This is a genomic window from Micromonospora sp. NPDC049151 (genome assembly GCF_040648395.1).
Lineage (GTDB): Bacteria > Actinomycetota > Actinomycetes > Mycobacteriales > Micromonosporaceae > Micromonospora.
Map to the genome: position 1 here is coordinate 1 of NZ_JBEZDP010000003.1, position 110,152 is coordinate 110,152.

112 protein-coding genes, 4 tRNA genes and 1 pseudogene (1 of these 117 cut by a window edge) are annotated in these 110,152 nt (G+C 72.9%); 60 read left to right on the top strand and 57 right to left on the bottom strand.

Translation table 11 applies throughout. From position 1 onward, the window contains the following. From AB0B20_RS04935 to AB0B20_RS04950, 4 genes are all read left to right on the top strand, one after another. A partial coding sequence (locus AB0B20_RS04935; protein WP_357468219.1) for an IMP dehydrogenase occupies positions 1 to 1,552 on the top strand: 1,552 nt, incomplete at its 5' end. 189 nt (positions 1,553 to 1,741) lie between these two features. After that, complete coding sequence (locus AB0B20_RS04940; protein WP_357468221.1) at positions 1,742 to 3,604, top strand: DEAD/DEAH box helicase; 1,863 nt, start codon at positions 1,742 to 1,744, stop codon at positions 3,602 to 3,604. A 137-nt stretch (positions 3,605 to 3,741) separates the two neighbouring features. Then, positions 3,742 to 3,957, top strand: a complete 216-nt coding sequence (locus AB0B20_RS04945) for a hypothetical protein (protein WP_357386843.1) — start codon at positions 3,742 to 3,744, stop codon at positions 3,955 to 3,957. 129 nt (positions 3,958 to 4,086) lie between these two features. Next, a complete protein-coding gene (locus tag AB0B20_RS04950; protein ID WP_357468225.1) occupies positions 4,087 to 4,707 on the top strand; it encodes a putative glycolipid-binding domain-containing protein in 621 nt (206 codons plus the stop codon). Positions 4,708 to 4,723: 16 nt separating this feature from the next. Here the strand turns inward: AB0B20_RS04950 and AB0B20_RS04955 are convergent, their stop codons facing one another. Genes AB0B20_RS04955 through AB0B20_RS04965 form a run of 3 tightly spaced genes read right to left on the bottom strand, consistent with a single transcriptional unit; the run spans position 4,724 to position 7,172 of the window. Then, a complete protein-coding gene (locus tag AB0B20_RS04955) occupies positions 4,724 to 5,818 on the bottom strand; it encodes a PLP-dependent cysteine synthase family protein (RefSeq protein ID WP_357468228.1) in 1,095 nt (364 codons plus the stop codon). A 10-nt stretch (positions 5,819 to 5,828) separates the two neighbouring features. Beyond that, the gene (locus AB0B20_RS04960; RefSeq protein WP_357386837.1) at positions 5,829 to 6,671 is read right to left on the bottom strand and encodes an SDR family oxidoreductase; all 843 of its coding nucleotides are present in this window, start codon (positions 6,669 to 6,671) and stop codon (positions 5,829 to 5,831) included. Between the two features lie 42 nt (positions 6,672 to 6,713). Next, positions 6,714 to 7,172: an Lrp/AsnC family transcriptional regulator gene (locus AB0B20_RS04965; RefSeq protein WP_018787850.1), complete on the bottom strand. Its 459-nt coding sequence runs from the start codon at positions 7,170 to 7,172 to the stop codon at positions 6,714 to 6,716. Between the two features lie 255 nt (positions 7,173 to 7,427). Between AB0B20_RS04965 and AB0B20_RS04970 the strand changes: the two genes are divergently transcribed. After that, entirely contained in the window at positions 7,428 to 7,694 is a 267-nt protein-coding gene (locus tag AB0B20_RS04970) for a BldC family transcriptional regulator (protein WP_357386835.1), read from the top strand. 51 nt (positions 7,695 to 7,745) lie between these two features. On the opposite strand, the gene AB0B20_RS04975 is transcribed toward AB0B20_RS04970, so the two are convergent. After that, complete coding sequence (locus AB0B20_RS04975; RefSeq protein WP_357386833.1) at positions 7,746 to 8,390, bottom strand: UbiX family flavin prenyltransferase; 645 nt, start codon at positions 8,388 to 8,390, stop codon at positions 7,746 to 7,748. A 143-nt stretch (positions 8,391 to 8,533) separates the two neighbouring features. Here AB0B20_RS04975 and AB0B20_RS04980 point away from each other — a divergent pair, with 143 nt between their 5' ends. Next, positions 8,534 to 9,499 (top strand): terpene synthase, encoded by a 966-nt coding sequence (locus AB0B20_RS04980; protein ID WP_357468233.1) that lies wholly within the window; start codon positions 8,534 to 8,536, stop codon positions 9,497 to 9,499. Positions 9,500 to 9,509: 10 nt separating this feature from the next. Here AB0B20_RS04980 and mqnP read toward each other — a convergent pair whose 3' ends face one another. Next, positions 9,510 to 10,415, bottom strand: coding sequence for a menaquinone biosynthesis prenyltransferase MqnP (mqnP, locus tag AB0B20_RS04985; RefSeq protein ID WP_357468236.1), 906 nt, complete (start codon positions 10,413 to 10,415; stop codon positions 9,510 to 9,512). Then, positions 10,415 to 11,872 carry a menaquinone biosynthesis decarboxylase gene (locus AB0B20_RS04990; RefSeq protein WP_357386827.1) on the bottom strand — a complete coding sequence of 486 codons (1,458 nt, stop codon included), beginning with the start codon at positions 11,870 to 11,872 and terminating at the stop codon, positions 10,415 to 10,417. Before AB0B20_RS04990 ends, mqnP begins: the two co-directional genes overlap by 1 nt. 126 nt (positions 11,873 to 11,998) lie before the next feature. Between AB0B20_RS04990 and AB0B20_RS04995 the strand changes: the two genes are divergently transcribed. Next, positions 11,999 to 12,871, top strand: a complete 873-nt coding sequence (locus AB0B20_RS04995) for an alpha/beta hydrolase (RefSeq protein WP_357468239.1) — start codon at positions 11,999 to 12,001, stop codon at positions 12,869 to 12,871. A gap of 100 nt (positions 12,872 to 12,971) precedes the next feature. Here AB0B20_RS04995 and AB0B20_RS05000 read toward each other — a convergent pair whose 3' ends face one another. Then, positions 12,972 to 13,526 (bottom strand): carboxymuconolactone decarboxylase family protein, encoded by a 555-nt coding sequence (locus AB0B20_RS05000; RefSeq protein WP_357386823.1) that lies wholly within the window; start codon positions 13,524 to 13,526, stop codon positions 12,972 to 12,974. A 63-nt stretch (positions 13,527 to 13,589) separates the two neighbouring features. On the opposite strand from AB0B20_RS05000, the gene AB0B20_RS05005 reads away from it, so the two are divergent. After that, entirely contained in the window at positions 13,590 to 14,060 is a 471-nt protein-coding gene (locus AB0B20_RS05005) for a MarR family winged helix-turn-helix transcriptional regulator (protein WP_357468242.1), read from the top strand. A 9-nt stretch (positions 14,061 to 14,069) separates the two neighbouring features. Here AB0B20_RS05005 and AB0B20_RS05010 read toward each other — a convergent pair whose 3' ends face one another. Continuing rightward, positions 14,070 to 15,554 carry an ATP-binding protein gene (locus AB0B20_RS05010; protein WP_357468245.1) on the bottom strand — a complete coding sequence of 495 codons (1,485 nt, stop codon included), beginning with the start codon at positions 15,552 to 15,554 and terminating at the stop codon, positions 14,070 to 14,072. Between the two features lie 96 nt (positions 15,555 to 15,650). On the opposite strand from AB0B20_RS05010, the gene AB0B20_RS05015 reads away from it, so the two are divergent. After that, positions 15,651 to 15,875: a hypothetical protein gene (locus tag AB0B20_RS05015; RefSeq protein WP_357386817.1), complete on the top strand. Its 225-nt coding sequence runs from the start codon at positions 15,651 to 15,653 to the stop codon at positions 15,873 to 15,875. Here the strand turns inward: AB0B20_RS05015 and ccsB are convergent. From ccsB to hemL, 6 genes are read right to left on the bottom strand one after another with little or no spacing between them, the layout of a single operon-like run. Then, on the bottom strand, positions 15,844 to 16,818 hold the full coding sequence (gene ccsB / locus AB0B20_RS05020) for a c-type cytochrome biogenesis protein CcsB (RefSeq protein ID WP_357386815.1): 975 nt from the start codon (positions 16,816 to 16,818) through the stop codon (positions 15,844 to 15,846). The genes AB0B20_RS05015 and ccsB overlap by 32 nt on opposite strands. Beyond that, positions 16,818 to 18,437, bottom strand: a complete 1,620-nt coding sequence (locus tag AB0B20_RS05025) for a cytochrome c biogenesis protein ResB (protein WP_357386813.1) — start codon at positions 18,435 to 18,437, stop codon at positions 16,818 to 16,820. The genes ccsB and AB0B20_RS05025 overlap by 1 nt, the downstream gene beginning before the upstream one ends. Continuing rightward, on the bottom strand, positions 18,437 to 19,318 hold the full coding sequence (locus tag AB0B20_RS05030; RefSeq protein WP_357468249.1) for a cytochrome c biogenesis protein CcdA: 882 nt from the start codon (positions 19,316 to 19,318) through the stop codon (positions 18,437 to 18,439). Before AB0B20_RS05030 ends, AB0B20_RS05025 begins: the two co-directional genes overlap by 1 nt. Next, on the bottom strand, positions 19,318 to 19,893 hold the full coding sequence (locus tag AB0B20_RS05035; protein ID WP_357386809.1) for a TlpA disulfide reductase family protein: 576 nt from the start codon (positions 19,891 to 19,893) through the stop codon (positions 19,318 to 19,320). The genes AB0B20_RS05030 and AB0B20_RS05035 overlap by 1 nt, the downstream gene beginning before the upstream one ends. Next, entirely contained in the window at positions 19,893 to 20,540 is a 648-nt protein-coding gene (locus AB0B20_RS05040) for a histidine phosphatase family protein (protein ID WP_357386807.1), read from the bottom strand. The genes AB0B20_RS05035 and AB0B20_RS05040 overlap by 1 nt, the downstream gene beginning before the upstream one ends. A 3-nt stretch (positions 20,541 to 20,543) precedes the next feature. Further along, positions 20,544 to 21,881, bottom strand: coding sequence for a glutamate-1-semialdehyde 2,1-aminomutase (gene hemL / locus AB0B20_RS05045; protein ID WP_357386805.1), 1,338 nt, complete (start codon positions 21,879 to 21,881; stop codon positions 20,544 to 20,546). A 146-nt stretch (positions 21,882 to 22,027) separates the two neighbouring features. On the opposite strand from hemL, the gene AB0B20_RS05050 reads away from it, so the two are divergent. Continuing rightward, entirely contained in the window at positions 22,028 to 22,360 is a 333-nt protein-coding gene (locus AB0B20_RS05050) for an STAS domain-containing protein (RefSeq protein WP_357386803.1), read from the top strand. A 93-nt stretch (positions 22,361 to 22,453) separates the two neighbouring features. Here the strand turns inward: AB0B20_RS05050 and AB0B20_RS05055 are convergent, their stop codons facing one another. After that, positions 22,454 to 24,046, bottom strand: coding sequence for an ABC transporter permease (locus AB0B20_RS05055; RefSeq protein ID WP_357386801.1), 1,593 nt, complete (start codon positions 24,044 to 24,046; stop codon positions 22,454 to 22,456). Continuing rightward, the gene (locus tag AB0B20_RS05060) at positions 24,043 to 24,969 is read right to left on the bottom strand and encodes an ABC transporter ATP-binding protein (RefSeq protein WP_357468254.1); all 927 of its coding nucleotides are present in this window, start codon (positions 24,967 to 24,969) and stop codon (positions 24,043 to 24,045) included. The genes AB0B20_RS05055 and AB0B20_RS05060 overlap by 4 nt, the downstream gene beginning before the upstream one ends. A 53-nt stretch (positions 24,970 to 25,022) precedes the next feature. Here AB0B20_RS05060 and AB0B20_RS05065 point away from each other — a divergent pair, with 53 nt between their 5' ends. Beyond that, positions 25,023 to 25,547: a MarR family transcriptional regulator gene (locus AB0B20_RS05065; RefSeq protein ID WP_357468257.1), complete on the top strand. Its 525-nt coding sequence runs from the start codon at positions 25,023 to 25,025 to the stop codon at positions 25,545 to 25,547. A 4-nt stretch (positions 25,548 to 25,551) separates the two neighbouring features. Here the strand turns inward: AB0B20_RS05065 and AB0B20_RS05070 are convergent, their stop codons facing one another. Both AB0B20_RS05070 and AB0B20_RS05075 read right to left on the bottom strand, forming a co-directional pair. Next, positions 25,552 to 26,109 carry a response regulator gene (locus AB0B20_RS05070; protein ID WP_357386795.1) on the bottom strand — a complete coding sequence of 186 codons (558 nt, stop codon included), beginning with the start codon at positions 26,107 to 26,109 and terminating at the stop codon, positions 25,552 to 25,554. Then, a complete protein-coding gene (locus tag AB0B20_RS05075; RefSeq protein ID WP_357386793.1) occupies positions 26,106 to 30,473 on the bottom strand; it encodes a HAMP domain-containing protein in 4,368 nt (1,455 codons plus the stop codon). The genes AB0B20_RS05070 and AB0B20_RS05075 overlap by 4 nt, the downstream gene beginning before the upstream one ends. A gap of 170 nt (positions 30,474 to 30,643) precedes the next feature. Between AB0B20_RS05075 and AB0B20_RS05080 the strand changes: the two genes are divergently transcribed. Beyond that, on the top strand, positions 30,644 to 32,698 hold the full coding sequence (locus AB0B20_RS05080) for a SpoIIE family protein phosphatase (RefSeq protein WP_357386791.1): 2,055 nt from the start codon (positions 30,644 to 30,646) through the stop codon (positions 32,696 to 32,698). A gap of 485 nt (positions 32,699 to 33,183) precedes the next feature. On the opposite strand, the gene AB0B20_RS05085 is transcribed toward AB0B20_RS05080, so the two are convergent. Continuing rightward, positions 33,184 to 34,680 carry an FAD-binding oxidoreductase gene (locus AB0B20_RS05085; protein ID WP_357468260.1) on the bottom strand — a complete coding sequence of 499 codons (1,497 nt, stop codon included), beginning with the start codon at positions 34,678 to 34,680 and terminating at the stop codon, positions 33,184 to 33,186. Between the two features lie 100 nt (positions 34,681 to 34,780). Between AB0B20_RS05085 and AB0B20_RS05090 the strand changes: the two genes are divergently transcribed. Together AB0B20_RS05090 and AB0B20_RS05095 are read left to right on the top strand one after the other, a co-directional pair. After that, a complete protein-coding gene (locus AB0B20_RS05090) occupies positions 34,781 to 36,874 on the top strand; it encodes a S9 family peptidase (protein WP_357386787.1) in 2,094 nt (697 codons plus the stop codon). Positions 36,875 to 36,889: 15 nt separating this feature from the next. Then, the gene (locus tag AB0B20_RS05095; RefSeq protein WP_167796966.1) at positions 36,890 to 37,033 is read left to right on the top strand and encodes a hypothetical protein; all 144 of its coding nucleotides are present in this window, start codon (positions 36,890 to 36,892) and stop codon (positions 37,031 to 37,033) included. A gap of 4 nt (positions 37,034 to 37,037) precedes the next feature. Here the strand turns inward: AB0B20_RS05095 and AB0B20_RS05100 are convergent, their stop codons facing one another. The 4 genes from AB0B20_RS05100 to AB0B20_RS05115 all read right to left on the bottom strand — a co-directional run bounded on the left by AB0B20_RS05100 (position 37,038) and on the right by AB0B20_RS05115 (position 40,417). Next, positions 37,038 to 38,549: an FtsX-like permease family protein gene (locus tag AB0B20_RS05100; RefSeq protein WP_357468265.1), complete on the bottom strand. Its 1,512-nt coding sequence runs from the start codon at positions 38,547 to 38,549 to the stop codon at positions 37,038 to 37,040. Then, complete coding sequence (locus tag AB0B20_RS05105; protein ID WP_357386782.1) at positions 38,546 to 39,247, bottom strand: ABC transporter ATP-binding protein; 702 nt, start codon at positions 39,245 to 39,247, stop codon at positions 38,546 to 38,548. The genes AB0B20_RS05100 and AB0B20_RS05105 overlap by 4 nt, the downstream gene beginning before the upstream one ends. Then, positions 39,244 to 39,780 (bottom strand): PadR family transcriptional regulator, encoded by a 537-nt coding sequence (locus AB0B20_RS05110; protein WP_357386780.1) that lies wholly within the window; start codon positions 39,778 to 39,780, stop codon positions 39,244 to 39,246. The genes AB0B20_RS05105 and AB0B20_RS05110 overlap by 4 nt, the downstream gene beginning before the upstream one ends. 70 nt (positions 39,781 to 39,850) lie before the next feature. Beyond that, a complete protein-coding gene (locus AB0B20_RS05115) occupies positions 39,851 to 40,417 on the bottom strand; it encodes a TIGR03086 family metal-binding protein (RefSeq protein ID WP_357386778.1) in 567 nt (188 codons plus the stop codon). A gap of 31 nt (positions 40,418 to 40,448) precedes the next feature. Here AB0B20_RS05115 and AB0B20_RS05120 point away from each other — a divergent pair, with 31 nt between their 5' ends. Further along, positions 40,449 to 41,237: an AraC family transcriptional regulator gene (locus tag AB0B20_RS05120; RefSeq protein WP_357468268.1), complete on the top strand. Its 789-nt coding sequence runs from the start codon at positions 40,449 to 40,451 to the stop codon at positions 41,235 to 41,237. Between the two features lie 199 nt (positions 41,238 to 41,436). Here AB0B20_RS05120 and AB0B20_RS05125 read toward each other — a convergent pair whose 3' ends face one another. Genes AB0B20_RS05125 through AB0B20_RS05150 form a run of 6 tightly spaced genes read right to left on the bottom strand, consistent with a single transcriptional unit; the run spans position 41,437 to position 47,017 of the window. Continuing rightward, positions 41,437 to 42,975: a SpoIIE family protein phosphatase gene (locus tag AB0B20_RS05125; protein WP_357386774.1), complete on the bottom strand. Its 1,539-nt coding sequence runs from the start codon at positions 42,973 to 42,975 to the stop codon at positions 41,437 to 41,439. 2 nt (positions 42,976 to 42,977) lie between these two features. Beyond that, a complete protein-coding gene (locus AB0B20_RS05130; RefSeq protein WP_357386772.1) occupies positions 42,978 to 44,324 on the bottom strand; it encodes a sensor histidine kinase in 1,347 nt (448 codons plus the stop codon). After that, positions 44,321 to 45,334 carry a SpoIIE family protein phosphatase gene (locus AB0B20_RS05135; protein ID WP_357468271.1) on the bottom strand — a complete coding sequence of 338 codons (1,014 nt, stop codon included), beginning with the start codon at positions 45,332 to 45,334 and terminating at the stop codon, positions 44,321 to 44,323. Before AB0B20_RS05135 ends, AB0B20_RS05130 begins: the two co-directional genes overlap by 4 nt. Further along, positions 45,331 to 45,750 carry an ATP-binding protein gene (locus AB0B20_RS05140; protein WP_357386768.1) on the bottom strand — a complete coding sequence of 140 codons (420 nt, stop codon included), beginning with the start codon at positions 45,748 to 45,750 and terminating at the stop codon, positions 45,331 to 45,333. Before AB0B20_RS05140 ends, AB0B20_RS05135 begins: the two co-directional genes overlap by 4 nt. After that, on the bottom strand, positions 45,747 to 46,157 hold the full coding sequence (locus tag AB0B20_RS05145) for an STAS domain-containing protein (protein WP_357386766.1): 411 nt from the start codon (positions 46,155 to 46,157) through the stop codon (positions 45,747 to 45,749). Before AB0B20_RS05145 ends, AB0B20_RS05140 begins: the two co-directional genes overlap by 4 nt. Further along, the gene (locus AB0B20_RS05150; RefSeq protein ID WP_357468276.1) at positions 46,157 to 47,017 is read right to left on the bottom strand and encodes an STAS domain-containing protein; all 861 of its coding nucleotides are present in this window, start codon (positions 47,015 to 47,017) and stop codon (positions 46,157 to 46,159) included. The genes AB0B20_RS05145 and AB0B20_RS05150 overlap by 1 nt, the downstream gene beginning before the upstream one ends. Positions 47,018 to 47,176: 159 nt before the next feature. On the opposite strand from AB0B20_RS05150, the gene AB0B20_RS05155 reads away from it, so the two are divergent. Next, positions 47,177 to 47,533: an STAS domain-containing protein gene (locus AB0B20_RS05155; protein ID WP_018789120.1), complete on the top strand. Its 357-nt coding sequence runs from the start codon at positions 47,177 to 47,179 to the stop codon at positions 47,531 to 47,533. A 10-nt stretch (positions 47,534 to 47,543) separates the two neighbouring features. On the opposite strand, the gene AB0B20_RS05160 is transcribed toward AB0B20_RS05155, so the two are convergent. Further along, positions 47,544 to 48,812 carry an MFS transporter gene (locus tag AB0B20_RS05160; RefSeq protein WP_357386762.1) on the bottom strand — a complete coding sequence of 423 codons (1,269 nt, stop codon included), beginning with the start codon at positions 48,810 to 48,812 and terminating at the stop codon, positions 47,544 to 47,546. A 49-nt stretch (positions 48,813 to 48,861) separates the two neighbouring features. Between AB0B20_RS05160 and AB0B20_RS05165 the strand changes: the two genes are divergently transcribed. From AB0B20_RS05165 to AB0B20_RS05185, 5 genes are all read left to right on the top strand, one after another. Beyond that, positions 48,862 to 49,545 carry an FCD domain-containing protein gene (locus AB0B20_RS05165; RefSeq protein WP_357468279.1) on the top strand — a complete coding sequence of 228 codons (684 nt, stop codon included), beginning with the start codon at positions 48,862 to 48,864 and terminating at the stop codon, positions 49,543 to 49,545. A 40-nt stretch (positions 49,546 to 49,585) separates the two neighbouring features. Then, positions 49,586 to 50,056 (top strand): large conductance mechanosensitive channel protein MscL, encoded by a 471-nt coding sequence (mscL, locus tag AB0B20_RS05170; RefSeq protein ID WP_187690944.1) that lies wholly within the window; start codon positions 49,586 to 49,588, stop codon positions 50,054 to 50,056. Positions 50,057 to 50,133: 77 nt separating this feature from the next. Then, positions 50,134 to 50,382, top strand: a complete 249-nt coding sequence (locus AB0B20_RS05175; RefSeq protein ID WP_026268772.1) for a hypothetical protein — start codon at positions 50,134 to 50,136, stop codon at positions 50,380 to 50,382. 29 nt (positions 50,383 to 50,411) lie between these two features. Then, complete coding sequence (locus AB0B20_RS05180) at positions 50,412 to 50,777, top strand: hypothetical protein (protein ID WP_357386757.1); 366 nt, start codon at positions 50,412 to 50,414, stop codon at positions 50,775 to 50,777. 79 nt (positions 50,778 to 50,856) lie between these two features. Continuing rightward, positions 50,857 to 51,582: a DUF3800 domain-containing protein gene (locus tag AB0B20_RS05185; RefSeq protein ID WP_357468282.1), complete on the top strand. Its 726-nt coding sequence runs from the start codon at positions 50,857 to 50,859 to the stop codon at positions 51,580 to 51,582. Positions 51,583 to 51,648: 66 nt separating this feature from the next. Here the strand turns inward: AB0B20_RS05185 and AB0B20_RS05190 are convergent, their stop codons facing one another. Next, a complete protein-coding gene (locus AB0B20_RS05190) occupies positions 51,649 to 52,860 on the bottom strand; it encodes a benzoate/H(+) symporter BenE family transporter (protein ID WP_357468285.1) in 1,212 nt (403 codons plus the stop codon). A gap of 58 nt (positions 52,861 to 52,918) precedes the next feature. Between AB0B20_RS05190 and AB0B20_RS05195 the strand changes: the two genes are divergently transcribed. The 4 genes from AB0B20_RS05195 to AB0B20_RS05210 all read left to right on the top strand — a co-directional run bounded on the left by AB0B20_RS05195 (position 52,919) and on the right by AB0B20_RS05210 (position 56,336). Further along, a complete protein-coding gene (locus AB0B20_RS05195; RefSeq protein ID WP_357468289.1) occupies positions 52,919 to 53,482 on the top strand; it encodes an XRE family transcriptional regulator in 564 nt (187 codons plus the stop codon). Positions 53,483 to 53,575: 93 nt separating this feature from the next. After that, complete coding sequence (locus AB0B20_RS05200) at positions 53,576 to 54,295, top strand: protein phosphatase 2C domain-containing protein (RefSeq protein ID WP_013283512.1); 720 nt, start codon at positions 53,576 to 53,578, stop codon at positions 54,293 to 54,295. Positions 54,296 to 54,347: 52 nt separating this feature from the next. Beyond that, positions 54,348 to 55,547 (top strand): GNAT family N-acetyltransferase, encoded by a 1,200-nt coding sequence (locus AB0B20_RS05205; protein ID WP_357468293.1) that lies wholly within the window; start codon positions 54,348 to 54,350, stop codon positions 55,545 to 55,547. Positions 55,548 to 55,586: 39 nt separating this feature from the next. Beyond that, positions 55,587 to 56,336: a ZIP family zinc transporter gene (locus tag AB0B20_RS05210; RefSeq protein WP_357386749.1), complete on the top strand. Its 750-nt coding sequence runs from the start codon at positions 55,587 to 55,589 to the stop codon at positions 56,334 to 56,336. A 167-nt stretch (positions 56,337 to 56,503) separates the two neighbouring features. On the opposite strand, the gene AB0B20_RS05215 is transcribed toward AB0B20_RS05210, so the two are convergent. Both AB0B20_RS05215 and AB0B20_RS05220 read right to left on the bottom strand, forming a co-directional pair. Continuing rightward, complete coding sequence (locus tag AB0B20_RS05215) at positions 56,504 to 57,586, bottom strand: NAD-dependent epimerase/dehydratase family protein (RefSeq protein ID WP_357390795.1); 1,083 nt, start codon at positions 57,584 to 57,586, stop codon at positions 56,504 to 56,506. 36 nt (positions 57,587 to 57,622) lie between these two features. After that, positions 57,623 to 57,844 carry a hypothetical protein gene (locus AB0B20_RS05220; protein WP_357390793.1) on the bottom strand — a complete coding sequence of 74 codons (222 nt, stop codon included), beginning with the start codon at positions 57,842 to 57,844 and terminating at the stop codon, positions 57,623 to 57,625. Between the two features lie 25 nt (positions 57,845 to 57,869). On the opposite strand from AB0B20_RS05220, the gene AB0B20_RS05225 reads away from it, so the two are divergent. Then, a complete protein-coding gene (locus tag AB0B20_RS05225; protein WP_357468296.1) occupies positions 57,870 to 58,253 on the top strand; it encodes a DUF6223 family protein in 384 nt (127 codons plus the stop codon). Between the two features lie 29 nt (positions 58,254 to 58,282). Here AB0B20_RS05225 and AB0B20_RS05230 read toward each other — a convergent pair whose 3' ends face one another. Both AB0B20_RS05230 and AB0B20_RS05235 read right to left on the bottom strand, forming a co-directional pair. Beyond that, positions 58,283 to 58,945 (bottom strand): response regulator transcription factor, encoded by a 663-nt coding sequence (locus AB0B20_RS05230; RefSeq protein WP_357468299.1) that lies wholly within the window; start codon positions 58,943 to 58,945, stop codon positions 58,283 to 58,285. Beyond that, complete coding sequence (locus AB0B20_RS05235; RefSeq protein WP_357468303.1) at positions 58,942 to 60,126, bottom strand: sensor histidine kinase; 1,185 nt, start codon at positions 60,124 to 60,126, stop codon at positions 58,942 to 58,944. The genes AB0B20_RS05230 and AB0B20_RS05235 overlap by 4 nt, the downstream gene beginning before the upstream one ends. A 130-nt stretch (positions 60,127 to 60,256) precedes the next feature. Between AB0B20_RS05235 and AB0B20_RS05240 the strand changes: the two genes are divergently transcribed. Further along, positions 60,257 to 60,328 (top strand) — tRNA-Lys (locus AB0B20_RS05240). A gap of 84 nt (positions 60,329 to 60,412) precedes the next feature. Here AB0B20_RS05240 and AB0B20_RS05245 read toward each other — a convergent pair. Both AB0B20_RS05245 and AB0B20_RS05250 read right to left on the bottom strand, forming a co-directional pair. Beyond that, positions 60,413 to 60,831 (bottom strand): annotated as a pseudogene (locus AB0B20_RS05245) (tyrosine-type recombinase/integrase); the annotation flags it as partial. 1,111 nt (positions 60,832 to 61,942) lie between these two features. After that, a complete protein-coding gene (locus AB0B20_RS05250) occupies positions 61,943 to 62,221 on the bottom strand; it encodes a type II toxin-antitoxin system prevent-host-death family antitoxin (RefSeq protein WP_357468306.1) in 279 nt (92 codons plus the stop codon). Positions 62,222 to 62,229: 8 nt separating this feature from the next. Here AB0B20_RS05250 and AB0B20_RS05255 point away from each other — a divergent pair, with 8 nt between their 5' ends. The 5 genes from AB0B20_RS05255 to AB0B20_RS05275 all read left to right on the top strand — a co-directional run bounded on the left by AB0B20_RS05255 (position 62,230) and on the right by AB0B20_RS05275 (position 66,847). Then, on the top strand, positions 62,230 to 62,373 hold the full coding sequence (locus AB0B20_RS05255) for a hypothetical protein (protein ID WP_357468309.1): 144 nt from the start codon (positions 62,230 to 62,232) through the stop codon (positions 62,371 to 62,373). A 199-nt stretch (positions 62,374 to 62,572) separates the two neighbouring features. Then, positions 62,573 to 64,159, top strand: coding sequence for a hypothetical protein (locus AB0B20_RS05260; RefSeq protein ID WP_357468312.1), 1,587 nt, complete (start codon positions 62,573 to 62,575; stop codon positions 64,157 to 64,159). Between the two features lie 33 nt (positions 64,160 to 64,192). Next, positions 64,193 to 65,419 carry a hypothetical protein gene (locus tag AB0B20_RS05265; protein ID WP_357468315.1) on the top strand — a complete coding sequence of 409 codons (1,227 nt, stop codon included), beginning with the start codon at positions 64,193 to 64,195 and terminating at the stop codon, positions 65,417 to 65,419. A gap of 159 nt (positions 65,420 to 65,578) precedes the next feature. Further along, positions 65,579 to 66,235 (top strand): class I SAM-dependent methyltransferase, encoded by a 657-nt coding sequence (locus tag AB0B20_RS05270; RefSeq protein ID WP_357468318.1) that lies wholly within the window; start codon positions 65,579 to 65,581, stop codon positions 66,233 to 66,235. A 93-nt stretch (positions 66,236 to 66,328) separates the two neighbouring features. Continuing rightward, positions 66,329 to 66,847: a cupin domain-containing protein gene (locus AB0B20_RS05275; RefSeq protein WP_043327473.1), complete on the top strand. Its 519-nt coding sequence runs from the start codon at positions 66,329 to 66,331 to the stop codon at positions 66,845 to 66,847. An 83-nt stretch (positions 66,848 to 66,930) separates the two neighbouring features. Here the strand turns inward: AB0B20_RS05275 and AB0B20_RS05280 are convergent, their stop codons facing one another. Continuing rightward, positions 66,931 to 68,409 (bottom strand): endo-1,4-beta-xylanase, encoded by a 1,479-nt coding sequence (locus tag AB0B20_RS05280; protein ID WP_357468323.1) that lies wholly within the window; start codon positions 68,407 to 68,409, stop codon positions 66,931 to 66,933. A gap of 301 nt (positions 68,410 to 68,710) precedes the next feature. After that, complete coding sequence (locus AB0B20_RS05285; protein ID WP_357468326.1) at positions 68,711 to 69,142, bottom strand: helix-turn-helix domain-containing protein; 432 nt, start codon at positions 69,140 to 69,142, stop codon at positions 68,711 to 68,713. Between the two features lie 116 nt (positions 69,143 to 69,258). On the opposite strand from AB0B20_RS05285, the gene AB0B20_RS05290 reads away from it, so the two are divergent. Continuing rightward, positions 69,259 to 70,173, top strand: a complete 915-nt coding sequence (locus tag AB0B20_RS05290; protein WP_357468329.1) for an NADP-dependent oxidoreductase — start codon at positions 69,259 to 69,261, stop codon at positions 70,171 to 70,173. On the opposite strand, the gene AB0B20_RS05295 is transcribed toward AB0B20_RS05290, so the two are convergent. From AB0B20_RS05295 to AB0B20_RS05330, 8 genes are all read right to left on the bottom strand, one after another. Continuing rightward, a complete protein-coding gene (locus AB0B20_RS05295) occupies positions 70,155 to 73,310 on the bottom strand; it encodes a DUF87 domain-containing protein (RefSeq protein WP_357468332.1) in 3,156 nt (1,051 codons plus the stop codon). The genes AB0B20_RS05290 and AB0B20_RS05295 overlap by 19 nt on opposite strands. After that, positions 73,310 to 73,951, bottom strand: a complete 642-nt coding sequence (locus AB0B20_RS05300; RefSeq protein WP_357385006.1) for a hypothetical protein — start codon at positions 73,949 to 73,951, stop codon at positions 73,310 to 73,312. Before AB0B20_RS05300 ends, AB0B20_RS05295 begins: the two co-directional genes overlap by 1 nt. After that, on the bottom strand, positions 73,938 to 74,939 hold the full coding sequence (locus tag AB0B20_RS05305; RefSeq protein ID WP_357385008.1) for a DUF559 domain-containing protein: 1,002 nt from the start codon (positions 74,937 to 74,939) through the stop codon (positions 73,938 to 73,940). The genes AB0B20_RS05300 and AB0B20_RS05305 overlap by 14 nt, the downstream gene beginning before the upstream one ends. Before the next feature lie 111 nt (positions 74,940 to 75,050). Further along, positions 75,051 to 75,845: an ABC transporter permease gene (locus AB0B20_RS05310; RefSeq protein ID WP_357385010.1), complete on the bottom strand. Its 795-nt coding sequence runs from the start codon at positions 75,843 to 75,845 to the stop codon at positions 75,051 to 75,053. Next, a complete protein-coding gene (locus tag AB0B20_RS05315) occupies positions 75,842 to 76,747 on the bottom strand; it encodes an ATP-binding cassette domain-containing protein (protein WP_357468336.1) in 906 nt (301 codons plus the stop codon). The genes AB0B20_RS05310 and AB0B20_RS05315 overlap by 4 nt, the downstream gene beginning before the upstream one ends. Continuing rightward, the gene (locus AB0B20_RS05320; RefSeq protein WP_357468339.1) at positions 76,744 to 77,115 is read right to left on the bottom strand and encodes a hypothetical protein; all 372 of its coding nucleotides are present in this window, start codon (positions 77,113 to 77,115) and stop codon (positions 76,744 to 76,746) included. Before AB0B20_RS05320 ends, AB0B20_RS05315 begins: the two co-directional genes overlap by 4 nt. Next, the gene (locus AB0B20_RS05325; RefSeq protein WP_357468342.1) at positions 77,115 to 77,717 is read right to left on the bottom strand and encodes a helix-turn-helix domain-containing protein; all 603 of its coding nucleotides are present in this window, start codon (positions 77,715 to 77,717) and stop codon (positions 77,115 to 77,117) included. The genes AB0B20_RS05320 and AB0B20_RS05325 overlap by 1 nt, the downstream gene beginning before the upstream one ends. Positions 77,718 to 77,789: 72 nt before the next feature. Beyond that, entirely contained in the window at positions 77,790 to 78,251 is a 462-nt protein-coding gene (locus tag AB0B20_RS05330; RefSeq protein ID WP_357468345.1) for a MarR family transcriptional regulator, read from the bottom strand. A 93-nt stretch (positions 78,252 to 78,344) separates the two neighbouring features. Here AB0B20_RS05330 and AB0B20_RS05335 point away from each other — a divergent pair, with 93 nt between their 5' ends. After that, on the top strand, positions 78,345 to 79,436 hold the full coding sequence (locus tag AB0B20_RS05335; protein WP_357385020.1) for an epoxide hydrolase family protein: 1,092 nt from the start codon (positions 78,345 to 78,347) through the stop codon (positions 79,434 to 79,436). Between the two features lie 9 nt (positions 79,437 to 79,445). Here AB0B20_RS05335 and AB0B20_RS05340 read toward each other — a convergent pair whose 3' ends face one another. Next, positions 79,446 to 79,931 carry a carboxymuconolactone decarboxylase family protein gene (locus AB0B20_RS05340; RefSeq protein ID WP_357385022.1) on the bottom strand — a complete coding sequence of 162 codons (486 nt, stop codon included), beginning with the start codon at positions 79,929 to 79,931 and terminating at the stop codon, positions 79,446 to 79,448. A gap of 166 nt (positions 79,932 to 80,097) precedes the next feature. Here AB0B20_RS05340 and AB0B20_RS05345 point away from each other — a divergent pair, with 166 nt between their 5' ends. Both AB0B20_RS05345 and AB0B20_RS05350 read left to right on the top strand, forming a co-directional pair. Beyond that, entirely contained in the window at positions 80,098 to 80,979 is an 882-nt protein-coding gene (locus AB0B20_RS05345) for an RNA polymerase sigma-70 factor (protein ID WP_357468348.1), read from the top strand. A 26-nt stretch (positions 80,980 to 81,005) separates the two neighbouring features. After that, a complete protein-coding gene (locus AB0B20_RS05350) occupies positions 81,006 to 81,299 on the top strand; it encodes a hypothetical protein (RefSeq protein ID WP_357385026.1) in 294 nt (97 codons plus the stop codon). Positions 81,300 to 81,308: 9 nt separating this feature from the next. Here AB0B20_RS05350 and AB0B20_RS05355 read toward each other — a convergent pair whose 3' ends face one another. Beyond that, positions 81,309 to 82,082, bottom strand: coding sequence for an SAM-dependent methyltransferase (locus AB0B20_RS05355; protein ID WP_357385028.1), 774 nt, complete (start codon positions 82,080 to 82,082; stop codon positions 81,309 to 81,311). Positions 82,083 to 82,198: 116 nt separating this feature from the next. Here AB0B20_RS05355 and AB0B20_RS05360 point away from each other — a divergent pair, with 116 nt between their 5' ends. Then, entirely contained in the window at positions 82,199 to 82,681 is a 483-nt protein-coding gene (locus AB0B20_RS05360; RefSeq protein WP_357385030.1) for a hypothetical protein, read from the top strand. On the opposite strand, the gene AB0B20_RS05365 is transcribed toward AB0B20_RS05360, so the two are convergent. Together AB0B20_RS05365 and AB0B20_RS05370 are read right to left on the bottom strand one after the other, a co-directional pair. After that, complete coding sequence (locus AB0B20_RS05365; RefSeq protein WP_357468352.1) at positions 82,654 to 85,029, bottom strand: glycosyl hydrolase family 65 protein; 2,376 nt, start codon at positions 85,027 to 85,029, stop codon at positions 82,654 to 82,656. The two genes, AB0B20_RS05360 and AB0B20_RS05365, sit on opposite strands and share 28 nt — an antisense overlap. Before the next feature lie 108 nt (positions 85,030 to 85,137). Beyond that, positions 85,138 to 85,899, bottom strand: coding sequence for an A24 family peptidase (locus AB0B20_RS05370; protein WP_357468355.1), 762 nt, complete (start codon positions 85,897 to 85,899; stop codon positions 85,138 to 85,140). A gap of 662 nt (positions 85,900 to 86,561) precedes the next feature. Between AB0B20_RS05370 and AB0B20_RS05375 the strand changes: the two genes are divergently transcribed. From AB0B20_RS05375 to AB0B20_RS05430, 12 genes are read left to right on the top strand one after another with little or no spacing between them, the layout of a single operon-like run. Continuing rightward, the gene (locus tag AB0B20_RS05375) at positions 86,562 to 87,023 is read left to right on the top strand and encodes a hypothetical protein (protein ID WP_357385312.1); all 462 of its coding nucleotides are present in this window, start codon (positions 86,562 to 86,564) and stop codon (positions 87,021 to 87,023) included. Continuing rightward, entirely contained in the window at positions 87,017 to 87,970 is a 954-nt protein-coding gene (locus AB0B20_RS05380; protein WP_357385036.1) for a hypothetical protein, read from the top strand. The genes AB0B20_RS05375 and AB0B20_RS05380 overlap by 7 nt, the downstream gene beginning before the upstream one ends. Further along, positions 87,967 to 88,632, top strand: a complete 666-nt coding sequence (locus AB0B20_RS05385) for an SAF domain-containing protein (protein ID WP_357385038.1) — start codon at positions 87,967 to 87,969, stop codon at positions 88,630 to 88,632. Before AB0B20_RS05380 ends, AB0B20_RS05385 begins: the two co-directional genes overlap by 4 nt. Continuing rightward, on the top strand, positions 88,632 to 89,465 hold the full coding sequence (locus tag AB0B20_RS05390) for a ParA family protein (protein ID WP_357385040.1): 834 nt from the start codon (positions 88,632 to 88,634) through the stop codon (positions 89,463 to 89,465). The genes AB0B20_RS05385 and AB0B20_RS05390 overlap by 1 nt, the downstream gene beginning before the upstream one ends. Further along, positions 89,455 to 90,996, top strand: a complete 1,542-nt coding sequence (locus AB0B20_RS05395; RefSeq protein ID WP_357468359.1) for a CpaF/VirB11 family protein — start codon at positions 89,455 to 89,457, stop codon at positions 90,994 to 90,996. Before AB0B20_RS05390 ends, AB0B20_RS05395 begins: the two co-directional genes overlap by 11 nt. Next, positions 90,993 to 91,892: a type II secretion system F family protein gene (locus AB0B20_RS05400; protein WP_357385044.1), complete on the top strand. Its 900-nt coding sequence runs from the start codon at positions 90,993 to 90,995 to the stop codon at positions 91,890 to 91,892. The genes AB0B20_RS05395 and AB0B20_RS05400 overlap by 4 nt, the downstream gene beginning before the upstream one ends. A gap of 17 nt (positions 91,893 to 91,909) precedes the next feature. Beyond that, entirely contained in the window at positions 91,910 to 92,755 is an 846-nt protein-coding gene (locus AB0B20_RS05405; RefSeq protein WP_357385314.1) for a type II secretion system F family protein, read from the top strand. A 26-nt stretch (positions 92,756 to 92,781) separates the two neighbouring features. Further along, complete coding sequence (locus AB0B20_RS05410; protein ID WP_357385046.1) at positions 92,782 to 92,991, top strand: hypothetical protein; 210 nt, start codon at positions 92,782 to 92,784, stop codon at positions 92,989 to 92,991. Further along, positions 92,991 to 93,473, top strand: a complete 483-nt coding sequence (locus tag AB0B20_RS05415; RefSeq protein WP_357468362.1) for a TadE/TadG family type IV pilus assembly protein — start codon at positions 92,991 to 92,993, stop codon at positions 93,471 to 93,473. The genes AB0B20_RS05410 and AB0B20_RS05415 overlap by 1 nt, the downstream gene beginning before the upstream one ends. Beyond that, complete coding sequence (locus AB0B20_RS05420; protein WP_357468365.1) at positions 93,470 to 93,943, top strand: TadE/TadG family type IV pilus assembly protein; 474 nt, start codon at positions 93,470 to 93,472, stop codon at positions 93,941 to 93,943. Before AB0B20_RS05415 ends, AB0B20_RS05420 begins: the two co-directional genes overlap by 4 nt. Next, on the top strand, positions 93,940 to 94,371 hold the full coding sequence (locus tag AB0B20_RS05425) for a hypothetical protein (protein WP_357385053.1): 432 nt from the start codon (positions 93,940 to 93,942) through the stop codon (positions 94,369 to 94,371). The genes AB0B20_RS05420 and AB0B20_RS05425 overlap by 4 nt, the downstream gene beginning before the upstream one ends. A 14-nt stretch (positions 94,372 to 94,385) precedes the next feature. Continuing rightward, positions 94,386 to 95,417: a LysM peptidoglycan-binding domain-containing protein gene (locus AB0B20_RS05430; protein WP_357468370.1), complete on the top strand. Its 1,032-nt coding sequence runs from the start codon at positions 94,386 to 94,388 to the stop codon at positions 95,415 to 95,417. 1 nt (position 95,418) lies between these two features. On the opposite strand, the gene AB0B20_RS05435 is transcribed toward AB0B20_RS05430, so the two are convergent. After that, positions 95,419 to 96,270, bottom strand: a complete 852-nt coding sequence (locus AB0B20_RS05435; protein WP_357385057.1) for a Rieske 2Fe-2S domain-containing protein — start codon at positions 96,268 to 96,270, stop codon at positions 95,419 to 95,421. Positions 96,271 to 96,354: 84 nt separating this feature from the next. Between AB0B20_RS05435 and AB0B20_RS05440 the strand changes: the two genes are divergently transcribed. Then, on the top strand, positions 96,355 to 97,119 hold the full coding sequence (locus tag AB0B20_RS05440; protein ID WP_357468373.1) for a crotonase/enoyl-CoA hydratase family protein: 765 nt from the start codon (positions 96,355 to 96,357) through the stop codon (positions 97,117 to 97,119). 4 nt (positions 97,120 to 97,123) lie between these two features. On the opposite strand, the gene AB0B20_RS05445 is transcribed toward AB0B20_RS05440, so the two are convergent. Continuing rightward, complete coding sequence (locus tag AB0B20_RS05445) at positions 97,124 to 98,608, bottom strand: FAD-dependent oxidoreductase (protein WP_357385061.1); 1,485 nt, start codon at positions 98,606 to 98,608, stop codon at positions 97,124 to 97,126. Positions 98,609 to 98,700: 92 nt separating this feature from the next. On the opposite strand from AB0B20_RS05445, the gene AB0B20_RS05450 reads away from it, so the two are divergent. Then, complete coding sequence (locus AB0B20_RS05450; protein WP_357468376.1) at positions 98,701 to 99,801, top strand: serine hydrolase domain-containing protein; 1,101 nt, start codon at positions 98,701 to 98,703, stop codon at positions 99,799 to 99,801. Positions 99,802 to 100,240: 439 nt separating this feature from the next. Here the strand turns inward: AB0B20_RS05450 and AB0B20_RS05455 are convergent, their stop codons facing one another. Together AB0B20_RS05455 and AB0B20_RS05460 are read right to left on the bottom strand one after the other, a co-directional pair. Next, positions 100,241 to 101,563 carry a deoxyribodipyrimidine photo-lyase gene (locus tag AB0B20_RS05455; RefSeq protein WP_357385065.1) on the bottom strand — a complete coding sequence of 441 codons (1,323 nt, stop codon included), beginning with the start codon at positions 101,561 to 101,563 and terminating at the stop codon, positions 100,241 to 100,243. Continuing rightward, positions 101,560 to 102,486: a phytoene/squalene synthase family protein gene (locus AB0B20_RS05460; protein ID WP_357468379.1), complete on the bottom strand. Its 927-nt coding sequence runs from the start codon at positions 102,484 to 102,486 to the stop codon at positions 101,560 to 101,562. Before AB0B20_RS05460 ends, AB0B20_RS05455 begins: the two co-directional genes overlap by 4 nt. Positions 102,487 to 102,550: 64 nt before the next feature. Between AB0B20_RS05460 and AB0B20_RS05465 the strand changes: the two genes are divergently transcribed. From AB0B20_RS05465 to AB0B20_RS05505, 9 genes are all read left to right on the top strand, one after another. Then, positions 102,551 to 103,705: a polyprenyl synthetase family protein gene (locus AB0B20_RS05465; RefSeq protein WP_357385069.1), complete on the top strand. Its 1,155-nt coding sequence runs from the start codon at positions 102,551 to 102,553 to the stop codon at positions 103,703 to 103,705. Positions 103,706 to 103,734: 29 nt separating this feature from the next. Beyond that, complete coding sequence (gene crtI, locus AB0B20_RS05470; RefSeq protein ID WP_357385316.1) at positions 103,735 to 105,216, top strand: phytoene desaturase family protein; 1,482 nt, start codon at positions 103,735 to 103,737, stop codon at positions 105,214 to 105,216. Continuing rightward, positions 105,213 to 105,806 (top strand): isopentenyl-diphosphate Delta-isomerase, encoded by a 594-nt coding sequence (gene idi / locus AB0B20_RS05475; RefSeq protein ID WP_357385071.1) that lies wholly within the window; start codon positions 105,213 to 105,215, stop codon positions 105,804 to 105,806. The genes crtI and idi overlap by 4 nt, the downstream gene beginning before the upstream one ends. Beyond that, positions 105,796 to 106,743 (top strand): MerR family transcriptional regulator, encoded by a 948-nt coding sequence (locus AB0B20_RS05480; RefSeq protein WP_357385073.1) that lies wholly within the window; start codon positions 105,796 to 105,798, stop codon positions 106,741 to 106,743. The genes idi and AB0B20_RS05480 overlap by 11 nt, the downstream gene beginning before the upstream one ends. A 76-nt stretch (positions 106,744 to 106,819) precedes the next feature. Then, positions 106,820 to 107,605, top strand: a complete 786-nt coding sequence (locus AB0B20_RS05485; protein ID WP_357468383.1) for a polysaccharide deacetylase family protein — start codon at positions 106,820 to 106,822, stop codon at positions 107,603 to 107,605. Positions 107,606 to 107,748: 143 nt separating this feature from the next. Beyond that, positions 107,749 to 107,821 (top strand) — tRNA-Glu (locus AB0B20_RS05490). A 33-nt stretch (positions 107,822 to 107,854) separates the two neighbouring features. Then, positions 107,855 to 107,928, top strand: a tRNA-Asp gene (locus AB0B20_RS05495). A gap of 76 nt (positions 107,929 to 108,004) precedes the next feature. Further along, a tRNA-Phe gene (locus tag AB0B20_RS05500) sits at positions 108,005 to 108,078 on the top strand. A 271-nt stretch (positions 108,079 to 108,349) separates the two neighbouring features. Further along, positions 108,350 to 109,315: a hypothetical protein gene (locus tag AB0B20_RS05505; protein WP_357468387.1), complete on the top strand. Its 966-nt coding sequence runs from the start codon at positions 108,350 to 108,352 to the stop codon at positions 109,313 to 109,315. A gap of 147 nt (positions 109,316 to 109,462) precedes the next feature. Here AB0B20_RS05505 and AB0B20_RS05510 read toward each other — a convergent pair whose 3' ends face one another. Together AB0B20_RS05510 and AB0B20_RS05515 are read right to left on the bottom strand one after the other, a co-directional pair. Further along, positions 109,463 to 109,900 carry an ArsI/CadI family heavy metal resistance metalloenzyme gene (locus tag AB0B20_RS05510; protein WP_357468389.1) on the bottom strand — a complete coding sequence of 146 codons (438 nt, stop codon included), beginning with the start codon at positions 109,898 to 109,900 and terminating at the stop codon, positions 109,463 to 109,465. Positions 109,901 to 110,108: 208 nt separating this feature from the next. Further along, positions 110,109 to 110,152 carry the 3' end of a hypothetical protein gene (locus AB0B20_RS05515; protein ID WP_357468392.1) on the bottom strand. It continues 739 nt past the right edge of the window, so the window shows 44 of its 783 coding nt (coding positions 740–783); its start codon lies off the right edge, out of view — the gene reads right to left on this strand; its stop codon occupies positions 110,109 to 110,111.

The following is a 110,152-nucleotide window of genomic DNA, read 5'->3' on the forward strand; positions in this document are numbered from 1 at the left end:
CGGGGTACGCGACCTGGTCGTCGCGGGCGCGGACATCGTGAAGGTGGGCGTCGGGCCAGGCGCGATGTGCACCACCCGGATGATGGCCGGCGTGGCGCCTGGGCCCGTCGCCACACCGGCCGAGCCGGACGGCGACGCCTCCCCGGGCACGACCGGCGGCGCTCCGGCGGCCATCCCGGCGCCCCGCGTCTCCGGTTCCGCACGTGTGCCCGCACCCGCGCCCGCTCCGCCCGCACCCAGGCCGTCGGCATCCGCGCCGCCCGCCGCCACGGACGCGGCCGCAGGGGACGTCGCGGCACCCGCCGACGCCGTGGACTCGGCAGGCCCTGACAACGCACCGGCCCGGCAGGCGGACGCCGCCGACGGAACCGGCTCGGGACCGCACCACGGCTCCGCGACCTCGCCCGCCGAATCCGCCGAGCCGACGCCGACCGCCGCCGACCGCCCGGCCCCGCTCGGTGGCGCGTCCTCGGCAGCTGAGTCAGGCGCACCCGCCCGGGCCAGCGCATCCGTGCCCGGCCTGAGCCGCGTCTCGGCCGAGGAGGTCGCCGCCTCGGTGGGGGCCGCCCCGCCCGCCGCCGCCACCGTCTACCGGGCCGGGCCGGTGAACCCGGAACCGCCGGAGCCGGTCCAGCCACCGGAGCCCGCGCAGCCTCCGACGCCGAACGGCCCGGAGCCCGAGCCGGCGCCGACCCCGGTGCCGGGTCCGACGCCGCCGTCGCCGCCGGTCCCCGAGCCGGAACCTCCGCTCCGGCCCACGCCGCCTCTGCCCCCACCGCCCGCGCCCACCCCGCCGGCGCCGGCCCCACCCGGGCCGGTGCCGCCGGTGCCCGGGCCGCCGGTGCCGCCGCCGGGTCCGGCGGTACCCCCGCCACCGGCCCCGCCGGGACCGATGCCCGCGCCGCCGTTCCCGCCACCACCGGCGATGACCGGCGCTCCGGACCCGCTGCCCGCGCCGCCGTTCCCGCCACCACCGGCGAGGAGCGACGCTCCGGACCCGCTGCCCGCGCCGCTGTTCCCCGTCCCGCCGGCCGCACCGGCGTTCCCGCCCGCGCGGGCCGCCGTACCAGGTCCGCCGGCCGCGCCGGCCCCGCTCGTCGCGCCACCGGTCACGCCCGGCACGTCAGGCGCCGCGCAGCCGTCGTGGGCCGCCGCACCCGTGCCGGACCCACCGCCCGTGGTGCCGGCCCCGGCGCTGCCGACCTGGCCGCCGCCGGCCGTGCCCGCCCGCGACGCCGACACGACCCGTCCGGTACGCCCGCAGCCCGCCGGCCCGGACCTCGCCACCGCCGCGTACGGCGGGACGGACGGCCCGGGATTCGCCACCGTGTCCTTCCCGCAGGGCAACCCGCTGGAGAACTCCGGTTCCCTGACCGGGCACATCCTGGCCCAGGGCTGGTCCGAGGACAGCCCGGCCGCCCGGGGCGGCAACACCAAGGTGATCATCGTGTTGGCCGTCGCGCTGGCCATGCTCATCGGGATCAGCCTGCTCGTGGTCGTCCTGGCCAACGACGCGTTGAGCGGCCTGACCGGGACCATGCTCATCGAGTGACAGGGGTGAGCCCGCCCACTACCGCCTCGCACTGTCGTGGCGGAGTGGGCGATTCGCCGTACACTTGTCTGCGATCACTGACCCGGCGCGCCCCGACTGCGCGCCCATGGGCGATCTTGCGGGCGATTCGGCGGCGTGACAGGCCGCGGCGGGCCATCGCGAAGATGCGCCCCGCTCGAGAGGTATTTCTTGACCACGTTCGCTGAACCCAGCACGTCCCCGTCCGTCGACCCGACCCCGGAGAACATCGACTTCGCCTCCCTCGGCCTGCCCCGGCAGGTCGTCGAGGTGCTCACCCGGCAGGGCATCACCACCCCGTTCGAGATCCAGCGGGCCACGCTGCCCGACTCGCTCGCGGGCCGCGACGTCCTCGGCCGGGGCCAGACCGGCTCCGGTAAGACGCTCGCCTTCGGCCTGCCGGTGATCTCCCGGCTCGCCGACCGCAACCGGGCCCGGCCGCTGCACCCGCGCGCCCTGGTCCTGGTCCCCACCCGGGAACTCGCCATGCAGGTGAACGACGCCCTGATGCCGCTCGGCAAGGCGGTGGGCGTGTTCCTGAAGACCGCCGTCGGCGGTGTGCCGTACGACCGGCAGATCGACGCGCTGCGCCGTGGCGTGGAGATCGTCGTGGCCACCCCCGGACGGCTCGGCGACCTGATCGAGCGCGGCGTGTGCCGCCTCGACGACGTCGAGATCACCGTGCTGGACGAGGCCGACCAGATGGCGGACATGGGCTTCCTGCCCGAGGTCACCCGACTGCTGGCGAAGACTCCGGCGGACGCGCAGCGGCTGCTGTTCTCGGCCACTCTGGACAACGACGTCGACACGCTCGTCAAGCGGTTCATGACCGACCCGGTCACCCACTCGACCGCACCAGCCACCGCCGCCGTGTCCACCATGGATCACCACCTGCTGCTGATCCCGCCGCACGACAAGTTCGCGGTCGCCGCGTCCATCGCCGCCCGTGAGGGCCGCACCATGCTGTTCGCCCGTACGCAGCTCGGCGTGGACCGGCTGGTCGAGCAGCTCGCGGCCGTCGGTGTGCGGGCCGGTGGGCTGCACGGCGGCAAGACCCAGCGCATGCGCACCAAGACGCTCGCCGAGTTCCGCGAGGGCCGGACGCCCGTGCTGGTCGCGACCGACGTGGCGGCCCGGGGCATCCACGTCGACGGCGTCTCGCTGGTGCTGCACGTGGACCCGCCGAAGGACCCCAAGGACTACCTGCACCGGGCCGGCCGTACGGCTCGGGCCGGCGAGTCCGGCGCGGTGGCGACGCTCGTGCTGCCCAAGCAGCGCCGCACCACGCTGGCCATGATGGAGAAGGCGGGCGTCGAGCCGGCCGAGACCCGGGTCCGGGCGGGCGACGAGGCGCTGGCCGAGCTGACCGGCGCGCGCGAGCCCAGCGGCGTACCCGTGCGGGACGAGCCGGAGCCGCGACGCGGCGGCGGCCCGCGTCGCTTCGGCGACCGCGACGGCCGGGGCTTCGATCGTGGCGGACGCGGCTTCGGCGGCGGACGCGACTTCTCCGACCGTGGCGAGCGCCGCTTCGGCGACCGTGACGGCCGGGGCGAGCGCCGCTTCGGCGACCGGCCGGCGGGCGAGCGGTTCGCTGATCGCGGCGGTGACCGCCGGTTCGGCGACCGGCCGGCGGGCGAGCGCTACTCGGGCGAGCGGTCCGGCGGCGAGCGCCACTTCGGGCGGCCGGAGCGCCGCGACGACCGGAGCTTCGGCGGCCAGCGGTCCGACGACCGCGCTCCGCGCGGCGACGACAGGCGCTTCGGCGAGCGGTCCGACCGGCCGTACGGCGACCGGCAGCGGCCGGTGGCCGGACGCGGGTACGACCGCGACGAGCAGCGGTACGACGACCGGCCCAGTGGTTCGCGCGGCTTCGGCGACCGGCGCCAGGACGACCGCCCGCAGGCCGAGCGGCGTTTCGGTGACCGGGGTGACGCGCGTCCGGCCGAGCGCCGGGCCGGCGGTTTCCGGGCCGAGGGGCGGGGCCGGGACGACAGGCGCGGTTTCGGCGGTCGTCCGCCGGCACGTACCCACTGATCTGAGCGCACCCACTGCCGCCGTCGAGCATCCGCTCGGCGGCGGCAGTGCGTCTGTGGTGATTTCGGCTCCCGTTCTAGCTGCGCGGCGTGAGGACGGGATACCGCCGGGTCGGCTCATTCCCTACCTTCGAAGTCGTGACCAAGGAGACGGGACCGGGCGAGCTTGTCGCGGCCGGTGAGATCTTGAAGATGCTCGGCGTGGGCAGGTCGAGATTCCGCGAGATCCGGCGGCACCCCGCATTCCCCGCGCCGTATCAAGAGCTGTCGGTCGGCGCGGTCTGGTTGAAGCGGGACGTCGAGCGGTACATCAGGGAGCACCGGCAGCCCCGGCCAGCGGACGACGACGAGTAGGCCCGGGTTCCCGGAGCCGCTCGCCCGGCTGAGGGCGACGAGCAGGGATAGGCAGGCAACAAGCCCGGGACCGGGGCGGCGTTCGCGCATCCGCTGCCGCCGACGGCCGGGTCGCGTAACGTCCGGACCATGCCGAAGTCGCTCTTCTGGGCCCGGACCGACACCGCCGGTTCCGAGCACGTCGTGCTCGACGACGGTCAGGGGCTGACCGCGCAGGGTGTGGCGCTCGCCGTGGATCCGATCCCGTACACGTGCCGCTACCGGCTGGCCGTCGGGCCGGACTGGGCGACGAACCGGCTGGAGGTCGAGGCCGAGGGCGCCGGCTGGTCGCGGAGCGTACGCCTGGAGCGAGGCCGGGACGGTTGGCGCGTGCGTACCGGCGAGGAGGGTGACCTGGACGCGGCGCTGAGCGCGGCGGGTCACCCACCGGCGGGCCTGCCGGGTACCGACGATCCGGGCCGGCTGGCCGAGGCGCTCGACGTCGACCTGGGCGGGTCCCCGCTGACGAACACGCTGCCGATCCGCCGGATCGGGTTGGGGCGGCTGCCCGCCGACATGGCGACGGCGGTGACGGTGGCCTGGGTGCTGCTGCCCGGCCTGGCCGTGGTCTCCGCCGAGCAGGTCTACACCTCGCTGGGCCCGGGCCGGGTCCGGTACTCCAGCGGCACGTTCACCGCCGACCTGGAGGTCGACCCGGAGGGCTTCGTGGTGCGCTATCCGGGGCTTGCCGAGCGGGTCGACCCGCTCTGACCGGCCGGGGCCCGGCTCAGGCGGTCGGCCAGGTGCCGTCGGTCAGGAACCGCTCGATGGTGGCGAGGTGCGGGGCGAGGTCGAGGCCCTGCCCGGCCACCCACTCGTCGGAGTAATACGTGTCGCCGTACCGGTCGCCCGGGTCGCAGATCAGCGTGACCACCGAGCCGGTACGTCCGTCCGCCAGCATCTGGGCGATCAGCCCGAACGCGCCCCACAGGTTGGTGCCGGTGGAGCCGCCCACGCGGCGGCCGAGCACGGCCGAGCCGGCCCGCATCGCGGCCAGCGACGCGGCGTCCGGGACCTGCACCATCCGGTCCACCACGCCGGGCAGGAAGGACGCCTCGACGGTGGGCCGCCCGATGCCCTCGATCCGGGAGCCCCGGTCGGTGGACACCGACCAGTCGCCGGCCTGCCAGGCGGGGTAGAACGCGGAGTTCTCCGGGTCCACCACGCAGAGCTTGGTGGGCAGCCGGCGATAGCGGGCGTAGCGGCCGATGGTGGCGCTGGTGCCGCCGGTGCCGGCCCCGACCACGATCCAGGCGGGCACCGGGTGCCGTTCCAGCGCGAGCTGCGCGTAGATCGACTCGGCGATGTTGTTGTTGCCCCGCCAGTCGGTGGCCCGCTCGGCATAGGTGAACTGGTCCATGAACCGGCCGCCGCTGTCCTCGGCGAGCCAGCGCGCCTCCACCACCACCTTCGACGGGTCCCCGACCAGGTGGCAGCGCCCGCCCTGGAACTCGATCTGGGCGATCTTCTCCGGCGACGTGGAGGCGGGCATGACCGCGATGAACGGCAGCCCGAGCATCCGGGCGAAGTACGCCTCGGAGACGGCAGTCGAGCCGGACGACGCCTCGACGATCGTGGTGTCCGGGCCGATCCAGCCGTTGCAGAGGCCGTAGAGGAACAGCGAGCGGGCCAGCCGGTGCTTCAGCGAGCCGGTGGGGTGCACCGACTCGTCCTTGAGGTAGAGGTCGATCCCCCACTCGCGGGGCAGCGGGAAGGGCAGCAGGTGGGTGTCGGCGGAGCGGTTGGCGTCCGCCTCGACCGCGGCGATCGCCTCGGTCACCCAGCGCCGGCTGGCCTCGTCGCACCGGTCGAAGTGAGTCACGACGGCAACGTTACAAGCGAGGTGACCTCGCGTTTGCCTGGACCCGGCGGGTCTGCCGCCGCTGGCCGGCCCGCCCGGCGGCCCGGATCACCGGTGTGAGGGCCAGCGCTAGCCGGGGGAAGGCGTCCAGGAGCCGTACCTGGGCGCCACGCCAGCGCGGCAGGCTGACCACCGGGCGGGGCCGCCGGGCCAGCCGCACGGCCCGCGCGGCCACCCGCTCCGGCGTGAGCAGCGAGCCGGTGAAGGACGCCAGCGCTCCCGGGTCGTCCAGCTTGTCGTGCAGCATCGGCGTCCAGATCCCGTCCGGGCACAGGCACGACACGTGTACGCCCCCGACGCCGGCCATCCGCAGGTCGCTCTGCGTGCCGAGGCTGAACGCGAGCAGGGCGTGCTTGCTGGCCGCGTACACCGTCTCGCCCGGCGCGGCGATCAGCCCGGCCAGCGAGACGACGTTGAGCACGTGGCCGCGGCCCTGCTCGCGCATCACCGCGACGGCGGCGAGCGTGCCGTTCATCGCGCCGAGCGCGTTCACCTCGACGACCGCGCGCCGGGTCGGGGCGTCGTGCGCCCAGGACGGGCCGGTGACCAGGATGCCCGCGTTGTTCACCCAGAGCCCGAGGCCGCCGGGCGCGGCCGCCGCCTCGGCGGCGACGTCCGCGCAGGCGGATTCGTCGCGTACGTCGAGGGCGCGCGACCAGCCACCCAGCGGTGCGGCGGCTTCCGCCACGGCACCCGCGTCGACGTCGGTGAGCAGCACGTTCCACCCGTCGGCGTGCAGGGCGGCGGCGATCGCCCGCCCCAGCCCGCCGGCCGCGCCTGTGACCACCGCCGCACCGCGTCCCGAGCTCGTCATCGGCGCACGGTAACCGCAACCCCCGCGCGGAGGCCAGAGGCGTCAGGCGGTGGGGGGTTCCAGCGGCTGCGGGCGGTTCTCCCACTTGGTCGACAGCGCGATGCTGGTACGGGTGGACGCCACACCGGCCGTCCGGTTCAGCCGGACGATCAGCTGCTCCAGCTCGGCGATCGTGCCGACTCGCGCCTTGAGCAGGAAGGACTCGACGCCGGCCATGAAGTAGCAGGACTCGATCTCAGGAATGCGGCGGAACGACTCCAGCACATCGTCGGTGTCCGCGTCGGAGTCCTCGATGATGCCGATCAGCGCGGTGACGCCGAGCCCGATCGACTCCGGCTCGACCTCGGCCCGGTACGCCCGGATCACCCCGCTGGACTCCAGCTTGCCGACCCGCTCGTGCACGGCCGGGGCGGAGAGGCCGACCTGACGGGCCAGCTCGGCGTACGACAGACGGGCGTTGCCCCGCAGCAACTCCACGAGGCTCAGGTCGATCGTGTCCACGGAGAGTGACCCTATCCGCTCGACGGCTACCGAACGCGGTCGGTACCCGCGGCCCGGCCCTTCACAAACGTACGATCAGGGGGTTCTCCGCCGGTACCATTTCCGAACTTCCCAGTGTGTGCGTTTTTCGCGTTTGACGGACACGCCCGGTAGCCGGTGCTGTAATTGCCATACGTCCCTCATGACGGCTCTGGGCTCGCACCGGCCGGGGGCAGTGTGTTCAGCCGGGGGCTTCGTCGACGCGAGGAGGGGGCTGTGGACACTGGAGATCGCCTGCTGACACCGGGTGAGGTCGCTGCGCTGTTTCGGGTGGACCCGAAGACCGTGACCAGATGGGCAGCGGCCGGCCGGATCGGCAGTATCCGGACTCCAGGAGGGCACCGCCGGTTTCGGGAATCCGAGGTGCGGGCCCTGCTCGAGGGGGAGGGCATGCTGGACGAGGCGGAGGACATGGGCAAGGCCCGCAACATGGGCCAGACCGCTTCCACCGGCCCCGGACCGGCGAACGCCGGCATGTACTGAACGTACGGGGCGCGGTCCGGCCGAGGGCCGCGCCCCCGCACGCCGGGCCGGTCAGTCCGCGGCGGCCTCCCGGCGCCCGGCGGCCACCTCGCCGGACCACCGCCGGAACAGCGTGTGCTCCACGCCGAGCGCGTCGAGCACCTTCCCGGCCACGAAGTCCACGAGTTGCCCGGCGGACGCCGACGCGCCGGCGCCGTAGAAGCCCGGGCTGGCCGGCAGCACCACCGCGCCGGCGTCGTGCAGCGCGATGAGGTGTTCCAGGTGACTGCGGGTCACCGGCGTCTCCCGGGGCACCACGACGACCGGGCGGCGCTCCTTGAGGTTCACCTCGGCGGCGCGCTGGAGCAGATCCTTCGACAGCCCGATCGCGATGCCGGCGCACGCGGCGGTGCTGGCGGGCACCACCGCCATGCCGCGTACCCGGTAGGAGCCGCTGCTCGGGCCGGCGGCCAGGTCACCGGCGGGCCAGTGCCGCAGGTCCGCGCCGGTGAGGTCGCGGTCGAGCCAGGCGGCCAGGTCCTCGGCCCAGTGCCCGTCCCGGAACGGCCGGCCGGTCTCGTCCAGCACCGTCAGCCGGGCCGCCCGGGAGACGATCAGGTCCACCGCCTGGCCGGCGTCGAGCAGTGCCCGGACGACAGCCGCCGCGTACGGCGTGCCCGAGGCTCCGGAGACACCCACCACCCATGGTTCGCGCATGCCCTCAAGCGTGCCTGGTCGCGGCGGACGCCGGGCGGGGACCCCCGTTCGGTCGGCCCGCCCGGGATGTCCAGCGGGTTCACGCGACATCCCACGGCATGAAAGTCTTCGATCGGCGATCGACTTCCACGGAGGGGCCGGTGATGACGGGGGCGGTGCTGCGGGCGCTGCGCTCCGACTGCCCCGTCGCACCCCGCATCTCCCCGTACGCCGACCGGGTGCAGGGCTGGCTGGTGGAGCACGTCGACCGGCTCGGCCTGCCGGCTGACCCGGACACCCGGCGACGGCTGGCGCGGGCCGGCTTCGCCCGGTACGCGGGCCGCCTCTACCCGGACGCCACCGAGCCCGACCTGCGGGTGCTCACCGCGCTGTTCACCTGGTTCTTCCTGGTCGACGACGCCTGCGACGGGCGGGACGGGCTGACCCCGGCGCAGATCCGCGCGTTGCGCGACGGCGCGCTCGCGTTGCTGCGCGAGGGTCCGCGCGCCCGCCACCCGGGCTTCTCCGGCCCGCTGCGGCGTCTGCTGGTGCAGGCGTGGCGGGAGCCGCGCCGCCGGATGCCGGCCCGGTGGCGGCTGCGTTTCGCCGACGCGGTCGCCGACCACCTCGACGGGGTGCACCGGGAGGCCACCGCCACCACGTCCGGCCGTCCACCGGGCGTCGCCGAGTACGTGCGGCTGCGCCGGGCCACGTCGGCGGCGTACGTCTCGTACCCGCTGATCGAGTTCGCGTCCGGGCGTCCGCTGCCCGACGCGGTCTACCACCATCCGGCGCTGCGCCGGCTCGCCGACCTCGCGAACGACCTGCTGTCCTGGTTCAACGACATCGCCTCGCTGGAACGCGACCGGGCCACCGGCGGCGGGCACAACCTGGTGCTGGCGATGGCCGCCGAGCGGGGCGTGCCGGTGCCGGCGGCGGTCGACCTGGTGGCCGGGCACTGGCGGGCCGAGATGGGGCGATTCGCCGCGCTCCTGGCGGCGGCGCCGTCGTTCGGGCCGACGCTCGACCAGGCCGTCGCCGTCCACCTCGACGGCCTGGCCGCCGCCGTGCGCGGCACCGTCGACTGGACGCTGGAGAGCGCCCGCTACCCGGTCGGCGCGACGCCGTGAGCCGGTCCGTTTACGGCCGCAGGCCGAGCCGGATCACCAGGTCGAGCAGCGCGAGGACGAACAACGCGATGCCGACGAAGCCGTTCGCGGTGAAGAACGCCCGGTTGACCTTGCTCAGGTCGGTCGGGCTGACCACCATGTGCTGGTAGGCGAAGGCGACAGCGGTCAGCGCCAGCCCGATCCACCACAGCCAGCCGAAGCCGACCCAGGCGCCGAACCAGATGAACAGCGCGAACGTCACCACGTGCGCGACTGTGGAGGCGTGCAGCGCGAAACGCCGGCCGTACCGGGCGGGGACGCTGTGCACGCCGATCTCCCGGTCGATCTCCGAGTCCTGGCAGGCGTAGATCAGGTCGAAGCCGCCGATCCACAGGCCCACCGCCGCACCGAGCAGCCACGCCGGACCGGAGCCGTCGAGCGTGCCGGTGACCGCCAGCCAGGCGCCGACCGGGCCGACCGCCTGGGCCACCGCGAGGATGGCGTGCGGCCAGTTGGTGAACCGCTTGCCGTACGGGTAGACCACCAGCGGCACCACGGCGAGCGGCGCGAGCACCAGGCAGAGCGGGTTGAGCAGGGCGGCTGCGGCCAGGAACACCACGAGCGCGACCGCCGCGCCGGTCCAGGCCGTCCGCACGCTCACCGCGCCGGTGACCAGTTCCCGGTTCGCCGTACGCGGGTTCCGCGCGTCGATCCGCCGGTCCAGGATCCGGTTCGCGGCCATGGCGAACGTCCGCGCGCCGACCATCGCCACGGTGATCAGCAGCAGGTCTCCCCAGCGCACCCGGCCGCCGTTGAGCTGCATGGCGGTCAGCGCCGACAGGTACGCGAACGGCAGCGCGAAGACGGAGTGCTCGATGGCGACGAGCTTGAGGAAGGACGAGACCCGGCCGGGCCGTTCCTGTACTGCCGCCGTCATCAGATCCCGTATTCCTTCCAGCGCTTGTCGACAAGCGAGACCACCTCGGGCGACATGCGCATCTCCTCCGGCCAGCCCCGGGTGTAGCCCTCCTCGGGCAGCTTCCGGGTGGCGTCGATGCCCGCCTTGCCACCCCAGAACTGCTGGTACGAGGCGTGGTCGAGGTGGTCCACCGGGCCTTCGGTGAGCATCAGGTCACGGGCGTAGTCGACGTTGCCGAAGGCGCGGAACGCGACCTCGTTGTAGTCGTGCACGTCGCAGTCCTCGTCGACGATCACGATCAGCTTGGTCAGCGACATCATGTGCGCGCCCCAGATCGCGTTCATGACCTTCTGCGCGTGCTTCGGGTAGCGCTTGCGGATCGACACGATCGCGCAGTTGTGGAAGACACCGGCGGCGGGCAGGTCGTAGTCGACGATGTCCGGGATCAGGAAGCGCAGCAGCGGCGCGAAGATCCGCTCGGTGGCCTTGCCGAGACCGTGGTCCTCCTGCGGCGGCTGGGACGTGACGATCGAGTGGTAGACCGGGTCGCGCTGCGTGGTCATGCACTCGATGTGCATGACCGGGAACGGCTCGACCGGCGTGTAGAAGCCGGTGTGGTCGCCGAACGGCCCCTCGGGCAGGCGCTCGCCCGGCTCGATGTAGCCCTCCAGCACGATCTGCGCGTGCGCCGGCACCTGAAGCGGGACGGTCAGGCAGTCCACCATCTCGACCCGCTCACCGGCGAGGAACCCGGCGAACAGGTACTCGTCGATGTCGGCCGGCAGCGGCGCGCTGGCCGAGTACGCCACGACCGGGTCCGCGCCGATCGCGATCGCCACCGGCAGCCGCTGGCCGAGCCGCTCGGCGACGGCGTGGTGCGCCGTGGAGTTCTTGTGGATTTGCCAGTGCATGCCGATGGTGTTGTGCGAGTGCTGCTGGAGCCGGTAGAGCCCGAGGTTGCGCTTGCCGGTCTCCGGGTGCTTGGTGTGGGTCAGCCCGAAGTTGTGGAAGATCCCGCCGTCGCCGGGCCACACCTGCAACCCGGGCAGCCGGTTCAGGTCGACGTCGTCGCCCCGGTAGACGACCTGCTGGCAGGGGGCGGTCTTGACCTTCTTCGGCGGCATCGACTTGAGCTGCATGACCTTGCCGAGACCGCCCATCATCCCGGAGAAGCCCTGCGGCAGCTCCGGCTTGAGCATCTCGCCGATCCGCGCGCCGATCTCGTCGAGGTGTTCCACCCCGAGCGCCATCGCCATCCGCTTCTCGGTGCCGAACAGGTTGATCGCCACCGGCATCTCGCCCCGGGTGGGGCGCTCGAACAGCAGCGCGGGCCCGCCGGCCCGGACGGTGCGGGTGACGATCTCGCTGATCTCCAGCGTGGGGTCGACCGGCGCGCTCACCCGCCGCAGCTCGCCCGCACGCTCCAGCGCCGCGAGGAAGTCCTTCAGATCGGTGTACGGAAAGCGAGCCGCCATAACCCCCATCCTCCCCCACCTCCCTGAGATGCAAGGAAGGGCCCCTTGTTAACGCATCCGGTGGAGGCGGGGCCCCCTGTTAACACCTTCGCCGCATGGACGGAGGTCGGCCGGGTAGTCGGCGGCATGGACGAACCGCGGGTGCCGGCGGGCTTCACCGAGCAGCGGGCCAGAGCCGGCGACGTGGAGATCAACTATATCCGGGGTGGCCGGGGGCCGACCCTGGTGCTGCTGCACGGCTATCCCCAGTGCTGGCGCATGTGGCGGCACGTGCTGCCGGAGCTGGCCCGGTCGTACGAGGTGATCGCCCCGGACCTGCGCGGCTTCGGCGACAGCGACGCCCCGCCCGGCGGATACGACAAGAAGACGATCGCCGCCGACCTGCACCGGCTGCTGACCGGTCTCGGTCTCGCCGAGGAGATCCGGCTGGTCGGGCACGACCTGGGCACCATGGTCGCGTACGCCTACGCCGCCGCCCATCCCGAGTCGGTCACCCGGCTGGTGCTCAGCGAGGCGCCGATCCCCGACGAGAGCATTTACGCGATCCCGGCGCTGACCGCCGTCGGCCCGGCGGTGTGGAACTTCGGCTTCTTCAACGTCCCCAACGGCCTGCCCGAGCAGCTCGTCGCCGGGCGGGAGGCGCTCTGGGTCGACCGGTTCACCGACTCCATCATGGTCAACAAGGGCAGCCTGGGCCCGGGCGACATCGAGGAGTACGCGGGCCACCTGCGCGACGAGGCGCACCTGCGGGCGAGCTTCGGCTATTTCCGGGCGTTCGGGCAGGACGTCGCGGACAACACGGCGTACCGGGGCACGAAGCTGCCGATGCCGGTGCTCGCCGTCGGCGCGCAGGCCAGCCTGGGCGGGCAGGTGGCCGAGCAGGTCCGCCGCTATGCCGGCGCGGTCACCGGGGCGGTGGTGGAGGACTGCGGCCACTGGCTGTTCGAGGAGCAGCCGGCGAAGCTCACCGCGCTGCTGCTGCCGTTCCTGCGGGGCTGACCGGCGCCGCGCGGCTCAGTGCCGACGGGCCGACCGACGTTGCGCATCACGTGGCGGAGTTGTGCCACACATCAGCTGTCGGATCACATGGCGTAGGGCCTCAGGCGGCGGGCGTCCAGGCGTACGCGGCCAGCGGCGGGTCGAGCGGCGCCTCGGTGAGCCGGTTGGCGAACGTGGAGATCGTGTACGTGCCGACGCCGAGCACCACGTCCAGCGCGTGCCGTGGCTGCCACCCGGCGGCGAGCAGCGCGTCCAGGTCGGCGTCGGGGACCGCGCCCCGGTGGTCGAGCACGGCGACGGTGAAGCGGCGCAGCGCCTCCAGCCGGGGGTCGGGTACCGTCGCGCCGGTCCGTAGCGCCTCGATCAGCGCCGGCGCGGCGGCGTGGCGGACCAGCGTCGCGGTGTGCATCGCCACGCAGAGGTGGCAGCCGTTGCGGGTGGCGACGGTGAGCACGACCACCTCCCGGGCGACCGGGTCCAGGTCGGTGGCCTCGAACGCGGCGTTGGCGGCGAGGAAGCCCTTTAGTAGTTCGGGCGAGCCGGCCATCAGGCCGACGGCGGCGGGCAGATGGCCCAGTGAGCGGCGTACGCCGGCCATGACCGGGCGGGCGGCGGCGGGCGCGGTGTCCGGCTCGTACGCGGTGAAGCGGGACATGACTGTGCCCCTCTCGTAAGATGGTCAACGTGGTTGACGGAATGGTAAACGTGGTTGTCGAACATGGCAACGCCTGACCGCCCCGGCTTCGCGCTGCCGCTGCTCCTGCTCGCCGGCTTCCGTACGCTCGTCGACGACCTGCACGCCGAACTGGCCCGCCAGGGGCACCCCGAGCTGCGCCCGGCCCACGGCTTCGTGCTCCAGGCCGTCGGCCCGGCCGGGACCACCGCCTCCGACCTCGGCCAGCGCCTCGGCGTCTCCAAGCAGGCCGCCGGCAAGACGGTGGACCGGCTGGTCGCCCTCGGCTACCTGGAACGCGTGGACGACCCCGCCGACGCCCGCCGCAAGCTGGTCCGGATGACCGCGAAGGGCCGCGACGGGCTGCACCGCTCGGCGGTGGTCTTCGACGAGCTACGCAACCGCTGGGCGGCCACGCTCGGCGCGGACCGGGTCGCCGCCATCGAGGACGACCTACGCCGGATGGTCCCCGCCGACGTGTTCCGCCTGGACGTCCCCGGCTGGTTCGGCGGGTGAGACGCCCGCTCAGCGCCCGTAGAGAAGTGCCGGGTCTACCAGGACCACATCCGCCCGACCGGCCGCGGCGTCGACGAGGTCGTCCTCGAAGCCGTGGCCGCCCGCCAGCAGCAGCCGCGCTCCGCCCGCGTCGAAGCCGGGTCGCTGCCGCACCAGCAGGGCCCGGATCCGCTCCAGCCGCTGGAGGTCGGCCCGGCCCAGCCGGCGACCCCACTTGACCTCACCGATCGCCAACAACGGGCGAGGGCCGTCGCCCGGTGGCGGCTCGCCCACCGCGACCAGGTCGAGTTCGTGACGCGTCCGGGTGTCCGGGTCGGTCAGCGTCGCCGCGCTCACCTCGGCGACGTGCCCGCCGAGAAGCTCGGGTTCGGCGAAGCGCAGCGACCACTGCCGCACGATCTCCTCGAACCGGGGCCCGAGCACCGCGCTTGCGTAGCGCCGCTGTGAACGACGCCAGACGTCGGCTCCGCGCCGCTGCTCCAGAGCCGTCCAAGCCGGGCGCATCACTGCCTGGTAGAAGGTGATCAGCGGTTCGGTGATCCGGTAGCTGCTGCGACCGCTGCGCAGCGGGTCGGGCTCACGCACCAGCAGTCCGGCGTCCTCCAGCACGGTCAGCGGGTGCTGGAGGTCGGTGGCCTTCCGCCCGATGTAACCGGCGATGCCGCCACGGCTGGCGTTCCCTTCCGCGACGGCGGCGAGAACCGAGTGGTACAACGCGGTGTCCCTCAGGTCCGGATCCTCGGCCAGCAGGTACCGGGCCTCACGGAACAGCGGCCGGGCCGGGTTCAGGACCGTCCGCACGATCCAAGCGTCGAAGTCGTCCGGCCCGGCCGGGGTGTCGTCCTGGACGTACTCCCGGCGGTACGCGGGGGTGCCGCCGACGACGGAGAAGACGCGTACCGCCAGCAGCGGGTCGTCGATCTGCCAGAAGGCCGCCGCAGCGCGGAAGTCCAGTGGCTGCACCGGCAGTTCCAGACCGGCCCGCCCGCGCAGCGGCGCCGATCCGGCGAGCAGCCCTCCCATGAAGGACAGCGCCGAGCCGCACAACAACAACCGCGCCCGGGAGCCGGTCCGCTCCGGACGGCCGGGCGTCAGCGCATGCTGGATGATCGACGGCAGGTCACGGGCCGCACGCACCAGGTACGGGAATTCGTCGAGGACGACAGTGACGGGGCGTTCCCGTCCCAGCGCGAGCAGCGCGTCGACCGCAGCACCCCAGTCCGGCAGGTGGACGGGACCGGGTGACCCGGAGTACGCGCCCAGCGCCTCACCCAGCCGGCGCAGCGATTCCGTCGACGTCGCCTCGGTAGCGCCGAAGTAGAAGCCGTCGCTCGCCTGCGCAAGTTGGTACAGCAGCAGGGTCTTGCCCTGCCTGCGGCGGCCGCTGACCACGCCGAGCGTCGCGCCGGGCCGGTCGTCGGCCACGAACCGGGCCAGTTCGGCCCACTCGACGTCCCGGTCGAAGATCTCTGCGGGCTTTCCGAGCAGCGGCATACCGACACCACACTTCTTATAACTACAGTTCTAAGAAGTGTAGTCCTACATTCTGCGTCACTGACAGCTTCGCCGACGGCGGTTCATCATCGACGGATGGACGACGCGTACGTGGCAGGTGACCCGGACGGCCTCAGCCCGCTCCAAGCGGAGATCCGCGACGCCGTGGCCCGCGAACTGCACGCCCAGTTCGCGCTGCGGGCGGACCGCCTCGAACTGGCCGACCTGCCGGAGGTGGCCTACCAGGTCACACGCCGGGTGGACGAGGTGCTGAGCGGTCGCCCGGCCGCTACACCCCGGCGTACGAGTGCAGGCCGGTGAAGAAGAAGTTCACGCCGAACAGGTTCATCATCACGGTCAGGAAGCCCACGATGGAGATCCAGGTGGCCACGTTGCGCTTCACGCTCGGCGTGGCCCGGGCGTGCAGGTAGCCCGCGTACACCACCCAGGAGATGAACGCCCAGGTCTCCTTCGGGTCCCAGCCCCAGGCGCGACCCCAGGCCGCCTCGGCCCAGATCGCACCCGCGATCACCGCGAAGGTGAAGATCGGGAACGAGAAGGCGTGCAGCATGAAGGTCAGCCGTTCCAGCCCGGCCGCCTCCGGGAGGCGGCGGGCCAGGGTGTACGGGAAGCTGCGCCGCCCCTGCTCCCAGCCGGACCGCATCAGGTACGCGGCGGCGGGCACCACGCCGAGCAGGAAGATGCCCGAGGCGAAGATGATCGTCGAGACGTGGATGATGAACCACCACGACTGCAGCGCCGGCATCAGCGGCTCGATCGGCACGTAGAGCTTCAGCTCGGCGAACGCCAGCAGCAGCACCATGACCAGCGTCAGGAACAGCCCGAGCCGGCGCAGCCACGGCTGCTTCCAGAGCACCACGAGCCAGGCCGCCATGCCGATCCAGGTGCCGGTCAGCACGAACTCGTACATGTTGCCCCAGGGCATCCGGTCGGCGGCGAGGCCCCGGGTGACCACGGCGCCCAGGTGCAGCGCGGCGGCGAGCACGGTGAGCCAGCCGGCGATCCGGCCGGCCAGCACGGCCCGCGCGCCGGTGCGGTCCGGGCGCTGCGGCGTGGCCGGGACGGCCGGCTCGTCGATCGCGCCACCGGCACCGCCGACGCCCGCGCCCACCAGCTCACGCGCCGGTGCGGCAGCGGGCACCTTCCGCGCGTTGCCCAGCGCGAACTCCACGGCGTGGCTGATCATCGCGATCAGGTACGCCAGGATCGCGAACGCGACCAGCTGGTCGGAGAGTGCGGACATCACTCGTCTCCTTCTCGCGCCCGCCGCGCGTCCGGCGCGTCACCGCTCACCGCGGCGACGAGCTGCGCGAACTCGTCGGCGAACCCAGGGTGCTCGGTGCGCGGCAGCCCACCGGCCTCCACCAAACTACTACCGCTCGTCGGAGATCCACCCTCGGGGGCCGAAACCCGGAACCAGACCCGGCGCCGCCGGGCGAACAGCGAACCCATCAGGCCCAGCAGCAGCGTGCCGCTCGCCACCAGCAGCAGCGTCTGACCGGGCGCGTGCCGGACCGCCAGCGTGACGTACGGCTCGGTGCCGAGGAACTCCAGCGTGCTGCCGTCGTCGAGGGTCCACTTCTCCCCCGGCCGCAGCAGCTTGGTGCCGATCTCCTTGAGCTTGCCGTCGTCGATCTGCCGCCGGTCCAGCGCGTAGACCGAGCCGGGGATGCCGGCGTCCATCCCGAGGTTCCCCCGGTACGCGGTCAGGTTCACCATCGGGTTCCGCTCGGCCGGGTACTGCGACGAGACGTACGGCGCGCTCTCTGGCCCGGTCGGCAGGTAGAGCCCGTCGAAGGCGATCTGCTGGTCCGGGGCGCGGGCGCCGGTCTTCGGGTCGACGTTGGCGTCCGGGAAGATCGCCACGCCCTCCTCGGTCGCGTTCGAGTCACCGGTACGCAGGAACGGCGCGTCGCTGGTCTGGCTGCGGCCGTACTTGTCGGTGTACTTCAGCAGCGGCGCGTAGCCGTTGCCGAGCAGGTAGACGTTCGCCGAACCGAGCCGCAGCGGCGAGTTGACCGAGAAACCGGCGGTCCGCGCCTCGCCGCCCGGCTCGTCCACCGTCACCGTGGCCCAGTAGCGGGACGCCAGCCCGGACGGCAGGTAGTCGGCCTCGAACTTCTCCAGCGTCAGGCAGAACGGAGGCAGGTCGGAGCTGTCCACGCGCGGGCCGAGCGACGCCTCGGCGTACTGCTGGCGGGTGTTGCAGAACGCGTTGTCCGCGCCCGCCACCAGGATGCGGTTGCCGTGCCAGCCGTACCAGGAACCGAGCGCGACCCCGAGCAGGACGGCGACCAGCGACACGTGGAAGAGCAGGTTGCCGGTCTCCTTGAGGTAGCCCTTCTCGGCGGAGACCTCGTTGCCGCGCACGGTGACCCGCCACCGGCGGCGACGCAGCACCGCCGCGATCGCCTCCGGGTCGGCGGCGGCCGGGGCCTCCAGCACCGCGTGCTGCGGCAGCCGGTCGAACCGTCTCGGCGCGGCCGGCGGCCTCATCCGCAGCGCGCGGACGTGATCGCGGGCGCGGGGCAGGATGCAGCCGATCAGCGAGGTGAACAGCAGCAGGTAGATCGCGGAGAACCAGACCGAGCCGAAAACCTCGAACGCGCCGATCTGATCCAGCCGGGGCGCCAGGTCGGGGTGGTCGACGAACCACTGGTTGACGCGTTCCGGGTTGACGCCGCGCTGGGGCAGCACCGAGCCGGGGATGGCCGCGACGGCGAGCAGGAACAGCAGGATCAGCGCGGTACGCATGCTGGTGAGCTGCCGCCACGAGTTGCGCAGCAGCGCCAGCACCGGGTTGACCCGCCGCCGGGGCGCCTGCGCGGGCGGGGTCGACGGCCGGTCGTCGACTGTCGTCATCAGATGCTCACCTCGCCCACGCCGACGGTCGTCTGCAACCAGATCACCACGTTCACCCAGCCGCCGGTGATCAGCGCCAGGCCGATCGCGATCAGCAGCGCACCGCCGATATGGGTGACCCAGCGGCTGTTGCGCCGGACGGCGCGGAAGACCCCGAGCAGGCGCTGGAAGCCCAGCCCGAAGACGACGAACGGTATCCCCAGCCCGAGGCAGTACGCCACGGCGAGCAGCACAGCCCGGTCGGTCCTGCCCTCGGTGGCCGCCATGCCGAGCACCGCGCCGAGCGTCGGGCCGGTGCAGGGCAGCCAGCTGAGCGCGAAGACCGCGCCGAGGACCGGTGCGCCGAGCAGCCCGGCGGCGGGCAGCCAGCGGATACGGAACTCGCGCTGCATGCCGGGGATCACACCGAGGTAGCCGAGGCCGAGCACCACCACCAGCGCGCCGATGACGATCTCCAGCGTGCGCTCGTACCGGAAGAAGAGCTTGCCGACGCCGGAGAAGAGGATCGCGGTGGCGACGAACACGACTGTGAAGCCCGCGATGAACAGCAGCGTGCCGGCGAGCACCCGGCCCTTGACGGCGGCGGCGGTCCGTTGCGGCGCCGCCCGCTCGGCGACGCTCACGCCGCCGCCGGTGTCGCCGCCCGCGCTGGTGGTGCCGGTGTTAAGAAGGGGCCCTTCCTCTACTGGAGGCGTTAAAAGGGGGCCCTTCCTTGCACCCTCCAGGTCGGAGCCGGCCAGGCCCGTCACGTACGACAGGTAGCCGGGCATCAGCGGGAGCACGCACGGGGACAGGAAGCTGACCAGTCCGGCCAGTGCCGCCGCGCCGACCGCGAGCAGCAGCGGGCCGGACTCGGCGAGCTGGCGGAACGTCTCGCCCATCAGCGGGAGCCGTTCGGCGGCGGCGACTCGGCGGCGACCTTCTCGACGATCGGCCGCAGCTCGTCCCGGGTGACGGCCCGGCGGATCACCACGGCGACCCGGCCCTCGCGGTCGAGCACGACGGTGGCCGGGGTGGTGTTCGGCGGGATGTCGAAGTTGAGCGCCTGCCGGCTGGCCGGGTCGAAGATGCTCGGGTACGTGACCCGGCCCTCCTCGAAGGCGATCGCCTTGTCCTTGCTGTCCTGCACGTTGATGCCGAGGAACGTCACGCCGGAGCCCTTCGTGGCCTGGTAGGTGGCCTCCAGGTCGTCCGCCTCGGCGCGGCAGGGGGCGCACCAGGAGCCCCAGAAGTTGACCACGACGACCTGGCCACGATCGCGGGAGATGTCGTAGCTGCCGCCGGTGAGCAGCTCACCGCTCACCTTCGGCGTCTTGGAGCGCTGCTCGGGGGCGCAGGTGACCGTCGAGCCGTCGGCGTCGCACCGGCTCTCCTGGCTGTCGGAGGAGCAGCCGACCAGCGCCGTACCGGCGGTGACGGCGGCGAGCAGGGCGGCGGCGAGCCTCCGGGTGAGCATCAGGCCCCCTTGGCCGTCCGGGCGGTCGGCGAGATCGAGACGAGGTGGGCGGCCGGCTCGGAGTACCCGATACCGGCGATCTTGGCGCCGTCGAAGTGGAACGAGGTGAGGCTGGCCAGGCCGCACTGGCGGCGACGCGGGTCGTGCCAGAGGCGCTTGCGCTCGACGTGCCGGCGCAGCGTCCAGATCGGGAGCTGGTGCGACACGAGGACAGCCTCACGTCCCTCGGCGGCGACCCGGGCGGCGTGCAGCGCGGCGAACATGCGCTCGGCGATGACCCGGTACGCCTCACCCCAGGACGGGGTCACCGGGTCGCGCAGCACCCACCAGTTGCGCGGGTCACGGAACGAGCCGTCACCCGGCGAGACCTTCTTGCCCTCGAACCAGTTCGCGCTCTCGATCAGCCGCTCGTCGACACCGACGGAGAGGCCGAACTGCGCCGCGATCGGCTCGGCGGTCTGCTGGGCACGCTCCAGCGGGCTGGCCACCACGTGCACGACGGTCCGGTCGGCGAGCGCCTGTGCCGCCGCCTTGGCCATCTGCACGCCCAGCTCGGAGAGGCGGAACCCGGGCAGGCGGCCGTAGAGGATGCCGTCCGGGTTGTGCACCTCGCCGTGCCGCAGCACGTGCACCACGGTCTCCGCCATTGGTTACCCTCCGTGTCCTGCTGCTGCCGCCGCCCGCGCCGCCACCGGCAGGGCGGCGGCGATCTGCTCCCACGCGGCGTCGTCGATCGCGGTCGAGACGAACCACGACTCGAACGCGCTCGGCGGCAGGTAGACGCCACCGGCGAGCATCGCGTGGAAGAACGCCTTGAACGCGGGCACCACCTGGGTGCGGGCGCTGTCGTAGTCGCGCACGTCCGCGTCGGTGAAGAAGACCGAGAACATGTTGCCCGCTGTGGAGAGGCGGTGCGGCACGCCCGCCGCGGACAGCGCCTCGGTGGTGAGCTTGCCCAGCGCGGCGGCGGTCTCGTCGAGCCGCCGGTAGAGCGCGTCGTCGGCCAGCCGCAGCGTGGCGAGCCCGGCCGCGCAGGCCAGCGGGTTACCGGAGAGGGTGCCGGCCTGGTAGACCGGGCCGGCCGGGGCGAGCCGGGCCATGATCTCCGCGCGCCCGCCGAACGCCGCGGCGGGCAGGCCACCACCCATGACCTTCCCGTACGTCCACAGGTCCGCGTCCGACGGGTCGAGGCCGTGCCACCCGGCGCGGGACACCCGGAACCCGGTCATCACCTCGTCGACGATGAGCAGCGCCCCGTTGGCGTGGGCGATGCGGGCCAGCTCGGCGTTGAAGCCGTCGCGGGGGGCGATCACGCCCATGTTGCCGGCGGCTGCCTCGGTGATGATCGCGGCGATGTGCTGCCCCTCGGCGGCGAACGCCTCCTCGACCGCGCGCAGGTCGTTGTACGGCAGCACGATGGTGTCGCCGGCCGCCGCGCCGGTCACGCCGGGCGAGTCGGGCAGGCCGAAGGTGGCCACGCCGGAGCCGGCGGCGGCGAGCAGCGCGTCGGAGTGGCCGTGGTAGCAGCCGGAGAACTTAATGATCTTGGCGCGGCCGGTGAAGCCGCGGGCCAGCCGGATCGCCGACATGGTCGCCTCGGTGCCGGAGTTGACCAGGCGTACCTGCTCCACCGGCGTCCGCGCGATGATCTCCTCGGCCAGGTCGACCTCGCCCGGCGTCGGCGTGCCGAAGCTGGTGCCGAGCACCGCCGCCTCGCGCAGCGCCTCCACCACGGCCGGGTGGGCGTGGCCGAGGATGAGCGGGCCCCAGGAGCAGACCAGGTCGACGTAGCGCCGGCCGTCGGCGTCGAAGAGCCACGGACCCTCCCCCCGGACCATGAAGCGCGGGGTGCCGCCGACGGCACGGAACGCGCGTACGGGAGAGTTGACCCCGCCGGGCACGACGGCCTTGGCGCGGTCGAACAGGGCCTCGGAGGCCGGGGCGTCGGCCGGGTAGCGGCCGGATCCGGCGGAATGCGTCTCGGTCACGATGGGGCCATTGTGTCAGCGCCGGAGTGCTGCCTGGCAGGCACCCCGCAACGGGGGTTACCAGGCTCACCTGCCGGAGCGGCGCGACGGGCCGACGGCGATCGGCTCGACAGGCCCGATGGTCGAGATCGCGATAGGCTGACCGGGTGGATCGTGCCGAACTGTCCATCACCGTACACCGGACGGGTGACGAAGCAGTGCTTCGCCTGGCCGGTGAGATCGACATGCTCACGGCCGCCCAGCTCTCGACTGTGGTGAACGAGGTGCTGGCGGATCCGCCCCCGCGCATCGTGCTCGACCTGGCCGGGGTCACGTTCTGCGACTCGCAGGGCCTCGGCACGCTCGTGGTGCTCAGCCGCAAGGCCAGTCACGCCCAGTGCCTGCTGATCCTCACCAACGTGGGCGACTTCCTGATCCGCGTCCTGGACATCACGGGCCTCCGCAGCGCCCTGATGATCCGCAACGAAGCCACCCAGTAACGCACGCCCCGCCTTCGCGATCTTGCACTTGCGGCCCTCGACCTGGGCGATGTGCCCCTTTCGCCGGGGCCGCAAGCGCAAGATCGGCGCGGCCTAGGCGACGGGGAGGTCGCGGCGGCGGAATGTGAGCAGACCCGCTGTGGCCAGGGTGACCGCCAGGGCGGTCAGCACGTAGAGCGGGGTGGGGGCCCAGGTGTCGCGGAGCACCTGCGGGGTGTGCGTGAACGGCGACGCGTCCAGCAGCCACTGGTCCAGCTCCAGCACGGCGCCGAGCTGACCCAGCAGCACGCAGGCCGCCAGCACCACCCAGGCGGCCGACGCGAGCCGGGGCAGCAGGCCGTAGAGCAGCACGGCGAGCCCGGCCAGCACCCACGCCGCCGGCACCTGGGCCAGGCCGGCGGCGAGCATCCGGCCCAGTTGGCGGGGCACGTCACCGGTGCTCAGCCCGTACGTCAGGCCGGTGGCCAGCCCGGTCACCGCGAGCACCACCACCGGGCCGAGAAGCGCGAACGTCACGTGGGAGAACAGCCAGGTCGAGCGCCGGGTCCCGGTGGCGAGCACCGGCTCGGCGTGCCCGGCGGACTCCTCCGCGCGCATCCGCAGCGCGGCCTGGATGCCGTACCCGGCGGCGGCCAGCCCGGCCAGGCTCAGCGTGACCCCCAGGTAGGCGTCGGCCATCCCCGACGCCCCGCCGAGCCGGGCCACGATCTCCTCCATCCGCGGACTCCCCTCGACCGACCGGCCGGCCGCCTCGGCCGCGCCGCCGAGGATCAGCCCGAGCAGGCCGAACCCGACCGACCACCAGAGGATCTGCCCCCGGTGCAGCCGCCAGGCCAGCCCGAACGGACCGGACAGGGCACCACTCGCGGCGGCCGGGCCGAGCCGGGGCGGCAGCACGCCCGCGCCCAGGTCGCGGCGGACCGAGATCGGGTACGCGAGCGCCGCGAGCAGCGCCGTCGCGGCCAGCGGCAGGAGCAGCACCCACCACCGCTCCCCCTCGTACGGGCGGGCCCGGGCGGCCCAGCCCAGCGGGGACAGCCAGCTCGGCCAGTCGTTGCTCGCGGTGTCCCCGGCCAGGCGCAGCCCGAACGCGGCGCCGAGACCGGCGAGCCCGATGCCCCGCGCCCCACCGGCGGTCTCGGTCAACTGTGCCGCCAGCCCGCCGAGCGTGGCGAACACGACGCCGGTCAGCACGGTGACGAGGCCGTACGCCACCGAGCCGCCGACCGGCAGCCCGGTCGCGACCAGCCCGGCGGCGGTGAGCAGGCCGAGCAGCAGATCCGCCGCGTACGTGACGAGCAGCGCGGCGGTCAGCCCGGCGTGCCGCCCGAGCACGTTGCCGCCGAGCAGTTCCCGCCGGCCGGCCTCCTCCTCGGTGCGGGTGTGCCGGATGACGGTGAGCAGGCTGGCCAGCGCGACGATCAGCAGCAGGAATCCGCTGCGCTGGGCGGTCAGCCCGCCGACGCTGTCGCCGTAGGCGGGGCCGAGCAGCGCGACGATGGACGGGTTGCGGGCGGTGCCCTCCAGGTACGCGGCCCGCTCGGCGGCGGTCGGGAACAGCCCGGCGAAGCTGGCCGCGTACGTCATCGGCAGCACCGCGAGGATCAGCACCCACAGCGGCAGCAGGAGGCGGTCCCGGCGCAGGATCAGCCGGACCAGGTGGCGGGTGCCGGTGAGCGTGCTCATGCCCGGTCCGCCGTCTCGGGGCGCGCCGTGTCGGAGGGCGCCGCCGTCTCGTAGTGCCGCAGGAACAGCTCCTCCAGCGTGGGCGGCGTGCTGACCAGGCTGCGTACCCCCAGCTCGGTGAGCCGGCGCAGCGCGGCGTCGAGCGCGGCGGTGTCGACGTCGAAGCGCACCCGCCGCCCGTCCACCCGCAGGTCGTGTACGCCGGGCAGGTCGGCCAGGCCGTCGAGCGGCGCGGCGACCTCGGCGTCGATCGCGGTGCGGTGCAGGTGGCGCAGGTCGCCCAGCGTGCCGGACTCGACGGCCCGGCCGGCCCGAATGATCGTGACCCGGTCGCAGAGCGCCTCCACCTCGGCCAGGATGTGGCTGGACAGCAGCACGGTGCGTCCGTCGTGGACGGCGCGGCGGACCCAGTGCTGGAAGACCTCCTCCATCAGCGGGTCGAGCCCGGAGGTCGGCTCGTCGAGGATGAGCAGCTCGACGTCGGAGGCGAGCGCGGCGACCAGGCCGACCTTCTGCCGGTTGCCCTTGGAGTAGGTGCGGCCCTTCTTGCGCGGGTCCAGCTCGAACGACTCCAGCAGTTCGGCGCGGCGCTTCGGGTCGAGCCCGCCGCGCAGCCGGCCGAGCAGGTCGATGACCTCGCCGCCGCTGAGGTGGGGCCAGAGCGTGACGTCACCGGGCACGTACGCGAGGCGGCGGTGCAGCGACACCGCGTCCCGCCAGGGGTCGCCGCCCAGCAGCCGGACGGCCCCCGCGTCCGCCCGCAGCAGGCCGAGCAGCACCCGGATGGTGGTCGACTTGCCGGATCCGTTCGGGCCCAGGAAGCCGTGCACCTCTCCGGTGCGGACGGTCAGGTCGAGCCCGTCGAGAGCCCGGGTGCGGCCGAACGTCTTCACCAGTCCGGACACATCGATTGCTGTTTCCATACTTCAGAAGTTACGCTCGTTTCACAAACTTGTGAAGACTGTAGGGTCACGGGGTGAGTGTCGAGGAGCCGACCATGAACGTGCCGCCCCAGCACGACGAGGAGGAGGTCCACCTCTTCGTGGAGCGGATGGCGATGGCCTTCGCCGACGTGGGCTTCCCCCGGATGGCCGCCCGGGTCCTGTTCACGGTGATGAGCGCCGACGACCCGCTCACCGCCGGCGAGATCGCCGAACGGCTCGGCGTCAGCGCGGCAGCCGTCAGCGGCGCGGTCCGCTACCTGACCCAGTTCGCCATGCTGGTCCGCGAGCCGGTCAAGGGGTCCCGGAGCGACCGCTACCGGATGCCCGACAACCCGTGGTACGAGGCGACAATCACCAAGACCACGCTCTACAAGAACTTCATCGACATCGCGGCCGGCGGGGTCGACGCGCTGCACGGGCGCAGCACCCCGGCCGGCGAGCGGGTCGCCGAGATGCGCGACTTCTTCCTCTTCGTACAGGAGGAACTGGAATCGCTCGGCGACCGCTGGCGGGCCCGGCGGGCCGCGACCGGGCACGGTGGCCCGGCCGGCGGCTGAACCGTCAGCGGGCGTTGCCCCAGCGTGCCTGCTCCAGCAGTTCCACAGCGCGCTCCCGGGTCGACGGGTCGTCGTCGGCGCGCAGCAGCGCCGTCGCCTCGTCCACCGCGTCGGTCAGGTGCCGCCACTGCAGATCCCGCTCGCGCACCAGGTCCGACTGGGCGGCGAGCTGCCGCGTCTTCACCCACAGGTCGACGAAGACTGTCACCTTCGCGCGCAGCACCCACGGGTCGAACGGTTTGGTCAGGTAGTCGACCGCACCGGCCGCGTAGCCGCGCAGAGCGAGCTGGGCGTCCTTGTCCGCGGCGGTCAGGAAGATGATCGGTACGTGCCGGGTGCGCTCGCGCCGCTTGATGTGGGTGGCGGTCTCGAAGCCGTCCATGTCCGGCATCTGGGCGTCCAGCAGGATCACCGCGAAGTCGTCCACCAGGAGCTGCTTGAGCGCGGCCTCGCCACTCTCCACCGCGACCGACTGCACCGGGAGACCCTGGAGGATCGCCTCCAGCGCCATCAGGTTCTCCCGCCGGTCGTCCACCAGCAGGGCCTTGGCCGTCTGCGTCACGCGTTCTCCTCGTCGCCTCGGCTCCGGCTGATCCAGGACGCCATCAGTTCGATCAGCTCGTCCAGGTCAACCGGCTTGGTGATGTAGTCGCTGCCGCCGGCGCCGAGCGCCGACTCCCGGTCGCCGGGCATCGCCTTGGCGGTCAGGAAGACGATCGGCAGGTCCGCGAACCGGTGGTTGCGGCGGATCTGCGCTGTCGTCTCGTACCCGTCCTGGTCCGGCATCATGGCGTCCATCAGGACGATGTCCACCTCGGGGTGCTCGGCGAGATGGCGCACGCCGTCCGCCCCGTTGTCCGAGTACAACACGGTCATCCCGTGCAGTTCCAACGCGGACGTCAGCGCGAACACGTTCCGTACGTCGTCGTCGATGATCAGCACGGTCACGCCGTCCAGGCGCCGGGTGGCCGGCGTCTCCTGTGGCTGCGGCAGCTCCATCGGCATGAGCAGCGACGACGGCAGGCCCGCGCGGCTCGGCGACGGCGGGGCCGGCGCCACCACCGCGTCCGGCGCCAGCACATCGGGTACGAAGAGAGTGAACGTCGAACCCTGACCGGGCGCGGACGAGACGGTGATCGTGCCGCCGAGCAGGCGGGCCAGATCGCGGCTGATGGACAGGCCGAGCCCGGTGCCGCCGTAACGCCGGCTGGTCGTGCCGTCCGCCTGCTGGAACGCCTCGAAGATCAGCGACAGCTTGTCGTCGGAGATCCCGATGCCGGTGTCGATCACGGTGAACGCGATCACCCGCTGCGCGTTCGTCAGCGCCGGCACGTCGAAGACGGCGTTCTCGGCCGCCGGGCCGATCCGCAGCGTCACCGCGCCGTTGTCGGTGAACTTCACCGCGTTCGACAACAGGTTGCGCAGGATCTGCTGCAACCGCTGGGCGTCGGTGACCAGCGCGGGCGGCAGGTCACGGCTCACCCGTACCTGGAAGTCCAGGCCCTTCTCCTCGGCCTGCGGCGCGAACGCCTGCTCCACGTAGCCGCGGATCTCGGCGAACTGGATCTCGGTGGGCTCCACGTCCATCCGGCCCGCCTCGATCTTGGACAGGTCGAGGATGTCGTCGATCAGCGACAGCAGGTCCGACCCGGCGCCGTGGATGGTCCGGGCGAACTCGATCTGCTTCGCGCTGAGGTTGCGCTCCGGGTTCTCGGCGAGCAGCCGGGCCAGCAGGAGCAGCGAGTTCAGCGGCGTACGCAGCTCGTGGCTCATGTTCGCCAGGAACTCCGACTTGTACGCCGACGCGCGGGTGAGCTGCTGCGCCTTCTCCTCCAGGCCGAGGCGGGCCAGCTCGATCTCCCGGTTCTGCGTCTCGATGTTGGCCTTCTGCTCGGACAGCAGCTTCGCCTTGTCCTCCAGCTCGGCGTTCGTGCGCTGCAACTCGGCCGACTGGTCCTGCATCTCGTGCGCCAGCCGCTGCGACTGCGCCAGCAGCTCCTCCGTACGCCGGTTGGCCTGGATGGTGTTCACCGCGACGCCGATGGTGAGCACCAGCCGCTCCAGGAACGCCAGGTGCAGCTCGGAGAACGTGGCCACGCCGGCGAACTCGATCACGCCGAGCAGCTCGCCCTCGAACTGGACCGGCAGCACCACCAGGTCGGCCGGGGGCGTGTCGGCCAGCCCGGACCGTACGACGAGACGCCCGTCCGGCTGCGCCTTGACCCGGATCGTCCGGCGCGACAGCGCGGCCTGCCCGACCAGCCCCTCACCGGGGCCGAACGTGACGTCGTGGCCGCGCGCCACGTACCCGTAGGAGGCGGTGAGCCGCAGCCGCATGCTGCCCTCGGAGCTGTCCGCCAGGAAGAACGCGCCGAGCTGCGCGTCCACCAGCGGGGTCACCTCCTGCATGATCATCCGGCAGACCTCGCCCAGGTCGCGCTGGCCCTGGAGCAGACCGCCGATCCGGGCCAGGTTCGAGTCCAGCCAGCCCTGCTCGGCGTTCTTCTTCGTCGTCTCCCGGAGGGTGACGATCATCTGGTTGATGTTGTCCTTCAGCTCGGCGACCTCGCCCTGCGCCTTCACGTTGATCCGCTGGGTCAGGTCGCCGCGGGTCACCGACGTGGAGACCTGCGCGATGGCACGCAACTGCGTGGTCAGCGTCGAGGCGAGCTGGTTGACGTTCTCGGTGAGGTCGCGCCACGTACCGGAGACGCCCTTGACCTGGGCCTGACCACCCAGCTTGCCCTCGGTGCCCACCTCGCGCGCGACCCGGGTCACCTCGTCGGCGAACGACGACAGCTGGTCCACCATCGTGTTGACGGTGTTCTTCAGCTCCAGGATCTCGCCCTGCGCGTCCACAGTGATCTTCTGACCCAGGTCACCGTTCGCCACGGCGGTGGTGACCGAGGCGATGTTACGGACCTGGCTGGTCAGGTTCGACGCCATCGAGTTCACGTTGTCGGTCAGGTCCCGCCACGTACCCGAGACGCCCTTGACCTGGGCCTGACCACCCAGCTTGCCCTCGGTGCCCACCTCACGCGCCACCCGCGTCACCTCGTCGGCGAACGACGACAGCTGATCCACCATCGTGTTCACGGTGGACTTCAGCTCCAGGATCTCGCCCCGGGCGTCCACAGTGATCTTCTGCGACAGGTCACCCTTCGCCACCGCCGTCGACACCTGGGCGATGTTGCGCACCTGCGCGGTCAGGTTCGACGCCATCGAGTTCACGTTGTCGGTCAGGTCGCGCCAGGTGCCGGCGACGCCGCGCACCTGGGCCTGGCCGCCGAGCTTACCCTCGGTGCCCACCTCACGGGCCACCCGCGTCACCTCGTCGGCGAACGACGAGAGCTGATCCACCATCGTGTTGACAGTGGACTTCAGCTCCAGGATCTCGCCCCGGGCGTCCACTGTGATCTTCTGCGACAGGTCACCCTTCGCGACGGCGGTGGTGACCGAGGCGATGTTCCGCACCTGGCTGGTCAGGTTCGACGCCATCGAGTTCACGTTGTCGGTCAGGTCCCGCCACGTACCCGAGACGCCCTTGACCTGGGCCTGACCACCCAGCTTGCCCTCGGTGCCCACCTCGCGCGCCACCCGCGTGACCTCGTCGGCGAACGACGACAGCTGGTCCACCATCGTGTTGACGGTGTTCTTCAGCTCCAGGATCTCGCCCTGCGCGTCCACAGTGATCTTCTGACCCAGGTCGCCCTTGGCGACAGCCGTGGAGACCTGGGAGATGTTGCGGACCTGGCTGGTCAGGTTGCCGGCGAGCTGGTTCACGTTCTCGGTGAGGTCACGCCAGGTGCCGGACACGCCGCGCACCTGCGCCTGACCGCCCAGCTTGCCCTCGATGCCCACCTCACGCGCCACCCGCGTGACCTCGTCGGCGAACGACGACAGCTGATCCACCATCGTGTTCACGGTGTCCTTCAGCTCCAGGATCTCGCCCTGGGCGGCCACCGTGATCTTCTGCGACAGGTCACCCTTCGCCACCGCCGTCGACACCTGGGCGATGTTGCGCACCTGCGCGGTCAGGTTCGACGCCATCGAGTTGACGTTGTCGGTCAGGTCCTTCCAGGTGCCGGCCACGCCCGGCACCTCGGCCTGGCCGCCCAGCTTGCCCTCGGTGCCCACCTCACGCGCCACCCGGGTCACCTGCTCGGCGAACAGCCGCAGCGTGTCCGTGAGCGAGTTCATCGTGTCGGCCAGCTCGGCCACCTCGCCGCGCGCCCCGACCGTGATCTTCTGCGACAGGTCGCCCTTCGCCACGGCTGTCGCCATCTGCGAGATCGACCGCACCTGCCCGGTGAGGTTCGACGCCATGGTGTTCACCGAGTCGGTGAGGTCCTTCCAGGTGCCGGCCACCCCGCGTACGTCGGCCTGGCCGCCCAGCTTGCCCTCGGTGCCCACCTCGCGGGCCACCCGGGTCACCTCGTCGGCGAACGACGACAGCTGATCCACCATCGTGTTCACGGTCCGGCCGATGCGCAGGTACTCACCGCGCAGCGGGCGACCGTCGATCTCCAGCGCCATGTGCTGGGACAGGTCGCCGTCGGCCACCGCCACGATCACCCGGGCGATCTCGGTCGTCGGCCGGCCCAGGTCGTCGATGAGCGAGTTGACCGCCCGCTGGCCCTCCGCCCACGAACCGTCCAGGCCCTCGTCGTCCAGGCGCTCGGTGAGCCGGCCGTCACGGCCGACGATCCGGCTGATCCGCCGCAGGTCGAGGTGCTGCCGCTCCTGCAACGACACCACGTCGTTGAAGGCGTCGGCGACCTCACCGGGCAGACCCGCCCGCCGGGGCAGGCGCACCCGCAGGTCGCCGCGCCCCACCCGGCGCAACGCCTCGACCAGTTCGCCGAGGAGCACCTCGTGGTCGGACGCGGACGGGTCAGCGGTCATCGACTGATTCACCGTGGCCATCGTTCCTCGCTCCGCTCGGGCTCGTGCGGTCACACGGGCCATCCCATCATTGTGCCGCGCGATCCGTCGAGGTCACCGCGTGTGATCGCGCGTCACGCGCGGTATCAGCCCGGCCGGCGGGTTCGGCCGGATGCTTGGCACCCGGGGTGGGCGCGGTGGAGGATACGAAGGTGTCAGCGGAGGCAGGGCCTGCTAGCGGCGGCGCGAACGAGCGCGTCCGCCGGGTCCGCCTCCCCGCCGACCGGCGCACCCCGGCGGCCGCCCGCGCGCTGGTGCGCACCATGCTGCTCGAAGCGCGGCTGCCCGAACTGCTGAACGAGGCGCTGCTGCTCACCACCGAGTTGACCACGAACGCCGTCGAACACGCCCGAACCGAACTGGACATCGAGGTCGACACCGACCGCAACGGCCTCACCGTGACCGTCACCGACTTCGCCTCCGGCCCGGTCGACGAGCTGATCGTGGGTGTGCGAAACACCACGTCCGACATCACCGAGGTGGCCACCCGAGGGCGCGGGCTGCTGCTCGTCGACCACTTCGCCAGCCGGTGGGGCACCACGTACCTCCCCACCGGCAAGGGCGTCTGGTTCCGCCTCGACCGGCCCGGCCCCGGCGGTTCCGCCCGGCCGTCGGCCGGCCCACTGCGCGTCGCCGAACGGACCAGCGACGGTACGCCGAGCGCCGCGGCCATGAGCGACTTGATGCAGATCACCCCCGACGCGTACGCCGACGAGCCGCTGTCCGAGTTCGCCACCGGGCTGCTGACCCGGGTCGCCGAGATGGTCGGCGCCGCCGGTGGCACGGTCCGGCTGGACCGGGGCGACGGGCTCGGCACCCAGGTGTTCGCCAGGTACGGCCGGCCGCCGCGCGAGGACAACGAACTGCTGCGCGTGCCGTTGGCCGTGCACCGGCCGTACTCCGGTGAGCTGGAGCTGGACGCGGCACCCTCGGCGTACGCCCGGCCGCTCGCCGTGCTGGCCGCCGAGCGGCTGTCGCTGCACCTGGAGAACGACAGGCTGCGCCGCGCCGACGTACGCCGCTCCACCTGGCTGACGTTCCTGGCCGAGGCCAGTGAACTGCTCGCCCAGTCGCTCGACGTCGAACTGACCATGGCGCTCGTCCCGCAGCTCGTGGTGCCCCGGCTCGGCCAGTGGTGCGCGGTGCACACCACCGACGAGTGGGGCCGGCTGCGGCTCGCCGCGTCGAGCCACGCCGACGAGGCGATGCTGCCGCAGCTGCACCGGACCCTCCAGGAGACCGGCCCGGACTCGATCCAGTCGCGGCTGCGCGAGGCGTCCCGCAACGCCGCCCAGGTGCCGCTCGGCGGGCCGATGGAGGGCTTCGCCGTACCCCTCATCGCCCGTGGCCAGCGGCTCGGCACCCTCGCCGTGGGCCGGCACCAGCGGCACCGGCACGACCCGGACGAGGTCTCGGTGCTGGAGGACGTGGCCCGCCGCGCCGCCCTCGCCATCGAGAACGCCCGCATCCACGCCGAGCGCCGCCGGGTCGCCCAGACGCTCCAGCAGTCGCTGCTGCCGCCGGTGCTCCCGGTGGTCGAGGGCATCGGCTTCGCCGCCGAGTACGTCCCGACCGGCGACGACGCGGAGGTCGGCGGCGACTTCTACGACGTGCTTCCGCTGCCGGACGGCCGCTGGCTCGTGGTGGTCGGCGACGTGTCCGGCAAGGGCGTGCAGGCCGCCGCCGTGACCGGGCTGGTCCGGGACGTGATCCGGGTGCTCGTCGGCGACGGCAAGCCGCTGCCCGAGGTGCTCGGCCGGCTCAACGAGACGCTTGTCGAGCGCGGCGGCGGACGCTACTGCACGCTTGCGCTCGCGTCCGTCGCACCCGGCGACGGCGACCAGCTCGACGTCTCGCTGCACCTGGCCGGTCACGACCGCCCGGTCCTGCTGCACGGCGGTGGCGGCGCGACGTTCGTCGGTGTGGGCGGTACGGCGCTCGGCCTGCTCGACGCCATCACCACACCGACCGCCGAGCTGTCGCTCAAGCCCGGCGACGCGCTGATCTTCTACACCGACGGCGTCACCGAGCGGCGACGCGGACGCGAGCTGTTCGGCACCGAGCGGCTGCGCGAGTCGGCGGCTCCGCTGGCCGGGTACTCGGCCGACGTGGTGGCCGCCCGGCTGCGCGCCACCACCATCGCCTTCTCCGCCGAACCCCCACGCGACGACATAGCCGTCCTGGTCCTCCGAAACGACACCCCCTAACCCCCCGCCCCGGCCCCGGCCCCGGCCCCGGCCCCGGCGATCATGAACTTAGCCGCTCAATTCGCCCGATTCCTCCCCGCCAACTTCATGGTCAACCCGCTCCGGCCCGCCCGCCACGGACGCCTGAGCCGGCCCCTCGTGGCACCCCAGCCGCCCGCCTCGCGCCTCAACCCGCCCATCGGCGGTGATCAAGGAGTTTGTGTCCTCTGGGGGCGCGAAATCTGACGCAAAGTCCTTGATCACCGGGCGAGGCGAGGCGATCACCGGGCGAGGCGGGGCGGGCCAGGGCGGGGCGGGGACGGAGGACGGGGACGCGGGTGGAGCCGAGGCTGAGTGCGGGCCGGGGGTGCCCAGCAGGTGGGGACGCCCGGCAGGCAGGGTGCTCCGGCGGGTGCGCCGGCAGGTGTGGGCGCCCCCCCGGCGGGCGGGGCACCGGCACGGGTGAGGCCGGGCGTCGGCAGGCTGGTGCCCAGGGGCGGGGCTGGTCAGAGGCCGCCGGGTAGGCGGCCGGGGGCCAGTCGGCGGTGCGGGTCCAGGTGGGCCTTGGCGCTGCGCAGTCGCGGCAACGCGGGCAGCTCGCCCCAGAGGTCGACGCCACGGCGTACCGCTGCGGGCGCGGCCACCACCACGCACCGGCCCCGCCGGGCGATCAGCACACTGCGGACCGCGGTGAGGATCGAGGCGACCCGGTCGGGTGGCAGCGCGCCGGACAGGGCGGCGTGCACGGTGCCCGAGCCGGCCGAGCCGCGTACCGGCACCGGGGCGCCGGTGGCGTCGCGCAACGCGTAGACGGCGGCGTGCAGGTCGTTTATCGGCACCTCGATACGCAGCGCCGTGTCGCCTGGCGCGAAGGGGTAGCGCCCCCACCATTCCGGTGCGTGGTGACTGACAATCGTCTCGGGGCCGAGGATCGCGGTGAGGCGCTCGGCCCGTTCGGTCACGTCGGCCGGGCCGCCCTCCAGCAGCACCACCAGGCTGCCCGCCGCCGGGCGGCCGGTCACCGCGGGATGGTCGGGGCGGTTGACCACCGACGGGTGCGTGGCCGGAATCCGTCGCCGGGGCAGCGGCACCGGCACCGGCAGGTCCAGCTCCACGGCGGCCGGGTCGACGCCGGCGGCGAGGACGGCCTGCACCAGGTCGTGCACCTCCAGCGGCGTCCAGACCGGGCGGGACACCCAGAGCCGGCCGGCCGGTACGGCGTGCACCCGCATGGTGGCCGAGACGAGCACGCCGAACCCGCCCTGCGAGCCGCAGAGCAGCCGGGCCACGTCCAGCCCGGGCACCTCGCCCCGGCCGAGGATCGCATCGCCGCCACCACGAACCGGATCGTCGCCGAACACACCACTGGCGGAACCGCCAGCGCCCGCCGGACCGCGTCCGCCCGCCCGGCCACCGCCACGGCCGGGGGCGGCTCGGCGGAGGGCCGCCGTGCCGGACTCGCCGACGCTCACCAGCTCGCCGTCGGCGTCGAGGTAGCGCACGCCGACGAGCTGGGCACACGGGCTGCCGTGCCGGTGCCGCAGCGGGCCGGTCTCGTCGGCGGCGAGCACACCGCCGAGCGTCGCGCCGGGCGAGGGCGCGTCGACCGGCAACCGCTGGTTGGTGCGCGCGAGCGTGGCCTGGACCGCGCGCAGCGGCGTACCGGCGCCGATCTCGGCCACCGCCGCGTCGCGCGACTCGTGCCAGACCCCGGCGAGGCGGCCGGTGTCGAGCATGATGTCCACCTGCGCCGGTGCGGCGCCCCAGTCGATCTTCGTGCCGGCGCCGCGGGGCACCACGGTCAGGTCGTACGCGGCGGCCAGCCGCAACACCTCCGCGGCGGCGTGCGGGCCGCCCGGCACGGCCACCCACCGGGCGGTACGGCCGGCCACCTCGTCGGCCGGGCCGGCGAAGCGGGCGAACGGGTCGCCGCAGATCGCGGCCAGCTTCCGGGTGATGTCGAGGGCTCCGAGTCGGTCGGTGGAACGTGCCGCATCCGCCATGGCGGCTATCGTACACATGTTCGAAAGACCTGGCGGCGAGTCGCGGGATTCGGTCGGCGGGCGACCCCGGCGGCCGCCCGGCGCCCGGTAACGTGGCGCCGTGACCGAAACCCCACCGCCCGTCGCCAAGCGCGTCCCCACCGAGCGCGTCCATCACGGTGACACAGTCCTCGACGAGTACGCCTGGCTCGCCACCAAGGACGACCCGGACACGATCGCGTACCTGGACGCGGAGAACGCGTACACCGAGGCGCGCACCGCCCACCTGGCCGGGCTTCGCGCTGAGCTGTTCGAGGAGACGCGCCGGCGCACCCAGGAGACCGACCTGTCGGTGCCGACCCGCAAGGACGGCCACTGGTACTACACCCGCACGGTCGAGGGTCAGCAGTACGGCGTGCAGTGCCGGCGCGCGGTCCGGCCCGGCGAGACCGCGCCCCCGGTCAGCGCGGACGGCGCCCCGCTCGACGGTGAGGAGGTGCTGCTCGACGGCAACCAGCTCGCCGAGGGGCACGACTTCTTCTCCCTCGGCGCGTTCGACGTCAGCCCGGACGGCCGCTGGCTGGCCTACTCCACCGACTTCTCCGGCGACGAACGCTTCACGCTGCGGATCAAGGATCTGACCACCGGCGAGTCGCTGCCGGACGAGGTGCCGGACACGTTCTACGGCACCGCCTGGTCGAGCGACGCGTCCACGCTGTTCTACGTGACAGTGGACGACGCGTGGCGGCCGAACCGGGTCTGGCGGCACACCGTCGGCACGTCGTCCAGCGAGGACGTGGTGGTGTACCAGGAGGACGACGAGCGGTTCTGGGTCGGCGTCGAGCTGACCCGCTCGGAGCGCTTCGTGGTGATCGACATCCACAGCAAGGTCACCAGCGAGGTCCGGGTGATCCCGGCGGCCAACCCGACCGGTGAGCCCGCCGTCGTCGCGCCACGGCGTCAGGGCATCGAGTACGCGGTGGAGCACCACGGCCACCGCTTCCTGATCCTGCACAACGACGGCGCTGAGGACTTCGCGCTCGCTTACACCTCGGCGGACGCGCCGGGCGAGTGGACGCCGCTGATCCCGCACACGCCCGGCACCCGGCTGGAGGCCGTCGACGCGTTCGAGGACCACCTCGTCGTGTCGCTGCGCGCAAACGGGCTGACCGGCCTGCGGGTGCTGCCGGTGGGCAGCGACGACAGCTGGGACATCGACTTCCCCGAGCCGATCTACAGCGTGGGGCTGGACGCGAACCCGGAGTACCGCACGAACGAGGTGCGGCTGCGTTACACGTCGCTCGTCACCCCCGACTCGGTCTACGACTACGACCTGGTGACCCGCGAGCTGACGTTGCGCCGGCAGAAGCCGGTCCTTCCCGGGCCGGACGGGCGGCCGTACGACCCGGCCGACTACGAGCAGCACCGGGACTGGGCACTCGCCGAGGACGGCACCCGGGTGCCGATCTCGCTGGTCTGCCGCCGGGGCACGCCGCGCGACGGCTCGGCCCCCGCTGTCATCTACGGCTACGGGTCGTACGAGGCGAGCATGGACCCGTGGTTCTCGATCGCCCGGCTGAGCCTGCTCGACCGCGGCGTGATCTTCGCGGTGGCGCACATCCGGGGCGGCGGTGAGCTGGGCCGGCGCTGGTACGACGAGGGCAAGCTGCTGGCCAAGAAGAACACGTTCACCGACTTCGTGGCCTGCGCCCGGCACCTGGTCGAGGCGGGCTGGACGGCGAGCGACCGGCTGGTCGCCCGGGGCGCGTCGGCCGGCGGCCTGCTGATGGGCGCGGTGGCGAACCTCGCGCCGGACGCGTTCGCCGGGATCGTCGCGCAGGTGCCGTTCGTGGACGCGCTCACCTCGATCCTCGACCCGTCGCTGCCGTTGACGGTCACCGAGTGGGAGGAGTGGGGCAACCCGCTCGACGACCCCGAGGTCTACGCGTACATGAAGTCCTACACGCCGTACGAGAACGTGACCGCCGCCGACTACCCGGCTGTCCTGGCGGTGACCAGCCTCAACGACACCCGCGTGCTCTACCACGAGCCGGCCAAGTGGATCGCCCGGCTGCGCGCGCTCGCGCCGTCCGGCGACTACCTGCTCAAGACCGAGATGGGCGCGGGCCACGGCGGCCCGAGCGGCCGGTACGACTCCTGGCGCGAGGAGGCGTTCGTCAACGCCTGGATCCTCGACCGCGTCGGCCGGGCCTGACCCGTACCCGATCGGATGAGCGACGAGGAGCAGCCGGCGGCGCGACGCGCGCCCGCCTGGCTGCTCCTCGTGGTGGTCGCCGCCGCGCTCGTGGTGTGCTGCTGTTCGACTGTCATCGGGCTGGCCGTCGCCGGCTCCGCCGGCCTGCTCGGCCGCTGACCGGTCAGGTGCTGCGCAGTTCCTCGACCGAGGTCGCGGCGCGCAGGAACAGCAGGCCGGCCACGACCGTGCACAGCACCGCCGCCAACCCGCTCGCCGCGAGCCAGGCCAGATGATCCCACGGTACGTCCGGCGGGACCGTCGTCTTCGGCACCCACTCGACGCGGATGTACGGCGCGGCGGTGGCCGGATCGCCGCACAGATCCGCACCGGCGTCGCAGAAGGTTCGCGCGAAGCCACCGTTCCTCGGCGCCGGCATGACGCCCCGGACCAGCAGGTAGCCGACGGTCAACGCGAGCCCGATCGCGGGTACGGCGGGGGCGAGCGCGGCCCAGAGCAGTGCCCGGCCGATGGTGGCTCGTGGCACGCCGGTCGCCACCTGCGCCGCGTACGCCCGTCGCCGGCTGGTGATGCCCTCGACCACCGCCACGAGCAGCCCACCGCCGGCGATCGCCATCGCCACCACGACCGCGAGGTCGACCAGGTCCATCGCGCCGAGGTAGAAGCCCGGGTCGGCCATTCCGGAACCGGTGCGGCGGGTCACCTCGGCCTGGGCCTGGAAGTCGGCACGCATCGCCGCGGCACCGGCGCCGAAGATCAGCGCGGCGAGCAGGGCGGCGAAGGTGCGGCTGCCGGCCCACGGGTCGGCGACCAGCCGGCGGGCGGCGAGCAGGGCGGCCGGGCCGCGTCCGTGCCGGTGCAGCAGCCGGCCGGTGTGGTACGAGATCCAGCCGGTGCCGGACACGACACCGATCGTCGCGGTCAGCCCGCCGACGACGAGCAACGTCGGCACCTGCCAGTCGGGTGCCACGGCGCCACGCCGCTCGTACCAGAGCAGGAGCGGGCGGATCGCGGCGAACATGGCCAGCGCGGCGAGGATGAGCACGCCCGGCCACGGCCAGGGCGCCCGGGTGCGGACCTTGCGCACGACGCCGAACGGGGTGGTGGTGACCCGCCGCAGCAGCAACGCGCTCACCAGCGCGGCGGCCAGCGGCAGGCCGAGCACGACGGCGGCCACCGCCATCGGCGCCGGGTGCACGTCGGTGGGCAGCGGCAGCCGCCCGTCCGCGTCGGGCCGGTGCAGCAGCCCGCGCCCGGCCAGGAAGACGGCTAGGCCGACGAGGGTGCCGATCAGACTCGCCACGCCGGTCTCGGCGACCGCGACCCGGGTGACCTGCCCGGGGGTGGCACCGGCCAGCCGGAGCGCGGCCAGCCGCCGGTCCCGGCCCGGCGCGCCGAGGCGGGCACACTGTCCGGCCAGGCCGAGGACCGGCACGCAGAGCAGCAGCAACGCGAACGCGACGCCGGGACGGAGGCCGGGTTCCCGCAGCAGGGCGTTCGTGTACTGGTCGGACTGCGTCCAGGCGTCGCCGGGCGGCTTCACCACCGACAGCACTGTCAGCGCGGCCAGCCCGGCCAGCGTCGCGAGCGCGGCGCTCAGCGCGGTGAGCACCACCCGGGCGACGTCGGTGCGGGTGCCGGCCAGCGCGAGCCGCAGCAGCGTGCCCGGTCTCACCGTGACCCACCCGGCAGCGCCGGGTCGAGCCCGAGCCCGGTGTGGTCGACCATGCCGTCGCGCAGGCTGACCTCCCGGTCCGCGTACGCGGCGATGCGCGGCTCGTGGGTCACCAGCACGACAGTGGTGCGCTGCTCGCGGGCCAGCCGGACGAGCTGGGTGAGCACCTGCTCGCCGGCCAGCGTGTCGAGCGCGCCGGTCGGCTCGTCAGCGAAGATCACCCGTGGTTCGGTGACGAGCGCCCGGGACAGCGCGCAGCGCTGCTGCTGCCCGCCGGACATCTCACCCGGCCGGGCGTCGGCGACGTCGGCCACCCCGAGCCGGTCCAGCCAGGAGAGCGCCGCGGTCCGCGCCGCTCGCCGCCCCGTGCCGGCGAGCAACAGCGGAAGCGCGACGTTCTCCGCGGCGGTCAGCTCGGCGACGAGCTGACCGAACTGGAACAGCACCCCGAATTCGGTACGGCGCAGCCGCGAGCGCGCCGCCTCCGACCACGTGTCGATCCGTTCTCCGCGCCAGGTGACCTGACCGGCGTCGGGGCGCAGGATGCCGGCGAGGCAGTGCAGCAGCGTGGACTTGCCACAGCCGCTCGGGCCGGTGACCGCGACGATCTCGCCTTCGGCCACGTCGAGCGTCACACCGCGCAGCGCGGGGGTGTGACCGTAGGCGCGGACCACTCCGCGCGCTTGCAGGAACGTCACGAGCGCACCTCCCGGTGCCAGTCGGCGACCCGGTCCAGGGTGGTGTGCAGCCACCGGAGATCGGCGTCGAGGTGGGCGATGGCGAAGTCGGCGGCGACCACCTCGTCGAGGCGGACGCCGGGGGTCGTCTTCAGCGCGGTCAGTTCGCGCAGGCGTTGCGTGTGCGCCTGCCGCTGGGCGATCAGGTAGGTGCGGGCCTGGCCGACGTCGGCCACCAGGAGTGCGACCACCACCTTGGCGAAGAGCGTGCTGGCCACGTACGGCATCGGCGGCTCGACGGTGCCGAGCCAGTGGTCCAGCGCCGCCCGCCCGTCGTCGGTGAGCGCGTAGGCGGTCCGGTCCGGACCGCCGTCCCGCTCCTGGCCGGTCGGCACGACCAGGCCGTCCCGGTGCAGGCGGGCCAGCGTGGCGTAGACCTGCCCGAAGGCGAGCGGCCGGGCCCGGGGCAGCCGCTCGTCGTGCGCACGCTTCAGCTCGTAGCCGTGGCGTGGCCCGGCGGCGAGCAGCCCGAGCAGGACGTGCTGAGTGGACACTCCCTTACTATTCGCTGAGTGAATAGCACTGTCAAGAACGGCCCGCGCGGGACAACGCGGGCCGTTCGGTTCAGCGGGCCCAGGCCGGGTCGCGGCCGGTCCGGCCGAGCAGCGCGTCCATGCCGTCCGGTGCCGCGCCGGTGGGCACCGGCGGGCCGAACGCGCCCATCTTCTGTCCCATGTCGCCCATCCGGTCCATGAACTCGTGCCCCGCCGCCACCACGGCCGGGTCCACTGCCAGTTCCTGGCCGGTGGCCCGGGCGAGGTCCCATCCGTGGACGGCGAGGTCGATCAGGGCCATCAAGCCGACCGTCTCCTGCGGCAGCCCCATCCCGGGCGAGACGCCATCCTGCGCGGCCGGGTCGGACCACGCCTCGGTCAGCCGGTCCGTCTCGGCAGCGAACCGCTCCCGCCAGCCGCCGGTCAGATGGTCGGCCTTGCCGGACCAGTCGACCTCCTCCCGGCGGGCCAGCGTCTGGAAGTTGACCACCACGTCGAACAGGTGGCCGAGCAGGTCGCGCACCGTGTAGCCGGGGCAGGGCGTGGGCAGACCCAGCTGGTCGTCGGAGATGCCGCGTACCACCGCCACCGTACGCGGCGCCGCGACGGCGAGCAGCTCACTAGTCTTCGTGCTCATAGGGGCAGCGTATGAGGGCGGTCTTGAAGAAATGCGACACGAACCGCGACGCGACAACCGGGGCATCCTCGATCCGGACCGGCTGCGCCGGCGGGTACGGTTCCGACGCCGGCTGCCCGCCCCGGCGCTGCGCCTGTGGGTCGAGCACTACTGGCTGATCGACTGGGACCTGGACGAGCCGTTCGAGCAACGGGTGGTGCCGCACCCGGCCGTGAACGTGGTGTTCCAGGCGCAGGAGGGCGCGCCCGAACAGGGCGAGATCGCCGGCGTCGACACCGGCCTGTTCGCCGTCACGCTGCACGGCGCCGGCCGGGTCTCCGGCGTCCAGTTCCGCCCGGGCGGTTTCCGGCCGTTCTGGCGGCGCCCGGTCGCCGAGTTGACCGGCCGGCGCGTACCGATCCCGGACGGGCCGGTCTGCCCGGGCACCGACGACGAGCGCTGCGCGAAACTGGACGCCCTGCTGACCTCGTGGTCGCCGGTCGCTGATCCGCTCGCCGCCGAGGCCACCGCCCTGGTCGAGGAGATCCGCGCCGACCGGACCGTGCTACGGGTCGCCGACTTCGCCCGGCGGCACGCCGTCTCCACCCGCCGGCTCCAGCGCCTCTTCCTGGACCACGTCGGCGTCGGTCCGAAGTGGGTGATCCGCCGCTACCGGCTCCAGGAGGCGATCGAACAGGCCGCCGCCGGGCCGCTCGACTGGTCGCGGGTCGCCGCCGATCTGGGGTACGCCGACCAGGCCCACCTGGTCCGCGAGTTCACCGCCGTCACCGGGGTCTCCCCCGCCGCGTACGCCCGCTCGCTGGCCGCCCTGCGCCAGTGAGGCGCGGTCCTCAGCCCGACCGCCGCGGTCTCCCGGTCTCCCGGACTTGCTCTGCACCCCCCGGCGCGCCGCTCTGCTCCCGCCCACGACCACCCGCCGCGCACCCATCAAGCAACCGGAGAGATCTTGGTACGAAAGTGCCCCCATAGGGGCCATTCCGTACCAAGATCTCGCAGTTGCCGATGGGCGCGGAACACGGTCAGCGGCGGCGGACCGCCACCACCGCCACGTCGTCCTGGATCTCCGGCGGCGCCAGCTCAACCAGCAGTCGCTGGCAGAACTCGTCCAGGTTGTCGTCGACCCGGGTGGCGGCCACGCCGAGCGCCGCCATGCCGTCGTCGATGGTGGCGTCCCGCCGTTCGATCAGCCCGTCGGTGTAGAGCACCAGCGTGGCCCCGGCGGGAAGCACGAACTCCAGATCCGGCGGGCGCTTCGCGCGCACCCCGAGCAGCGGCGCGGACTGCGCCACGAACTCGACCCGGCCGTCGCGGCTCAGCAACGCCGGCAGGTGCCCGGCGCTCGCCAGCCGGACCAGCCCCGTCGGCGGGTGGAGCAGCAGCACGCAGATGGTGGCCAGCTCGTTCGGCAGCAGGGTTCGCATCAGCTCGTTGACCCGGTCCAGGATCACCCCGGGCTGATGGCCCTCGACCGCGTACGCCCGCACCGCGTGTCGCAACTCGGCCATCACGGTTGCGGCGTGCAGCGAGTGCCCGGCCACGTCGCCGATCGCCACCAGGAGATGCCCGTCGAGCATCACCAGCTCGTAGAAGTCGCCGCCCACCTCGGTCTGCGCGCTCGCCGGCTCGTACCGGACGGCCAGGTCCAGGCCCACGACGTCGGGCAGCCGCTGCGGCAGCAGGCTGCGCTGCAACGTCACAGCGATCCGGTGCTCCTCGTCGAAGGACCGTTGCGCCTCCACCGCCGAGGCGACCGCCTGGGCGAGCTGCACCAGCACCGGCGTACGGACGGTCTGGGTGGCGGTCGGCACCACCACGTAGAGCGGGGCGCGGTCCTCCCGCAGCCGGGAGGCGGCAACCGTCACCGTGTCACCGTCCGGCCAGTCCGCCACCGCCCAGTTGGCCGGCTCGTCGACCCGCACCCGGGTGCCGATCGGCACGCCGGTGTCGTCCACCACCCACGGCACGATCCGGGCCGGCGTGTGCGGGTCGTCCGCCACCCCGGCCAGGCAGTCCCCGTCGAACGTCTCGGCGACCACCGCGGCCGGGGCCTTGAAGATCCGCGCCGCGCCGCTCGCGGCGGCCTCCAGCAGCCGGACGAAGTTCGGCGTCGCGTGCATCTCCACTGTGGCGTCGGCGAGCGCGGCCAGCCGTTCGGCGAGCTGCTCGGCACGCAGCCGGGCCTGGTAGTAGCGCAGCACCGCGTGGGCGGTGGCGACCAGTTCCTCCGGCTCGATCGGCTCGGCCAGGTAGGCGTCCGCGCCCCGGGTGAGACCCTGCGCCCGGTCCACCACGTCGACCGCGTGGGCGGAGACGTGGATGACCGGGATGTACGGGTACTCGTCCTTGATCCGCTCGCACACCTCGAAGCCGCTCATGTCGGGCAGCCGCACGTCGAGCACCACGAGGTCGATGTGTTCCCGGCCCACCCGCTCCAGCGCCGCCGTGCCGTTCTCCGCCTCGACGGTGACGAATCCGGCCCGGGTCAACCAGTTGACCAGCAGGTATCGCTTGGGGCCGCTGTCATCGACCACAAGCACGGTCACCGGCCCGCCGTCCACCGTCACGCTCCGCCCGCGGGGAGGACCACTGTGAACCTGCTGCCCCGGCCGGGTTCGCTGGTGAGCTCCAGCGTCCCGCCGAGCAGCGTGATCAGCCGGCGCGCGTACGGCAGGCCGAGCCCGGTGCCACCGACCCGGGTCGTGCCGGGCACCTGGTAGAACTCCTCGAAGACCCGTTCGTGCAGCTCCGGCGGGATGCCCACACCGGTGTCGGTGACCGAGAGCGTCCACTGGTCGCCCTGACGTTCGGCCCGCAGGCGCACCTCGCCGCGCTCGGTGAACTTCAGCCCGTTGTGCAGCAGGTTGCGCAGCACCTGGGCGAGCAGCACCTCGTCCGAGCGCAGCGTCGCCTGAGCCGGCGGTTCCTCCACCACCAGCTCCACCTCGGGGCGCGCGGCCAGCGCCCGCAGCGTGCCGCGCAACTGCCCGAACACCGCGCGCAGATCGACGTCGGACCAGTCCGGCTCGATCCGGCCCGACTCCGCCTTGGCCAGGTCGAGCAGCTCGTTGACCAGCCCCAGCAGGTCGCCCGCCGAGGATCGGATCAGCCCCACCTGACGGGCCTGTTCGCCGGTGAGCGGGTCGGAGGCGGAGTCGGCGAGCAGCCGGGCCAGGCCGATGATCGCGGTGACCGGGGCGCGCAGCTCGTGGCTGACGTTCGCCAGGAAGCGGCTCTTCGACTCGCTGGCGGACCGCAGTTGGGCGGACTTCTCGTCCAGCTCGGCGTAGAGCGCCACCACGCCGCGGTTGGTCTCCTCCAGCTCCTCGGTGAGCTGGTTGTAGAGCGCCATCACACCACGGTTGGTCTCCTGAAGCTCGGAGTTGAGCACCGCCAGCTCGTCGCGCTGGCTGCGCACCTCGTCGAGGGCGGTGATGAGCTGCGCGTTCTGGGCGGCCAACTCGTCAAGCGCGGAACCCGGCGCCCGCTCGGCCAGCTCGGCGCGCAGCTCGGCGGCGCGCTCCACCGTCAGCTCCTCGCTGTTGTCGGGCACTCGTCGGGACATCCTCACGACCGTATCGCCATCGACAGCCACCACCCGCAACGTGTCCACCAGTCGCGCGACGGCGCCGGACTGCGGCTCGTACCGCCCGCCGGGGAGCGGACGCAGCGGCGACAGGTCCACCTGGAGGACCCGGCGGCCGACGGCGTCGCGGTCGAGGGCGAACGTGACGTCCGCGCCGTCGACACCGTGCAGCAGCTCCCGGGCCACCTCGCTCAGCGCGGTGGCGATCCGTACCTGGTCCTGGTGTTCCAGCCCGACCGCCGCGGCCACCTCCCGGCCGCGCTGCCGGACCAGGAAGATGTCCTGCTCCACCCGGAGCGCGAGGTGCAGGAGGGGTTCGGTCATGCCGCCCCCCGGGCCACCAGGACGCAGGCGTCGTCGCGTCGGACACCGGCGTCACGCAGCAGGGTCGCGGCGGCCAGCAGCGGGTTGCGGCCGGCGAGCCCGGGATAGTCGTCCAGATCCCAGCGATCCACCACCCCGTCACTGTGCATGACCACTGTGGCGTCGCGCGAGAAGGGGTAGTCGTATCCCCGGATCGCCGGACGCTGGTGCCCGGCGATGCCCGGCAGCGAGACCAGCCCGCGCCGCCGCTCGCCCGGCGCGACGATCATCGCGGCGATGTTGCCAAGCCCGGCGTAGCGGAGCACTCCGGCGGCCGGATCAAGCTCGGCCACGGCGAGCGCGGCGCCCCGGGTGTGCGAGATGGTGGCGTGCAGGTGGCGCACCACGACGTCCGGCGGCCCGTCCGGCGCCGAACGGAACGCGGACACGGCCGCGCCGGTCGCGGCGGCGGCGAGCGGCCCGTGTCCCAGTCCGTCGGAGACCAGCACCTGCCGCCGGCCGTCCAGCTGGCGGACCGCGTACCCGTCGCCGCTGGTCTGCTCGCCGGTGATCGGCCGGGCCAGCCCGGCGGCCCAGTCCGGCTCGGGCGGCGCGTCGTCCCAGACCTGGACGACCAGGACGGTGCCCCGGCCCGGCGACGAGTAGCCGTCGAACCGGCTCGACTGCCGGGTGATCGCGCCGAGACCGATGCCGAGCGTGCCGGCTGTGGAGTGGCCGTCGACGGAGGAGAGCGTGAGGTCGGCCATGCCGGGGCCGGAGTCGATGGCCACCAGTTCCACCCCGGCCCGCTCGCCCCGGCGGGCCGGACGCATCAGGAGCGTGCCCTCGCGGGCGTGCTTGACCAGGTTGCTGGTGATCTCGGCGGTGACGATGGCCAGGTCCGCGACGCGCGGCGCGCTCAGTTCGAGCTGCCGGCCGAGGCGTTCGGCCGCCCGGCGTACGCTGCCGGCTGTCGCGCCGGTGTCGACCCGGAACCAGATGCCGTGGTCAGGTACCACGTCGGAGATCATCGCGACCACTTGGTGACGGTGATCCGCGTCCCCTCGCCGACAGCCGTCCGGATGTCGAAGTCGTCGACGAGCCGGCGGGCGCCGCTCAGCCCCAGGCCGAGCCCGCCGCCTGTGGTGTAGCCGTCGGTGAGCGCCAGGTCGAGGTCGGGGATGCCCGGTCCCTCGTCGGCGAAGACGATCCGCACGCCGCGCCGCCGACCGTCGGACACGGTGCTCACCTCGGCGCTGCCCCCACCGCCGTAGATCAGCGTGTTGCGGGCCAGCTCGCTGGCGGCGGTGACGAGCTTCGTCTGGTCGACCAGGGAGAGCCGGGTCGCGACGGCTGTGGTACGCACCAACTGCCGGACCCGCACCACGTCCTCGTCGCTGCGGATCGCCTGCGTCGCCGGCACACCCAGGTCGACGCCCACGGTCATGCCGTCGCCGTCGTCTCGGTGTCCTCGTCGTCGGCCGCCTCGTCCCACTCGTCGGGACGGCTGGCCGCGATCAGCTCCATGCCGCGCTCGACGTTCAGCGCGGTACGGATGCCGTTGAGCGACAGCCCCAGCTCGACGAGCGTGATGGCGACGGCCGGACGCATGCCGACCACCACCGTCTCGGCGTCCAGCACCTTCGAGATGGACGCGATGGTCGACAGCATCCGGCCGACGAAGGAGTCGACGATGTCCAGCGCCGTGATGTCGATGATCACGCCGTGGCAGCCGGTGGCGACGATCCGCTCGGCCAGGTCCTCCTGCAGCTGGATCGCCGTCTGGTCGGACATGTCGACCTGGATGGAGACCAGCAGGATGTCGCCGATCTTGAGGATCGGCACCCGTTCCATCAGGACTCCCGGCGCGGGCGGCGGGCGGTGGTCTCGACCCCGGTCAGGCGCAGCACGTGGCGCAGCGCGTCGGCGAGGCTCGCCTTGGTGGCGATGTCACCGAACTCGATGCCGAGGGCCACGATCGTCTGGGCGATCTGCGGGCGGATGCCGGAGATGATGCAGTCGGCGCCCATCAGCCGGGCGGCCACCACGGTCTTGAGGATGTGCTGGGCGACCTGAGTGTCGACCGCCGGCACGCCGGTGATGTCGATGATCGCGTAGGGCGAGCCGGTGTCGACCAGCGTCTGGAGCAGTCGCTCCATCACGACCTGGGCGCGGGCCGAGTCCAGCGTCCCGACCAGCGGGACGGCGACCACGCCCTCCCAGAGCTTGACCACCGGGGTGGACAGCTCCAGCAGTTGCTCCGCCTGGTCGGCGATCAGGCTCTCGCGGGCCCGGACGAACGTCTCGAACGTGAACAGCCCCATCTGGTCGACCAGCGCGGAGAAGGCGACGAAGTCGCGCAGGGCGTCGGTGCCCTTCTCGTCCTCCAGCACCTCCAGCAGGGTGTCCTTGAGCGCGAACACGCTGATCGCGGTCTCGGTCGCGGAGAACCCCTGCCGGGCCCGGTTTGTGGACAGCTCGGACAGCACCGCCCGCAGCTCACCGCCGTGCTCGTCGGCCAGGTCGGAGACACCGTGCTGACCGGCCTCGACCAGCGCCCGGTGCAGTTCCTGGACCTGCCGGGCCAGCTCGGCCCGGCTCAGGCGACCGCGCAGCGAACTCGCGACGATCTCCGTCCAGCGGTTGGTCAGCCGATCCGCGTGCTGACTGAGCAGGTGGGCGAGCCGACCACCCTGTTCGGCGCTCATCGCCATGCTGACCTCCCTGATTTGGACGGGCGGACTCTATCACCGGAGCCTGACGCGCTACTTGTCGCAGAGCAAAGAATGATCGGCCGCACCTGTGACCGCTCCCGTTCTGCGCGACGCGCCCGTCGTGGGATACCGTTTCCCCCGAACACAGGAGGTCGACGAATGTCCTTGACGGTGCACACGGAACAACGCGGCGACGTGGTCGTCGTGTCGGTCGCGGGCGAGCTGGACATGGCCACGGCACCGCAGCTCCAGGACCAGATCACGGATCTGCTGGACAAGGGGCGCAGCCGCCTCGTCTTCGACCTGGCCGAGGTCTCGTTCTGCGACTCCACCGGCCTGTCGGTGTTCGTCCGGGCGAAGAACAACTGCGACGAGGCCGGTGGCGTGGTCCGGCTGGCCGCCCCGCAGCGCGGCGTGCTGCGCATCCTCGAGGTCAGCGGCCTGGTCGAGGTGCTGCACACGTACCCGACGGTGGAGCAGGCCGTCGCGGGCGATCCCACCCCGGCCTCCTCCTGACCGATCCCGCTCAGCGCTCGTCCTCGATGTAGCGGGGACGGGCGATCACCATGCCCGCAGCCGTCTGCACGGCCAGCGCCACCAGCAGGAAACCGATCGGGGCGGTCCAGCCGCCGGTCGCCTCGTAGAGGATGCCCACCAGCAGCGGCCCGAGCGCGGCGATGACGTACCCGGTGCTCTGCGCGAACGCGGACAGCGCCACGGTGCCCTCGGCGGTCCGGGCGCGCAGCCCGATCGTGGTCAGGATGAGCGGGAACGCGCCCTGGCCGAGCGCCAGCAGCAGCACCCACAGCGGTGCCAGGCCGTGCGGGGCGAGCGCCAGACCGGTGTACGCGGCGGCGGAGAACACAGTCAGCGACAGCACCAGCGGGCGCAGCGTGGCCAGCCGGCCGGCCAGCGCCGGCATCATCAGCGCCACCGGCACGCCCAACGCGGTCACGCCGGCGAGCAGCAGCCCGGCTGTCTCCGGCCGGTATCCGGCGTCCCGGAACAACTGGGCCAGCCAGCCCATGATCGCGTACCCGCTGAGCGACTGCGCCCCGAAGTAGACAGCCATGGCCCAGCCGAGCCGGGTCCGGCCCGGCTGCACCCGGGCCGGGGCAGCGACCGCCACCGCCGGGGGCGCGGCCCGTCGCGCGGCGCGGGCCCGCAGCGCCAGCGGCACCCACGGGAGTACGGCCAGCGCGGCCAGCCCGGCCCAGATGCCGAGTCCGGCCCGCCAGGAGCCGAACGCGTGCGCCACCGGCACGGCGGAGGCGGCGGCCACCGTCGTGCCCACCGTCAGGGCCATCGTGTACGCCCCGGTGACCAGTCCGGTGCGGTGCGGGAAGTGCTGCTTGACGAGCATCGGCAGCAGGATGTTCGCCACCGCGATGCCGGCCAGCGCGAGCGCGCTGGTCAGCACGAAGATCGCCGCCGAGCCGGTGACCGCGCGCAGCACCTGCCCGACGGTGAGCGCCAGCATGGCCAGCACCAGCACCCGGGGCGCGGCCCAGCGGCGGACCAGCCACGGGGTGAGCGCGCCCAGCCCGGCGAACGCGATGGTGGGCAGGGTGGTGACCAGGCCGGCCATCGCGCCGGACAGCCCCAGCCCGACCCGGATCTCGTCGAGCAGGGCGCCGAGGCTGGTCACCGCGGCCCGCAGGTTCAGCGCGACGAGCAGCATCCCGGCGAGCACGAGCAGGCCGCCCCGGACCGGACCGGCCGCCGGGGCGGGGGCCGGCGCGGATGCGGCACCCGGCGTGGGCACTGCCGCGGCGGGCGCAGTTGGCGGAGTCATGACCTCGAACCTACAATCATGGGATGAATTTCGGCACGAGGTGTAACCCGTGACACCCGCCCGGGATTCCGTCACCGTGCCGCCCCGCGGTCACCGGGTCCGGCAGACGATCGAAGCGCTCCGGGAACGGATCCTCGGCGGCGAGTGGCCGGTGGGCGGGCGCATCCCCACCGAGCCGCAGCTGGTCGCCGCGCTCGGCGTCGGGCGGAACACCGTCCGCGAGGCGGTCCGGGCGCTCGTGCACGCCGGGGTGCTGGAGTGCCGGCAGGGCTCCGGCACGTACGTGGTGTCGACTGACGAGCTGGCACCAGTGGTGGCCCGCCGCCTCACCGACGACCGGATGACCGAGGTGGTCGAGGTCCGGCGCGCGTTCGAGGTGGAGGCCGCCCGGCTCGCCGCGCTGAGGCGTACCCCCGACGACCTGGCGGCGCTCGACGGCGCGCTCGCGGCCCGCGAGGCCGCCTGGCGCGGCGGCCGGGTGGACGAGTTCGTCGAGGCGGACGCCGCGCTGCACACGGTCGTGGTGACGGCCGCGCACAACGCCATGCTGGCCGAGCTGTACGCCTCGGTCGGTGCCGCGCTGCGCAGCACTGTGGCCCAGGCGATGGGCGAGGCGCTGACCCCGGAGCGGTACGTGGATCACGGCCGGCTGGTCGAGGCGATCCGGGCCGGCGACCCGCAGCGGGCGGCGATCGAGGCCGGTGCTTTTCTCGAAGGGCCCGCCGGGGCATAGGTTGTCCCCGACGCAGACTCATCAGGGCACGGGAGTACGGATGCTCAAGGGCTTCAAAGACTTCATCATGCGCGGCAACGTCGTCGACCTCGCGGTCGGTGTCGTCATCGGCGCCGCGTTCACAGGCGTGGTGACCCAGCTCACCAAGTCGTTCCTGGAACCGCTGGTACGCGTGTTCATCGCGCTGATCACGGGCAGCAAGGACGGCCTCAGCGGATCGACCCCGAAGTTCCGGGGCATCCCGTTCGACTGGGTGGCCTTCGTCAACGCGGCGATCACGTTCGTGCTCACCGCGGCGGCGCTGTACTTCCTCGTCGTCTACCCGATGAACAAGCTCGCCGAGCGGCGCAAGCGTGGCGAGGAGCCGCCGCCCTCGGCCCCGAGCGAGGAGGTCAAGCTGCTCACCGAGATCCGGGACGCGTTGCTCGCCGGCAACCACGGCACGCCCGGCCAGCGCAGCGCCCTGGACGACGTGCTCGGCCGCCGGCAGGAGCCGCCCGCGCCGCGCTGACGCCATAGCCGATCGGCCCCCGCGACGATCTCGCGGGGGCCGACGTGCATCGAACACATGTTCGATAGAGTCCGGGCATGGAGCAGCGCAGGCACTGGTGGAACGGGAAATGGGGACGCCTCGCCCGGCGCGACGTCTTCCTCCGGGTGGACGGCGACCGCTGGCACGTGGAGCAGCGGGCCGGCGGCGCCGAGGGGGTCTCCCGGTTCTACGAGCACGCCAGCGTGGAGGAGGCCGAGGAGACGGTCCGGGCGCTGCTGGACGGCACCGACACCTGGCGCGAGCTGTCCCCCCGTCCGCCGGGCGGCTGGGCCCCGTCCGTTTAGCGCCCGCGCGCCCCGGGAACCGCTTCCGCATGAGCCAGCAGCAGGACACCGTCTCCCGGGTCACCACCGGCATGCGCGTGGTCGACTCCGCAGGCGTCGAGGTGGGCACAGTCGATCTCGTGCAGCGTGGCGACCCGGCCGCGGTGACCGTGCAGGCACCCGCACCTGTCGACCCGGGCAGCAGCCTGGACGAGCTGATCGAGTCGGCGGCGGTCGACGAGCCGGACGTACCGGCCGACCTGGCCGCCCGGCTGCTGCGCGACGGCTACCTCAAGGTCTCCACCGAGCTGGTCCGCACCGGCGCGGTCTACGTGCTGGCCGACCGGATCGCCGCGGTGAGCGACGGCGCGGTACGCCTCACCGTCCCGGTCGCGGAGCTACCCGCCGAGGAGTGACCAGCCGGGCCGAATGCGCCGTTTCGACGGCTCTGCGCGTCGAGGCGGCCGCGCTCGGGGTACGGCCTAGGCTCGTCGGGTGCTGCTGACCTATGTGGACGAGTCGTACACCGATCGCTGGTACTGGATCGGCGCGCTTCTGGTCCCGGAGGCCGTGGCCATCCCGCTCAGCACCGCACTCGACGAGGTGATGACGGACGCGGCCAAGGCGTACGGCATCGATCGAGCCGCCGAACTCCACGGGTACGACCTGTTCCAGGGGCGGATGTCCTGGGCGGGCGTGCCGCCACGCGCCCGGATCGCCGTCTACAACGCAGCGCTCAAGGCGATCGGCACGTACGACGTCACAGTCATCCTGCGCGGTGTCGACCGGCACGGTCTCGCCCGGCGCTACGGGCTCACCCGCCCCGCTCACGAGGTGGTGCTGTCACACCTGCTGGAACGGGTGGACGGGTACGCGGCGATGCGGGACGAGCTGGCCCTGGTGATCGCGGACGAGGTCGACAACCCCGCCACCCACCGCTCGGACCTGACCCGATACCGGGTCGACGGAACCGGAGGCTACCGTTCCCGGCGGCTCAACCGGATCGTGGACACCCTGCACTTCGCCCCGTCGCACGCCTCCCGGCTGGTGCAGGCCGTCGACCTGGTCACCTTCCTGTTCCGCAGGATGGCGAGCGGGGCGGGCGCGGACCCTCGGGAGGCGACGACGAACACGCGGTTGTGGTCCTGGGTCGAACCGCGCCGATACCACTCCTGGTGCTGGCATCCGACCGGACGGCCGACGCACGAAGGGCCCGCTTGAAAGCGGGCCCTAAGGCGGTTGCGGGAACCCTCACGGGCCTCCTGCGCACTCCAGGTTAACAGTTCGTCACCCGGTCCGGCCGGAAAGCGACGGGGCGGATTCGGTCCGGGGCGGCTCGACCGGCGAGGGTGCGGCCCAGCGGCGGAACAGCAGCAGCATCAGCCACCCCGCGACCAGTCCCCAGAACGCGCCGCCCACCCCGAGCAGGCTCACCCCGGAGGCGGTGACCACGAACGTCACCACCGCCGCCTCCCGCGCGCCCGGCTGGGCGACCGCCGCCGTGACCGCGCCGGCGAGCGCGCCGAGCAGGGCGAGCCCGGCGACGGCCTCGACGAGCACCGGCGGAGAGAGCAGCACCAGGGCGGTGGCCACGCCGGCGCCCATGCCGAGCAGGGCCAGGCCGATCCCGGCGGTGACCGAGGCGATCCAGCGCCGTTCCGGGTCAGGGTGGGCGTCCGGTCCGGCGGCCAGGGCGGCGGTGATCGCTGCGAGGTTCACCGCGTGGCCGCCCGCCGGGGCGCCGAGGGCGGTGGCGAGGCCGGTCACCCGCAGCGCCGAGCCCAGCGGGGCGCGGTAGCCGTACCCGGCGAGCACAGCGGTGCCGGGCACGTTCTGGGCGGCCATGGTGACCAGGAACAGCGGCAGCGCGAGCCCGACGACTGCGGGCAGCGTCCAGGCCGGCGCGGTGAGCGCGACGACGGGTGCGGCGTCCAGCCGGGCCGGCCCGGAGGTGGTGAGCGCGATCGCGACCACTGCCACGGCGAGCGCGCCGGGCACCGCCCAGCGGCGGGCGAACCGGTGCAGCAGCAGCCAGACCAGCACCACCGGCCCGGCCAGCCGGGGCACCTCGACCAGGGCGCGTACCGGTGCCGTACACAACGGCAGCAGCACCCCGGCGAGCATGGCGGAGGCGATCGGGCCGGGGATCGCGGCGACCGCGCGGCCGAGCGCGGGGATCAGCCCGGCCGCGATGATCAGCAGCCCGGCGACCAGGAAGGCGCCGACGGCGGCGGGCCAGCCGCCGGGGACCGGCCCGGTGGCCACGAGCAGCGCCGCGCCCGGCGTGGACCAGGCGATGGCGAGCGGCAGCCGGTGCCGCAGGCCGAGCCAGACCGCGCAGGCGCCGCAGGCGACGCAGAGCGCGAGCAGGCCGGAGGCGGCCTGGTCCGGGTCGGCGCCGACCGCGCGCAGCCCGGCCAGGACGACTGTGAACGAGCTGGCGAAGCCGACCAGGGCGGTCACCACGCCGGCCAGGACGGGTTGGAGCCGACCGCCCATGCCCACCTCCTCCGGCCGTTCCGTTTACGGAACGGCACGGTGTAGCACGATAGCCCCCATGACAGCCGCCGCACCAGCCGACGACCGGGGCGCCCAGGAGGTGGGCCGGCGCATCCGCTCGCTCCGTACCGAGCGGGGCATCTCCCTGTCCGAGCTGGCCCGCCTCGCGGGCGTCGGCAAGGCCACGCTCTCCGGCCTGGAGAACGGCGTGCGCAACCCCCGGCTGGAGACCCTGTACGCGATCACCGCGCAGCTCGGCGTACCGCTGACCGCCGTACTCTCCCCGCCCGGCGAGACGCCGACCGTACGCGGCACGGCGGTCGGGGCCACGCTGCTTGAGGTGTTCGACGACAGGGAGGCGACCTACGAGCTGTACCGGATGCGGGTCGGCCCGGGTCCGGCGCAGCTCTCCCCGGCTCACTCCGGCGGCGTCACAGAGCACGTGACGATCTTCTCCGGGGTGCTGCGCGCCGGCCCGGCCGACGCCCCGCTGACCGCCGGTCCCGGGGGCTACCTGCGGTGGACCTCCGACGTGCCGCACGTCTATGCGGTGGTGGGCGAGGAGGAGGTCCACGCGAGCCTTCTGCTGCGTTATCCTCGTCCGTCCACACCGGACAGTTGACGCATACCCAGGATGCAAGCGGATGACATTTCTTTCAGTAGACCCGCCAGCGCGTGCAGACGCGGAGCCGTTCTTCTTGGCAAGCTTGTCGTCATGACGCTCATCCTCCGCTCGGCCATCCTCAACGACGTCGGCCTCGTCCGGACCAACAACGAGGACTCCGCCCTCGCCGGTGACCGCCTCGTGGCGGTGGCCGACGGCATGGGCGGGCTCCCCGCCGGCGAGGTGGCCAGCGAGATCGTCATCCGGATCCTGGACGAGCTGACGCCGCCCACCGGCGCCGACGAGGCGGCCGACGCGCTGCGCGCCGTGGTGAGCACCGCGAACCAGCGCATCCGCGCGGCCATCACGGTGGACCCGGCCCGCGACGGCATGGGTACCACGCTGACCGCCGCCCTGCTCGCCGGGGACACCCTGGTCCTGGCGCAGGTCGGCGACTCCCGCTGCTACCTGCTGCGCGACCACGAGCTGACCCAGCTCACCCGCGACGACACGTTCGTGCAGGCGCTCGTCGACCAGGGTGCGCTCTCCCGCGACCAGGCCCGGCACCACCCCCAGCGCTCCCTGGTCACCCGCGCGGTGCAGGGCTCCGACGCGCCACCCGCCGTCGGCGCGCTCACCGTCTTTCCCGGCGACCGGCTGCTGCTGTGCAGCGACGGCCTCTCCGACTACGTGGAGGACGCCGCCATCGCGGCGGCGCTCGCCACCTACGGCGACCGCCAGCAGTGCGGCGAGCAACTGGTGAAACTGGCCCACCAGGCCGGCGCACCGGACAACGTGACGGTGGTCATCTCGGACGTCACCGAGGCGTGAGCGGCCGCCCTTTCCGGTTGCGGACCACGGCGGGTGCGGTTGGGATGAACGGATGCACATTCGCCGGCTGGCCGCCGATGAACGACTGACCACCAGCTTCCCGCTCCAGGCGTACGCGTTCGAGTCCTCGCCGATGGGCGCCACCCGGACCGACCAGTTCCGCGCCTACCTGCCGTACAACGCCGGGAACACGACTCTGGTGGCAGAGGAGGGCGGGGTCACCGCGGCGGCCGTGTCGGCGATACCGATGCGGCAGAACCTGCGCGGCGCGGTGCTGCCGATGGCCGGTGTCGCCGGTGTGGCCACCCATCCGCTGGCCCGCCGGCGCGGCCACGTCCGCACGCTGATGCGGCAGCTCCTCGACGACATGCGCGACGAGGGCCACCAGCTCACCGCGCTGCACCCGTTCCGCGCCTCGTTCTACGAGCGCTTCGGCTACATCGGGCTGCCCCGGCGGCGTACCGCGATCTTCGACCCGGCGGACCTGGCGCCGCTGCTGCGCGCCGAACTGCCCGACGAGCTGGTCTGGGAGCGGATCGGCGCGGGGTATCCGAGGTGGCGCGCGTACACCGAGCGGTGCCTGCGCGAGCGGCACGGCTTCGCGGTCTTCCCGGACTTCCGGGCGGTCGGGCTGCGCGACCGGGACGACCGCTGGCTGGTGAGCGTGGTGCGCGGCGGGAAGACGGTCGGCGCGGTCACCTACCGGATCGACGACCATGCCGGCACGCTGCTCGCCGACGACCTGCTCGTCGACGACCCGTACGCCCGCGCGTCGGTGCTCCAGTTCTTCGCCCGGCACGTCGACCAGGTGGCGCGGATCAGCGTGCAGGTGACCCCCGACGAACTGCCCGAGCTGTGGCTCACCGACCTCGACGTGCGGGTGGAGGCGCGGGTGGCCCGGCCCGACCCGACCGCGCCGATGGCCCGGCTGCTCAGCCTGGAGGCGCTGGCCGAACAGCCGGTCGGGGCCGGCCGGGTGCTGGTCGAGGTGGTCGCCGACAGGTGGCTCGCCGGCCGGCACCTGCTCGACGGCACCACCGGCAAGCTCGCGGTGCTGCCGGCCTCCACCGCCGCCGAGGGCAGCGTGCCGACCGCGCGGCTCACCGCCGCCGGTCTGTCCGCCCTGGCGTACGGCGTGCTCGACCCGGCCGAGGTGGTCGTACGCGGGCTCGGTGAGGTTCCGGTGGACGCGGCCGGTGAGCTGCGACGGCTCTTCCCCCGGGAGCTGCCGCACCTGTTCGCCGACTTCTGACCCGGTTGGCGGCACGCGCCCGGGGGTAGGGTGCAGCGCGTGCCGGAGTGGCTGGAAGCGGGATTCTGGGGCCTGCTCGCCGGGTCGGCCCTGCTGATCGGGGCGGCCGTCGGGTTCTTCGCGCGCGTACCGCGCCCGGTGACCGCCTCGGTGATGGCGTTCGGGGCGGGCGTGCTGCTCTCCGCCGTGTCGTTCGAGCTGATCGACGAGGCGCACGAGCAGGGCGGCCTGCTGCCGGTGGCGATCGGCGCGGCGGCCGGCGCGCTCGCGTACACCGGGGCGAACGTGCTGCTGGCCCGGCACGGCGCCCGGCACCGCAAGCGTTCCGGCGACGAGCAGCCGTCCGAGCGGGAACAGCCCGGCTCGGGCAGCGCCATCGCGGTCGGCGCGCTGCTCGACGGCGTACCCGAGTCGGTGGTGATCGGCGCGAGCCTGCTGGCCGGCGGCCCGGTCAGCCTGGTCACCGTCATCGCGGTGTTCCTCAGCAACGTGCCGGAAGGGCTTTCCAGCGCGGCCGGCATGCGGCTGGCCGGGCGCACCCGGCGCTACGTGTTCGGGCTGTGGACGGCCATCGCGTTGATCTCCGGTGCGGCGGCGCTGGCCGGGTACACGCTGCTCGGCGGCGCACCGCCGGAGGTGCTGGCGACGATCACCGCGCTCGCCGCCGGCGCGATCCTGGCGATGATCACCGACACCATGGTCCCGGAGGCGTTCGCCGACGCGCACCTGCTGGTCGGGTTGATCACCGTGCTCGGTTTCCTGGTCGCGTTCGCGCTCTCGCACGCCTGACCGGCCCGCCCGGCACCCGGCTGATCATGAAGTTGGCCGCCTCGCCCGCGCGCCTCGCACCCCGCCCTCTTCAGCCCGTGATCAAGGAGTTTGTGTCACCCAAGGAGATCAACTAGGACGCGAACTCCTTGATCATCGGGGCGCGGGCGGGGTGGGGGTGGGGTGGGTCAGTAGGGGTTGGGGTGGCCGGGGAGGTGGCCCCGGGTCAGGGCGGCGGGGCGACCGGGGAGCGCCGGGTCCGGGGACAGCGGCGGGGAGTCGGTGCCGGCCCGGTTGGCCATACCGGCGAACAACTCCTTCAGGGCGGTCACCGTGTCGACGGCCGGGGCCCAGCCGAGTTCGGTCTCGGCGCGGTAGCTGGACATCAGCGGCACGTTCAGCGCCAGGTCGACCCAGCCGGTGTCGACCGGTTGCAGCCGCGCCCGCCAGGTGACCGCCGCCGCGGCGCGCAGCACCGGGGTCGCCACCGGCAGCGTCCAGCCGTGGAAGTGCCGGGCCACCAGCTCCGGCGTCAGCACCGGGTCGGCCGCCACGTTGAAGGCGCCGCTCGCGTCCCCCAGAACCGCCCGGGCGTACGCGTCCGCCACGTCGTCGGCGTGCACCGCCTGCATCCGGAGTCGCCGGTTCGCCGGCACCAGCGGAATCCGGCCGTACCGCAGCAGGCGCACCGGCACCAGCGGGCCGAGGAAGTAGCGGCTGATCTCCGTACCGGCTTCCCGCTGGAAGATCAGTCCGGGCCGCAGGCGTACCACGCGCAGCCTGGGGTGCTCCCGTTGCACGCCGTCGAGTAGTGCCTCCACCTCCGCCTTGTCCCGGCTGTACGACGACGTGTCCACCCCGGTCGCCGGCCAGTTCTCGCTGACCGGGTGGTTCTTCGGGCCGGGCGCGTAGGTGCCGACGGATGAGGCGTACACCAGGGCCGGAACGCCGACCCGGACGGCGGCTTCGATCACCGCGCGGCTGCCGCCGACGTTGGTCCGGTAGAGCGTGCGCCGGTCGTGGCTGGGCTGGATCTGCCAGGCCAGGTGCACTACCGCCCGCGCCCCGGCGAAGATCCGGACGAGCTGGTCGGCGGCGCCCGGTGCGCCGATGTCGCACGAGTGCCACTCGACGTCGTCGTACGGTTCACCGGCGTCCGGCCCGGGCAGCCGGCGGGCCACGCCGACCAGTTCGGTGCCCGCCTCCCGCCGCAGCCGGCGCAGCACCGCCGTCCCCACGTTGCCGGTCGCCCCCACGATCACGATGCGCATGGTCGTGCCGTACCCACTGGATCGGGCAGCAACCGCTCACGGACGGGGGTTCGTGCGTACCCAGCCCTTCTCGCGGTCGCGGCGGCCCACCGTGGCGGCCAGGCAGCGCGGGCAGAGCCAGCCTTCCGGGTCGGCCTCGGTGAGCACAACCCCTGGGGTACGCGGGCCGAGCGCGTACTCCCGTGGTGGTAGCCCGGTCGACGACTCCGGGACGACGACCGGCGGCGGTGCGCGTCCATACGCTGCCGCCGTCACCACTTGCCACGACCCCGAGGAGTCCCAGATGCCGATCCGTCACCTGCTCGCCACCGCAGTCGTCGGGGAGTTCGCCCCGGCCGCGCACACCACGCTCGCCACCGGGGGCATCGGCGGCTCCGGCCGGGTCGGGGCCACTGTCTTCGCCGTGGTTGCCCTGGCCAGCGTGGTCGTCGGCGGGCTGGCGCTGAGCCGGTCCGGTCGCGGGGCGGGCGAGGGCCGCGTCCAGGCCCTGGTGGCTGCCGCGGCGGGAGTGGTCGGCCTGGTCCTCAGCGCGTGGCACCTGGCGCTGACCACCGAGGGTCTCGGCAGCGGGCAGGGCCGCGCCGGTGCGGTCGCCGGGGTGGCGTTCGGGCTGATCGGTGCGGTGCTGGGCGGGCTGGCGCTGGCCCGTTCCCGGCGTACCGTCTGACCGGCTGCTCGTCCGTCCCGGCTGCTCCTTCAGGAGGCGGTGAGCCAGCCGGGCACGGTGAGCCCCGACTCGTACGCGAGCACGACGAGCTGGGCCCGGTCCCGTACCCGCGTCTTGGTCATGATCCGGCTGACGTGCGTCTTCGCGGTGGCCGGGCTCAGCACCAGGCGGGCCGCGATCTCGTCGTTCGACAGGCCGGCGGCGACCAGGGCGAGCACTTCCCGCTCCCGTTCGGTCAGCGCGTTCAGCCGGGGGCCCGGGTCCGGGTGCCGCGTGCGGGCGGCGAACTCGGCGATCAGCCGGCGGGTGACGGCCGGGGCGATCAACGCGTCGCCCCGGGCCACCACCCGTACGCCGTGGATCAGCTCCGCCGGCTCGGTGTCCTTGACCAGGAAGCCGCTCGCGCCGGCCCGCAACGCGCCGTAGACATAGTCGTCCAGGTCGAACGTGGTCAGGATGATCACCCGGGCGTCGGTGCCGGCGACGATCTCCCGGGTGGCGGCGAGCCCGTCCAGCAGCGGCATCCGGATGTCCATGAGAACGACGTCCGGCCGCACTTCCCGCGCCAGCCGTACCGCCGTGGCGCCGTCTGCGGCCTCGCCCACCACCTCGATGCCGTCCTCGCCGTCGAGGATGGAGCGGAAGCCGGCGCGCACCAAAGTCTGGTCGTCGGCGAGCAGCAACCGGATCACGTCGTCTCCCCCCGTTCCCCTCGCGGCGCCGGGACCGGCAGCGGGACGGGCCGCAGCGGCAGACGGGCCCGCACCAGGAACCCGCCGTCCGGCCCCGGCCCGGTGGCGAGCGAACCGCCCAGCGCCCGGGCCCGCTCGTCCATGCCGAGGACCCCGGTCCCGTTCCCGGTTGTGGTGTCGGGCAGGCCCGTCGGACCGGCGCCGTCGTCCGCCACCTCCACCACCACCTCGTCGCCGTCCGGCACGACCCGGACCACCGCCGTGCTCGCGCCCGCGTGACGGCTCACGTTTGTGAGCGCCTCCTGGACGATCCGGTACGCGGACAGGTCCACCTCCGGCGGGAGCGGCCCGGTCTCCGTCACCTCGGTACGCACCGCCAGCCCGCAGCGCTCCGCCGCCGTGACGAGCTCGTCGAGACGGTCGAGGCCGGGCGCGGGCCGGCTCGGCGTCGTACCTTCCTGCCGGAGCACGCCGAGCGCCGCCCGCAGCTCACGCAGCGTCTCCCGGCTCGTCTGCTTGATCACGGCGAGCGCCTCCGCTGACCGCTCCGGATCGGGCCGGTGCAACGCGGCGCTCGCCTGCACGCTGATCAGCGAGAGGTGGTGGCCGAGCAGGTCGTGCAGCTCGCGGGCGATGCGCAGCCGCTCCTCGGTGGCCCGGTGACGGGCCTCCTCCTCCTTGCGCTGCTCCGCTGCGAGCACGCGCGCCTGCACCTCGGCGAGATAGGCCCGCCGGTTACGGGTCACGCCGACGATGACCGCGACGAGCCACCCTGCGTGCAGCAACGTCGCCCCGTTCCCGCCGACACCGGTCCGGGTGTAGCTGTCGGCGACCGCGAAGGAGACGACAGAGGCCAGACCGAGCCCCACCGCGACAGCGAGGTGCCCCTCGTCGACGACCGTGTACAGCGCCACGACGAACACCAGCATGATCGGCCCGGGGCGGTGCAGCAGAGCCCCGTACGCGGCCACCGCGGCCAGCGCCACCGCGCCCACCGACACCGGGTATCGCCGGCGCAGGTAGAGCGCGGCGGAGGAGGCGAGGACGACAAGCAGCGCCACGATCTCGGCTGTGGTGTCGATGCCCTCCGACTGCACGATCAGGCCGAACAGGGCGACCAGGGCGACGGCGGGCACCAGTGCGGCTTCCGCTTTGAGGCCGTGTCGGCGCCAGCTCGACATTGCCGAAGCGTAGCGGTTCGCGGACGCAGCGGAGGGTCCCGAAGTGGGGCCGTGGCGGGCCGGAGGATGGTCGGGAGGGTCGATGAGCGACGCACGCCGGGCTGATCGGCTTCGGGTAACCTGTGCGTGCGGGCCGCTAGCTCAATGGCAGAGCTGTGGACTTTTAATCCATAGGTTCAGGGTTCGAGTCCCTGGCGGCCCACTCCGTTCCAGCTCAGCGGCCCTTTGCAGGGCCGCTGTCTTTGTCAGCACGCCTCGTACAGCAGCGAAGTACAGCAGTAGCGCCTCACCGGTCCAGTGCGCTGCCAAGCCGCTTGAGGGCGTCGCGGGTGGCCGCCGAGGACACCACCGTGTAGATCTCCATGGTGATGGCGAACTGCGCGTGCCGGAGGATCTGCATCGCCACCCGAGGGTGCACGTCCAGGTCCGCAAGGAGCGAGGCGCAGGTCCGCCGGGCATCCCTGACGGTGATCCGCCGGACTCCGGCCGCGTCACAGCGCCGGTCCCAGAAGCGGTTGAAGTTGCGCGGCTCGACTGGCCGCCCGTAGCGGGTGGTGAAGATTTGATCTGAGGGCTGCCAGGCGGGACCGGCGGCATCCCGGGCGGCACTCTTCGCGGTGCGGCGGCGAGCGCCACGGTGCAGATGTCCGGCAGCGGCAGGGTTGCGGCCGAGGCGACCGTCTTCGTCTCCTGGTGCAGCAGTTCGACACCGACGAGCAAGGGCTGATGGCCTGCTATAAAATTATCAACCGTTGCTCGCCGAGGCAACATTCCAGCCAAGTAGCGCGGCGGCGCTAGCGAATTGGCTAGCGCCGCCGCAATTATCATTCGCAGATTGGCTAGCTTGAGCTAACCTAGCAAACCCGAGTCGGCGAAAGCTCCACCTTGGTCACCCTGATACCGTTGGGATACCACACCGTGGAGTCGTTGCAGAACACATCCCGCTCGCCGCTGCTATAGGTGATGTATCCGGACCAAGCTACGCTCGAAAAGCTGCCCGCATCCTTATTGAACGGGTAGTAGGTACCGGTGCAGCTGAACGTAGATTTAGTTCCGTCCTTGTACCTAAGTACTGCTTGTACGCTGCTGGGCTGGCAACTCTGCACTCTGGCCTGCGCCGGGGCTGCGGCAACTAGGGAACTGGCGGCGACAGTGGCAGTGGCAAGAAACGTCAACGCTACTGCCTTATTAGTGTCAAGCAACTTCTTTGCCCGCATCTTCATAACACTAACCCCCGCCGGGTCTCGTTGAGTGATTGTGGCGAATATATGGCATCTGCCTCTCGCTTGCAAGAGGGCAACTGTCAGTAACCATGCGTGGCAGCATCAAGGACCGAGGTGGCGATGGATTGCGCCGCTCGTCGAGTCCGCTCACGCGCACTCACGTTGCGTGAGGTGCGCCGAAATCTCGCCACTCTGGAACAAGGGCCTCGACGCATCGTGAGTGGCTGAGTGGCGCGTGGGGAGATGGCCCGACACCGCACGCTTCCTTAACCGTGTCCGCTGGACACCAGAGGCCGCCGACTGCGACGAGGGGATCCGCTCGGGGCGCGAAGGGGCACAAGACGCCGTCAAACGTCGGCCACCATCCGGCAGCGGCAGAAACCCACGACAAGGCGCGGCCAGCGTGCCGACGGCAGCCGGCACTCCGATCAAAGCTTGCGGAGCTGATCGGCGCAGCGCTCTGGGCACTTCCACCTCGACGAGCGCGGAGGAAACGAGCGGTACGTCGTCGTGATCGTTGAGCCAGGAGACAAGGTCCACGCTGCACACCTCCTGCCGAACCAGCTTGACGACGGCAGCTGAAGCGAAATAGATCAGCAGCGTCTCTCGTCACGCATCGCAGCGAGCGGGGCGGCCACATCCACACTCTCGTCACCGAGCTTTGGTGCGAGTGGAACAGAGCCGCCGACGGTGGGGGCGACAGCTCGCCCGGCCGCTACCAACTTGACCAAGACCGACCGGTCATCGCCAACGGGGACAATTCGGGCGATCGGTCGGCCACGGTCGGTGATCTCGACGGTCTCGCCGCCACTCACCCGAGCCAACACCTGGCTCGTGTTCTGGTTCAGCTCCCGGACCCCGATGCGTTCCATGGCTATCAGTGTCGAACAACGTGTTCTACGGTTCGAGCTTCTGGCGTCGGCCGCGCTTCCTGTTCGCTGACCAGAAAGTTCCGCGAGCCCTGGGCCACGGCGACCGACTGGCGCTGACGGGCCTAGAGAAGGACGGAATTGTCCGCTTCTGATCCCCGCCGCGTGGGTCGCGAACACCAGCGCGTGTATCGGATCTCCAAGGACGACCTGCCTCGGTCGGCTGACGCCGATCGTGGCGTTGTCCTGGAAGAACAACGACAGTCAGCTACCCTCCATCGCATGGATTCCCCTCGCTACGATGACGCCCGCCGGCGTCGATAGAGGCGCCGCCACGGGGGAGGTAGCGTCCACATGAAACGCCTCAGAGCTGCTGTCCCGATCGCCGTCGTCGCCGCCGGGCTCACCGTCGGCTCTCCGGCCTCAGCCGCCACTTCCTACGATGTTCCGCTGAAGAGTTGGGCCTATCTCGACTCGCAGAGCCCCAGGGCGAAGTTCGTCGACGCGGACGTGACGCCGCCGGTCGGCACGTCCCGCGACGCGGCCGGTCGGACGCACACCTACCGCTCCTACTTCACGTACGACCTGAGCAACTTGAAGGGCACTGTCGTCCACGACTCGTACCTGTGGACCGTCGAGAAGACGGTCACCGACTGCTCCGCCCCGGCGACCATCGAGGTGTGGCGGACCCGCCCGGTCACTGACAGCACCACCTGGCTGCGTCCGCCGGCCGAGGTCGAGAAGCTCCTGACCACCACTCGGGGGGCCGGCGCCTCCTGCCCGGCCTACCTGGGCCTGGACATGGTGGCCACGCTCAACGCGGCGCTGAGCCGGCGCGACAAGAGCATCACCGTGGAGATTCGGGTCGCCGCCGTTCAGGAGGCCGACGTGCGGACCGGTCGCACCTTCGCCAAGCCGGTGCTGAGTGCCACGGCGAACCATCCGCCCACGATCACCGGCCTGCAACTGAAGTACCCGGACCGGCCGTGCGGAACGCTTGCCAAGCCGTCGCCCGCGGCGCGGAACACGGTGTTCGCGGCCACCGCCAGCGATCGGGACGAGGGCGACTACACCACCGTGCTGTACGCGATCTGGCCGGTCGACCATCCCGATCAGCGTCGCGAGTTCCACGACTACTACGGCACGGACCTGAGCCAGTACGCCGACGGCACGGTCCTCGCCTGGCAGGCCCGGGCCAGCGACTACGACGACGAGGGGCCGTGGAGCAAGACCTGCTACATCGTCATGGACGTGACCGCTCCGGCGAATCCGCCGCAGGTCTCGTCGCGGACGTATCCGGAGGGCGACTCCCCGGGCGGTGGCACGGGCATCGAGGGCACGTTCCGCTTCGACGGGGCCGGCGACCGTGACGTGGTTGCGTTCGCCTGGCGTGACTCCTCGGGGTATTCCGGGCAGGTTCCCGCCCGGCGCCCGGGCGGCACGGGGATCCTGAAGTACACCCCGAAGCTGCGGTTCAGCACCGACCTCTACGTCGCGTCCGTCGACGCGGCGGGCAACCGCGGACCCGAGAAGAACTACCGGTTCCGGGTCGCCGAGACCGCGCCGTACGCCGAGGTCGTGGTGAACGGCGTCGGCCTGCCGAGCACGATCACGTTTGTCGCGTCGAAGCCCGAGACCACCGCGTTCGGGTATCAGCTCAAGGACGGCGCTGAGGTCCGCCTCCCGGCGGTCGACGGCAAGGCCACCGGTCCGATCACGTTCACCACAACAGGCCAGATCGAGATGGCTGTCCGCAGCTATGCCCGGAACAAGCTGATCGGGCAGGAGACGCTGAACGTCTGGGTCACCGACGCCCCCGGCGTCGAGTCGGCGGAGTTCAACCTGGACACCGACCAGGTCGCGGGCAAGGTCGGCACGTTCCGCTTCACCCCACGCAACAGCGACGTCGTCGCCTACCAGTACTACCTCGACGACGAGTAGAAGACCATTTCGGCGGCCGAGGACGACATCGCCGTGCTGTCGTGGACGGCGACGCCGGGCTGGCACTCGATGGTCGTCCGGTCGGTGAAGGCGGACGGTTCCACGTCGATGGAGACCCAATATCAGTTTTTCATCATCGACGCGCGCCCGACCGCCTACGCGCACGACCTGTCCAGTTGGCCCCGCCGGGACGGGGTCGGCGTGCCGTTGAGCATCGAGTTCGGAAGCCGGCTGCCGAACCTGACCGGGTTCGTCTACCGGTTCGACGGCGGCGCCGAGCAGACCGTGTCCAGCGAGGGCAACCCGTACGCCTACGTCACTGTCACGCCGCAGCACTCCGGCGACAACACAGTGGTCGTTCAGGCGCTGTTGTCGGACGGCACCCGATCACCCGCCACCACCTACACGTTCCGCATCTGGTCCGGGCCCGTGGTCACGCAGACGCCGGAGGGCGACGCCGTTGTCGGCCGGCCCGTGACGTTCACGTTCCGTCCGGGGCTGCCGGATGTCGTCTCGTACCGCTATCTGCTGAGGGGTGCCGAGGAGCAGACGATCGCGGCCGGTCCCGACGGCACCGCGACTGTCACGTACACGCCGGGTTCGTGGGGCTACGACGACGTCCGGGTCACGAGCGTCGGCGCGGACGGCACCGAGTCGGAGCTGCGGATCGCGGCCTTCAGCGTCCGGGACAACATGGTCAGCGTGTACAGCACCTACGACTGGTCGCGGAAGGGGATCGGCTGGACCGGTTACTTCTACTTCCACACGCAGCTGTTCGGCGAGGTGACCGAGTACCACTACCGCGTCAACGACGGCCCGGAGCAGGTCCTGCCGGCGAGCACCGAGGGCACGTCGACGCGGGTCGCGGTGCCGTTCGAACGCAACGGCACCAACACGATCCACGTGCGGAGCCGTACGGCGGACGGCGAGTTCTCGCCGGTGACGGACTTCGAGTTCACCGTCGGCAACGCGCCGTACGTCGTGAGCGCTCAGTATCCGGACGGCACCTGGTCGGGCGGCGCCGGTGTTCCCGGCACCTTCGAGTTCAGCGGCGGCACCCCGGGAATCGTCTCCTTCACCTGGCAGATCGACGACGGACCGGCGACGGACGTGCCGGCGGACAGCCAGGGGAAGGCGTCGATCACCTACACGCCGACGCAGAACTACCAGACGTACACCTTGTCGGTGACCGGCCACAAGGCGGACGGCACCGACACCGATGTCACCCGCTACTACATCTACGTCGCCAACGGCGGCTGACGACGCGGTACGCGGCCGGCACTGTCTGTCGATCGGGTGCCCCCACGCTAACGCTCGTTAGGTCTATGGTCAGCGACCATGGTGAATGCGAATCGCAATCTGGGGCTGGGGCACGGCAGCGCATTCGGCGAGCGTGGGGTGGCGAAGAGACTCGGCACATTGAGCCGGCACACATCGCTGACCGGCCGGCGATTACTGGAGATCGGCTGCGGGGACGGCACGTACACGATGCGGCTGGTCGACGCGTTCGCGCAGATCGAGGCCGTGGACATCCAGCAGGACCGGCTGAAACTGTTCCGGGATCGGCTGGCCGACGATCCGGCGGCGGCCCGGAAGATCAACGTACGGGAGCTGTCCGCCACCGAACTGGACTACCCGGACGGCAGCTTCGACCTGGTCACCGCCATCGAGGTGGTGGAGCACATCGACGACCTGGATGCGGCCCTGCGGCAGGTCCACCGCGTGCTCGTGCCCGGCGGCCGGTTCGCGCTGACGACGCCCAACCGGTGGTTCCCGTTCGAGACGCACGGCTTCCTGATCCGAGGCCGGCGGTACCGGCCGGCGCGGGGTCCGTTCCTGCCGTGGATCGTGCCGCTGCACCGTCGGCTCGCCGACGCCCGCTCCTTCACCGCCCGTGGATTGTCCGGGCAACTCCGGCGGGCCGGGCTGGAGCCGATAGCGGTGGACTACATCATGCCGCCGTTCGACAGGTCCCGCTTCGGACGCCGCATCCGGCCGGTGACCGACGCGATCGAACGCTCGCCGCTGAAGTTCTTCGGCATGGCCCTGGCGGTTGTCGCCCGCCGCCCGGCATGACGGTCCTGCCACGGGAAGCGTCCCAGGTTTAGCAGCTTGCCGGATGGTTATGAGGGGAATCGATCCGTAGACCGACGATCGAGGAGAGAGCCGATGGCCAGCGGTGCGATCCCGTCCGACGATCCGACCCGTACCCTCGTCCACGCCCGGCCCGACGACCCCGGCCTCGCGCACCTCGCCATCGCGGGCGGCACCTACACGATCCTGGTCACCGGTGAGCAGACGGCCGGCCGGTACTGCCTGATCGACATGCGGGTTCCGCCCGGTGGTGGCCCGCCTCCGCACCGGCACGACTTCGAGGAGATGTTCACGGTGCTCGACGGGGCGGTGGAGTTCACGTTCCGGGGCGAGCAGACCGTGGCGCGGGCCGGTGAGACGGTGAACATTCCGGCGAACGCGCCGCACTTCTTCCGCAACTCCTTCGACCAGCCCGCGCGGCTGCTGTGCATGTGCACGCCGGCCGGGCAGGACGAGTATTTCCTGCGCGTCGGCGACCGGGTGGACGGTCCCACCTCGCCGCCGCCGGCTCTCACCGAGGAGGAGCAGGCCGAGCGCCGGAACCGGGCCGCCGCGCTGGCGGCCGACTACCGCACCGAGTTGCTGATCGGCTGACACCGGCAGCACGCGAGCACCACGAAAACGGCTAACCGCCGTGGCCGAGACCACGACGGTTAGCCGTTTTCCGTACGAGGAGGTCAGCTCGCCGCGACGAGCTGGAACCGCTGGTTGGCCTGGCCGTTGCAGTCGTAGATCTGCACCTGCTGGCCGTTGCCGGTGCCCCAGACGTCGAGGCAGCGGCCGGACTGGACTCCGCTGATGGTGCCGTTGGAGTTCACGTTCCACTGCTGGTTGGTCTGGCCGTTGCAGCTGTAGATCTGGACGGCCGAGCCGTTGCCGGAGCCGGCGGCGTCCAGGCACATCGAGCCGTACACGGTCAGTTGCCGGCTGGAGGTGTAGGTCCACCGCTGGTTGGTCTGGCCGTGGCAGTCGTAGAGCTGCACCCGGGTGCCGTTGCTCTGCGAGGAGTTCGGTACGTCGATGCACCGGCCGGACTGGCTGCCGACGATCCGGCTCGCGCCGCCGGTCGGCGGCGGCGTGGTCGGTCCGCCGGTCGGGGTCACTGTCGGCGTCACCGTCGGGGTCACGGTCGGCGTGGGGTTGGGCGTCGCGGCGTTGAGGGCGTTGAGGACCGAGTTGTACGCGGCCTTCTTGTTGCCGCTGCCGTCGAACAGCAGCGGGTTCTCGTTCGAACGCCACGAGTCGCTGTCCCGCACGCCCCACACGGTGATGCCGATGCAGCGCGGCACGTTGATGCACGCCTGGGTCAGCCCGGCGTACTGGCTGGTGGAGGAGTTGGTGACGTCGACCTCGGTCAGCGCCACGTCGACACCGAGGGCGGCGAAGTTCTGCAGCGTGGTCTGGAAGTTGCCCGGCAGCGAGCTACCACCGGTGAAGTGGGTCTGCAGACCCACGCAGTCGATCGGCACCCCACGGGACTTGAAGTCCCGGATCATGTTGTAGACACCCTGGGTCTTGCCGTACGACCAGTTCTCGATGTTGTAGTCGTTGTAGCAGAGCTTGGTCGACGGGTCGGCCGCCCGCGCGGTCCGGAACGCCACCTCGATCCAGTCGTTGCCGGTGCCCTGAAGGTTGGAGCTGCGGCGACTGCCGTCCTCGTTGAACGCCTCGTTCACCACGTCCCACGCGGCCAGCTTGCCCTTGTAGTGGGCCATCACGCCGTTGATGTGGTCGATCATCGCCTGACGCAGGTTGCTGCCGTTAAGGCTCTGCATCCACGGCGGCTGCTGCGCGTGCCAGGCCAGCGTGTGCCCGCGGACCTGAAGACCACGCTGGGTGGCCCAGTTGTAGATCTGGTCACCCGAGGAGAAGTTGAACTGGCCCCGGTTGGGCTGCAGCGCCTCCGGCTTCATCTCGTTCTCGGCCGTGATCATGTTGAACTCACGCGCCGCGATCGTGCTGTAGGTCGAGTCGTTCAGCCGGTTCGCCGCGATGGCGGTGCCGAAGTAGCGGCCGGACTGTGCCGCGGCGGCGCCGAGCGTGCTCGCCGCCGCCTGGGCCAGGCTGGGCACCACGAGCGCGGCACCGGCAAGTGCCAGCGCGCTGGTGACGGCGGCCAGCACCACGCGGTGGCTGCGCCTCGGTAGATGTTTCATGACACTCCTCTGCATATCGGACGATGATGCGCTGGCGATGCCCGGCTGGACGCGGACGGGGCCGGCGGTGCGCAGGCCCTCCGCGTCACTGCCCTGAAACTTTCCGAAGATGTACCGGTAACTTCCCTGGGAAGATATCCGCGACGGCACGATCGGTCAATGTCGATGCCACGTCGAATATGGGCGCGCCCCGCAGGATCAGGGCAGCAGCCCATGGACGACAGTCACGGCGCGACGTTCGGCCCCAGACCGTCAGAGCACAACGAGGACCGAAAGTTTCGGAGAATCCCGGCGGGGCCGGTCAGCGATCGGCGGTGTCGTCGTACCGCTCGCGGTTGGCGCGCACCTCGTCCATGTGCGCCTCGGCCCACAGCTTCATGCCGTACATGAGCTGGTGCAGCGACTGACCGAGGTCGGTCAGCTCGTAGGTGACAGTCACCGGCACGCTCGGCGTCACGGTGCGGGTGACCAGGCCGTCGCGCTCCAGCGAGCGCAACGTCTGGGTGAGCATCTTCTGACTGACCCCGGCCAGCCGGCGGGACAACTCGGAGTAGCGCATGACCCGCGGCTCCGCGTTGCGGTCCGGGCCGTCGCGGCCCAGCGCGGCCAGGATCAGCGCCACCCACTTGTCGGAGATGCGGTCCAGGAGCTGCCGGCTCGGGCATTCGGCGAGGAACGCGTCGTACTCCTCCCGCGCCTGCGCCCGCCGCTGCGCCGCCGTCTGCGTCGGCATCGTCCGCGCCTCCTACCCGGGGGTACCCAACGCACTCCGAAGTGCGTACTTCCCGAAAGAAAGTTACCCCTCCATCGTGGAGCGGGAACACCCCTCACGAACAAGGAGACACAACCATGGGTACGCCCACCTTCCGCGCCGCAGTCGTCCGCACCCCGACCGGGCCGGACTCGATCGAGATCATCGACGTCGCGCAGCGCGAGCCGGAACCCGGCGAGGTCCGGGTGGACGTAACGGCCGCCCCGGTCAACCCGGCCGACCTCGGGGTCGTCGGCGGTTTCTTCCACTCACTGGGGCTCATCAACCAGCCGCACCACACCGGACTGGGCTGGGACTTCGCCGGTGTCGTCGCCGCGACCGGTCCCGGCGTCGACCTCACCGTGGGCACCCGGGTCGCCGGGCTGGTCGGCGGGTTCGACCGCGACTTCGGCACGTACGCCGAACAGCTCGTCGTACCCGTGTCCGACCTGGCCGTCGTACCCGATGGTCTGGATCTGACGGCGGCGGCGACGGTGCCGCTCAACGGCCAGACCGCGGCGCAGATCGTCGACCTGCTCGGCGACGCGCCCGACGGCGGCCGGCTGCTGGTCACCGGCGCGGCCGGCGCGGTCGGCGGCTACGTCGTGCCGCTCGCCCGGGACCGGGGATGGCGGGTGACCGGCCTGGCGCGGGCCGGGGACGAGAAGTTCGTCCGCGACCTCGGCGCCGACTTCACCACCGCGGCCGAGCCGGGCTGGGACGCCGTCGCCGACGCCGCCGGGTGGCAGGAACAGGGGTTCGCGCTGGTCCGCGACGGCGGCGTGTTCGTCGGCGTCCGGCCGAACGCCCTGCCGGCCGCCGAGCGCGGAGTCACTGTGCGCGCGGTCGACGTGCGCCCCGACGGCGCACGCCTGGCCGGCCTGCTCGCCCGCACCGCTGCCGGTGAGCTGCCCGCGCGGGTGCACGCGGTGGTGCCGCTGGACCAGGTGGCGGACGCGCACCGCGCGGTGGCGGAGGGCGGGGTACGCGGGCGCTACGTGCTGCGCCCCTGACCGCCGCGCGCCCGGTCCAGCACCTCCTCGACGGTGAGCGGGCTGCGCGGATGGTGGGTCAGCGACAGCGGGGTACGGATCTTGCGGGGTGCGGCGCCCTCGGCGGCGAGGTAGAACTCGCCGACCGTCAGGCGGGAGATGTCCGGCACGTCGCCGCCCTTGGCCCGGGCCATCTCGCGGGCCGCCTCGATCTGGATCGGGCTGTTCATCAGGCCGTAGAGCTGGGTGGCCGCGTTACCCGGGATGCGGTTGTGCAGGGCCTTCGGCGCCTGGGTGGCGAAGACCAGCCCGAGCCCGTACTTGCGGGCCTGGGCGGCGAGCGCCAGCGTGCTCTGGGTGCACGCGGTCATCGCGCCGGACGGGGCGAACGTCTGCGCCTCGTCCATGATGAGCAGCCCGAGCAGCGGGCGGTCCCCGGCCGGGTTCTTCTTGATCCAGGCGAACAGGGCCATCTGGAGCTGGTTGACGAAGCTCTGCCGGACGTCGTCGGACGGCAACCCCACCAGGCTGACCACGGAGACGCGGGCCCTCCTGCCGGGCGCGGGGGTGAGGAGCACACCGGGATCCATCGGCGTGCCCTCGCCCCCGAACAGCGGATCGTTCACCATGGCGGCGGTGAGGGTCTGCGCCAGGCTCAGGCCGATCCGGTCGGCGTCGTCCAGGTCGATGAGCCCGTCCGGCAGGTCGGCGAGCGTGTCGATGAGGCCCTGCAGGCGGGAGCCGCCGCGCCGGCCGTAGTGCTCGACGGCCTTGCGCAGCACGGCCAGCCCGAGGTGCGCCCGGGTGGCCCGGCCGGTCACCATGGCGCGCGGCGCGAGCGACGCGACGGCCGCCTCGACGGCCTCGGCGAACTCGTCCGGGTCGTCGCGTACGCCGGTGAAGTCGGGCAGCGGCTGGAAACTCAGCGGGCGGCCCGAGTTGCGGCGCGGCGTCCAGACGACGACGTCGGTGTGCGCGAGGTAGTCCCGGGCCCGGTGCGCGTCGCCCGGTCGCCACTGTGGCGGCGGCTCGGGCCATTCCTCGCCGAGGCGGGCGAGGTCGTTGTTGGGGTCGAGCACGATGGCGGAGACGCCCGCCAACGCGCACTCCTCGACGATGCGGCGGATGAGGACGGTCTTGCCGGAGCCGGAGCCGGCGAAGATCGTGGTGTGCTTGCGCAGCGCCTCGAGCGCCAGCGGCACCGGTTCGCCGTCGTCGTACCCGTGCCCGATGACGAAGGACGGGTCGGCCGGAGCGGTGGCGGCCGGTGCCGGCCCGGCGGGTTCCGGCGAGGGCCCGGCGTCGGCGGTCCACCGGTCCACATCGGCCAGCGCGTGCTGGAGGAACTTCAGTTCCCGGGTCGGCTGGCGCGCGGCCAGCCAGCCCTGGAGGTCCATGGTGGCCTCGGCGAGCATGACCCGCAGCGCGGACAGGATGCGCACGTCCTCCTCGTCGACGCCGAGCGTCTGGCCGCCCGCCTCGGTGAACGCGGCGACCGCCCGGCCGGTGGCCGCACTCGCCGACCAGGCGCGGTTGCGCAGCAGGAACAGCTTCCGCCGGCCCGATCCGGTGTCGAGGGCGGCGGACACGCTCGCCTTGCGGAGCCGGGCCAGCGCGGCGTTGCCGTGGTGGTCGTCGGCGATCGCCCGAAAGCACCAGTGCACCTGGTCCTCGGTGCGCTCGTCGAGCGTGAGCCGCAGCCGGGCGTGCAGCGGCGGGTCGGTGCTCGGCGGCGGGTCGACGCTGAACGCCTCGCCCGCGTCGCCCCGCTCCAGGATCCAGGCGGTGAGCCCGGCCGCGAGCAGTGGCGGCATCACCTCGTCCTCGGACGCGCGTCGCAGCGGCCCGGTGACGTCGGCGGCCTCCCGCAGCTCGGCGAACCGGGCCTCGTACCGGTCCATCTCCTCGCCGGTGGCGGTGACCGGGGCGGGCCGGGGCGCCCGGGGTTCGGCGGTGGGTGGCTCGCCGAGCGTGGTCATCTCCCGGACCTCGTCGTCGGCGATGCACGCGCGGATGTGCCTGTCGATCTCGATGAGCAGTTGGCGCGGGGTGAACGCGCCGGCCTCGGCGAAGGCGCGCGGGGACACCGGCCATGACGGGTACGGCGGCACGAACCCCGCCTCCCGGTAGCGCACGGTGAACCGCTTCTCGATGATCGCCCGAGCCAGGTCGGCGTCGTCGATCCGGCGCAGTCGGGGCGCCTCGCGGAACCGGTCGGCCACGGTGTCGGCGGCGGCGGACCTGATGACGGTCCACGAGTTCGGGATGCACGCGAGAACGGTGAGCGTGCGGCGGGTCGACTGCCGCAACGCCATCAGGCCGTCCGCCATCCGGGCCAGCATCAGCGCCTGCTCCGGGCTCATCGCGGCGGCGCCGACCAGCGCCGGGTCGCTCTGGATCGCCAACTGGGCGATCAGCGTGTCGATCTGGTCGATCGCCACCACCGACGGGCCGGTGAGGGCGAGCAGCCAGGACAGGTCCTGCACGATCTGCTGGGCCGGGCGCGGGACGCGGCGCATGCCCCAGGCCGCGCGTTCCCCGGCGACCATCTCCTCACCGGAGAGGAAGTAGTTCTCCGCGACGTCGCGGTGGGCGATGTCCTCGGAGGCGCTGAGCGCCAGCGCCCGCGCCGTCTCCTGGCAGGTGCGGGCGGTGTGCCTGTCGAAGTCACCGAGCCCGTCCAGGAAGGCGTCGAGCGCCGCCTTCGTCAGTTCGGTGTCGCCCATGACGGCCCGGCGTGCCGTCCGGGGCGCCCCAACCTTCGCGGACAACCGCCGCAGCAGCAGTTTGAGCTGCGTCTCGCTGCTGCCGGGCACCGGCCGGGACAGGCCGTCGAGCATCGCGGCGAGCACACCGTCCCAGAAGCCGCCGGCGTCGAGCAGGCCGACCAGGAAGAAGTAGCCGCCGCGCTCCTGCACCTGCTGGCGGATCACGCCCAGCAGGTGGGTCTTGCCGGAGCCGCGCTGGCCCTGGACGACCAGGCCGAGCGGGCTGCCGTGCGGGTTCTGCGCGGCCTCGTCGACCCCGGCGAGAACCTCCCGCACCACTGGTACGTGCAGGCCGTCGACGTGGAAGGGCAACGGGCGCCACACGTCGTCGGGCACCGGCGCCCAGTCGAACCGCAGGGCGGCCAGCGCGTTCCGTTCCGCCTCGTTCATTACCCGCCGATCGCCAGCAGGTGATTGTCCTGCCCGCCGAGGCGAAGCGCGGCCTCGATGTCGGCCCCGGTGAGCGTCTTCTGGTTCGACTCCGGCGCGATGGTGACGCCCTCGGAGCGGCTGAGCCGGCGCAGGGCCTCGTCCAGGTCGCCGCGCGGCACGTCGGCGAAGAACGGCCGCAGCCGGCGCAGGCTCACCCAGGCGCCGGGTTCGTCGGCGAGCGCCCGGTACGCGGCGACCACCCGAGCCTCCATCGACCCGGACGGCTCAGCGGCAGGCGCGCGCACGTCGGTGAGCGCGAAGAGCTCGGCGAGCGTCGCGCAGCCGCTGCGGGCCAGGACCCGATCGCGCAGGCTCACCTGCAAGGCGGTGAGCGCCGCGCCGAGCGCGCTCGCCCCGCGCAGCGCGAAGTCCAGCTCGCTCTGCATCCGTACCCAGCCCTTGTCGTCTAGTTGCAGGGCGTACGTCGGTCCGCTCCTGCGGCTGGCGACGTAGTGCAGGCGGGTGAGCTTGTCGCGCTGCGGCTTGCGTACGACCAGGCCGTAACGGTCCCGCAGTTCGGTGCTCAGCACCTCCCGCGCCTCGGCCATGAGCACGACGAGGATCGCGCTCTCGGATGCGGTCAGGTCATCGCCGGCCATGGTGCCGTCCTTCCGCCAGGTCTCGGCGACGGGCCCGCAGACAGGTGCCGATCTGCGCGACCACGGTGCCGACGTCGTGGATTACTCGGGCGTTCGTGAAGCGCAGGACGGCGTAGCCGTCCAGTTGCAGTTGGACGTCGCGTTGCCGGTCGGCCTCGAACCGGACCGGGCGGCAGTGCTCCGGACCGTCGATCTCCACCACGCATCGCTCGTCCGGCCACAGTAGATCCAGGCGTACCGGCGCGGCCAGGCGGTGCGACTGGTAGCTCTGGTTCCATCGCCGCCCGGCCGACCAGCTCTGCGCCGCCAGCGCCGCCTCCAGGCGCTTCTCGGCGTCGCTGCCCGGATGCGGTCTACCCGCCGCCGGCGCGTGCCCGGCGGGCGGCGCGGCGGGCACGGTCGGCGGCGCGGGGAACGCCGGAAGACCGTCCAGCCCGGCCGCACCGGCGCCGACCAGCCAGACCGCCGGACCGCCGTGCTGCACGAGCCATCCCCCACCGGCCGCGACAACGGCGGCGTCGCCGTGGACCGGCTCGACCAGCAGCACCACCTTCCGCCGACCGAACGCGCCGGCCACCAGACGCGCCAGCGCGGCGGCCCGCACACGTAGCGGGAGCGTCGTGACGCTCGGCCGCCGCCCGGTGACCGCGAAGACGGCCAGGTCGGTCAGGAACGAGCCGGGGTAGCGGTCCCGGCGCGAGCGGGCGGCGGCCGCGGCCCGTACGGCGGCGAGGCCGGAGACGTCCGGGCGGACGCCGTCAGCGGTCTCGGGCAGCCAGGCCGGGAGCAGCTCGACGGCGACCTGTTCGAGCCGGTCCAGCGCGGCGTGCACGAAGTCGGCCGGCATCGCGTACGCCGAGGCCGGGCGGTGCACGACGGCGGCCGGCTCCGCGTGGTCGTGGGCGATCGTCATGGCGACCGTGTCGGCGTGTGCGCCGGGCAGGGCGACGACGCGGTCGGTCGGCAGACCGGCGAGGACCGGCTCCATGCAGCGTCGACCCTCCCCCACCGTCGACCCCCGACGTCGGATGACCAGAGTACGAATCGTCTTCGGTCGGCGCCAGCCCTGATACGCCGGACGGCGACGAAATGGCGACGCTCAGGTGATGTCGCGGCGCATCGGGACGACCACGGCGACCGCGGCGGCGGCGAGCGCGTACCCGGTCAGCAACAACGCGCCGGCCGCCGGTGGCAGGAGCGCGACGGCGTCGCTGCCGAGCTGCGCGGACATCGCGTCGGCGACGTAGGTGAAGTCGGTGAGTGCGGCGGTGGCGCCGCCGGGCAGGAGCGGGTAGAGCGCGTTGACGCCGGGGATCATCATCAGTACGGGCTCGGCCAGGTACAGGTAGCCGACCACGACGCACACGGCAGCGACCTGGTTGCGGAGCAGCGCGCCCACGCCGGTGCCGACAAGGAGGTACACCCCCATCGCGACGCCGATGCGGGCGAGCAGCGCCAGCACTGTGGGAGCGGGCAGGCCCAGCGACACGCCACGCGCGGCGGCGACGGTGAACAGGGCCACCGCGGCGGAGCCGGCCAGGGCGACCCCGTAGCCGAGGCCGACGATCGCGTGGGTGGCGAGTTTGGCGGCGAGCACCCGCCCTCGGCGCGGCGCGAACATGAACGTGACGGCGGCGGTGCCGTGCCGGTACTCGGACGTCGCCGCGAGGGCCCCGGCCGCGGCCGGCACGAAGGCGGTGAAACCGAGGAGGCCGAGGATGGACCGCAGGCCCTCCTCGGTGTGCAGGCCGGGCATCGGCGGGTCGAAGTTCTCCGGTCCGACGAGCGCCATGAGCCCGACCAGGCCGCCGCCGAGCGCGACGGCGGCGAGCAGCAGCCCGGTACACATGCGGGTGGCCAGCACCCGGCGAAGTTCCGCTCTGACCAGGTTCATCGGGCCTCCGCCGTGTCGGTGGTCAGGTCGAGGAAGAGCTGTTCGAGGCTTGTGGTCTCGGTGACCAGCTCGTGGATCCGCAGCCGGTGGTCCGCGGCGAGGTCGGCGACGCGCGGCGCGTCCAGTCCGCGTACCCGCAGACGGCCGGGCCCGGCGGCCTCGACGGACCCGGCGGCGGCCGTCAGGGCGGCGGCCAGGTCGGTGACGTCCGGCGAGGTGACGAGCACCGTCGACGGGCCGGTGAGCCGGGACCACGGCCCGGCGGCGACGAGTTCACCGCGCCGGATCACCACCACGTCGTCCACCACCTGCTGGACCTCGTGCAGGACGTGGCTGGAGACCAGCACGGTGCGGCCCTCGTCGGCGAGCCGGCGCAGCAGGCCGCGCAGCCACGACATGCCTTCCGGGTCCAGGCCGTTCGACGGTTCGTCGAGCAGCAGGACGCGGGGGTCGCCGAGCAGCGCCGCGGCGAGGCTGAGACGTTGGCGCATGCCGGTGGAGAACTCCCGGGTACGACGGTCGGCGGCCGGCGCGAGGCCCAGCAGATCCAGCAGTTCCGCGACGCGGCTGTCCGGACAGCCGGCCATCGCGGCGTAGACACCCAGGTGGTCACGGGCGGTGTGGCCGGGGTGGAACGCGTTGCCGTCGAACACCGCGCCGACGGTCCGCGACGGCTGGGCCAGCCGGCCGTACGGCTGCCCGCCGATCGTGGCGGTGCCGCTGGTCGGCGTCACCAGTCCGGTCAGCATGCGCATCGTGGTGGTCTTGCCGGCGCCGTTCGGGCCGAGGAAACCGGTGACCGCGCCGGGTCGTACGGTGAAGGTCAGGTCGCGGACGGCGGTGACGTCGCTGTAGCGCTTGGTCAGGCCCGACGCCTCGATCGCCAGCCGGTCGCCGGTCATGGCCGGCCCCTCGTCGCACGCCCGATCGCCTCGGCGAGGTGCCCGGCGGCCGGATCGGAGACGACCACCTCGTCGAACTCCCCGCCGGCCGCCGCGCGGTCCAGCACCAGGTGCAGCCCGGGCTGACCGCGCCGGGCTGCCACGAGCTGCCGGGGACCGCCGAAGATGCCCCAGACACCGACCTTGGCGAAGCCGGAGACGGTGTACCCGCGCCGGGCGCCGCGGGCCAGCCGGATCGGCTCGTCCACCGGGGCGGCGTGCCGCACGGCAGCCAGGCGCAGCGTGAATCGTTCCCGCCCGACCCACAGTCGTTCCCATCCGGTGAACCGGATGTCGATCACGTCGCCGTCAAGCGTTGTCGAGGCCATCAGTCGTCGCCCTTCGTCGTGTCGGAGTCGTGCGCTGACGTGGGTGTGTCGCCGGGGGTCGCCGGGCGATCGGCGGGCATCAGGACCGTCGCGAGCAGCCGGGGGATCCGTCCGTCGCCGGGGCCTCTGGTGAGGAACGGGCCGACCAGGGCGTTGAGCCCGGCCGCGAACTCGTGCAGCTCGGCGTCGGTCAGGTGCAGGACGAGCTGCTGGTAGCCGACGCCGTCGGCGACGAAGTCGACGGAATCCCGGGCGAGGTAGCGGGAGAACTCCGACAGCAGACTCGACACGAACGCGGTGAAGTAGCGCGCGTGGTCCTCCGGCGTCGCCGTCGCCAGGGCCGCCGGGTCCAGCGCCGCGCCGTGCGCGGGCAGCGCGTACACCCGCTCGACCGCCCCGCGGACCTTGCGCTCCTGCACCACGTCGAGCATCCCGGTCTTCACGAGCGTCGCCAGGTGGCGGTAGAGGGTGGCCTGCGGGACGTCGGGCAGCAGCTCGACCAGGTCGTGCGTGGTCACCCGGGCACCGGCGACCGCGCGCAGGATCCGGATCCGCACCGGGTGCAGCGCGATCTCCGCCCACCGCTCCATCGACGTCGTCACGCCGCAGACGTTATCACTATCGAGAACGATAATGGTAGGCCGGCGAAAGAGGACGGTGCCGGAAGGCAGCCGTCAGGTGGACGGACGGGTGTGGTGGGCGAGCACCCGCGCCAGCAGCCGGGTCAGGTCCGCCCGCTCGTCCGGCGACAGCGGCGCGAGCAGCTCGTCCTGCACGGCGGCGAGTCGCTTCTCCAGCCGCCGCAGCTGCCGCCGCCCGGCTGCGGTGACGGTGACGACGTTGCGCCGCCGGTCGGCCGGGTCCGGGCTGCGAGTGACGAACTCGCGCTCGGCGAGTTCGTTCAGCGCCGCCACCACGTCGCTGACGTGGATGCCGCTGCGCCGGCCGAGCGCCGCCTGGCTGGCCGGCCCGAACTCGTCGAGCGTGGCGAGCAGCCGGAAGTGGTAGCCCCGGGCGTCGGCAGCCGCGAGGCCGTCGGCGACCAGCCGGCCGGCGCGTACGGCGGTCTGGGTGATCAGCCAGCTCGGCAGGCCGGCCAGGCGTGTCGGCACGAGGTCCGGCTCCGGGTTCTCCACGCGCCCAGCCTATCCGAAACCGTTGGCGTCCCCAACGATCTACGTTACCGTTGGCCATACCAACGTTAGTGTCACCAACGGAAGGCGGAAGCCGTGATCGAGCCGTTTCGCGTCCACGTCCCCCAGGCCGACCTCGACGACCTGGCCGACCGCCTGGCCCGCACCCGCTGGCCCGACGAGCTACCAGACGCAGGATGGGACTACGGCATCCCGCTGGACCGGGTACGGGAGCTTGCCGAGCACTGGCGCACCGCGTACGACTGGCGGGCGGCCGAGGCCGAACTGAACCGGTACCCGCAGTTCACCACCACCATCGACGGGCAGAACATCCACTTCCTGCACGTACGCTCCACCGCCCCGGACGCGCTGCCGCTGCTCCTCACGCACGGCTGGCCCGGCTCGGTCGTCGAGTTCCTCGACGTGCTCGGCCCGCTGTCCGAGCAGTTCCACCTGGTCGTACCGTCGATCCCCGGGTTCGGCTTCTCCGGGCCGACCCGGGAACGCGGCTGGGACGTCGACCGCGTCGCCCGCGCCTGGGCCGAGCTGATGCGCCGGCTCGGCTACCGGCGGTACGGCGCACAGGGCGGTGACTGGGGTTCGGTCATCTCCACCCGGCTCGGCGGCATCGACGCGGAGCACGTCGTCGGCGTCCACCTCAACTACCTGCCCACGCCCCCGCCACCGGGCTGGACCGGCGAGGCCGGACTGTCCAGCGAGGACCGGGACCGGCTGGCCCGGATCATGCGGCTCAGGACGCAGCGGCACCCCCACCAGGTGCTCTACGCCAGCCGTCCGCAGACCGTGTCGTACGCGCTGCACGACTCACCCGCCGGGCAGCTCGCGTGGATCGCCGAGAAGTTCACCGAGTGGACCGACCCGGGGTCGGCCGTCAGCGTGGATCGCGTCCTCACCGACGTCTCGGTCTACTGGCTCACCGGCACCGCCGCCTCGTCCGCGCGGCTGGTGCGGGAGAGCGCGTTCGGTGGCCCGCCCGCACCCTGCCCGCCCCCGCTCGGGGTGGCCGTGTTCGCGCACGACATCACCCGGCCGGTACGCCCGATCGCCGAGCTGACGTACACGATCCGGCAGTGGAGCGAGTTCGACCGGGGCGGTCACTTCGCCGCCCTGGAGGTGCCGGAGCTGTTCGTCGACGACGTCCGGTCGTTCTTCTGGAACCTGCGGTGACGGCCGCGCTCAGCTCAGGGCCGCCGCGAACATCCCCGGCTCGTACGAGCCGCCGCGCTGGTGCACGAGCACCGCGAACCGGTTCGCCGCGTTGATCAACCCGAGCAGGCACACGAGCGCGGCGATCTGGTCGTCGTCGTAGTGCTTGCGTACCCGCTCCCACGTCTCGTCGGACACGCCCTGGTGGGCGTCGGCGAGCCGGGTGCCCTCCTCGGCGAACGCCAGCGCCGCGCACTCGGCCTCGGTGAAGACCGTCGACTCACGCCAGGCGGCGACCAGGTTCAGCCGGACCGCGCTCTCGCCGCCGGCCACCGCCTCCTTGGTGTGCATGTCGATGCACCAGCCGCAGCCGTTGATCTGGCTGGCCCGCAGCGACACCAACTCCTGGACGGTGCGGGGCAGCGACGACTGGTGGATCACCAGGCCCGCGCCGGCGAAGCGCTTCATGAACGTCGCCGAGACCGGGTTGTCGAACAGGTTGAATCGGGTCTGCATGGTGGCGCCCTCTCTGCTGGGGTGGTGTCTGACGACCACGAGATGCCGGGGACGCGTCCGGCGTGACGGCGTCGCCGGGTGAGGACCGCCACAACGACCCGGTGTCACACGGCGGCGGCGGGCGGCGTCTGGTGGGGAACGGACCCGAGCGGCGAAGGAGTCAGTCATGGCGAACCCGGCCACCGAGGACTTCCTCGCGCACCGGAACCTGCTCTTCACCGTCGCGTACGAGATGCTCGGCTCGGCCGCCGACGCGGAGGACGTGGTGCAGGAGACCTGGCTGCGGTGGGCCAGGGTCGACCTCGGCGCGGTCCGGGACCGGCGCGCGTACCTGGTGCGGATCACCACCCGGCAGGCGCTGTCCCGGCTGCGCACGCTCGGGCGGCGCAAGGAGTCGTACGTCGGCTCGTGGCTGCCCGAACCGCTGCTCACCGCGCCCGACGTCGCCGACGACGTGGCGCTGGCCGAGAGCGTGTCGATGGCGATGCTGCTGGTGCTGGAGACACTGACGCCGACCGAGCGGGCCGTGTTCGTGCTGCGGGAGGTGTTCGCCGTCGGCTACGACGAGATCGCCGAGACCGTCGAACGGAACCCGGCCACGGTGCGGCAGATCGCGCACCGGGCGCGGGTCCACGTCGCGGCACGCCGCCCCCGGCGTACCGTCTCGGCGGCCGAGGCCCGCGACGCGCTCGACGCGTTCCGGCGGGCGGTCGAGACCGGCGACCTGGACGGGCTGCTCCGCGTTCTGGCCGACGACGCGGTGCTGGTGGGCGACGGCGGCGGGATCAAGCAGGCGATCGTTCGGCCGATCAGCGGCGGCGACAAGGTGGCCCGCCTGCTCGCGGGTGGGTGGCGCCGCGTCGCCGCCGTCGCGTCGATGGAACCGGCGCAGGTGAACGGCTACCCGGCGCTGCTGGTACGCCTCGACGGTGAGCTGGACACCGTCGTCGCGGTACGCCTCGACGACGGCCGCATCAGCGGCCTCTACGCGGTGCGCAACCCGGAGAAGCTGTCCCACATGACCCGCGAGACGACGCTGCGCCGCTGAGCCGGCGATCGTGCGACGATCGGGCGATGAGCAGCGCCGCCCCACCCGACGTCAGCGCCCTCGCCGTCAACGTGACGGTGCCCGAGGAGCTGCGCTGGACCGACACCCGGCGCGGCGAGGAGTTCACGCTGACCACGCTCAACATCAGGCTGCTGCCGGACGGGCGCCTGGCCGCGAAGGCGTACGGCCGGCCCACCGCCGGCGGCCGGGGCGCGTACGTCTCGTTCCGGGTGCCCGACCGGCCCGAGCTGGCCGCGCTTGTGGCGGCGGCGGCCGACCGGGCCGTCGCGCTCTGGGGCGCGCACGGCGGCCTGGGCTGACCGCGCGGCTCAGCGGCGGAGGCCGACCCCGCCGTAGCCGTGCGACACCGCTGCCTGCGGTTCCCCGTCGGGCCGCCAGTCCGCCACCTTGACCAGGCCCGGCTCGACCAACTCGTAGCCGTCGAGGAAGCGGGCCACCTCGTCGCGGGTGCGGGGCACGAGCGGGGAACTGCTGCGGCGGTAGATCGCCGTGCCCTGCTCGGTGGGCAGCGTCGGCAGGCCGTCCAGGGTGAGGTGGGACAGCGCGAGCACGCTGCCCGGGACTGTCGCGTCGCGCAGCGTCGCCACCGCCGCGTACGGGTCGTCGGCGTCGGGCACGAAGTGCAGCACCGCGAGCAGCAGCACCGCCACCGGCTCGGACAGGTCGATGGTGGCCCGCAGCGCCGGGTCGGCCAGCAGCTCGGCGGGACGCCGCAGGTCGCCCTGGAGCACGACAGTGCGGCCGTCGGCAGGCAGCAGCCGCCGGGCGTACGCGACGGCGACCTCGTCGTGGTCGACATAGACCACCCGGGCGTCGGGGCGGACCGTGCGGACCACCTCGTGCACGTTGCCCTGGGTGGGCAGGCCGGCACCGATGTCGAGGAACTGGCGTACGCCCTGCTCGGCGGCCCAGCGCACGACCCGGCGCAGGAACGCGCGGTTGCTCTGCGCGGCGGCGCCGGTGTCCGGGAAGATCTTCAGGATCTCCTCGGCGGCGGCGCGGTCGGCGGCGAAGTTGTGGCAGCCGCCGAGGTAGTAGTCGTACATCCGGGCGACATTGGGTCGGTTCTCAGCCTCCGTCACGCCTCGATGTCTAGCACTCTGCGCGACACACCGCTGACCCGTCGTGTCGGTGATCCGGTTGATCCCGCCCCCCACCTGGTACGACGGTGGGAATACACCGTCGCGAGGAGGTACCGATGACAGGTGGACGGGAGACAGTGGAGGTCGAGCCGGCGGTGTTCCGCGCCGTCTACGACTCGCCCGCGTCGCTGCCCGGGCGGCACCGGTGGACCACCCCGGAGGCGGACGTACGGCGGCTGGAGAAGCTGCTGAACATGCCGGCGCGCAGCATCGGCGCACCGCTGTGGGTCAGCGGCGACGACCCGGACTGCCCGAAGTGCGGCCGGCGGGTCACCTGGTACGACATCGTCGCGTCCGCGCTGCACGGCGTGCACGACCACACGATGATCGCGCGGGTGATCCTCGGCGACCGCAAGTACGTGAACACCGAGGTGCCGGACGCGATCCCCGGAGTCCACTGTGCCGACTGCCGCACCCCGATCACCGGGCTGCGCAGCTTCAAGTGCCACAACTGGGCGTACGCGTTCGAGGCGCTGGAAGAGGTCGTCGCCCGGATGTCCGGCCTGCCACCTCAGTCGTCGCCGCCGGCCGCCTCCTGAGCGCGCCGTTCCGGACGGCGGCCGGGCGGGGCCTGCGGCTCGGGGCCGGGGTCGGGCACCGGCGGCATCGGCCGGGTGACCGGCCCGTCGCCGGTGACCCGGAGCTGTTCGCCGTGGTGCCACAGCTCCACCGCGTCGCCCGGCCCGGCGTCCGGCAGCTCGTAGCGGGCCTCCCGCTCGGTGAGCGTGACCCGCAGCCGCTGCCCGTGCCGGCGCAGGTGGAACGCGAGCCGGCTGATCGGCCCTGGTAGCCGCGGCTCGAAGGAGAGCACGCCCCGGTCGTCGCGCAGCCCGCCGAAGCCCTGCGCCACCACCAGCCACGCGCCGGCCAGGGACGCCAGGTGCAGCCCGTCGGCGGTCTTGTCGCCGAGGTCCGCGAGGTCCTGCAACGCCGTCTCGGCGAACAGGTCGTACGCCAGGTCGAGATGCCCGACCTCGGCGGCGAGGATCGCCTGCGCGGACGCCGACAGCGACGAGTCCCGGACGGTCCGCGCCTCGTAGTAGGCGACGTTGCGCGTCTTCTCCTCGGCCGTGAACTCCCCCGGGCAGCGCAGCATGGCCAGCACCAGGTCGGCCTGCTTGACCACCTGCTTGCGGTACAGCTCCAGGTAGGGGAAGTGCAGCAGCAGCGGGTAGTCGTCCTCGCCGGTGCCGGCGAAGTCCCACTCCGGCTGCGCGGTGAAACCGGCCGACTGCTCGTGCACGCCGCGCTTGCCGTCGTACGGGACGAACATGGCGTCGGCGGCGGCCCGCCAGGCGGTCACCTCGGCGGCGTCGACACCGAGCCGCGCGGCCACCTCGGGGCAGTCCTCCGCCGTGTCGGCCGCGCCGCGCAGGTTGCGCCGGGCCATCAGGTTGGTGAAGACGTTGTCGTCGACCAGCGCGGAGTACTCGTCCGGGCCGGTGACGCCGGTCAGGTGGAACGCGCCGCCGTCGTCGAAGTGGCCGTATCCGTGCCACAGCCGGGCGGTCTCGATCAGCACCTCGGCACCGCACTCGGCGAGGAAGGCGGTGTCGCCGGTGGCCGAGACGTACCGCAGCACCGCGTCGGCGATGTCCGCGTTGACGTGCAGACCCGCGCTGCCGGCCGGCCAGTAGCCGGAGCACTCCCGGCCGCTGAGCGTCCGCCACGGGTAGGTGGCGCCGGTCAGGCGCAGCTCGGCCGCGCGCTCGCGGGCCTCCGGCAGGTGGGCGTGCCGCCAGCGCAGCGCCGAGCGGGCCAGTTCCGGCGCCAGGTACGTCAGCACCGGCAGCACGTAGCCCTCGGTGTCCCAGAGCACGTGCCCGTCGTAGCCGTTGCCGGTCAGCCCCTTGGCCGGGATGGTCCGGTCGCCGTCGGCGCGGCCGGACTGGAGCAGGTGGAACACCGAGAACCGCACCGCGAGTTGCAGCTCCGGGTCGCCGTCCAGTTCCACGTCGGCGGTGGCCCACGCCGCGTCGAGCGCGGCGCGCTGCTCGGCGAGCAGGGCGTCGAATCCGTCGTCCCGGGCCGCGCCCGCCTCCGCGACGACCAGGTCGGCCAGCTCACCGGCCGGGATGCCGTCGACGTCGGCGCACTCGTACGCGGCGAACCGGGTGACCCGGATGCGCTCGCCGGGGCGTACCGGGCCGGTGAGCGCCAGCCGGAACCGGTCGGCGGTCAGCTCGGTGCCGGTGGCGACCTCGCCGGGCGCCTCGATCCGGTGCGCGACGGCGACGGCGACCCGCTGGCCGCTGCGCCCGGTCCGGTGCACGAGCACGCCGTCGAGACCGTCTTCGCGGCGGAGTTCGCCGGTGAGCGGATCGTGGATCACGGAGGCGGCCCGGGGGTCGTCGGCGCGTTCCGGCACCCGCTGGTTGGCGAGCAGGTCGGCACCGGCCCGCAGCCGGACCGGCCCGTCCAGCGGCTCCGCCGTCCAGTCGAGCGCGGCGACCGGGCGGCGGGTCAGCGAGACCAGGCGGGTGCTGCGGATCCGCACGCCCCGGCCGCCCGGCGAGACCCACTCGGTCTCCCGGCGCACCACCCCGGCACGCAGGTCCAGCTCCTGGTGGTGCCGCCGGATCGTGCCGGTGCCCAGGTCCAGCGGCTCGTCGTCGACCCAGAGCCGGATCAGTGCGGCGTTCGGCGCGCTGATCACGGTGTCGCTGAGTTCCGGGAACGCGTATCCGCTCTCCGGGTAGCTCAGCTCGTGCTGCTCGTGGAACCCGTTGAGGTAGCTGCCGGGCATGCCGCAGGGCTCGCCCTCGTCGAGGGTCCCGCGCCAGCCCACCCAGCCGTTCGCGAGCGCGAAGACGGACTCGGTCTCACCCAGCCGGTCCAGGTCGTCGCTGGTGCGCCGGATCCGCCAACCGTCGTCGCCGTGCGACACGTGCCCTCCCGAGTCCGAAGCCTGGACCGCCACCGAACCAGACCCGGCTGGGAGGTGGCTGGGACTCCGATACCCGTGGCGAACCCGCCCGCACCCGCGGGTGGCCGATCACACGGTGACGAGCACCATCGCGGCGGCGGTGCCGAGCACCAGGAACGGCCCGAACGGCAGGTGCCCGGACCAGCGGACCCGCCGGGCGGCGAGCAGCACCACCCCGGCCAGCCCGGCCAGGGCGAGCGCGAACACCAGCCCGGTCACCAGCGCCGGCCAGCCGTACCAGCCGAGCAGCGCGCCCGCGCCGAGCGCCAGCTTGGCGTCGCCGAGGCCGAAGCCGCGCCGCCCGAACAGCAGCGTGGTCGCGGCGAAGCCGCCGCCGAGCGCCAGACCGGCCAGGACGGCGCGTACCCACGGGCCCGCTCCCGGACCGGTCAGCGCGGCCACCCCGAGCAGTGCCCACACGCCTGCGGCGGACGGCCAGGTGAGCCGGTCGGGCAGGCGGTGCGCCATCGCGTCCACGATCGTCATCGGCACCGCCCAGACCAGCCACCACGCCAGCGCCAGCCGCGCGGCGGGCGCACCGCCGGCGAACAGCGGCACCGCCACCGCGAACAGCAGCGCCACCTCCACCACCGCGGGCGGCGCGCCGACCCGGGCCCGGCAGCCGGGGCAGCGGGCGGCGGGCCCGAGCGCCGGCAGCGGCCGGTCCAGCCCGATCGGGGCGCCGCAGCCGTCGCACGCCGTCCGGTCCGGACACCCCTGCGGTACGGAGTAGCGCGCCACCGCCAGCCGGAGCAGGGGTACGACGGCGAGGGCGGCCGGGAGCCCGGCGTCGACCACCGATCCGGTACACCGCACCCGCTCCGCCATCATGCCGGCCCTCCCGTTCGATCGCCGTGCGTTCCATCACCGAGTACGCAGAGTGATTCTGGTTCATCTTGCGATGTGACGGTTGCACGCCACACGTGCACCTGACGCGACGCGCCGGAGACCGCGCCGAGCCGGGGCAGGCGCCGGGCGGATCGGCGGGACGGATCGGACGAGCGGCACCCTCCCCACCCATACCGGCGGCTCGTCACCACCGCCGCGGCGTGTACGGGCGAGCACACGCCATCCGGCTCGAAGCCCCGCCGGAGCCCACTCGTCATCGTGGTGACACACACCGACCACCACCTCCCGTCTTCACTCACCGTGTTCACGTGAATTACCTCTGTTGCATCGGCGGACGTGAGCCTATGCTCGCCCCTTGGGTACGACGCAACCCCCGATCAATTGGCGTCGTAGGCACCAGGCACCGAATCCGCAGTGATCAGTACAGGTAAATACCAGTGGTGGCGACGGGGGCCCGGAGTGACAGTTCCGGGCGCGCTTCCGCATGCCCGGAGCAGGTCGGCGTGATCGCCCCGGGCCGGCACCGAGGAGGATCGGCGTTGCGCACACGGCACTCCCGCCGATGGAAAATCTTCCTGCTCAGCCTCACGCTGACGGTCGGTTCGGCCGGCTGCGGCACCGAGCCGGAGGCGGCCACCGGGCCCCTGGCCGGCCGTGCCGCCGCCCCCGCCACCCATTCCAGCGCCGAGGAGAACGCGGCCGGAAAAGCGGCTCTGACCGCATATTCCGGCTATCTCGACGCGTCCCGGGCGGCCAGTGCGCGCAGCGATCCGTCCCATCCCGCTCTGACCCGATTTCTGGCTGACCCGCTGCTGACCCGGGTGCGAATGGCGATTCTCGACGCGAAGGAGCACGGCGCGATGCGTACCGGGAAACTGCTCTCCGACCCCGAGGTCGTCTCGGTCGACCTGGCCGCCCGCCCACCCACCGTCGAGATCCAGGACTGCCTGGACTCGAGCGGCTACCGACTCGTCTACGCCAAGGACCGCAAGGCCGTACCGGGCACCCGCGGCGGGCGCTACCTGGCCACCGCCACGGCGGTCCGCTTCCCGGACGGCCGGTGGCTGATCAACGGCGGCAGCGCACACCAGGACCAGCCGTGTTGACCTGGGGAGGAAGGGGTGTCCCGGCCCGGCCGACCCGGGCCGGGACGTCCCGCCGGCTGCTGCTCGCCGCCGGCCTGGCCGCGTTGCTGACGCTCGCCGGCGCACCCGTGCGCGCCGCCGACCCGGGCGGTTCGTGCCCGCCGGAGCAGACCGACTGCGACGTCTGGGACGACGACCCCGGCACCCCGGGCGGGCCGGGTGGCCCCGGTGGCGGCGGGGACAACGGCGGCGGGGGCGGCAACGGCGGCGGCACCGCGAAGTGCCAGTGGAACGGCCGCGCCATCCCCTGCTACAACGAGGCGCTCGGCTGGTTCAACAACGCCGACGGCTGCTACTACAAGCTCGCCGAGCCGCAGGACGAGGCGCCTCCCGGCAAGCAGTGGTACCAACTGACCTGCAACGGCGGCGACACGGGCAGCATGCGCCAGGCACTCCTGGACGCCCCGCCGCCCGGCTACGGCACGCCGCCGGACCCGGAGGAACTGGCCCGCCGCGCGCTGGCGTCGATCTCGCTGCTCCCGCCACGCGCCTCGGTCGCGCCCCGGCGCAGCCAGGGACCGGGCCTGGTCGGGCTGCCGGTCTGGATGTGGGCCAGCCCGGGTGCCTCGTACTTCGGGCCGCTGTCCGCCTCCGCCTCCGACCGGGGGCTGACCGTGGAGATCACCGCCAGGGTGGACCGGATCGTCTGGCACATGTCCGACGACATCGACGTCACCTGCCACGGGCCGGGCACGCCGTACCGGGCCGACGGGCCGAACGCCGGCTCCGCCTCACCCGACTGCGGCCTCGACCAGGGCTATCCGAAGGCGGGCACCTACCGGGTCAGCGCCACCACGTTCTGGACCGTCGAGTGGTCCGGCGGCGGGGAGAGCGGCGTGATCGCCCAGAGCCGGTCCAGCGGCGTCATCCCGGTACAGATCAACGAGCTTCAGGTGGTGACCCGATGAGTGTGGTGGCAGCCCGTAACGGATCCCCGGTGGAGGCGCCGGTCGCCCCGCCGAAGGTGGTCCGGCAACGACGCGTCCGGCCCGGCCTGCTCGGCCTGGCGGTCCTGCTGATCGCCCTCGGCGGGCTGGGCGCGGCGTTCGCCGTCACGTCGGTCCGCTCCACCGGCACGTACCTGGCCGTGGCCCGGCCGGTCGACGTGGGACGGCAACTGACCGCCGACGACCTGGTGCCGGTACGCGTCTCCGGCGGCCGCGAACTCCGGCCCGTACCCGCCGACCGGATGGACGAGGTGCTGGGACTGCGGGCGGCCGTCCGGCTCACCCCGGGCACGCTGCTCACGGCGGCGCAGCTCACCGAGGCCCCGCTGCTCGGCCCCGGTCAGCAGCAGATCGCGCTGGGGCTCAAACCCAAGCAGGTGCCGGCCCGCAAGCTGCACCCCGGCGACAAGGTCCTGCTGGTCAGCACGCCGAGCAGAAGCACCAACAGCACCGACGCCGCGCGCGGCGGCGGGACCCGGTTCGAGGGCACGGTGATCGACAGCGTCACGCCGCAGAGCGGCGACGTGGTGGTCTACCTGGCGCTGACCGTACGGGACGTGCCGGCGGTCGTGGCGCTCGCCGCCGACGACCGGATCGCGCTCGTCCTCACCGAGGCGGCCTGATGGCGATCATCGCCCTGGTCTCGGCGAAGGGCTCGCCGGGCGTCACCACGGCGGCACTCGCCGCCGCGCTGAGCTGGCACCGGCGGCTCGTGCTGGCCGAGTGCGACCCGGCGGGCGGCTCGATCCTCGCCGGTTACCTCGGCGGGGCGCTGGACGGCCCGCGCGGCATCGGCGAACTCGCCGTGGGCGAGCTGCGCGACGGCAGCCTGGAGCGCGCGTTCTGGTCCCAGCTGGTCGACCTGGACGCGCCGCGCCGCGAGCGGCTGCTGCTGCCGGGCGTGGTGGACCCGGCCCAGGCCGGCAGCGTCATCCCGCTCTGGCAGCGCTTCGCCGACTACTTCGTCGGGCTGGAACGGGGCGAACCGCCGTACGACGTGCTCGTCGACTGCGGCCGGCTGGCGGTCGGCGGTCCACCGTGGCCGCTGCTGCGGGCCGCCGCGGTGGTGCTGCTGGTCACCCGCGCGCACCTGCCCGACCTCTCCGCCACCCAGGCCACCGCCCGCGCGATCGAGCGGGACCTCACCGAGCACCGCGTACCGCCCGGCACGCTGCGGCTGCTTGTGGTCGGCGACGGGCACGGCACCAGCGAGATCAGCAAGGTGCTGCGGCTACCGGTGATCGCCCGCCTGCCGCACGACCCGCGTACCGCCGAGGTGCTCGGCCACGGCGGCACCGTACGGGCGAACCGGCCGCTGATGCGCGCGGCCGGCGCCCTTGAGGTGCCCGTCCGGGCGCTGCTGGACCGGCGGCGGGCCCGGCTCGCCTGGCCCGGGGCGACCTCACCGCGCGCGGTGACCGCGTCGAGTGCGCCGGGGGTGCCCGGTGCGGTTTGAGCCGGTCTCCCACGACCCACGCGGACAGCAGCCGGGCGTCCTCTCCACGGTCCCGCCGCTCGCCCCGCCGAACGGCCGGCACCACGTCCCCGGTCCGGCACCGGCCGCGGCGCCGGCGCCACCGCCGCGCCCCCGGGTCGACTTCGCCGTGGTCCGCGAACTGCGCCGGGAACTGAGCGAACGGCTCACCCACTGGCAGCGCGGACGCGAGTTCGACGCCGACGCCGAGGAGGTCGAGCGCGCCCGGCTGGCGGTCGCCGTGGTCTCCGCGTACGCCGACTCGGTACGCCGGTCCGGCACGCCGATGGCCGCGGACGAGGAACGGCTGCTGCTCGACCAGGTGACCGCCGAACTCGTCGGGCTGGGCCGGCTCCAGACGCTGCTCGTCGACGACAGCATCGAGGAGGTGCACATCCTCGGCTGCGACCAGGTACGCGTCACCCGGCACGGCGGCGGCGTCGACTGGGCCGAGCCGATCGCCGAGACCGACGACGAGCTGGTGGAGATCCTCCAGGCGGCGGCCCGCCGCGCGGGTGCCACCGAGCGGTCCCTGTCCACCTCGAAGCCCACGCTCGACCTGCAACTACCGGACGGCAGCCGGCTCGCCGCCGTGTTCCTGGTCAGCCACCGCCCGTACGCGGTGATCCGCAAGCACAACACGCTCGAAGTCAGCCTGGAGGACATCACGGGCGCCCGGCCGGACCTGGACGAGATGATCGATCCGCTGCTGCGCGACTTCCTCCGCGCGTCCATGCGCGCCGGGCTGAACATCATGGTCGCCGGGCTCGCCGGGGCCGGGAAGACCACGATCATCCGTGCGCTGATGGACGAGATCCCGGCCGACGAGCCGTACGTGCTGCTGGAGGAGAGCCGGGAACTGCTGCCCGCCCGGCGCGGGCACAAGCACCGGGCGGTGATGAGCTTCGAGTCCCGGGAGGGGCACGGCGAGCGCGGCGCGGACGGGCGGCCGGCGGGTGAGGTGAGCATCGCCGACCTGATCCCGGTGTCGCTGCGCATGGGCGTGCTGCGGATCATCGTCGGCGAGGTGCGGTCCCGGGAGATCGTGCCGATGCTCCAGGCGATGACCACCAGCCGCGGGTCGATGTGCACCATCCACGCGCGTACCCCCTCGGGAGTGAGCGAACGCATCATCGAGCTGGCGCTGTCGCACGGCCGGGAGATGACAGTCGACCAGGCCCGCCGCATGGCGGGCAACGCGCTCGACCTGATCGTCTACGTCACGGTCGAGGACGAGACCGCCATCGGCGGGCGTAAGTACCGGTTCGTCTCACACGTCAAGGAGGTCATCGGCGTCGGCGAGGGCAACCGGATCACCACGACGACCGTCTTCGGTCCCGGGCCGGACGGCCGCGCGGTCCCCCGCCACCTGCCCGAACGCATCCGCGACCAGCTGCTGCGCGTCGGCTACGACGCCCGCCTGCTCACCCGGTTCGTCGAGGCCGGCGTGGGCGCGTGGCGGCGGCCCCGGCACACCCGCCTCGGCGCGCGGCCGAACGGGGGCCGGGCGTGACACAGATCGAACTGATCGCCCTGGTCTCCGGTGCCGCGTGCGTGGCCGGGCTGGTGCTGACCGTGGTGGCACTGGTCGGCACCCGCCGTCCACCCGGCCCGGCACCGGGCGCCCGGCCGGGCCTGAGCCGGCTCTGGACCGGGTCCGGCGCGAGCCGCGCCGACCAGCGCCGCTACCAGTTCCTGCTCGGCGCCGCAGTGGTGGCCGGGGCGTTGGCGTTCCTGCTCACCGGGCTGCCGGTGGTCGGCCTGCTGGTGGCGCTCGCGGTGCCGGGCGTGCCGTGGCTGTTCGCCGTCGGCCGGGCCGAGCAGCGGGCCATCGCGCGGGTCGAAGCCGTAGGCGAGTGGACCCGGCGACTCAAGGACATCTCCGCCACCGGTCAGGGCCTCCAGCAGGCGATCATCGGCACCATCGCCACCGCGCCGGAGGAGATCCAGGAGGAGGTACGCACGCTCGCCGCCCGCCTCCAGGCCGGCTGGCTGGCCCGCTCCGCGCTGCTCGCCTTCGCCGACGAGATCGCCGACCCGGTCGCCGACCAGGTGGTGGCCGCGCTGATCCTGCACCTCACCGATCGGGGGGAGCGCCTCGGCGACGTGCTCGGGTCGATCGCCACCGCCGCCTCGGCCGAGGTGACGACCCGGCGCGAGGTCGAGGCGAAGCGCACCCAGCCCCGGTTCGCGGTCCGCTTCCTCACCGGCATGACGCTGGCGACCCTGGCGTACGGGCTGGTGAACAGCGACTACATCCGTCCCTACGGCACGGTGACCGGCCAGCTCGTGATGGCGGTGCTCGGTGCCGCGTTCGTCGGCCTGCTGGTCTGGGTGCGCTCGATGAGCCAGCCGCCCCGGCCGGCGCGCTTCCTGCCGGCGCCCGACCTGGAGGAGGCGATCGCGTGAGCGTCCTCAACTGGCAGATGGCCGTCGCGGTGGTCGGCGGGTGTGCGATCGGGCTCGGGCTGTTCCTGGTGGTACGCGAGGCGCTGCCCGCCACTCCGGCGCTCGGCCCGGCGCTGCGCCGGCTGCACCAGCCGCCCGGCCAGGCCCCGGCCGCCGGTGCCGGGCCGGACTGGCTCGGCGGGTTCGCCCGCTGGCTGCGCCCGCCGCACCGGCAACTGGCCCTGCTCGACCGCACCCCCGAGCAGTACGCGCTGTCCGTCCTGCTCTCCGCGCTCGTCGGATTCGCCACCCCGGCGGTCGCCTCGGCAGTGCTCTTCGTCGGCGGGGTGGCGCTGCCGATGGCCGTACCGGTGCTGGCCAGCCTGGGCCTGGCGCTCGTGGCCGCCCTGCTCGCGCACCGCTCGGTGCTGGTCAAGGCGGACGCCGCCCGGGACGAGTTCCGGCAGGCGGTCTGCACCTACCTCGACCTGGTGGCGTTGCAGCTCTCCGCCGCGCACGGCCCGGTGCAGTCGCTGGAGCGCGCGGCGGCGGTCTGCGACGGCTGGGTCTTCGACCGGATCCGGGAGGCGCTGCGGCTCGCCCAGCTCCAGATGCACTCGCCGTGGGACGAGTTGCAGGAGCTGGCCGAGCGGATCGGCATCCCGGAGCTGGGCGACGTGGGCGCCATCATGCGCTCCTCCGGCAGCGAGGGCGCCCAGGTGCACGAGACGTTGCGGTCCCGTGCCGACTCGCTGCGCGACCAGATCCGCACCGACAACCTGGCCCGCGCCGAGGGGGTGACCAGCAAGTTGGACATCCCCGGCTCGCTGCTGGTGTTCGTCCTGCTCGGCTTCGCCATCTATCCGTTCCTCGCCCGTCTGTGAACCCCCATCCCGCGAAGGAGACGACCATGTACCTCTTGACCTACCTGTATGTGGCAACCCGAAGCCGCCTCGCCGAGCTGCGACGGGACGGCGAGCGGGGCGACAGCCCGGTGCCGACCGCCGTCATCATCTTCGGCCTGGTCGCGGTCGCCATGGCGGTCACCGCTGTCGCCCTGGCCAAGGCCAACGACTGGATGGACGCCATCCCGGACCACGTCGAGCCGGGCGCGGAGTGATGCCCCGCCCCGCCCGTACGGTCCGGAGCCGGCCGGCGTCCGCCGGCCGGCCCCCCGGCCCGTCCGGTCCGGGGCGGATCGCCGCTGCCCTGCGTACCCGCCTGGCCGAGGGCGAGCGGGGTGCCAACCCGGTCGAACTGGCGGTGGTGATGCCGGTGATCCTGGTGCTGCTGTTCGGCTCGATCCAGGTCGCGGTCTGGTTCGTCGCCCGGTCCACAGCGCTCAACGCCGCGCAGACCGGGGTGAACGCCCAGCGCACCATCGACGCCGGGCCGGACGCCGGCCGGGAACGGGCGACCAGCTTCCTGAAACGCTCCGGGGACTGGCTGGTCGGCTGGGAGAAGACCGGGCCGACCTGCGAGGAGACCGAGACCGCTGTCACCTGCACGGTGCGGGGGCGGTCCCTGTCCGTCGTCCCGGGCGTCTCGTTCGAGGTCACGCAGACCGCGCGCGGCCCGGCCGAACGGTGGACCACCGGATGAGCGCCGGGCGGCGACGCGAGCGCGGTTCCGTCTCGATCGAGGTGGCGGTGCTCGCCCCCGCCTTCATCGGGCTGATGGTGCTGGCCGGAGTGGCCGGGCGCACCGCCGTCGCGGACGAGGCGGTCGAGTCGGCCGCCCACGACGCCGCCCGGGCCGCCTCGCTCGCCCGCAACGCCGACGACGGTGCGGAGGCCGCCGAGGTGGCGGCCCGGGACCAACTCGGCTGGGCGGCGCTCAACTGCGCGGGCCCGCCGCAACTGGAGCTGGCCGGCTCGGTGGCCGGCAAGACGACGAGCTTCGCCGCCGCGTACGAGAGCGCCGCCGGCGTGCCGGCGACAGTGACGGTCACGGTGACCTGCACCGTCTCCTTCGACGACCTGAGCGCCCCCGGCCTGCCCGGTGTGCCCGGCGGCAAGACCGTCTCGGCGAGCTTCACCTCGCCGCTGGACACGTACCGGAGTCGCGGATGACCGGGCGGCACGGCGCGGAGAGCGGCCGGGTGAGCCTGTTCCTGGCCGTGGCGATGACGGGTGTGCTCGCCGTCATCAGCCTCGCCTACGACGGCGCCGGGCAGCTACGCGCCCTGCAACGCGCGGACAACCTGGCCGCCGAGGCGGCCCGCAGCGGCGGCCAGATGATCGACCGGGCCCGCGCCATCGAGGGCGGCCCGAAACGGATCGACCAGGTCGCCGCCCGCGCGGCCGTGGCCGACTACCTCGACGCCGCGGGCGGCGTCCACGACCACGAGGTCGACTTTCCCGTGGTCGGCGCCGAGACCCAGATCCAGGTCCACGTGCGGATCGTCTACCGCCGGGATCTGCTCGGCCTGTTCGGCGCGTCGAAGACCGCCACCGTCACCGGTGAGGCCACCGCCCGGGCGCTCACCGGACCACCGTAGGAAGGAAGGCCGCCATGGGTGCACTCCGACGCTCCCCCGTCCGCCGCGCCGGCCAGGTCCTCACCGGGCTCGGCGCCCTCGTCGTGCTCGTCGGTGTGCTGGCCGGGGGCCCGATCGCGTTGCTGGCGTTCGCCGGCAACCCGCTGCCGGACCATCTGCCCACGCTGACCGAGATCGGTACGGCGTTGACCAGCCGCGACGATGGTCAGCTGTTCCTGCGGGCGCTTGCGGTGGTGGGCTGGTTCGGCTGGGCGACGTTCGCGTTCTCCGTGCTGGTGGAACTGTGTGCGGCGGTGGTACGCCGGCCGGCGCCGAAGCTCCCGGGCATGGGTCGCCAGCAGAAGGCGGCCGCCGCGCTCGTGGGTTCGGTCGCGTTGATCCTGGCCGCGAGCCCGGCCGCGGCGAGTGCCGCCGCGCTCACCGCCCCGGCGGCTGCCGCCCCGGCCGTCGCCGCTTCCGCAGTCACCTCGCCGGCCGTCGCAGCGCCAGGTGCCGCAGGACCGGCCCCGGCCGCGTCGAAGGCCGGGGATCCGGCCGTGTACCGGGTGGCGAAGGGCGACTACCTGGGCGAGGTGGCGGATCGCTATCTGGACGACTTCGACCGCTACCGGGAACTGGCCCGGCTGAACCGGCTCACCGACCCGGACCGGATCCGCCCGGGTCAGCTCATCACGTTGCCGGAGGACGCGACGGACTCGGGTGCCCGGCGGCACGCCGCCGGACGGATCGTGGTCACCAAACCGGCCGAGACGGCGCCGGCGAAGCCGGGTGGGGGCGGCGCCTCGTCGACCACTCCGAAGGCGAAGCCCAAGCCCACGCCGCGGGACGCGACGCCCACCGTGGAGGCACCCGTGGGTCAGCCGCCGGCCATGTCGGCGGGAGCGTCCCGGGCCACGGCCGAGGAGGGCATCAACCGGCCGCTCGCCATCTCCGCGGTGCTGGCCGTGGCGAGCATCGTGGGCGCGCAGATAGGCGCGCTGCTCGGGCTGCGCAAGCGGCCGGCGCCCGCCCGCGCGCTGTCGAGCGGGCGGCACCGGCGGGGTTGACTCAGGGCAGCCGGGCCTCGACCTGGCCGGACACCACGCGCGTGGGCAGCACGACCTGGTCGTTGGCGGCCGGGCCGTGCACCACCTCGCCGCCGTCGAGCCGGAACGCGCTGCCGTGCCAGGGGCAGACCACGCAGGGGTGGCCGTCGATCTGCTCCACCTTGCCCTCGCCGAGCGGGCCGCTCTGGTGCGGGCAGCGCTCCAGCATCACGGTGACGTCGTCGCCGTCCCGGTAGAGGAGCACCGAGACGTCGTCGATCTTCTTGGTCACCAGCTCGTGCCGGGGCAGGCTGCCCAGGTCGCCGACCCGGTGCCAGCCGTCGCTGATCAGGTGCAGCTCGGAGACGCTCTGGCTGGCCTGGGCACCCTGCTTGTACGCGAGATGCCCGCCCAGGTACGCCCCGCCGCTCGCGGCGGACAGCCCCAGATAGGACAGCGCCCGGCCGAGGCCGTGCCGCCCGTTGAGCCGGGCCGCCAGCGAGCCGGCGAACAACGCCAGGCCGACCGTGTTGGCGGCGGCGTGCACCAGCCCGACCCGACGCTGGTCGCGGGAGAGCGTGGCCCAGTCGTTGAGCCCGGCGAGCGCGGCGGGCACGGCGCTGACCGTACCGAGACCCACCAGCGCGGTGGCGGCCCGGCGCTGGCCGGGCAGCAGGTCCACCACGGCGGCGGAGATCCAGGCGCCGACCGGCACCTGCACCATCGCGGGGTGCAGCGGATGGCCGAGCCACACGCCGTGCAGCGCGTCGCGTACGCGCTGGGAACGCAGCGTGCCCTGGACGGCGCGCTGCAACCGGTCGCCCACCCGGTCGAGACCGGTGGCCTGTTCGATCTTCGTCAGTAGTTCGCGCACCCGTTCCGACTTCCCGGCAGGAGAGCCCCCAAACCGGACGCCCCGGGAATTCCCTCGCAGGTGCGTCGCGGGCATGCTGAGCCCATGGGGGTACGCGTCGAGCACGCCGGTGCCGTGACCACTGTGATCCTGGACCGGCCCGGGGCACGTAACGCCGTGGACGGGCCGACCGCCCGGGCGCTCGCCGACGCGTTCCGCGCGTTCGACGCCGACCCGGACGCGGCGGTCGCCGTGCTCTGGGGCGCGGGCGGCACGTTCTGCTCCGGCGCCGACCTCAAGGCCGTCGGCACGCCACGCGGCAACCGCGTCGAGTCCGACGGCGACGGGCCCATGGGCCCCACCCGGATCCGGCTGTCCAAGCCGGTGATCGCCGCGATCTCCGGGTACGCGGTCGCCGGCGGGCTGGAGCTGGCACTCTGGTGCGATCTGCGGGTCGCCGAGTCGGACGCCACGCTGGGCGTGTTCTGCCGCCGGTGGGGCGTACCGCTGATCGACGGCGGGACGGCCCGGCTGCCCCGGCTGATCGGCGAGAGCCGCGCGATGGACCTGATCCTCACCGGCCGTCCGGTGGGCGCCGACGAGGCGTACGCGATGGGTCTGGTCAACCGGCTGGTCGCGCCGGGTGAGGCCCGCGCGGCGGCCGAGGAGCTGGCCGCCGGGATCGCCCGGTCTCCGCAGACGTGCCTGCGCAACGACCGGGCCGCGGTGCTCGACGGCGCGGGGCTGCCGGAGCCGGAGGCGATGGCGGCCGAGCTGGCCTACGGTCTGGAGTCACTGGCGGCGGACGGGGTACGCGGCGCCGGCCGGTTCGCCGCCGGGGCCGGCCGGCACGGTGCGCCGGCCGGCTGAGGCGTCACTTCAGCGCGCGCAACGCGTCCTCGATGGCGCGGTGGAACGTCGGGTACGCGTAGATCATGTGCCGGAGCTGGCTGATCGGCACCGCCGCGTGCACCGCCACGACGAGCGCGGAGAGCACCTCACCACCGGCCGGCCCGGCCGAGGTGGCACCGACGAGGACGCCCTGGTCGGCGTCGGCGATCAGCTTGATGAACCCGGCGTTGCCGGTCTTGTGGATCCAGCCGCGGGCCGACGAGGTGAGGTCGGCGTATCCGACCTGGACGTTGACGCCGCGCTCGCGGGCCTGCTGCTCGGTGAGGCCTACCGCGCCGACCTCGGGGTCGGTGAACGTGACCCGGGGCAGCGCCCGGTAGTCGGCGACCGGGACGCTGCCGGGCGCTGCGGTCGAGCCGCCCGCGCTCATCGCGCCGCCGACCGCGCTGACCACCCCGGCCGCGCCGCCGACGACACTCGCGGTGCCGCTGGCGTCCGGGCCGCCCCTGGTACGCCGCATGTGGTCGAGTACGTCGGCCACCACGATGCCGGCCTGGTACATGGCGATGTGGGTGAACGCGCCCTCGCCGGTGAGGTCGCCGACCGCCCAGATCCCGCCGGTGACGTGCATCCGGTCGTTCACCGGCAGGTAGCGCTGTCCGGCGTCCACCCCGACCGTGTCCAGGCCCAGCTCCTCCAGGTGTGCCCTGCGGCCGGTCACCACGAGCAGCTTCTCGCCGGTGAACTCGGCGCCGTCGGCGTACACGGTGAACGCGCCGCCGTCGTGGCCGACCCGGCCGGCCCTGACCCCGGTGTGGATCTCCACCCCGTCGGCGCGCAGCGCGTCGGCGGCGAGCGCGGACGCCTCCGGCTCCTCGACGGCGAGCACCCGGTCGGCCGCCTCGATGACCGTCACCCGGACGCCGAACCGGGCGAAGACCTGCGCGAGTTCCAGCCCGATCGCGCCGCCGCCGAGCACCAGCAGCGACGCGGGCAGCTCCTCGACCTCGATGGCCTGGTGATTCGTCCAGTACGGCGTGTCGGCCAGCCCGTCGATCGGCGGGACCGACGGCCGGGTGCCGGTGCCGAGGACCACCCCGTAGCGCGCCTCGAAGACCTGGTCGCCGACGCGTACCCGGTTCGGGCCGTCGAGCCGCCCGCTGCCCCTGACGAACCGGCCGCCCTTGCCGGTGAACCGGTCCACCGCCGCCTTGTCGTCCCAGGTGTCGGTGGCCTCGGCCCGGATCCGCTTCGCCACCGGCGCCCAGTCGGGCCGCACCTGGGCGGAGCCGGCCAGCTCGTTCACCCGGTGCGCCTCGGCCAGCGCGTTCGCCGCGCGGATCATCATCTTGCTCGGCACGCACCCCCAGTAGGGGCACTCGCCGCCGACCAGGTCCCGTTCGATGCCGACCACTGTGAGGCCGGCCTCGGCGAGCTTCCCGGCCACCTCCTCGCCGCCGACGCCGAGCCCGACAACGACCACATCCACCAGCTCCGGCTCCGCCATTCCGCAAGCATTCCGTACGTTCGGGACACCGGCCACCGCACCGGGCCCGAATTCCCGCGCCGCTGACGAGGGCGACCGCCTACCGTGGCCGCATGCACGCGCGCTTCGCCCCGGTCCGGGACTGCTTCCACGACCTGTTCGCCACCGGCCGGGAGACCGGCGCGTCGCTGGCGGTGTGGCACGACGGCGTACCGGTGATCGACCTGGTGGGCGGCACGTCGGCGGAGGTCCCGCCCGGCGCGGTCGTCCCGGCGGCGGGGGCGGACCGCGCGTGGCGGCCGGACACACTGGTCGACGTCTACTCGACCGGCAAGCCGGTGGTGGCGCTCTGCCTGCTGCTGCTCGTCGACCGGGGCCGGGTCGACCTGGACGCGCCGGTGTCCGCGTACTGGCCGGGATTCCGCGCCCCGGCCACGGTGCGGCAGGTGCTCGCCCACACGGCCGGGCTGCCCGCCTTCCCGGTGCCCCGGCCCGCCGAAGCGATCGCCGACTGGGACCTGCTCTGCGCCGACCTGGCGACGGCCGAGCCGGAGTGGACGCCGGGCACCGTCGCGGCCGAGCACGCCTGGACGTACGGGCACCTGGTGGGCGAGCTGGTCCGCCGGGTGGACGGGCGCTCGGTGGGCCGGTTCCTGGCCGAGGAGATCGCCGGCCCGTGGCGCCTGGACCTGGCGTTCGGCCTGGGTGCCGCCGACCGCCGCCGGTGCGCCGACCTGTCGTACGGCGATCCGGCCTGGCCGGACCGGGCGGGCGGCGAGCCGGGCTCGCTGTGGGCGCGTGCGCTGGACAATCCGCCGGGCGGGCGCGACGTGGCGATGGTGAACAGCGACCTGTGGCGGGCCGCCGAGATCCCGGCGGTGAACCTGCACGCCACCGCCGCCGGGCTCGCCCGGCTGTACGCGGGCCTGCTCGCCGGCGGCACCCTGGACGGGGTACGCCTGTTCAGCCCGGAACTGGTCGCGGAGGCGACGCGGGTGCAGTACTCCGGCCCGGACCTGCTGCTGGAGCGGCCGGTGAACTGGACGCTCGGCATGCAGTGGGAGCCGGACGGCAGTTGGGGCATGGGCGGAATCGGCGGCAGCAGCGCCTGGGCCGACCCCGGGCGGCGCTACACCTTCGCGTACGCGACAGCGCGGCTCGCCGACCACGACCGGGTGGAGGAGCTGACCGAGGTGCTGCACTTTTGCCTCTGACCGACCGTCACGTTCGGTGACATCTGGGCATCGTCACACAGCGCATTCGGCTGGCCGGGCGGCCCTGCGGTCCCTTTTCCGACTTTGCTCTGCAGCCATCGACGCAGCACCGCCCTGAGCAGGGATTTCCTCGCAGGTCCGAAAACCGCGCGGGGCGGAGGTGATCACGCTCCGCGACCGCTGCGGATATGGCTGCAGAGCAAAGGGGATCGGAGGTGGAAGGTTTCGGCAGGGCACGCATCACTGGCAGTCACCGAGGAAGCCGAGCCCCGACGCGCCGCGCAGCCGCGCCACCACCCGGCCTTGCAGCAGCGCTCGTGCCGTTGTCGCAGCAGGCCGACGGCCCTGCCGGCACGGAGGTCCGCGCCGGCGGCGTTCGTATCGTGCGCGGGCGACGACCTACGCGGCGCTTTCCGTCCGCGCGAGCCAGCGGGCGGCTTCAGCGGAGCCAGACCGGGTCGGCGCCGGGCACCTCCAGCGGCGGCGGGTAGTCGAGCGTGCGGCGGGTCTCGTCGGGCAGCCGCCACGGCTGGTGCACCGCCTTGCCCGCCACCGGCTCCAGCTCGGGCACCCAGCGTCGCACGTACGCGCCGTCGGGGTCGTAGCGCTCGGCCTGCCGTACCGGGTTGAAGCCGCGGTACGGCCGGGTGTCGTTGCCGGTGCCGGCCACCCACTGCCAGTTGCCCGAGTTGTTGACCCGGTCGCCGTCGAGCAGCCGGCGGAAGAAGACCTCCAGGCCGGGCCGCCAGTCCAGCCCGAGGTGCTTGGTCAGGTAGCCGGCGGTGATCAGCCGGGCCCGGTTGTGCATCCAGCCCTCGGCGCGCAGCTGGCGCATGCCGGCGTCCACGATCGGCATGCCGGTCCGCCCCTCGACCCAGGCGTCGAACGCGTGCGCGTCGTCGCGCCAGTCCTCCCGCGCGCCGCGCCGGTAGGCGACCGTGGACAGGTCGGGGAAACCGGCCACCACCTGGTGGTAGAAGTCGCGCCAGCAGAGCTGCCTGACGAACGGCCCGTCCCGGTCGCCGGCCCGGTTCGCCACGGCCAGTGGCGAGACGCAGCCGAAGCGCAGGTACGGGCTGAGCCGCGAGGTCTCGTCGCCGGCCATGTCGTCGTGGATGTCGTCGTACCGATCGAGGGTGGGCAGCCAGGCGGTGAGCCGGCGCCGGGCGACGGCCTCGCCGCCGACGGCGGCATCCGGGCTGTCGCCCTTCGGTGGGTCCGGCAACCGGCCGGGGTCGAGGCCGTCGGGCAGCCGGACCCGCTTCGGCGCGGCCAGTTCGTCCCGCAGGCGCACGCCCTGCCAGGCCCGGAAGTAGGGGCTGAAGACGCGGTAGTGGTCGCCGCCGCCGGGGCGCAGCGCGCCCGGCTCGACGATGGTCAGGCCGGGGAACAGGCGCAGGAACATCCGGTGCCGCTCGCACTCGGCGCGCAGGCGGCGTTCCCGACGGTGGGCGTAGCGGCTCACGTCGGCGGAGAGCCCGACGCCCTCGGCGCCCACCTTCCGGGCCAGCCTCACCGTCTCGGCCACCGGGTCGCCGCGCCTGATCACCAGGTCGCCACCGCGCCTGCGCAGCGCCTCGCGCAGGTCGGCCAGGCTCTGGTGCAGGAACCGGGTGCGGTTCGGCGAGAGCTTCCGCAGCGCCGGGTCGAGCACGTAGAGCGGCACCACCCGGTCGAACGCGGAGCAGGCGGCGGCGAGCGCCGGGTGGTCGTGCACCCGCAGGTCACGGGTGAACAGCACGACGGCCGTGCGGCCGGTCATCCGGCCAGGGCCGGTTCCAGTGCCGGGCCGGGCACCCGCACCGGCGTGCCGGACGGGGTGAGCAGCGCCCGCGCGGCCACCGCCATCCGCCGCCGCTGCGGCACCAGGGCCCGGCGGACGAAGACGTCGTAGTCCTGCGCGGCCACCTCGTCGAGGATGCCGCCGTAGAGCGCGTACGCGGTGCGCATGCACGCCTGCGAGGCGGGGTGGAGCAGCGGGATGCCCGGCGCGGCGGCGACGTAGTGGGCCTGGGCGCGGGTCACCTCGTACTCGATCAGCTCGCGGATACGTGGCGTGGTGCGGCCGGCGGCCTTTGCCGCGAGCAGGTCGTCACGGGTGACGTCGAACTTGGCCAGGTCCTCGTCGGGCAGGTAGGTCCGGCCCCGGTCGAGGTCCTCGGCGACGTCCCGGATGAAGTTGGTGAGTTGGAACGCGAAGCCGAGCTGACGGGCGGGCTCGCGGGCGGCGGCCGGGTCGGAGCTGCCCAGGATCGGCAGCATCATGGTGCCGATGACGGCGGCCGAACCCTCCATGTAGTCGAGCAGGTCGTCGTAGGTCGGGTACGACATGACCGTCAGGTCCATCGCCATGCTGCGCAGGAACGACGCGAAGTCGTCGCGGTCGAGGTCGAACACGGCGATGGTGTGCAGCACCGCGGGAAGCAACGGGTCGTCGACCGACGCACCGCGCAGCCCGGCCACGAATCGATCCGACCACTCGCGCAGCCGGGCGGCGCGCTCGGCCGGCGGCAGGTCCTCGGTGCGGTCGACGATCTCGTCCGCGTAGCGGGTGAAGCCGTACAGGGCGTGCACATGCCGCCGTTTCCAGGCGGGAAGCAGCCGGGTGGCGAGATAGTAGGTACGGCCGTGACGGCGGTGCAGCTCGCGGCAACGGTCATAGGCAGCGGTCAGATCCGTGTCCATCGGCCCTCCTCAGTTTCGACGCAGCAATCGACGCAACTCGTAACCCTAGGGTACGCTCGCCCACATGGCCAACGACGCAGTTGCGGGTAACGCGCTCCGCGTCGCGCCGGCTCAGCCCGGGGCGACGGACGATCCGGTCCGCGGCGTACTGGCCGCGTTCACGAAAGACCTGATCAAAGGAGTCGATGAGACGCTCACGGCGTTCCTGGCCGCGGAGGTCGAATCGCTCACCGAGATCGACGCAGCGATGGGTGGTTTCGCCGCGACGGCACGCGACTGCGTGCTGGCCGGCGGCAAACGGGTCCGCCCCACGTTCGCGTACTGGGGATGGCGGGGTGTGGTCGGCGGGGAGGAGCCGCTGTGCTCGGTGCTCCCGGCGCTGTCCGCGCTCGAACTGCTGCACACGTTCGCGCTGGTGCACGACGACGTGATGGACGCCTCCGACACCCGGCGCGGGCTGCCCACCGCGCACCGGGCCGCCGCCGCCCGGCACCGGGCCGCCGGACACACCGGCGACCCCGACCGGTACGGCGAAGCCGTCGCCGTCCTCATCGGCGACCTCTGCATGGTGTGGGCCGACCGGCTCATGGCACACGCGGCAGTCCCGGCGGACCGGCTGCTCGACGTACGCCGCTGCTACGACCAGATGCGGGTGGAGACGGTCGCCGGGCAGTTCCTGGACGTGCTCGGCGAGAACGACCCGGCGAGCTGGACCGTCGACCGGGCACTGCGGGTGGCCCGGTACAAGACCGCCAGCTACACCGTCCAGCGTCCACTGCTGTTCGGCGCCTGCCTGGCCGGCGCCGACGCGGACGACCCGCTCATCGCCGCGTACACCAGGTACGGCCTGGCCGTCGGCGAGGCGTTCCAGCTCCGCGACGACCTGCTGGGCGTCTACGGCGACCCGGAGACCACCGGCAAGCCGGCCGGGGACGACCTGCGGACCGGCAAGCCGACGGCCCTGCTGATGCTGGCCCGGCAGCTCGCCGACCCGGCGCAGCGCCGGGCCCTGGACCGGGCCGGCTCGGTCACCGCCGACCACGAGGTGGACCGGCTCGCCGACGTGGTCCGGGACACCGGGGCCGCGGCCCGGGTGGAGCGGATGATCTCCGACCGGGTCACCGACGCACTCGCCGCGCTCGACACCGCACCGATCGATGAGACCGCGCGCACGGCGCTGACCGGTCTCGCCACCGCCGCCACGGCGCGGCGGGCATGATGAGCAACTTCGTGAGCAAGGGGGCCGGAATGCGTACCGTCAAGGGACGGACCGACCGGGTGGTAGTGGTCGGCGCCGGGCTGGGTGGACTGGCCTGCGCGCTGCACCTGGCCGGCAGCGGCCGGCAGGTGACGGTGCTGGAACGCGAGCCGGTGCCGGGCGGGCGCGCCGGGCGGCTAAGCGTCGACGGGTACGAGTTCGACACCGGCCCGACCGTCCTCACCATGCCCGACCTGATCGCCGAGGCGCTCGGCGCGGTGGGCGAGGAGCTGACCGACTGGCTCGACCTGACCCCGCTCGACCCGGCCTACCGCGCGTACTACCCGGACGGGTCGACGCTCGACGTCATCACCGACACCACCCGGATGGCCGCCGAGATCGCCCGGGTCTGCGGGCCCCGGGAGGCGGACGGCTACCTGCGTTTCGTCGACTACGCCCGCAACCTGTGGCAGTGGGAACGGGCCGACTTCATCGAGCGCAACCTCGACGCGCCGACCGACCTGATCACCGGCAACCTGCTGAAGCTGTTCGCCAACGGCGCGTTCCGGCGACTCCAGACGAAGATCAACCAGTTCTTCCGCGACCCGCGTACCCAGCGGATCTTCTCCTTCCAGGCCATGTACGCGGGTCTGTCGCCGCACGACGCGCTGGCGATCTACGCGGTCATCGCGTACCTCGACTCGGTGGCCGGGGTGTGCTTCCCGCGCGGCGGCATCCACGCGGTCTCGCGCGGCATGGCCGGCGCCGCCGAGAAGCACGGCGTGCAGATCCGGTACGGCACCACGGTGACCCGGGTGGAGACCGCCAACGGCCGCGCCACCGGCGTCGTCACCGCGGACGGCGACTTCGTCCCCGCCGACACTGTGGTGCTCAACCCGGACCTGCCGGTCGCCTACCAGGACCTGCTGCCGCCCAGCCGGCAGCGCAAGCTCACCTACTCGCCGTCCTGCGTGGTGCTGCACATCGGCTCGACGCAGGGCTATGGCAAGATCGCCCACCACAACATCCACTTCGGGCGCTCCTGGAAGGGCACGTTCGACGAGGTGATCCGCCGAGGCGAGCTGATGACCGACCCGTCGCTGCTGGTGACGAACCCGAGCCGCACCGACCCGTCGGTCGCGCCGGCCGGAAGGCACGCCTACTACGTGCTGGCCCCGGTACCGAACCTGGAACGGGCGCCGTTCGACTGGCCGGGCGACCTCACCGACCGGTACGCCGAACAGCTCGTCGGCACGCTGGAGGAGCGCGGCTACGTCGGGTTCGGCGACGGCATCGAGGTGATGCGGGCGGTCACCCCGGCCGACTGGGAGGCGCAGGGCATGGCCGCCGGCACGCCGTTCGCCGCCTCGCACAGCCTCTTCCAGACCGGCCCGTTCCGCCCCGCCAACCTGCACCGGTCCCTGGAGAACGTGGTGTTCGTCGGCTCCGGCACCCAGCCGGGCGTCGGCGTGCCGATGGTGCTGATCAGCGGCAAGCTCGCCGCCGCCCGGGTCACCGGGGCGATGTCGTGAGCGAGCGGGAGACCCACCTGGTCGAGCTGGTCGACGACGACGGGCGGGTGCTCGGCGAGACCACGGTCGCCGCCGCGCACCAACCACCCGGGCGGCTGCACCGCGCCTTCTCGGTGCTCCTCGTCGACCCCGAGGGGCGGGTGCTGTTGCAGCAGCGGGCCCCGGTCAAGACGCGGTTCCCGCTGCGCTGGGCGAACTCCTGCTGCGGGCACCCGCTGCCCGGCCAGTCGCCGGCCGAGGCCGCCAACCGGCGGCTCGCCGAGGAACTCGGCATCGACCCGGTCGACCTCACCGAGGTCGGCGTCTACCTCTACTACGCCGAGGACCCGGCGACCGGCCGGGTCGAGTTCGAGTACGACCACGTGCTGCGCGCCGACGTACCCGCCGACCTGGCCACGCGGCCCGACCCGGACGAGGTGGCCGGCCTGCGCTGGGTCGACCCCGGCGCGGTGGTGGCCGACCTGGACGCCCACCCGCGCGAGTACGCCCCGTGGCTGGGCGGCGTGGTCAACCGGCTGCTGCACCCGACCGACGCGTCCCGGCCGGGTGTACCGGCCACCGAGGCACCGGAGCGGTCGGGTGGCCGATGAGGCGCTGAGCGCGGGGGCCGTCGCACGCCGTCTGGGCGTGGCGGTCACCACGCTGCGCACCTGGCACCAGCGCTACGGCCTCGGTCCCAGCGAGCACATACCGGGCCACCACAGGCGCTACACGCCCGCCGACCTGGCCCGGCTGGAGATCATGCGCCGGCTGACCGCCGAGGGGGTCGCGCCCGCCGAGGCGGCCCGCTGGGCCCGGCAGGCGCCGGCCGTGCTGCCGCCGGAGCGGCTCGGCCTCAAGGCACGGGTCTCGACGGTACGCGACGGCGGCGGCACCACCATCCCGGTCGGCCGGGCCGGGCCGGCGGCGCGTGGGCTGGCCCGTGCCGCGATGCGGCTGGACTCGGTGACCATCAGCCAGACCATCGCCGACGCGCTGGCCGCCGACGGAGTGGTGGCGACGTGGGAGGGGCTGCTGCGGCCGGTGCTGGCCGGCATCGGGGAGCGGCACGCCGCCACCTCCGCGCTGATCGAGGTGGAACACCTCATGTCCCGCTGCGTGTCCGAGGCGTTCGCCACAGTGGCGTGGGCCTACCGGACCACCGGGCCGCCCCGGATCCTGCTCTCCTGCGCCGACGAGGAGCAGCACTCGCTGCCGCTCGAGGCGCTCGGCGCCGCGCTGGCCGAGGCCGGTGTGAGTTATCGCATGCTCGGCGCCCGGGTGCCGGTGCCGGCCCTGGTCGAGGCCGTCAACCGGACCGGGCCGGCGGCTGTGGTGCTGTGGTCGCACATCCGCGCGACCGCCGACCCGTGCCAGCTCAGCGCGTTGCTGGCGGTGCCGCGCCGGCCGCTGCTGGTGCTCGCCGCCGGGCCCGGCTGGCGGGCCGACTCGCTGCCGGCCGGCGTGGTCCGGCCGGTCGGTTTGGCCGAGGCGCTGTCGCTGGCCGTGGCGGTACGGGACTCGCTGGACCAGTCGACGACAAGCTGAACCCCTCTCCCGTTCCGGGGCGGCGTCCACTACGGTCGGAAAGTCCGTCTGACCCCGACCCCTCCGGGAGCGACGAATGCGTCCACGCGCCCTGTCGGCGCTCGCCCTGGGCCTGGTACTCCTCGTCACCGGCTGCGGCGATCCCGGCAAGTCACCCGAGAAGGCCGCCGCACCGCCGTCGGCCTCGGCGTCGCCCTCACCGGCGCCGGTGACGAAGCCCTCACCGACCCACACCCCCGCGAAGCCGAAGCTGCGCCCGCTGCCGAAGAAGCTGCCGGCGGGCCTGCACCGGGCCAGCGGGAGCAAGGGCGTGGCGCTCACCTTCGACGACGGGCCGGATCCGCGCTACACCCCGCAGATCCTGGCCCAGCTCCGGACTGCCGGGGTGAAGGCCACCTTCTGCGTCGTCGGCAAGCAGGCCAAGCGCTACCCGGAGCTGGTGGCCCGGATCGCCCGGGAGGGCCACCAGCTCTGCAACCACAGCTGGCACCACGACGTGAACCTGGGCCGGCGCTCCCCGGCCGAGATCCGGTCCGACCTGGAGCGGACCAACCAGGCCATCCACGCCGCCGCACCGAAGGCGCCGATCACCTGGTTCCGCCAGCCGGGCGGCCGCTGGACGGCCGAGGAGGTCACGATCGCCGGGCAGATGGGCCTGCGCCCACTGCACTGGAGCGTCGACCCGCAGGACTGGGACCACCCACCGGCGAAGACGATCATCAAGCGGGTGACGGGCGCCACCCGGCACGGCTCGGTCGTGCTGATGCACGACGCGGGCGGCGACCGGGCCCAGACGATGGCCGCCTGCCGGCACCTGATCCCGGACATCAAGCGGCGGTACGGCATCGCCCTACCGCGCTGAACTGCGGTTTTGTCCGACTCCCCGGTCAGGCCGATACCGGTTTGGTCGTCCGCGCAGGCATGACATATGCTTCTCCTGCCTCCGGCGGGGCCGGATGGGAGCAAGTCCGCTTGAAGTTGCGAGTGTGCAATGATGGCGGGGCCGCCCTCATCGTCTAGCGGCCCAGGACGCCGCCCTTTCAAGGCGGTAGCACGGGTTCGAATCCCGTTGGGGGCACGGTCCGGCTCGCGCCGGATGCAACACCAGCCAGGTCCTGTGGAGCAGTTGGAGTGCTCGCCGCCCTGTCAAGGCGGAGGTCGCGGGTTCAAGTCCCGTCAGGACCGCAAGCGCTGACGCCGCGCAGCTCGATGCGCGGCGTTCTGCGTATCGGCCCGTGCGGTAGCATGTGCCGAGCACCACGGCCAGGTAGCTCAGTTGGTACGAGCGTCCGACTGAAAATCGGAAGGTCGGCGGTTCGACCCCGCCCCTGGCCACATAGCCTTTCGCCGGGCTACAGGAACGCCGACCAGCGGAGACGCGGGTCGGCGTTCTGCTTTGCGGCCCCAGGAAGCCACAACTACTCTCTGCAATCGAGCCCTCGCGCCGGCTCGATGCGCGACAGCCGCATCGGGAGTCGCAGCCCGGCCGCTTGATGGACTCGGCCGGGTGCTCCGGAACGTGGAACGGGTACTCGCGCCGCACGTCCCGCGTCTAGGGTGAGCGGGCCCGCCGAGCGGCGGACCGAACGCCACCGGAAGGTCGCCTGTGCGTGCGCTGCGTACGGCCCTCACGCCGGTCCTCGTCCTCGCCGTGGTGCTGCTCGGCGGCTGTGGCCGGATCTCGGGGCTCCTGGACTCCGTCTCCCTGTTCCATCCGGTCTGGTCCACCGATGGCTGGGTCTACTACCTACGGGAGGTGACCTCGACCTCGGGCTCGGACCAGGCCGAGGTGTGGCGGCAGCGGCCCGACGGGAGCGCCGAGGAAGCCGTTCTCACACGCGCCCCAGCGGTGTCCGCCTGCGAAGCGGGCCTGTTCAGCTTCCTCTTCGCCGGCCCGGGCGGCGACCTCGGGCTGGCCCTCGAATGCGGCTGGGACCGAACGGAGCTGCTGAGCTACTCGCCCGCCGACAAGACGTTCGAGCCTCTGGCGTCGACGCGCTTCCTCGCCGGTGCCGCACTCGTGAACGGTGGCGGCGGGGGATATGTGCAGGCGCCCCGAGAGTGCGGTCCGGGCGGCGTCCAGCTGCTCGCCGACGGGAAGGCGTACGAGTTCGGCTCTCCGGTGACGGTGGGCGGACTGACCTTCAATCCCAGCGGCGGTGACACGGACTGCGAGTCGACGGTGCTGGCACGGTCGCCCGCAGCGCTGGGTGAGCGGCTGTTCTTCATCACCGCACCCGACTCCCTCGGCAGGTTGCCGCTGCCGCCCGAGGTGAGTCCGGACGACCTCACCTGGCACCTGACCGAGTGGGACGTCGGCTCGGCCACAGCCCGGTTCGTCACGAAGCTCCCCGGCCTCGCCGACCTGGCGGTGTCGCCGGACGGCCGGTCGGTGATCGCCGCCGTCGCGACGGACCACGTGGGCGGGGTCTGGTCGGTCGATGTCGGCAGCGGCAGGAAGACGAGGATCGCCGACGGTGAGCGCGCGCATCACCCGAGCTTCTCGCCCGACGGGACGCGGTTCGTCTACGTCGAGGGCTTCGAACGGCTGAAGTTCGCCGAGGCACGGTAAGTCGCCGGTCGGGTCGGGGAATTCGCGATCAGGGCGAAACGCGAGCCGCTCAGCGGCTCAAGTACGGGTAAGCCATCGCCCAGACCACTCGCCATCGGGCCGGTCCCCACCGGCGGACGGGCCGGTGGGGACCACGCCGCATCCGGCTCACACGGCGGCGGGCTGCTCCGCCGTGTCCGAGGCGCAGCAGGCGCTCTCGGCCACCTTCTCCAGCTGCGGCGAGTCGGCCTTGACCGTGTAGACCTCCCAGCGTTCGTCGCCGGGGCCGCGTACCCAGACCTTGTCCTGGAGCGCGTAGCAGCACTCGGTGTCGTTCTCCTCCAGCGTGATCAGGCCGGACTCGGTGAGCCGGTTGGTGGCCGCGTTCACCTCCTCGGTGGTGGCCACCTCGACCCCGAGGTGGTCCATCACCGTCGGCAGGCCGGGCTCACCTTCGAGGAGTACGAGCTTCAGCGGCGGGTTCTCCACCGCGAAGTTGGCGTAGCCGGGGCGGCGCTTTGCCGGCTCGACGCCGAACAGCTTGCTGTAGAAGGCCACCGATCCTTCGAGGTCGGACACGCGTAGGGCGAGCTGAACGCGGGACATGGGCGCTCCTTATCTAGATTTCTGTCGAAGCAGGGTCAACCTTGCCGCCTGTTTCGAAGGCTGTCAACCTAGAGAACCGTCGAAACAAGTATGTTGATCAAGGAGTTTGCGTCAGCCGGAGCCGGTGAGCCGGACACAAACTCCTTGATCACCGGAACGAGGGCGGCGGGGGCCGGGGGCGAAGGGCGGGGCCGGAACGGGGTGGGGGTCAGGGTTTGGGGGGTTGGCGGTTCTGGGTGGGGTTGCCCTGGA

Coding starts and splice junctions, on each gene's coding strand:
- AB0B20_RS05235 (WP_357468303.1), bottom strand. CDS start 60,126: ATGTCGAGCTGGCGCCGACACGGCCTCAAAGCGGAAGCCGCACTGGTG.
- crtI (WP_357385316.1), top strand. CDS start 103,735: ATGCGTACCGTCAAGGGACGGACCGACCGGGTGGTAGTGGTCGGCGCC.
- AB0B20_RS05215 (WP_357390795.1), bottom strand. CDS start 57,586: ATGCGCATCGTGATCGTGGGGGCGACCGGCAACGTGGGGACGGCGGTG.
- AB0B20_RS05465 (WP_357385069.1), top strand. CDS start 102,551: ATGGCCAACGACGCAGTTGCGGGTAACGCGCTCCGCGTCGCGCCGGCT.
- AB0B20_RS05455 (WP_357385065.1), bottom strand. CDS start 101,563: ATGACCGGCCGCACGGCCGTCGTGCTGTTCACCCGTGACCTGCGGGTG.
- AB0B20_RS05305 (WP_357385008.1), bottom strand. CDS start 74,939: ATGGAGCCGGTCCTCGCCGGTCTGCCGACCGACCGCGTCGTCGCCCTG.
- AB0B20_RS05150 (WP_357468276.1), bottom strand. CDS start 47,017: ATGGCGATGAGCGCCGAACAGGGTGGTCGGCTCGCCCACCTGCTCAGT.
- AB0B20_RS05075 (WP_357386793.1), bottom strand. CDS start 30,473: ATGGCCACGGTGAATCAGTCGATGACCGCTGACCCGTCCGCGTCCGAC.
- AB0B20_RS05095 (WP_167796966.1), top strand. CDS start 36,890: ATGAGCGACGAGGAGCAGCCGGCGGCGCGACGCGCGCCCGCCTGGCTG.
- ccsB (WP_357386815.1), bottom strand. CDS start 16,818: ATGTCCGCACTCTCCGACCAGCTGGTCGCGTTCGCGATCCTGGCGTAC.
- AB0B20_RS05385 (WP_357385038.1), top strand. CDS start 87,967: ATGAGTGTGGTGGCAGCCCGTAACGGATCCCCGGTGGAGGCGCCGGTC.
- AB0B20_RS05000 (WP_357386823.1), bottom strand. CDS start 13,526: ATGTCCCGCTTCACCGCGTACGAGCCGGACACCGCGCCCGCCGCCGCC.
- AB0B20_RS05145 (WP_357386766.1), bottom strand. CDS start 46,157: ATGGAACGGGTGCCGATCCTCAAGATCGGCGACATCCTGCTGGTCTCC.
- AB0B20_RS05360 (WP_357385030.1), top strand. CDS start 82,199: ATGACAGGTGGACGGGAGACAGTGGAGGTCGAGCCGGCGGTGTTCCGC.
- AB0B20_RS05030 (WP_357468249.1), bottom strand. CDS start 19,318: ATGGGCGAGACGTTCCGCCAGCTCGCCGAGTCCGGCCCGCTGCTGCTC.
- AB0B20_RS05190 (WP_357468285.1), bottom strand. CDS start 52,860: ATGGGCGGTCGGCTCCAACCCGTCCTGGCCGGCGTGGTGACCGCCCTG.
- AB0B20_RS05420 (WP_357468365.1), top strand. CDS start 93,470: ATGAGCGCCGGGCGGCGACGCGAGCGCGGTTCCGTCTCGATCGAGGTG.
- AB0B20_RS05440 (WP_357468373.1), top strand. CDS start 96,355: ATGGGGGTACGCGTCGAGCACGCCGGTGCCGTGACCACTGTGATCCTG.
- AB0B20_RS05320 (WP_357468339.1), bottom strand. CDS start 77,115: ATGGCCTCGACAACGCTTGACGGCGACGTGATCGACATCCGGTTCACC.
- AB0B20_RS05340 (WP_357385022.1), bottom strand. CDS start 79,931: ATGCAGACCCGATTCAACCTGTTCGACAACCCGGTCTCGGCGACGTTC.
- AB0B20_RS04950 (WP_357468225.1), top strand. CDS start 4,087: ATGCCGAAGTCGCTCTTCTGGGCCCGGACCGACACCGCCGGTTCCGAG.
- AB0B20_RS05295 (WP_357468332.1), bottom strand. CDS start 73,310: ATGAACGAGGCGGAACGGAACGCGCTGGCCGCCCTGCGGTTCGACTGG.
- AB0B20_RS05315 (WP_357468336.1), bottom strand. CDS start 76,747: ATGACCGGCGACCGGCTGGCGATCGAGGCGTCGGGCCTGACCAAGCGC.
- AB0B20_RS05260 (WP_357468312.1), top strand. CDS start 62,573: ATGAAACGCCTCAGAGCTGCTGTCCCGATCGCCGTCGTCGCCGCCGGG.
- AB0B20_RS05180 (WP_357386757.1), top strand. CDS start 50,412: ATGAGCCAGCAGCAGGACACCGTCTCCCGGGTCACCACCGGCATGCGC.
- AB0B20_RS05005 (WP_357468242.1), top strand. CDS start 13,590: ATGGCAACGCCTGACCGCCCCGGCTTCGCGCTGCCGCTGCTCCTGCTC.
- AB0B20_RS05445 (WP_357385061.1), bottom strand. CDS start 98,608: ATGGCGGAGCCGGAGCTGGTGGATGTGGTCGTTGTCGGGCTCGGCGTC.
- AB0B20_RS05450 (WP_357468376.1), top strand. CDS start 98,701: ATGCACGCGCGCTTCGCCCCGGTCCGGGACTGCTTCCACGACCTGTTC.
- AB0B20_RS05130 (WP_357386772.1), bottom strand. CDS start 44,324: ATGACCGAACCCCTCCTGCACCTCGCGCTCCGGGTGGAGCAGGACATC.
- AB0B20_RS05290 (WP_357468329.1), top strand. CDS start 69,259: ATGGGTACGCCCACCTTCCGCGCCGCAGTCGTCCGCACCCCGACCGGG.
- AB0B20_RS05405 (WP_357385314.1), top strand. CDS start 91,910: ATGGCCGTCGCGGTGGTCGGCGGGTGTGCGATCGGGCTCGGGCTGTTC.
- AB0B20_RS05250 (WP_357468306.1), bottom strand. CDS start 62,221: ATGGAACGCATCGGGGTCCGGGAGCTGAACCAGAACACGAGCCAGGTG.
- AB0B20_RS05350 (WP_357385026.1), top strand. CDS start 81,006: ATGAGCAGCGCCGCCCCACCCGACGTCAGCGCCCTCGCCGTCAACGTG.
- AB0B20_RS05115 (WP_357386778.1), bottom strand. CDS start 40,417: ATGAGCACGAAGACTAGTGAGCTGCTCGCCGTCGCGGCGCCGCGTACG.
- AB0B20_RS05390 (WP_357385040.1), top strand. CDS start 88,632: ATGGCGATCATCGCCCTGGTCTCGGCGAAGGGCTCGCCGGGCGTCACC.
- AB0B20_RS05485 (WP_357468383.1), top strand. CDS start 106,820: ATGCGTCCACGCGCCCTGTCGGCGCTCGCCCTGGGCCTGGTACTCCTC.
- AB0B20_RS05025 (WP_357386813.1), bottom strand. CDS start 18,437: ATGACGACAGTCGACGACCGGCCGTCGACCCCGCCCGCGCAGGCGCCC.
- AB0B20_RS04975 (WP_357386833.1), bottom strand. CDS start 8,390: ATGCGCGAACCATGGGTGGTGGGTGTCTCCGGAGCCTCGGGCACGCCG.
- AB0B20_RS05195 (WP_357468289.1), top strand. CDS start 52,919: ATGACAGCCGCCGCACCAGCCGACGACCGGGGCGCCCAGGAGGTGGGC.
- AB0B20_RS05140 (WP_357386768.1), bottom strand. CDS start 45,750: ATGACCGTGGGCGTCGACCTGGGTGTGCCGGCGACGCAGGCGATCCGC.
- AB0B20_RS05300 (WP_357385006.1), bottom strand. CDS start 73,951: ATGGCCGGCGATGACCTGACCGCATCCGAGAGCGCGATCCTCGTCGTG.
- AB0B20_RS05460 (WP_357468379.1), bottom strand. CDS start 102,486: ATGGACACGGATCTGACCGCTGCCTATGACCGTTGCCGCGAGCTGCAC.
- AB0B20_RS05285 (WP_357468326.1), bottom strand. CDS start 69,142: ATGCCGACGCAGACGGCGGCGCAGCGGCGGGCGCAGGCGCGGGAGGAG.
- AB0B20_RS04960 (WP_357386837.1), bottom strand. CDS start 6,671: ATGACGAGCTCGGGACGCGGTGCGGCGGTGGTCACAGGCGCGGCCGGC.
- AB0B20_RS04980 (WP_357468233.1), top strand. CDS start 8,534: ATGACGGGGGCGGTGCTGCGGGCGCTGCGCTCCGACTGCCCCGTCGCA.
- AB0B20_RS05175 (WP_026268772.1), top strand. CDS start 50,134: ATGGAGCAGCGCAGGCACTGGTGGAACGGGAAATGGGGACGCCTCGCC.
- mscL (WP_187690944.1), top strand. CDS start 49,586: ATGCTCAAGGGCTTCAAAGACTTCATCATGCGCGGCAACGTCGTCGAC.
- AB0B20_RS05415 (WP_357468362.1), top strand. CDS start 92,991: ATGCCCCGCCCCGCCCGTACGGTCCGGAGCCGGCCGGCGTCCGCCGGC.
- AB0B20_RS05430 (WP_357468370.1), top strand. CDS start 94,386: ATGGGTGCACTCCGACGCTCCCCCGTCCGCCGCGCCGGCCAGGTCCTC.
- AB0B20_RS05425 (WP_357385053.1), top strand. CDS start 93,940: ATGACCGGGCGGCACGGCGCGGAGAGCGGCCGGGTGAGCCTGTTCCTG.
- AB0B20_RS05160 (WP_357386762.1), bottom strand. CDS start 48,812: ATGACTCCGCCAACTGCGCCCGCCGCGGCAGTGCCCACGCCGGGTGCC.
- mqnP (WP_357468236.1), bottom strand. CDS start 10,415: ATGACGGCGGCAGTACAGGAACGGCCCGGCCGGGTCTCGTCCTTCCTC.
- AB0B20_RS05345 (WP_357468348.1), top strand. CDS start 80,098: ATGGCGAACCCGGCCACCGAGGACTTCCTCGCGCACCGGAACCTGCTC.
- AB0B20_RS05015 (WP_357386817.1), top strand. CDS start 15,651: ATGGACGACGCGTACGTGGCAGGTGACCCGGACGGCCTCAGCCCGCTC.
- AB0B20_RS05200 (WP_013283512.1), top strand. CDS start 53,576: ATGACGCTCATCCTCCGCTCGGCCATCCTCAACGACGTCGGCCTCGTC.
- AB0B20_RS05225 (WP_357468296.1), top strand. CDS start 57,870: ATGCCGATCCGTCACCTGCTCGCCACCGCAGTCGTCGGGGAGTTCGCC.
- AB0B20_RS04990 (WP_357386827.1), bottom strand. CDS start 11,872: ATGGCGGCTCGCTTTCCGTACACCGATCTGAAGGACTTCCTCGCGGCG.
- AB0B20_RS04995 (WP_357468239.1), top strand. CDS start 11,999: ATGGACGAACCGCGGGTGCCGGCGGGCTTCACCGAGCAGCGGGCCAGA.
- AB0B20_RS05155 (WP_018789120.1), top strand. CDS start 47,177: ATGTCCTTGACGGTGCACACGGAACAACGCGGCGACGTGGTCGTCGTG.
- AB0B20_RS05060 (WP_357468254.1), bottom strand. CDS start 24,969: ATGGAAACAGCAATCGATGTGTCCGGACTGGTGAAGACGTTCGGCCGC.
- AB0B20_RS05055 (WP_357386801.1), bottom strand. CDS start 24,046: ATGAGCACGCTCACCGGCACCCGCCACCTGGTCCGGCTGATCCTGCGC.
- AB0B20_RS05510 (WP_357468389.1), bottom strand. CDS start 109,900: ATGTCCCGCGTTCAGCTCGCCCTACGCGTGTCCGACCTCGAAGGATCG.
- AB0B20_RS05010 (WP_357468245.1), bottom strand. CDS start 15,554: ATGCCGCTGCTCGGAAAGCCCGCAGAGATCTTCGACCGGGACGTCGAG.
- AB0B20_RS05035 (WP_357386809.1), bottom strand. CDS start 19,893: ATGCTCACCCGGAGGCTCGCCGCCGCCCTGCTCGCCGCCGTCACCGCC.
- AB0B20_RS05370 (WP_357468355.1), bottom strand. CDS start 85,899: ATGATGGCGGAGCGGGTGCGGTGTACCGGATCGGTGGTCGACGCCGGG.
- AB0B20_RS05205 (WP_357468293.1), top strand. CDS start 54,348: ATGCACATTCGCCGGCTGGCCGCCGATGAACGACTGACCACCAGCTTC.
- AB0B20_RS05120 (WP_357468268.1), top strand. CDS start 40,449: ATGCGACACGAACCGCGACGCGACAACCGGGGCATCCTCGATCCGGAC.
- AB0B20_RS05410 (WP_357385046.1), top strand. CDS start 92,782: ATGTACCTCTTGACCTACCTGTATGTGGCAACCCGAAGCCGCCTCGCC.
- AB0B20_RS05135 (WP_357468271.1), bottom strand. CDS start 45,334: ATGATCTCCGACGTGGTACCTGACCACGGCATCTGGTTCCGGGTCGAC.
- AB0B20_RS05310 (WP_357385010.1), bottom strand. CDS start 75,845: ATGAACCTGGTCAGAGCGGAACTTCGCCGGGTGCTGGCCACCCGCATG.
- AB0B20_RS05040 (WP_357386807.1), bottom strand. CDS start 20,540: ATGGCGGAGACCGTGGTGCACGTGCTGCGGCACGGCGAGGTGCACAAC.
- AB0B20_RS05280 (WP_357468323.1), bottom strand. CDS start 68,409: ATGAAACATCTACCGAGGCGCAGCCACCGCGTGGTGCTGGCCGCCGTC.
- AB0B20_RS05085 (WP_357468260.1), bottom strand. CDS start 34,680: ATGGCGGATGCGGCACGTTCCACCGACCGACTCGGAGCCCTCGACATC.
- AB0B20_RS05275 (WP_043327473.1), top strand. CDS start 66,329: ATGGCCAGCGGTGCGATCCCGTCCGACGATCCGACCCGTACCCTCGTC.